Source organism: Acinetobacter sp. Ac8 (assembly GCF_055392545.1).
Genome location: NZ_AP043689.1, coordinates 4,659,735 through 4,775,077, shown reverse-complemented (window position 1 = coordinate 4,775,077; position 115,343 = coordinate 4,659,735). Strand labels below are relative to the sequence as shown.

At 37.9% G+C, this 115,343-nt stretch carries 100 protein-coding genes, 5 tRNA genes, 3 rRNA genes and 2 pseudogenes (2 of these 110 cut by a window edge); 72 read left to right on the top strand and 38 right to left on the bottom strand.

Features of this window, described 5'->3' with window-relative positions; translation table 11 throughout:
• The 11 genes from tauB to ACZ5QH_RS22585 form a co-directional block, all read left to right on the top strand.
• Positions 1-46, top strand: partial view of a taurine ABC transporter ATP-binding subunit gene (tauB, locus tag ACZ5QH_RS22635; RefSeq protein WP_303577864.1) — the 3' portion only. Its footprint begins 779 nt before the window's first position; the window shows 46 of its 825 coding nt (coding positions 780-825); its start codon lies beyond the left edge, outside the window; its stop codon occupies positions 44-46.
• Positions 46-888, top strand: a complete 843-nt coding sequence (tauC, locus tag ACZ5QH_RS22630) for a taurine ABC transporter permease TauC (RefSeq protein ID WP_004818127.1) — start codon at positions 46-48, stop codon at positions 886-888. Before tauB ends, tauC begins: the two co-directional genes overlap by 1 nt.
• An 83-nt stretch (positions 889-971) precedes the next feature.
• Positions 972-1,835, top strand: coding sequence for a taurine dioxygenase (tauD, locus tag ACZ5QH_RS22625; RefSeq protein WP_004719027.1), 864 nt, complete (start codon positions 972-974; stop codon positions 1,833-1,835).
• A 297-nt stretch (positions 1,836-2,132) separates the two neighbouring features.
• Positions 2,133-4,034 carry a 5'-nucleotidase C-terminal domain-containing protein gene (locus ACZ5QH_RS22620; RefSeq protein ID WP_303577865.1) on the top strand — a complete coding sequence of 634 codons (1,902 nt, stop codon included), beginning with the start codon at positions 2,133-2,135 and terminating at the stop codon, positions 4,032-4,034.
• A gap of 535 nt (positions 4,035-4,569) precedes the next feature.
• A complete protein-coding gene (locus ACZ5QH_RS22615; RefSeq protein ID WP_303577866.1) occupies positions 4,570-6,693 on the top strand; it encodes an AAA family ATPase in 2,124 nt (707 codons plus the stop codon).
• 587 nt (positions 6,694-7,280) lie between these two features.
• Positions 7,281-8,819 (top strand): 16S ribosomal RNA (locus ACZ5QH_RS22610).
• Positions 8,820-8,878: 59 nt separating this feature from the next.
• Positions 8,879-8,955 (top strand) — tRNA-Ile (locus ACZ5QH_RS22605).
• 44 nt (positions 8,956-8,999) lie between these two features.
• Positions 9,000-9,075, top strand: a tRNA-Ala gene (locus ACZ5QH_RS22600).
• Between the two features lie 337 nt (positions 9,076-9,412).
• A 23S ribosomal RNA gene (locus tag ACZ5QH_RS22595) occupies positions 9,413-12,303 on the top strand.
• A 202-nt stretch (positions 12,304-12,505) separates the two neighbouring features.
• Positions 12,506-12,620, top strand: a 5S ribosomal RNA gene (rrf, locus tag ACZ5QH_RS22590).
• Together the 16S, 23S and 5S rRNA genes with 2 tRNA genes alongside form the textbook arrangement of a ribosomal RNA operon.
• A gap of 185 nt (positions 12,621-12,805) precedes the next feature.
• Entirely contained in the window at positions 12,806-13,117 is a 312-nt protein-coding gene (locus tag ACZ5QH_RS22585) for an ankyrin repeat domain-containing protein (RefSeq protein WP_275059684.1), read from the top strand.
• 266 nt (positions 13,118-13,383) lie between these two features.
• On the opposite strand, the gene ACZ5QH_RS22580 is transcribed toward ACZ5QH_RS22585, so the two are convergent.
• The 6 genes from ACZ5QH_RS22580 to tssH are packed head-to-tail and all read right to left on the bottom strand — an operon-like array spanning position 13,384 to position 20,952.
• A complete protein-coding gene (locus ACZ5QH_RS22580; protein WP_004823585.1) occupies positions 13,384-14,367 on the bottom strand; it encodes a M15 family metallopeptidase in 984 nt (327 codons plus the stop codon).
• Entirely contained in the window at positions 14,364-14,960 is a 597-nt protein-coding gene (locus tag ACZ5QH_RS22575) for a hypothetical protein (protein ID WP_209828862.1), read from the bottom strand. Before ACZ5QH_RS22575 ends, ACZ5QH_RS22580 begins: the two co-directional genes overlap by 4 nt.
• A gap of 11 nt (positions 14,961-14,971) precedes the next feature.
• Positions 14,972-15,772, bottom strand: coding sequence for a type IVB secretion system protein IcmH/DotU (icmH, locus tag ACZ5QH_RS22570; RefSeq protein ID WP_004723567.1), 801 nt, complete (start codon positions 15,770-15,772; stop codon positions 14,972-14,974).
• Positions 15,773-15,786: 14 nt separating this feature from the next.
• Entirely contained in the window at positions 15,787-17,151 is a 1,365-nt protein-coding gene (gene tssK / locus ACZ5QH_RS22565; RefSeq protein WP_004823587.1) for a type VI secretion system baseplate subunit TssK, read from the bottom strand.
• Positions 17,152-17,157: 6 nt separating this feature from the next.
• Complete coding sequence (tssA, locus tag ACZ5QH_RS22560) at positions 17,158-18,261, bottom strand: type VI secretion system protein TssA (protein ID WP_004723563.1); 1,104 nt, start codon at positions 18,259-18,261, stop codon at positions 17,158-17,160.
• An 18-nt stretch (positions 18,262-18,279) separates the two neighbouring features.
• Positions 18,280-20,952: a type VI secretion system ATPase TssH gene (tssH, locus tag ACZ5QH_RS22555; protein WP_270385320.1), complete on the bottom strand. Its 2,673-nt coding sequence runs from the start codon at positions 20,950-20,952 to the stop codon at positions 18,280-18,282.
• A gap of 365 nt (positions 20,953-21,317) precedes the next feature.
• Between tssH and ACZ5QH_RS22550 the strand changes: the two genes are divergently transcribed.
• From ACZ5QH_RS22550 to ACZ5QH_RS22490, 13 genes and pseudogenes are all read left to right on the top strand, one after another.
• On the top strand, positions 21,318-21,968 hold the full coding sequence (locus tag ACZ5QH_RS22550) for a hypothetical protein (RefSeq protein ID WP_303577558.1): 651 nt from the start codon (positions 21,318-21,320) through the stop codon (positions 21,966-21,968).
• Positions 21,969-21,997: 29 nt separating this feature from the next.
• Positions 21,998-22,507 (top strand): type VI secretion system contractile sheath small subunit, encoded by a 510-nt coding sequence (tssB, locus tag ACZ5QH_RS22545; RefSeq protein ID WP_004723560.1) that lies wholly within the window; start codon positions 21,998-22,000, stop codon positions 22,505-22,507.
• Positions 22,500-23,981, top strand: a complete 1,482-nt coding sequence (tssC, locus tag ACZ5QH_RS22540; RefSeq protein ID WP_004823591.1) for a type VI secretion system contractile sheath large subunit — start codon at positions 22,500-22,502, stop codon at positions 23,979-23,981. The genes tssB and tssC overlap by 8 nt, the downstream gene beginning before the upstream one ends.
• Positions 23,982-24,027: 46 nt before the next feature.
• Positions 24,028-24,531 (top strand): Hcp family type VI secretion system effector, encoded by a 504-nt coding sequence (locus tag ACZ5QH_RS22535; RefSeq protein WP_004723558.1) that lies wholly within the window; start codon positions 24,028-24,030, stop codon positions 24,529-24,531.
• Positions 24,532-24,594: 63 nt separating this feature from the next.
• Positions 24,595-25,068 (top strand): type VI secretion system baseplate subunit TssE, encoded by a 474-nt coding sequence (tssE, locus tag ACZ5QH_RS22530; RefSeq protein WP_034617192.1) that lies wholly within the window; start codon positions 24,595-24,597, stop codon positions 25,066-25,068.
• Between the two features lie 17 nt (positions 25,069-25,085).
• The gene (gene tssF, locus ACZ5QH_RS22525) at positions 25,086-26,894 is read left to right on the top strand and encodes a type VI secretion system baseplate subunit TssF (RefSeq protein ID WP_303577559.1); all 1,809 of its coding nucleotides are present in this window, start codon (positions 25,086-25,088) and stop codon (positions 26,892-26,894) included.
• The gene (gene tssG, locus ACZ5QH_RS22520; RefSeq protein WP_034617199.1) at positions 26,858-27,850 is read left to right on the top strand and encodes a type VI secretion system baseplate subunit TssG; all 993 of its coding nucleotides are present in this window, start codon (positions 26,858-26,860) and stop codon (positions 27,848-27,850) included. The genes tssF and tssG overlap by 37 nt, the downstream gene beginning before the upstream one ends.
• A complete protein-coding gene (locus tag ACZ5QH_RS22515) occupies positions 27,851-29,242 on the top strand; it encodes a hypothetical protein (protein WP_244014478.1) in 1,392 nt (463 codons plus the stop codon). It abuts the gene before it with no gap.
• 34 nt (positions 29,243-29,276) lie between these two features.
• On the top strand, positions 29,277-33,182 hold the full coding sequence (gene tssM, locus ACZ5QH_RS22510; protein ID WP_419761939.1) for a type VI secretion system membrane subunit TssM: 3,906 nt from the start codon (positions 29,277-29,279) through the stop codon (positions 33,180-33,182).
• Positions 33,183-33,216: 34 nt separating this feature from the next.
• Positions 33,217-33,613 (top strand): annotated as a pseudogene (gene tagF, locus ACZ5QH_RS22505) (type VI secretion system-associated protein TagF); the annotation flags it as partial.
• A gap of 71 nt (positions 33,614-33,684) precedes the next feature.
• Positions 33,685-34,176 (top strand): annotated as a pseudogene (locus ACZ5QH_RS22500) (type VI secretion system-associated protein TagF); the annotation flags it as partial.
• Between the two features lie 118 nt (positions 34,177-34,294).
• Positions 34,295-34,945 carry an OmpA family protein gene (locus ACZ5QH_RS22495; protein ID WP_434087049.1) on the top strand — a complete coding sequence of 217 codons (651 nt, stop codon included), beginning with the start codon at positions 34,295-34,297 and terminating at the stop codon, positions 34,943-34,945.
• A 38-nt stretch (positions 34,946-34,983) separates the two neighbouring features.
• A complete protein-coding gene (locus tag ACZ5QH_RS22490; protein WP_004723549.1) occupies positions 34,984-35,250 on the top strand; it encodes a PAAR domain-containing protein in 267 nt (88 codons plus the stop codon).
• A 226-nt stretch (positions 35,251-35,476) separates the two neighbouring features.
• Here the strand turns inward: ACZ5QH_RS22490 and ACZ5QH_RS22485 are convergent, their stop codons facing one another.
• Positions 35,477-36,019, bottom strand: coding sequence for an NADPH-dependent FMN reductase (locus ACZ5QH_RS22485; RefSeq protein ID WP_034617210.1), 543 nt, complete (start codon positions 36,017-36,019; stop codon positions 35,477-35,479).
• A gap of 159 nt (positions 36,020-36,178) precedes the next feature.
• Between ACZ5QH_RS22485 and ACZ5QH_RS22480 the strand changes: the two genes are divergently transcribed.
• Positions 36,179-36,745 carry a 5'-methylthioadenosine/S-adenosylhomocysteine nucleosidase family protein gene (locus tag ACZ5QH_RS22480; protein ID WP_034617213.1) on the top strand — a complete coding sequence of 189 codons (567 nt, stop codon included), beginning with the start codon at positions 36,179-36,181 and terminating at the stop codon, positions 36,743-36,745.
• Between the two features lie 103 nt (positions 36,746-36,848).
• Here the strand turns inward: ACZ5QH_RS22480 and ACZ5QH_RS22475 are convergent, their stop codons facing one another.
• From ACZ5QH_RS22475 to ubiG, 14 genes are all read right to left on the bottom strand, one after another.
• Complete coding sequence (locus ACZ5QH_RS22475; protein ID WP_016539535.1) at positions 36,849-37,463, bottom strand: TetR/AcrR family transcriptional regulator; 615 nt, start codon at positions 37,461-37,463, stop codon at positions 36,849-36,851.
• Between the two features lie 523 nt (positions 37,464-37,986).
• The gene (locus tag ACZ5QH_RS22470; protein WP_303577560.1) at positions 37,987-38,784 is read right to left on the bottom strand and encodes an ABC transporter ATP-binding protein; all 798 of its coding nucleotides are present in this window, start codon (positions 38,782-38,784) and stop codon (positions 37,987-37,989) included.
• A 9-nt stretch (positions 38,785-38,793) separates the two neighbouring features.
• Positions 38,794-39,615, bottom strand: coding sequence for an aliphatic sulfonate ABC transporter permease SsuC (ssuC, locus tag ACZ5QH_RS22465; protein ID WP_303577561.1), 822 nt, complete (start codon positions 39,613-39,615; stop codon positions 38,794-38,796).
• Complete coding sequence (gene ssuD, locus ACZ5QH_RS22460) at positions 39,612-40,781, bottom strand: FMNH2-dependent alkanesulfonate monooxygenase (protein ID WP_004723543.1); 1,170 nt, start codon at positions 40,779-40,781, stop codon at positions 39,612-39,614. Before ssuD ends, ssuC begins: the two co-directional genes overlap by 4 nt.
• Before the next feature lie 22 nt (positions 40,782-40,803).
• Complete coding sequence (locus ACZ5QH_RS22455; protein WP_239046739.1) at positions 40,804-41,736, bottom strand: sulfonate ABC transporter substrate-binding protein; 933 nt, start codon at positions 41,734-41,736, stop codon at positions 40,804-40,806.
• Positions 41,737-41,830: 94 nt separating this feature from the next.
• Entirely contained in the window at positions 41,831-42,790 is a 960-nt protein-coding gene (locus tag ACZ5QH_RS22450) for a sulfonate ABC transporter substrate-binding protein (protein ID WP_105714170.1), read from the bottom strand.
• A gap of 334 nt (positions 42,791-43,124) precedes the next feature.
• Entirely contained in the window at positions 43,125-44,480 is a 1,356-nt protein-coding gene (argA, locus tag ACZ5QH_RS22445) for an amino-acid N-acetyltransferase (RefSeq protein WP_034618293.1), read from the bottom strand.
• 685 nt (positions 44,481-45,165) lie between these two features.
• Positions 45,166-45,528, bottom strand: a complete 363-nt coding sequence (locus tag ACZ5QH_RS22440) for an RcnB family protein (RefSeq protein ID WP_105714171.1) — start codon at positions 45,526-45,528, stop codon at positions 45,166-45,168.
• A 193-nt stretch (positions 45,529-45,721) separates the two neighbouring features.
• Entirely contained in the window at positions 45,722-46,018 is a 297-nt protein-coding gene (locus tag ACZ5QH_RS22435; protein ID WP_303577562.1) for an RcnB family protein, read from the bottom strand.
• Positions 46,019-46,224: 206 nt separating this feature from the next.
• Positions 46,225-46,626 carry an RcnB family protein gene (locus ACZ5QH_RS22430; RefSeq protein ID WP_004723537.1) on the bottom strand — a complete coding sequence of 134 codons (402 nt, stop codon included), beginning with the start codon at positions 46,624-46,626 and terminating at the stop codon, positions 46,225-46,227.
• 281 nt (positions 46,627-46,907) lie between these two features.
• Entirely contained in the window at positions 46,908-47,063 is a 156-nt protein-coding gene (locus ACZ5QH_RS22425) for a hypothetical protein (RefSeq protein ID WP_262087380.1), read from the bottom strand.
• Positions 47,064-47,290: 227 nt separating this feature from the next.
• Complete coding sequence (locus ACZ5QH_RS22420; protein WP_004723535.1) at positions 47,291-48,037, bottom strand: YciK family oxidoreductase; 747 nt, start codon at positions 48,035-48,037, stop codon at positions 47,291-47,293.
• Between the two features lie 261 nt (positions 48,038-48,298).
• Complete coding sequence (locus tag ACZ5QH_RS22415) at positions 48,299-48,973, bottom strand: HAD family hydrolase (RefSeq protein WP_303577564.1); 675 nt, start codon at positions 48,971-48,973, stop codon at positions 48,299-48,301.
• A complete protein-coding gene (gene ubiG, locus ACZ5QH_RS22410) occupies positions 48,970-49,683 on the bottom strand; it encodes a bifunctional 2-polyprenyl-6-hydroxyphenol methylase/3-demethylubiquinol 3-O-methyltransferase UbiG (RefSeq protein ID WP_303577565.1) in 714 nt (237 codons plus the stop codon). Before ubiG ends, ACZ5QH_RS22415 begins: the two co-directional genes overlap by 4 nt.
• A gap of 229 nt (positions 49,684-49,912) precedes the next feature.
• Here ubiG and ACZ5QH_RS22405 point away from each other — a divergent pair, with 229 nt between their 5' ends.
• Positions 49,913-50,530: a thiol:disulfide interchange protein DsbA/DsbL gene (locus ACZ5QH_RS22405; RefSeq protein ID WP_004723532.1), complete on the top strand. Its 618-nt coding sequence runs from the start codon at positions 49,913-49,915 to the stop codon at positions 50,528-50,530.
• 80 nt (positions 50,531-50,610) lie between these two features.
• Here the strand turns inward: ACZ5QH_RS22405 and ACZ5QH_RS22400 are convergent, their stop codons facing one another.
• Positions 50,611-51,255 carry a TetR family transcriptional regulator gene (locus ACZ5QH_RS22400; protein WP_004723531.1) on the bottom strand — a complete coding sequence of 215 codons (645 nt, stop codon included), beginning with the start codon at positions 51,253-51,255 and terminating at the stop codon, positions 50,611-50,613.
• A 174-nt stretch (positions 51,256-51,429) separates the two neighbouring features.
• Between ACZ5QH_RS22400 and ACZ5QH_RS22395 the strand changes: the two genes are divergently transcribed.
• The 6 genes from ACZ5QH_RS22395 (at position 51,430) to ACZ5QH_RS22370 (ending at position 57,737) form a co-directional block, all read left to right on the top strand.
• Positions 51,430-52,452 carry a ferredoxin reductase gene (locus ACZ5QH_RS22395; protein WP_303577566.1) on the top strand — a complete coding sequence of 341 codons (1,023 nt, stop codon included), beginning with the start codon at positions 51,430-51,432 and terminating at the stop codon, positions 52,450-52,452.
• 119 nt (positions 52,453-52,571) lie between these two features.
• On the top strand, positions 52,572-53,711 hold the full coding sequence (locus ACZ5QH_RS22390; RefSeq protein WP_419761941.1) for a fatty acid desaturase family protein: 1,140 nt from the start codon (positions 52,572-52,574) through the stop codon (positions 53,709-53,711).
• Between the two features lie 365 nt (positions 53,712-54,076).
• Positions 54,077-54,793, top strand: a complete 717-nt coding sequence (gene rph, locus ACZ5QH_RS22385; RefSeq protein ID WP_303577567.1) for a ribonuclease PH — start codon at positions 54,077-54,079, stop codon at positions 54,791-54,793.
• Positions 54,794-55,011: 218 nt separating this feature from the next.
• Positions 55,012-55,140, top strand: a complete 129-nt coding sequence (locus ACZ5QH_RS22380; protein WP_262087376.1) for a hypothetical protein — start codon at positions 55,012-55,014, stop codon at positions 55,138-55,140.
• 20 nt (positions 55,141-55,160) lie between these two features.
• On the top strand, positions 55,161-57,341 hold the full coding sequence (locus tag ACZ5QH_RS22375) for a phosphocholine-specific phospholipase C (protein ID WP_303577568.1): 2,181 nt from the start codon (positions 55,161-55,163) through the stop codon (positions 57,339-57,341).
• A gap of 231 nt (positions 57,342-57,572) precedes the next feature.
• Positions 57,573-57,737, top strand: coding sequence for an ABZJ_00068 family colistin stress protein (locus tag ACZ5QH_RS22370; protein WP_303577569.1), 165 nt, complete (start codon positions 57,573-57,575; stop codon positions 57,735-57,737).
• Positions 57,738-57,751: 14 nt separating this feature from the next.
• Here the strand turns inward: ACZ5QH_RS22370 and ACZ5QH_RS22365 are convergent, their stop codons facing one another.
• The 3 genes from ACZ5QH_RS22365 to nadC all read right to left on the bottom strand — a co-directional run bounded on the left by ACZ5QH_RS22365 (position 57,752) and on the right by nadC (position 61,960).
• Positions 57,752-59,629, bottom strand: a complete 1,878-nt coding sequence (locus tag ACZ5QH_RS22365) for an LTA synthase family protein (protein ID WP_303577570.1) — start codon at positions 59,627-59,629, stop codon at positions 57,752-57,754.
• A gap of 171 nt (positions 59,630-59,800) precedes the next feature.
• Complete coding sequence (locus ACZ5QH_RS22360; protein ID WP_303577571.1) at positions 59,801-60,964, bottom strand: tetratricopeptide repeat protein; 1,164 nt, start codon at positions 60,962-60,964, stop codon at positions 59,801-59,803.
• 150 nt (positions 60,965-61,114) lie between these two features.
• Positions 61,115-61,960: a carboxylating nicotinate-nucleotide diphosphorylase gene (gene nadC / locus ACZ5QH_RS22355; RefSeq protein WP_303577572.1), complete on the bottom strand. Its 846-nt coding sequence runs from the start codon at positions 61,958-61,960 to the stop codon at positions 61,115-61,117.
• A 475-nt stretch (positions 61,961-62,435) separates the two neighbouring features.
• On the opposite strand from nadC, the gene ampD reads away from it, so the two are divergent.
• On the top strand, positions 62,436-63,023 hold the full coding sequence (gene ampD, locus ACZ5QH_RS22350) for a 1,6-anhydro-N-acetylmuramyl-L-alanine amidase AmpD (protein WP_303577573.1): 588 nt from the start codon (positions 62,436-62,438) through the stop codon (positions 63,021-63,023).
• 74 nt (positions 63,024-63,097) lie between these two features.
• Positions 63,098-64,648 carry a murein biosynthesis integral membrane protein MurJ gene (murJ, locus tag ACZ5QH_RS22345; protein WP_303577574.1) on the top strand — a complete coding sequence of 517 codons (1,551 nt, stop codon included), beginning with the start codon at positions 63,098-63,100 and terminating at the stop codon, positions 64,646-64,648.
• A 263-nt stretch (positions 64,649-64,911) separates the two neighbouring features.
• Here murJ and ACZ5QH_RS22340 read toward each other — a convergent pair whose 3' ends face one another.
• The 5 genes from ACZ5QH_RS22340 to ACZ5QH_RS22320 form a co-directional block, all read right to left on the bottom strand.
• Entirely contained in the window at positions 64,912-65,601 is a 690-nt protein-coding gene (locus ACZ5QH_RS22340) for an FKBP-type peptidyl-prolyl cis-trans isomerase (RefSeq protein ID WP_303577575.1), read from the bottom strand.
• A 46-nt stretch (positions 65,602-65,647) separates the two neighbouring features.
• On the bottom strand, positions 65,648-66,355 hold the full coding sequence (locus ACZ5QH_RS22335) for an FKBP-type peptidyl-prolyl cis-trans isomerase (protein ID WP_303577576.1): 708 nt from the start codon (positions 66,353-66,355) through the stop codon (positions 65,648-65,650).
• Positions 66,356-66,546: 191 nt separating this feature from the next.
• Complete coding sequence (locus ACZ5QH_RS22330) at positions 66,547-68,742, bottom strand: polysaccharide biosynthesis tyrosine autokinase (RefSeq protein WP_303577577.1); 2,196 nt, start codon at positions 68,740-68,742, stop codon at positions 66,547-66,549.
• Positions 68,743-68,763: 21 nt separating this feature from the next.
• Positions 68,764-69,192: a low molecular weight protein-tyrosine-phosphatase gene (locus ACZ5QH_RS22325; protein WP_303577578.1), complete on the bottom strand. Its 429-nt coding sequence runs from the start codon at positions 69,190-69,192 to the stop codon at positions 68,764-68,766.
• Position 69,193: 1 nt separating this feature from the next.
• Positions 69,194-70,294, bottom strand: a complete 1,101-nt coding sequence (locus ACZ5QH_RS22320; protein ID WP_303577579.1) for a polysaccharide biosynthesis/export family protein — start codon at positions 70,292-70,294, stop codon at positions 69,194-69,196.
• Between the two features lie 363 nt (positions 70,295-70,657).
• On the opposite strand from ACZ5QH_RS22320, the gene rfbB reads away from it, so the two are divergent.
• From rfbB to galE, 21 genes are all read left to right on the top strand, one after another.
• Complete coding sequence (gene rfbB, locus ACZ5QH_RS22315; RefSeq protein ID WP_303577580.1) at positions 70,658-71,734, top strand: dTDP-glucose 4,6-dehydratase; 1,077 nt, start codon at positions 70,658-70,660, stop codon at positions 71,732-71,734.
• Positions 71,735-71,749: 15 nt separating this feature from the next.
• Positions 71,750-72,655: a dTDP-4-dehydrorhamnose reductase gene (gene rfbD / locus ACZ5QH_RS22310; RefSeq protein WP_303577581.1), complete on the top strand. Its 906-nt coding sequence runs from the start codon at positions 71,750-71,752 to the stop codon at positions 72,653-72,655.
• The gene (rfbA, locus tag ACZ5QH_RS22305) at positions 72,655-73,557 is read left to right on the top strand and encodes a glucose-1-phosphate thymidylyltransferase RfbA (RefSeq protein WP_303577582.1); all 903 of its coding nucleotides are present in this window, start codon (positions 72,655-72,657) and stop codon (positions 73,555-73,557) included. The genes rfbD and rfbA overlap by 1 nt, the downstream gene beginning before the upstream one ends.
• 39 nt (positions 73,558-73,596) lie before the next feature.
• Positions 73,597-74,151 (top strand): dTDP-4-dehydrorhamnose 3,5-epimerase, encoded by a 555-nt coding sequence (gene rfbC, locus ACZ5QH_RS22300; RefSeq protein ID WP_303577583.1) that lies wholly within the window; start codon positions 73,597-73,599, stop codon positions 74,149-74,151.
• Between the two features lie 194 nt (positions 74,152-74,345).
• Positions 74,346-75,368 carry a polysaccharide biosynthesis protein gene (locus ACZ5QH_RS22295; protein WP_303577605.1) on the top strand — a complete coding sequence of 341 codons (1,023 nt, stop codon included), beginning with the start codon at positions 74,346-74,348 and terminating at the stop codon, positions 75,366-75,368.
• A 4-nt stretch (positions 75,369-75,372) separates the two neighbouring features.
• Positions 75,373-76,461, top strand: coding sequence for a DegT/DnrJ/EryC1/StrS family aminotransferase (locus ACZ5QH_RS22290; RefSeq protein ID WP_303577584.1), 1,089 nt, complete (start codon positions 75,373-75,375; stop codon positions 76,459-76,461).
• The gene (locus ACZ5QH_RS22285) at positions 76,461-77,528 is read left to right on the top strand and encodes a DegT/DnrJ/EryC1/StrS family aminotransferase (protein WP_303577585.1); all 1,068 of its coding nucleotides are present in this window, start codon (positions 76,461-76,463) and stop codon (positions 77,526-77,528) included. The genes ACZ5QH_RS22290 and ACZ5QH_RS22285 overlap by 1 nt, the downstream gene beginning before the upstream one ends.
• A 9-nt stretch (positions 77,529-77,537) precedes the next feature.
• Positions 77,538-78,401 carry an acyltransferase gene (locus ACZ5QH_RS22280; protein ID WP_303577586.1) on the top strand — a complete coding sequence of 288 codons (864 nt, stop codon included), beginning with the start codon at positions 77,538-77,540 and terminating at the stop codon, positions 78,399-78,401.
• A gap of 59 nt (positions 78,402-78,460) precedes the next feature.
• Complete coding sequence (locus ACZ5QH_RS22275; RefSeq protein ID WP_096735404.1) at positions 78,461-78,961, top strand: GNAT family N-acetyltransferase; 501 nt, start codon at positions 78,461-78,463, stop codon at positions 78,959-78,961.
• 102 nt (positions 78,962-79,063) lie between these two features.
• Positions 79,064-80,572: a lipopolysaccharide biosynthesis protein gene (locus tag ACZ5QH_RS22270; RefSeq protein ID WP_303577587.1), complete on the top strand. Its 1,509-nt coding sequence runs from the start codon at positions 79,064-79,066 to the stop codon at positions 80,570-80,572.
• Entirely contained in the window at positions 80,569-81,714 is a 1,146-nt protein-coding gene (locus ACZ5QH_RS22265) for a glycosyltransferase family 2 protein (protein ID WP_303577588.1), read from the top strand. Before ACZ5QH_RS22270 ends, ACZ5QH_RS22265 begins: the two co-directional genes overlap by 4 nt.
• 74 nt (positions 81,715-81,788) lie before the next feature.
• A complete protein-coding gene (locus tag ACZ5QH_RS22260) occupies positions 81,789-82,772 on the top strand; it encodes an EpsG family protein (protein ID WP_303577589.1) in 984 nt (327 codons plus the stop codon).
• 3 nt (positions 82,773-82,775) lie between these two features.
• Positions 82,776-83,570 carry a glycosyltransferase family 2 protein gene (locus ACZ5QH_RS22255; protein ID WP_303577590.1) on the top strand — a complete coding sequence of 265 codons (795 nt, stop codon included), beginning with the start codon at positions 82,776-82,778 and terminating at the stop codon, positions 83,568-83,570.
• On the top strand, positions 83,567-84,118 hold the full coding sequence (locus ACZ5QH_RS22250) for an acyltransferase (RefSeq protein ID WP_303577591.1): 552 nt from the start codon (positions 83,567-83,569) through the stop codon (positions 84,116-84,118). The genes ACZ5QH_RS22255 and ACZ5QH_RS22250 overlap by 4 nt, the downstream gene beginning before the upstream one ends.
• The gene (locus tag ACZ5QH_RS22245) at positions 84,108-85,247 is read left to right on the top strand and encodes an NAD-dependent epimerase/dehydratase family protein (RefSeq protein ID WP_303577592.1); all 1,140 of its coding nucleotides are present in this window, start codon (positions 84,108-84,110) and stop codon (positions 85,245-85,247) included. The genes ACZ5QH_RS22250 and ACZ5QH_RS22245 overlap by 11 nt, the downstream gene beginning before the upstream one ends.
• The gene (locus tag ACZ5QH_RS22240) at positions 85,248-86,279 is read left to right on the top strand and encodes a WaaS/CpsH family glycosyltransferase (RefSeq protein ID WP_419303355.1); all 1,032 of its coding nucleotides are present in this window, start codon (positions 85,248-85,250) and stop codon (positions 86,277-86,279) included.
• Between the two features lie 263 nt (positions 86,280-86,542).
• The gene (locus ACZ5QH_RS22235) at positions 86,543-87,163 is read left to right on the top strand and encodes a sugar transferase (protein WP_303577594.1); all 621 of its coding nucleotides are present in this window, start codon (positions 86,543-86,545) and stop codon (positions 87,161-87,163) included.
• 20 nt (positions 87,164-87,183) lie between these two features.
• On the top strand, positions 87,184-88,059 hold the full coding sequence (gene galU, locus ACZ5QH_RS22230) for a UTP--glucose-1-phosphate uridylyltransferase GalU (RefSeq protein WP_303577595.1): 876 nt from the start codon (positions 87,184-87,186) through the stop codon (positions 88,057-88,059).
• Between the two features lie 14 nt (positions 88,060-88,073).
• Positions 88,074-89,333, top strand: coding sequence for a nucleotide sugar dehydrogenase (locus ACZ5QH_RS22225; protein ID WP_303577596.1), 1,260 nt, complete (start codon positions 88,074-88,076; stop codon positions 89,331-89,333).
• Entirely contained in the window at positions 89,330-90,991 is a 1,662-nt protein-coding gene (pgi, locus tag ACZ5QH_RS22220; RefSeq protein WP_303577597.1) for a glucose-6-phosphate isomerase, read from the top strand. Before ACZ5QH_RS22225 ends, pgi begins: the two co-directional genes overlap by 4 nt.
• 15 nt (positions 90,992-91,006) lie before the next feature.
• Entirely contained in the window at positions 91,007-92,026 is a 1,020-nt protein-coding gene (galE, locus tag ACZ5QH_RS22215) for a UDP-glucose 4-epimerase GalE (RefSeq protein WP_303577598.1), read from the top strand.
• 55 nt (positions 92,027-92,081) lie between these two features.
• Here galE and ACZ5QH_RS22210 read toward each other — a convergent pair whose 3' ends face one another.
• On the bottom strand, positions 92,082-93,452 hold the full coding sequence (locus ACZ5QH_RS22210) for a phosphohexomutase domain-containing protein (RefSeq protein WP_303577599.1): 1,371 nt from the start codon (positions 93,450-93,452) through the stop codon (positions 92,082-92,084).
• A 416-nt stretch (positions 93,453-93,868) separates the two neighbouring features.
• Here ACZ5QH_RS22210 and ACZ5QH_RS22205 point away from each other — a divergent pair, with 416 nt between their 5' ends.
• From ACZ5QH_RS22205 to ACZ5QH_RS22195, 3 genes are read left to right on the top strand one after another with little or no spacing between them, the layout of a single operon-like run.
• Positions 93,869-95,434, top strand: a complete 1,566-nt coding sequence (locus ACZ5QH_RS22205) for a TolC family protein (RefSeq protein ID WP_303577600.1) — start codon at positions 93,869-93,871, stop codon at positions 95,432-95,434.
• Positions 95,431-97,566, top strand: a complete 2,136-nt coding sequence (locus ACZ5QH_RS22200) for a type I secretion system permease/ATPase (RefSeq protein ID WP_303577601.1) — start codon at positions 95,431-95,433, stop codon at positions 97,564-97,566. The genes ACZ5QH_RS22205 and ACZ5QH_RS22200 overlap by 4 nt, the downstream gene beginning before the upstream one ends.
• Complete coding sequence (locus ACZ5QH_RS22195) at positions 97,563-98,819, top strand: HlyD family type I secretion periplasmic adaptor subunit (RefSeq protein ID WP_303577602.1); 1,257 nt, start codon at positions 97,563-97,565, stop codon at positions 98,817-98,819. Before ACZ5QH_RS22200 ends, ACZ5QH_RS22195 begins: the two co-directional genes overlap by 4 nt.
• Before the next feature lie 184 nt (positions 98,820-99,003).
• Here the strand turns inward: ACZ5QH_RS22195 and ACZ5QH_RS22190 are convergent.
• The 3 genes from ACZ5QH_RS22190 to ACZ5QH_RS22180 all read right to left on the bottom strand — a co-directional run bounded on the left by ACZ5QH_RS22190 (position 99,004) and on the right by ACZ5QH_RS22180 (position 99,319).
• A tRNA-Gly gene (locus ACZ5QH_RS22190) sits at positions 99,004-99,079 on the bottom strand.
• Positions 99,080-99,124: 45 nt separating this feature from the next.
• Positions 99,125-99,200, bottom strand: a tRNA-Gly gene (locus tag ACZ5QH_RS22185).
• A 46-nt stretch (positions 99,201-99,246) separates the two neighbouring features.
• A tRNA-Gly gene (locus ACZ5QH_RS22180) sits at positions 99,247-99,319 on the bottom strand.
• Between the two features lie 217 nt (positions 99,320-99,536).
• Here ACZ5QH_RS22180 and ACZ5QH_RS22175 point away from each other — a divergent pair.
• From ACZ5QH_RS22175 to ACZ5QH_RS22160, 4 genes are all read left to right on the top strand, one after another.
• The gene (locus ACZ5QH_RS22175; RefSeq protein WP_004723487.1) at positions 99,537-99,845 is read left to right on the top strand and encodes a BolA family protein; all 309 of its coding nucleotides are present in this window, start codon (positions 99,537-99,539) and stop codon (positions 99,843-99,845) included.
• 17 nt (positions 99,846-99,862) lie between these two features.
• Positions 99,863-100,255, top strand: a complete 393-nt coding sequence (locus ACZ5QH_RS22170; protein WP_004723485.1) for a SirB2 family protein — start codon at positions 99,863-99,865, stop codon at positions 100,253-100,255.
• 85 nt (positions 100,256-100,340) lie between these two features.
• Positions 100,341-101,177 (top strand): ParA family protein, encoded by an 837-nt coding sequence (locus ACZ5QH_RS22165; RefSeq protein ID WP_004723483.1) that lies wholly within the window; start codon positions 100,341-100,343, stop codon positions 101,175-101,177.
• A 13-nt stretch (positions 101,178-101,190) separates the two neighbouring features.
• A complete protein-coding gene (locus tag ACZ5QH_RS22160) occupies positions 101,191-101,604 on the top strand; it encodes a hypothetical protein (protein ID WP_004723482.1) in 414 nt (137 codons plus the stop codon).
• Between the two features lie 66 nt (positions 101,605-101,670).
• On the opposite strand, the gene ACZ5QH_RS22155 is transcribed toward ACZ5QH_RS22160, so the two are convergent.
• Positions 101,671-102,321, bottom strand: coding sequence for a DedA family protein (locus ACZ5QH_RS22155; protein ID WP_262782571.1), 651 nt, complete (start codon positions 102,319-102,321; stop codon positions 101,671-101,673).
• Positions 102,322-102,517: 196 nt separating this feature from the next.
• On the opposite strand from ACZ5QH_RS22155, the gene ACZ5QH_RS22150 reads away from it, so the two are divergent.
• The 4 genes from ACZ5QH_RS22150 (at position 102,518) to ACZ5QH_RS22135 (ending at position 106,458) form a co-directional block, all read left to right on the top strand.
• A complete protein-coding gene (locus ACZ5QH_RS22150; RefSeq protein WP_056518302.1) occupies positions 102,518-102,934 on the top strand; it encodes a DoxX family protein in 417 nt (138 codons plus the stop codon).
• A 90-nt stretch (positions 102,935-103,024) separates the two neighbouring features.
• The gene (locus ACZ5QH_RS22145; RefSeq protein ID WP_303577747.1) at positions 103,025-103,684 is read left to right on the top strand and encodes a hypothetical protein; all 660 of its coding nucleotides are present in this window, start codon (positions 103,025-103,027) and stop codon (positions 103,682-103,684) included.
• 120 nt (positions 103,685-103,804) lie between these two features.
• On the top strand, positions 103,805-105,373 hold the full coding sequence (gene guaA / locus ACZ5QH_RS22140) for a glutamine-hydrolyzing GMP synthase (protein ID WP_004823655.1): 1,569 nt from the start codon (positions 103,805-103,807) through the stop codon (positions 105,371-105,373).
• A 164-nt stretch (positions 105,374-105,537) separates the two neighbouring features.
• On the top strand, positions 105,538-106,458 hold the full coding sequence (locus ACZ5QH_RS22135; protein WP_166783560.1) for a restriction endonuclease: 921 nt from the start codon (positions 105,538-105,540) through the stop codon (positions 106,456-106,458).
• 146 nt (positions 106,459-106,604) lie between these two features.
• Here ACZ5QH_RS22135 and ACZ5QH_RS22130 read toward each other — a convergent pair whose 3' ends face one another.
• A complete protein-coding gene (locus tag ACZ5QH_RS22130; RefSeq protein WP_004723476.1) occupies positions 106,605-107,372 on the bottom strand; it encodes a putative porin in 768 nt (255 codons plus the stop codon).
• 485 nt (positions 107,373-107,857) lie between these two features.
• Here ACZ5QH_RS22130 and prfB point away from each other — a divergent pair.
• The 5 genes from prfB (at position 107,858) to ACZ5QH_RS22105 (ending at position 112,894) form a co-directional block, all read left to right on the top strand.
• Positions 107,858-108,953 (top strand): peptide chain release factor 2 gene (prfB, locus tag ACZ5QH_RS22125; protein WP_096735380.1). Its coding sequence is split into 2 segments (ribosomal slippage): positions 107,858-107,929 and positions 107,931-108,953, totalling 1,095 coding nucleotides; the frame shifts between segments, so codons are not numbered across the junction.
• 140 nt (positions 108,954-109,093) lie between these two features.
• The gene (locus ACZ5QH_RS22120) at positions 109,094-109,393 is read left to right on the top strand and encodes an ArsR/SmtB family transcription factor (protein WP_016539735.1); all 300 of its coding nucleotides are present in this window, start codon (positions 109,094-109,096) and stop codon (positions 109,391-109,393) included.
• 38 nt (positions 109,394-109,431) lie between these two features.
• Complete coding sequence (locus ACZ5QH_RS22115; protein WP_154129778.1) at positions 109,432-110,490, top strand: alkene reductase; 1,059 nt, start codon at positions 109,432-109,434, stop codon at positions 110,488-110,490.
• A 349-nt stretch (positions 110,491-110,839) separates the two neighbouring features.
• Positions 110,840-112,120, top strand: coding sequence for a 3-deoxy-D-manno-octulosonic acid transferase (locus ACZ5QH_RS22110; RefSeq protein WP_303577748.1), 1,281 nt, complete (start codon positions 110,840-110,842; stop codon positions 112,118-112,120).
• A 60-nt stretch (positions 112,121-112,180) separates the two neighbouring features.
• Positions 112,181-112,894 carry a 16S rRNA (uracil(1498)-N(3))-methyltransferase gene (locus ACZ5QH_RS22105; RefSeq protein WP_105714209.1) on the top strand — a complete coding sequence of 238 codons (714 nt, stop codon included), beginning with the start codon at positions 112,181-112,183 and terminating at the stop codon, positions 112,892-112,894.
• On the opposite strand, the gene ACZ5QH_RS22100 is transcribed toward ACZ5QH_RS22105, so the two are convergent.
• Positions 112,877-113,860, bottom strand: a complete 984-nt coding sequence (locus ACZ5QH_RS22100; protein WP_373868811.1) for a mechanosensitive ion channel family protein — start codon at positions 113,858-113,860, stop codon at positions 112,877-112,879. The two genes, ACZ5QH_RS22105 and ACZ5QH_RS22100, sit on opposite strands and share 18 nt — an antisense overlap.
• A 146-nt stretch (positions 113,861-114,006) precedes the next feature.
• Complete coding sequence (locus ACZ5QH_RS22095; RefSeq protein WP_303577749.1) at positions 114,007-114,588, bottom strand: DUF805 domain-containing protein; 582 nt, start codon at positions 114,586-114,588, stop codon at positions 114,007-114,009.
• Positions 114,589-114,881: 293 nt separating this feature from the next.
• Here ACZ5QH_RS22095 and acs point away from each other — a divergent pair, with 293 nt between their 5' ends.
• Positions 114,882-115,343, top strand: the 5' portion of a protein-coding gene (acs, locus tag ACZ5QH_RS22090; RefSeq protein ID WP_234624175.1) for an acetate--CoA ligase. 1,482 nt of this gene lie beyond the right edge of the window; 462 of the gene's 1,944 nt are visible here — the first part of the coding sequence; it begins with the start codon at positions 114,882-114,884; its stop codon lies off the right edge, out of view.

Sequence of the window (115,343 nt, the reverse complement as noted above, 5' to 3'; positions counted from 1 at the left end):
CCATGTTGCTCAGAGCGACCAAGCTCAAGTGGAAAAGGTGGAGTAATGACAGCACAATTAGACCCTAAATTGATCCCTCGTACAGTTGAATCTCAGACTGTGGCGGTGAAGGTTCCACGTGAAGTCAATATTACTTTGATCAGTAGTATCACGATCATTACTTTGATTGCAATTTGGTGGCTGGTCACCACTTTAGGTTGGATTGATGCTTTATTCTTACCATCACCAACCGCCGTGTTGCAGCGTTTCAATGATTTGTTCAGCAATGGCTATATGAGTATTAGCTTGTGGAGTCATATTGGCGCAAGTTTGGGTCGTATCGGCACGGCGTTGATTGCTGCGGTTATCACTGCGATTCCAGTGGGGATTGCGATTGGTCGCAATAAAATTGTGCGGGGTATTTTAGATCCCATCATTGAGTTTTATCGTCCGATTCCGCCGTTGGCGTATTTACCCTTGATTGTAATTTGGTGTGGTATAGGTGAATTGTCCAAGGTGCTACTGATCTATCTGGCAATTTTTGCACCAATTGTTATCGCAACAGCAACTGGTGTCCGTTCAGTCGACCAAGCCAAAATTCGTGCTGCACAGTCTTTGGGTGCAAGCCCAATGCAAATTATTAAACATGTGGTTTTACCAAGTTCTTTACCGAGCATTTTAACTGGTATCCGTATTGGTCTTGGGGTGGGATGGTCGACTTTGGTGGCAGCAGAGTTGGTTGGTGCTTCTGAAGGTTTGGGCTTTATGGTGCAATCATCTTCACAGCTTTTGGCCACAGATGTGGTGATTGTCGGGATTTTAATTATCGCTGTGATTGCCTTTATTCTGGAAATTGGTTTACGTCGTTTGCAAAGAAAATTGGTCCCTTGGGATAAGCAATCTCAGTAAGTTATTTTCGCTACACTGTTCGATAGCATATCGCCATATTTAGTTTTAACATTTTAATATATCGTGAGATGATCGAGGAAGAAATGAACGCTGTTGTTTCAAATATTTTTAAAGTTACCCCATTAAATCCAACGATTGGTGCGCTGATTGAAGGTGTGAATTTCAATCAGCCTTTAACACCTGAACAAAAGGCTTTGATTGAAGCAGCTTTATTGAAACATCAGGTGATCTTTTTTAGAAATCAGCCGATGACTGCACAGCAACATGCAGCTTTGGCGCGTCAATTTGGTCAGTTACACATCCACCCAATTTACCCCAATATTCCCGAACAACCCGAAATCATGGTTTTAGATACGGAATTAAATGATTTACGGGATAATGCATTGTGGCATACCGATGTGACTTTTCTTGAAGCACCAGCAATGGGCGCAATTTTAAGTGCAAAAAAAGTCCCAGCATGGGGTGGAGATACACTTTGGTCAAGTGGAACAGCGGCGTTTGAAGCATTATCCAAGCCGATGCAAGCGATGTTATCTGGTTTAACTGCAACACATGATATTGCACGTTCATTTCCAGTAGATCGTTTTGGTGGTGATCCTGCCGAATTAGAAAAGCTAGAACAGGCTAAGAAAAAACATCCTCCGATTAGCCACCCTGTGATTCGCACTCATCCTGTCACAGGTCGTAAAGCTTTATTTGTGAGTGAAGGGTTTACCACACGAATCAATGAACTCGAAGCCAAAGAAAGCGATGCTGTTTTGAAAATGTTGTTTGAACATATTCAGAAACCAGAGTTTGTAGTGCGTTGGTCGTGGCAGGCCAATGATGTGGCATTTTGGGATAATCGTTGTACCTTCCACTATGCCGTTGATGATTACCGTCCTCAGCACCGTGTTATGAATCGAGCCACTTTGATGGGTGATAAACCTTTTTATCAAGCAGATTAAGATTTAACTTGTCGTAAAAACCAATCAAATTTGATTGGTTTTTTATTTTTAAAATGACTAAATTTGAATACAACTTTTTGAAACTTCAATATTTAAAAAATACATTAAAGAAAAATCATAAAGAGAGCTGTTGTTCAAAGTATCGGTATGCTGTGTTTGTCGGTGTTCACAAAACAATTTGAATATTCAAGCTCTGATGAAACCTTGTTGCTGAGCAATAATGTTTAATTATTCATCAAAATTAAACAAATGATCAACATACTAGGCCATAAATATTTATTGCTTGTTGGAAATATCATGTTGATTAATAATAAAAAGCAAATCATTTTGCTGAGTGTGCTGTCTACGCTGTTGGTTGCCTGTAATGATGATAATGATCATTCAAATACTGAAAAACCAGTTGAGGCAAAAGCTTTAGAACTGAATATCTTGCATATTAATGACCATCATTCACATTTAGATGAAGAAAGCATTAAATTTAAAAGCAATGTGGGGACAGGGGATGAAGAGTTTAGTGTTGTAAGCGGTGGATTTGCACGTGTTGCCAGCTTAATTAACCAACTTGCAGTAGAAAAGAAAAATGCTTTAAAAATACATGCAGGTGATGCGATCACTGGCGATTTGTACTATAACTTAACGGATGGGAAAGCAGACGCAGATGCAATGAACACCGTTTGTTTTGATACATTTACGCCGGGTAACCATGAGTTTGATTCTAAAGATGATGGATTAAAGAAATTTATTGGTTTCTTGGATCAAAGTTCTTGTAAAGACAAAACCCAAATTTTAACGGCCAATGTCAGTTTTGGTGCATCATCACCACTGTATAAAACCAACCGCATTTTGAAGTCACAAGTGTTTGAAAAAGAGGGGGTGAAATTTGCAATCATTGGTTTAACGGTTGCCAAGAAAACCAAAAACTCTTCGCAACCGAATGCTGATACATTGTTTGCAGATGAAATTGAAACAGCGCAAAAAGAAATTAATCAATATAAAGCGCAAGGCATTAAAAATATTATTCTTCAAACTCATGTGGGATACGACTTAGACCAACAGTTGGCAAAATCACTTACCGATGTTGATGTGATTATTGGGGGCGATTCACATACCTTGTTGGGCCCTGACAGTCTTAAAAAATATGGCATGACGCCAGAAGGTGCTTATCCAACACAGCTGAGAAACAAAGATGGTCAATTGGTCTGCGTTGCGCAAGCTTGGCAGTACAGTTATATCGTGGGTGATTTAAATGTGAAGTTTGACAAAAACGGGAATGTCGAAAGCTGTAGTGGGACACCACATGTACTTATTGGCAATAACTTTACCCGTACCGCCAAAGACGCAAAAGCAGTCACCGAAACAGAAAAACAAGCAATACTGACGCAATTTAAAACAGATCAGGTTCCATTTACTGTTGTAGCACCTCTACAAAAGACCTTGGATGTTTTAAAACCGTATCAGGAACAAAAGAAAAAATTTGCTCAGGAAATCGTAGGTCAAGCCACAGATAATCTCTGTTCACGTCGAGTCCCTGGTACACAACGTGATGTAAATCGTTCAACACTCGGCGATATCTGTAATAAGAATACCCATGTCGATCAACATGGTGGAGATATTCAACAAATTATTGCTGAAGCGTTTTTACAACAAGGAAAGACCTTCTTTGGCGCTGATATCTCATTCCAAAATGGTGGTGGTGTCCGTGAAGATGTTGCTTTAGGGGATGTGACAGTTGGTAAAATTTATAATGTCTTACCGTTCAAGAATACATTGTTGCGTTTAGATTTGACGGGTGCTGAAGTTAAAGCTACCTTAGAGGATGCAATAGATGGTGTGATTGCCCAGAATAATACGGGTAGCTACCCATATACCGGTGGTATGCGTTGGAATGTTGACTTTACCAAAGACAAAGGCCAGCGTCTTAACCAAATACAAGTACGTAATGCATCTGGGCAATATGAAAATCTTGATCTCAATAAGACTTACAAAGCGATCACGATTGATTTTCTTGCCAATGGTGGTGACTACTATACCACCTTGAAAACCATTACTGGTGAGCGCCGTGTGAATGTTGGCTTAGACTATGCTGAGGCTTTCCTCAAATATGCCCAAGGTTTGGCTGGTCAGACAGGTCAAAAGAAAATTAATAAATTAGCAACGGTTGAATACAGTACCCAGCTATTTATCGATAAAGCAAAATAAACTGAAACAGACAATCAAAATCCCGCTTCGGCGGGATTTTTTTCGTTGGGTCGTTGATGAAAACTGACAAAATCCTATGTCGGTGATGAATAAATAATTGCAAAAATCCATGCTTAACTTTAAAATGAGCCAAAATTTAGCCACGATGGCTTAAATAATCACAATGACAAAGCTAATTTTCTTTTCACTTGCCTCAATTTGATCTTGTAACGTTGCCTTTTGACAAGATTGTTTACAACCACTGACTGGTTGCAGGATAACCATAATATCTTGATTGAACCCATCGTTTTAAGCAGGGTGCTTAAAATGTGATTTGAATCAGCTGTTAAATTCAATATTCGGGAGAAAAATCATGTTGTTTAACGTATTTCTCATTTTGGGCTTTAAATAGACCCTATACATTTTTAATCGTTTAAATTAAACGAAAATAAACCTTATTTTAAAGAATATACATGTTCTGAGGGATGACTTTGCTTGCAGAAAATGCAAATTGAAAAAAGTTTAGCCTTAGTCATGAAAAGAAAAAAGTGAATATATGAACGAATATATTAATCAACCTTTTGCACAAAATATGCATCAGGTTGACGTAGCGGATTTTGCTGAAATTTCTCCGATTGTAAAACTTTGGGCTTTTCGATTTTTGGTCGAGTTAGGTGGTGCAAAAGAATTTATTTCTGATCATTGCTTTAGTCATCAATGGATTGCAAAAAAGTTAGGTTTTTCTGAAGCATTACTTGCAGATAAGTTCGATGAGCAAGCTGCTTATCAGGAACTCAACCATTTGCATAAAAATAGCCAACAGCAAAATTTATTAGATAATTTTCAGTTCAATGCTGAGTTGCAATATAACCTAAAGTTAATACAGCAATTACTGGATTTAAATGCTGTTGAAAGCACGATTTTAGGTTTTATCGTGATGTTAAACAGTGAACAACTTCTAGATGATATTGCGGATACCATCGGTGAATTGACTGCGTCTAAAACCATACGTGCTTTGGCTGTGGTTTTAGATTTACCTTATGAAGCAATTCGGCAGGCTTTGTCTGTACAAGGGCGTTTACATCGCAGTGGCTTAATCAGTGTTCAACAACACTATCGTAATTATTTACGTGGGAAATTGAATCTGGTGTCAAACCAATTGGCCGATAAGTTATTGGTGAAAACCAATGATGTGATGGATCTGTTTGTTGGAACCATTAATAAAAGTCAGCCTGCTGAATTAACCTTAGAGGATTATCCTCATTTACACACTGAATTGACTTTACTCCTAGCTTACTTAAAGCAAGTCAAAATGAGTAAGCAACAGGGGGTAAATATCTTCCTTTATGGCAGTTCAGGCACAGGAAAGACACAACTGTGTAAGACCCTTGCAGATGAAATGGAGGTGCAACTTTTTGAAATCTCCTGTGAAGATGAAGATGGTGATGCAATTTCAGCCACAGGGCGTTTATGTGCGTATCGTGCAGCGCAGTGCATTTTCGACAGTCAATCTGCTTTATTGATGTTTGATGAAGTTGAGGATGTGTTTAATGACACCGAAAATGGTGTGGGGATGAAAAGCACTGCGCAAAGTCGTAAGGCTTGGGTCAATCGTATTTTAGAGCAAAATCGTACACCAACGATTTGGGTGTCTAATTCTGATCAACTTGATCCTGCGTTTATACGCCGTTTTGATATGGTGCTTGAAATTAAAGTGCCACCTAAAAAGCAACGCAGAAGCTTTATCGAACAACATTGTGGTCAAGAACTTAATCCTTTGTATCAGGAAGCCTTGGCCAATGTTGAGCAATTATCTCCAGCAATTTTACGCCGTAGTTATCGTGTTGCCAAAGCGGCTCAAATGCACAATGCGCATTTAGTGGTACAGGAAAGCATGACCAAATTGGTGTCCAATACTTTAAAAGCACAGGGTCATCAAGGCATTAAATTGCAAGATAGTAATGCGTTGCCCAAGTTCTATGATCTGAACTATATCAATTGTAAGGCGAATCTTGCGGAGATCGCATCAGGTATCCAGCAACATGGTTTTGGCCGTTTATGTTTATACGGAGCATCTGGAACAGGTAAAACTGCATTTGCACGATGGTTATCTGAAACCATCAATCGACCTTTACTGATTAAGCGTGGTTCAGACTTAATTTCTGCTTGGGTTGGTGAAACAGAACAGAACCTTGCTAAAGCGTTTCATGAAGCCGAAGACTTACAGGCAATTTTATTGCTGGATGAAGTAGATGGTTTATTACAAGATCGCTGCCAAGCAACCCGCTCTTGGGAAGTTTCGCAGGTAAATGAGTTTTTGGTTCAAATGGAAAGCTTTAATGGCATCGTGGTGGCGACAACCAATCGCTTTGATGAACTTGATCAAGCTGCGTTACGCCGTTTCGATTTTAAAATGCATTTTGATTTTTTAAATTATGCACAGCGTTTGGCTTTATTGGAAAATGTCTGTACACAACTCAAACTTGATGTTCATGAAGCTGATATAAAAGTAAAACTGCAATCTTTAGATCGTTTAAGTGCTGGAGACTTTGCGGTGATTGTACGACAGTCCTGTTTTCATCCTTTTGAAAATGTGGATTCTATTCTGCAGCATTTAACAGATGAAATGACTGCAAAATATAAAAGTGCACAAAGTATAGGATTTACCGCATCAAATTGATGCGGTTTTTCTTTTTGAATCCTAATTCAGTTGAATAATGCTTAGATTTTGTGATTCGAGAGTGGAAAACAAAGCATAAAAATAACTTTAATATGAAAAAAATAATGAAAAATGCTTAAAAAATAGATAAAAAGCATAAAAAAATGCTGATTTTGAGGAAAAAACGCACATCCGATAAAAAAGTTTAAAAAAAGGGGTTGTGTTGGTTAGGGAATGCTGTAGAATGCACATCCATCGGCGGTGATGTTAAATAAAACTTCTGATAAATCAGGCACTTGATTAATTTGTTAAGATTTCGAATTGAGATTTTAAGATGAGATTAGAGTTGGGTTTGTTAGAAAAAATAATTAACATTATTGATTGACTTTTTAGAGATAGAGAGTAGTATAGCCGACCTAGCTTGATGCTGACGAAGCATTGAGAAGATCATTAAGAGAATATGAAGAACAACTTGTGTGGATTTTTACTGATTGATTGATCGAAATATTATCATTGATTGATTGGTTTAAATTACTCGAAGTTTATTTGAGAGAATTTGTCAGTACATTGATGAGCCAGAATTGTGACCTTAAGTCACTAATGATTTTTAACTGAAGAGTTTGATCATGGCTCAGATTGAACGCTGGCGGCAGGCTTAACACATGCAAGTCGAGCGGGGGAGATTGCTTCGGTAATTGACCTAGCGGCGGACGGGTGAGTAATACTTAGGAATCTGCCTATTAATGGGGGACAACATCTCGAAAGGGATGCTAATACCGCATACGCCCTACGGGGGAAAGCAGGGGATCACTTGTGACCTTGCGTTAATAGATGAGCCTAAGTCGGATTAGCTAGTTGGTGGGGTAAAGGCCTACCAAGGCGACGATCTGTAGCGGGTCTGAGAGGATGATCCGCCACACTGGGACTGAGACACGGCCCAGACTCCTACGGGAGGCAGCAGTGGGGAATATTGGACAATGGGGGGAACCCTGATCCAGCCATGCCGCGTGTGTGAAGAAGGCCTTATGGTTGTAAAGCACTTTAAGCGAGGAGGAGGCTCTTCTAGTTAATACCTAGGATGAGTGGACGTTACTCGCAGAATAAGCACCGGCTAACTCTGTGCCAGCAGCCGCGGTAATACAGAGGGTGCGAGCGTTAATCGGATTTACTGGGCGTAAAGCGTGCGTAGGCGGCTTTTTAAGTCGGATGTGAAATCCCCGAGCTTAACTTGGGAATTGCATTCGATACTGGGAAGCTAGAGTATGGGAGAGGATGGTAGAATTCCAGGTGTAGCGGTGAAATGCGTAGAGATCTGGAGGAATACCGATGGCGAAGGCAGCCATCTGGCCTAATACTGACGCTGAGGTACGAAAGCATGGGGAGCAAACAGGATTAGATACCCTGGTAGTCCATGCCGTAAACGATGTCTACTAGCCGTTGGGGCCTTTGAGGCTTTAGTGGCGCAGCTAACGCGATAAGTAGACCGCCTGGGGAGTACGGTCGCAAGACTAAAACTCAAATGAATTGACGGGGGCCCGCACAAGCGGTGGAGCATGTGGTTTAATTCGATGCAACGCGAAGAACCTTACCTGGTCTTGACATAGTAAGAACTTTCCAGAGATGGATTGGTGCCTTCGGGAACTTACATACAGGTGCTGCATGGCTGTCGTCAGCTCGTGTCGTGAGATGTTGGGTTAAGTCCCGCAACGAGCGCAACCCTTTTCCTTATTTGCCAGCACTTCGGGTGGGAACTTTAAGGATACTGCCAGTGACAAACTGGAGGAAGGCGGGGACGACGTCAAGTCATCATGGCCCTTACGACCAGGGCTACACACGTGCTACAATGGTCGGTACAAAGGGTTGCTACCTAGCGATAGGATGCTAATCTCAAAAAGCCGATCGTAGTCCGGATTGGAGTCTGCAACTCGACTCCATGAAGTCGGAATCGCTAGTAATCGCGGATCAGAATGCCGCGGTGAATACGTTCCCGGGCCTTGTACACACCGCCCGTCACACCATGGGAGTTTGTTGCACCAGAAGTAGGTAGTCTAACCGTAAGGAGGACGCTTACCACGGTGTGGCCGATGACTGGGGTGAAGTCGTAACAAGGTAGCCGTAGGGGAACCTGCGGCTGGATCACCTCCTTAACGAAAGATTGACGATTGGTAAGAATCCACAACAAGTTGTTCTTCATTGATGTATCTGAGGGTCTGTAGCTCAGTTGGTTAGAGCACACGCTTGATAAGCGTGGGGTCACAAGTTCAAGTCTTGTCAGACCCACCAAGTCTACTGAACACAGAAGAGCAGATATATTAAGATCTTAAGCTGGGGACTTAGCTTAGTTGGTAGAGCGCCTGCTTTGCACGCAGGAGGTCAACGGTTCGACTCCGTTAGTCTCCACCACTAATTAAAGACTAAGTGATTACAGAACTTAGTAAGCCGATAGCTTATTAAGTTCTGTGATTTATCACAGTTAACTACTCGCTGACGAGGCGGTAGTGAATCATTAACAGAATATATTTGAGTTGAAATAATTGTTTAAACTCGTTTTAGTTGATGTTAGCAAGTAATTGTTAATGTTGAGTGAAATGAGCACTAGCGATAAAACTGAATCAAGCGTTTTGGTATATGAATTAAATTGAAGCTGTATGGTGATTAAGTTCACAGGCAACAAATAGAAGTGATTAAGTTCACATTGTTGATCCTCCTTGTAGGGATTAACGACTGTTTGGGGTTGTATAGTCAAGTAATTAAGTGCATGTGGTGGATGCCTTGGCAGTCAGAGGCGATGAAAGACGTAATAGCCTGCGATAAGCTTCGGGGAGGCGGCAAATATCCTGTGATCCGGAGATTTCTGAATGGGGAAACCCACTTACCATAAGGTAGGTATCGCATGATGAATACATAGTCATGCGAGGCGAACGAGGGGAAGTGAAACATCTCAGTACCCTTAGGAAAAGAAATCAATTGAGATTCCCTCAGTAGCGGCGAGCGAACGGGGATCAGCCCATTAAGTTATATGTGTTTTAGCGGAAAGCTCTGGGAAGTGCTACCGTAGAGGGTGATAGTCCCGTACACGAAAGGGCACATATAATGATGACGAGTAGGGCGAGGCACGTGAAACCTTGTCTGAATATGGGGGGACCATCCTCCAAGGCTAAATACTCCTGACTGACCGATAGTGAACCAGTACCGTGAGGGAAAGGCGAAAAGAACCCCTGTGAGGGGAGTGAAATAGATCCTGAAACCGCATGCATACAAGCAGTGGGAGCCAACTTGTTTGGTGACTGCGTACCTTTTGTATAATGGGTCAGCGACTTATATTCAGTAGCAAGGTTAACCGTATAGGGGAGCCGTAGAGAAATCGAGTCTTAATAGGGCGTTTAGTTGCTGGGTATAGACCCGAAACCGGGTGATCTATCCATGAGCAGGTTGAAGGTTGGGTAACACTAACTGGAGGACCGAACCCACTGTCGTTGAAAAGCCAGGGGATGACTTGTGGATAGGGGTGAAAGGCTAATCAAACTCGGTGATAGCTGGTTCTCCCCGAAAGCTATTTAGGTAGCGCCTCGGACGAATACCATAGGGGGTAGAGCACTGTTTCGGCTAGGGGGTCATCCCGACTTACCAAACCGATGCAAACTCCGAATACCTATGAGTACTATCCGGGAGACAGACTGCGGGTGCTAACGTCCGTAGTCAAGAGGAAAACAATCCAGACCGCCAGCTAAGGCCCCCAAATTATAGTTAAGTGGGAAACGATGTGGGAAGGCATAGACAGCTAGGAGGTTGGCTTAGAAGCAGCCACCCTTTAAAGAAAGCGTAATAGCTCACTAGTCGAGTCGGCCTGCGCGGAAGATGTAACGGGGCTAAAACTATATGCCGAAGCTGCGGATGTATACTATGTATACGTGGTAGGGGAGCGTTCTGTAAGCCGATGAAGGTGTATTGAGAAGTATGCTGGAGGTATCAGAAGTGCGAATGCTGACGTGAGTAACGACAAAACGGGTGAAAAACCCGTTCGCTGAAAGACCAAGGGTTCCAGTCCAACGTTAATCGGGGCTGGGTGAGTCGACCCCTAAGGCGAGGCCGAGAGGCGTAGTCGATGGGAAATTGGTTAATATTCCAATACTTCTGTGTAATGCGATGAGAGGACGGAGAAAGTTAAGTCAGCCTGGCGTTGGTTGTCCAGGTGAAAGGCAGTAGGCATGCATCTTAGGCAAATCCGGGGTGCTCTATGCTGAGAGCTGATAGCAAGCTAGTTTACTAGCGAAGTGGCTGATACTATGCTTCCAGGAAAAGTCTCTAAGCTTCAGTTACACAGGAATCGTACCCTAAACCGACACAGGTGGTCAGGTCGAGTAGACCAAAGCGCTTGAGAGAACTCTGCTGAAGGAACTAGGCAAAATGGTACCGTAACTTCGGGAGAAGGTACGCTGCTGACGGTGATAGGACTTGCTCCTTGAGCTATTGGCAGCCACAGAAACCAGGCCCCTGCAACTGTTTATTAAAAACATAGCACTCTGCAAACACGAAAGTGGACGTATAGGGTGTGATGCCTGCCCGGTGCTGGAAGGTTAATTGATGGGGTTAGCGTAAGCGAAGCTCTTGATCGAAGCCCCAGTAAACGGCGGCCGTAACTATAACGGTCCTAAGGTAGCGAAATTCCTTGTCGGGTAAGTTCCGACCTGCACGAATGGCATAATGATGGGGGCGCTGTCTCCAGCAGAGGCTCAGTGAAATCGAAATCGCCGTGAAGATGCGGTGTACCCGCGGCTAGACGGAAAGACCCCGTGAACCTTTACTGCAGCTTGACATTGAACTTTGATCTTACTTGTGTAGGATAGGTGGGAGGCTTTGAAGTAGTGACGCCAGTTGCTATGGAGCCATCCTTGAAATACCACCCTGGTAATATTGAGGTTCTAACTCTGTCCCGTTATCCGGGACGAGGACCATGTCTGGTGGGTAGTTTGACTGGGGCGGTCTCCTCCTAAAGAGTAACGGAGGAGTACGAAGGTGCGCTCAGCGTGGTCGGAAATCACGCGTAGAGTATAAAGGCAAAAGCGCGCTTAACTGCGAGACCCACAAGTCGAGCAGGTACGAAAGTAGGTCTTAGTGATCCGGTGGTTCTGTATGGAAGGGCCATCGCTCAACGGATAAAAGGTACTCTGGGGATAACAGGCTGATACCGCCCAAGAGTTCATATCGACGGCGGTGTTTGGCACCTCGATGTCGGCTCATCTCATCCTGGGGCTGAAGCAGGTCCCAAGGGTATGGCTGTTCGCCATTTAAAGAGGTACGCGAGCTGGGTTTAGAACGTCGTGAGACAGTTCGGTCCCTATCTACCGTGGGCGTTGGAAATTTGAGAGGATCTGCTCCTAGTACGAGAGGACCAGAGTGGACGAACCTCTGGTGTACCGGTTGTGACGCCAGTCGCATCGCCGGGTAGCTATGTTCGGAAGGGATAACCGCTGAAAGCATCTAAGCGGGAAGCCTACCTCAAGATAAGATTTCCCTAGGACTTTATGTCCTCTAAAGAGCCGTTGAAGACTACGACGTTGATAGGTTGGATGTGGAAGTGCGGTGACGCATGAAGCTGACCAATACTAATTGCTCGTGAGGCTTGACTATACAACACCCAAGCAGTTGTATATGAAGCATCATTTGATTCATAAAAGATCAAACATACTTGATTTAGTTGTAAAGCTAGTTAAACTATTCAACTCAAATGTTCTGTTTGAGCGAGGGTAAGCAAAGCAACGCTTTGCCCGAGCGCAAGATTTGGTACGAAGTAAGGCATTTAAATAAGACCCGAACAAGTCCATAACAGTTTGCTGGCGACAATAGCAAGAGTGAACCACCTGATCCCTTCCCGAACTCAGAAGTGAAACCTCTTAGCGCTGATGGTAGTGTGGGGTTACCCATGTGAGAGTAAGTCATCGCCAGCTTTTAAATCTAAAACACCCCGATCTCTAACGAGAGCGGGGTGTTTTTTTATGTGTGGTGTTGATTGGCGAAATGAAACAGATCTATTTATATTGAGCTAATTGATGACTGAATTCATTGAATAATGAACTGTTGACCTTTAAAATTTTTAGCTAAATAATAATTGAACAAAAATTTGGTATTTCTTATGAAACTTAACTCATTCTCACCGCTTCCTAATAATGATGAAGAATTACATCTTCCTGAACTGGTGTATGCTGCATCTTTAGGAGAGTTTGAACAGGTCGAACAACTATTATCACAAGGTGTTGATGTCAATCAAACTGATGATGAGGGCTATAGTGCGCTACAAGCTGCGGCGGAAAATGATCATTTAGATATCGTTAAATTATTAATTTCTAAAGGCGCAAACAAAGACTATAAAAGCCAATTTACCGCATTAGAGCTTGCAGAAATGGCTGAAAATCAACAGATTATTACGTATTTAAATGGTTTATAGATTCTCAAACAATATGATGTGAATCAGATATTCTATAGATATAAAAAGAAAACCCCATCATCCTGATGGGGTTTTCTTCGTATTGGTGTGTTAGATCTGACTCCTGTCGAATCTCACGTTCCTGATGCTCAGACGCTTTATTGTTGTTTTATGTCTGGGAAACTTCCTGTTCCCTATAACTATAGAATATAAGACTAGGCTTTGATCGTATAGATGACAATCGCTGTGATTGCTGTAAGCATTTTCCTACACAGACAATATGGCAATTAATTTACATCGATATTATTTGCCATAAGTCCTTTGCCTTGTGCTTCAGCAATCAAGCGTTCAGCAGATTCACGGTTTTTACGCAGTCCTGGCATACGGAACTCAGTATGACCATAGTCGTGAATGCGTGTCCAACGCCCACCCCATGTTAAACCTACAGATTCAGCAACAACCCCATACAATTGATAACCTTTCCATGCCCAAGGATCTCGTTCAGAAATAACAACTTTACCATCTCGTTTAAAGGCAACATCGGCTGCTAAACCAAATTGATGATAACTTTGATAGGCTTTGGCTAAAGTCGTGGCTGTATTGCCAGATAAACGAGTTTGACGTTCTGGACTACGATAACCTTCTAAAAGCACCATTTCATAACCATGGCGCTCTTTCATGATTTTAAAGACCATGAGTAAACGCTGCTTATAACTTGGATGCATTTTGTCCCATTTACGGTCAACCATTGCTGTATCGAAGCTGCTACGTTGATCTCCAATCCCTTCATTATCTATAGCTGATGGATTTACACTCGGAAATTGATGATTTGGAACAGGATTTTCTCTTTCCAATATCTGTGCTTGAACAATCGCAGCATCAATTAAGCTTTCATCCACTGCTGGAGGAGGGGTTAAAACCTCACCATTTAATAGCGCATAAATTTGAGGGTCAGTTTTTCTTAAATATTCTGCTTCAACCTTTGTCGGATCAATTGGCCGGGTAAATGCAAAAACAAGAATGCTGGAAAGTAAAAAGAAACCCGCAATCAAAATCCACCATTGCTGTAAATGCCAATGGGTTTGGGTTTGATTGGCTGAGGCTGCTTGATTCATTTGTTCTGCAAAGTGCTTTGCAGAAGCCAGCTTTCTCTTACCTTGCGGTAAAAGTGCTTTAAGGTAGTCTAAAGTTTTATGTCTAATTTCATAAGACATCAGAAAAGTTAGACCAAGCACCAAAAAGATAAAACAAATGACAACAAACAAAATCATGGTTTATTTTCTATGACTTTCCGGTCTATCGTCACTTTCACTGTACCTTCAGGGGAAGCTTCTTGCGCTTCCTCTTTTTTAGGTGCGGCTTCTTTTTCAGTAGGTTTAGCCGCAGTTTCTGCTTTTGCTTCTACTTTCGCTTTTGGTACTGGTTTTGCGGTTATTGCAGCTTGTGGTCTGGTTGCAGCTGGCGGTGGCACTGCTGGTTTCGCCTCTGGTTTTAGCATTTGTTCAAACGGGGAGGCATTCGGATTTGGATTTTTCTGAGCAGCAACCTTATTTTCATGTTTAAAAATCTGATTGAAATCTTTTTCATTGATATGCTGCTTATATGCACCAGCATTTTCATCGTGATGATTGGTTGCTGTTTCTTCAGCGTGCACATCGCGTAGTTCAGGTTCTTGTGTTGCAACCGAATCCGTATTGGTACTGGTATTTTCTGTTGGGTTGATATTGATAAAAACAAAAAAGAAAATAGCAGAAATAACCATCCCAGCAATTAAACCAAGTAGAAAAACAGACGATTTCCCCAATGTTTTTTTAGCGGGTTTACTTTGTAATATACGAATAGATGTTTGTTTTTCTTGTGTCATAATTCAACCTGTCAAGGCAATTGAATAGTGATATGTGCTTGTTCAGCAGGTGCAGAAATCACATTATTAAATTTCGCAATAGAAGCATTTTCCGTCTTATTCAACATGAATTTTAGGCCAGCGAAAGCCAGTACAGCAAATAACAACAGGAAAATTAAAATCCAAACAAAGGGTAATTCTTTATGAATAATATTTTTGATTTGATCTGGTAAAGCCGCAAAAGGAGAAAAGGCCGTCTTTTTGCCTTTTAAATAATCGATTTCATCACCGACTCGTGCCACAAGATGATTTAAACTTTCAATTGATTCAATACGATACTTACCTTGGAAACCGAGCAATAAGCAATAATGAAAAACTTCGAGAGAAGCCAATCTTTCTTTACCACGAGCACGAATCAGTTCGAGAAACTCAAAGAAACGATAACCTGCAAGCTGTGAACCAAATAAAGTTAATTGGAGTGGACTGATTAACCAATGATTTTGTAGATTAAAGAATGATGGATCTTGTTGAGTAACAATGGTTTCATCAATTAAGGCGCAATATGCATATTTTGCATCATGAATATCTTCAGGAGAAAACTGCAGTTTTTTTGCTTGGTGTTCAAAACGATTCAACAAATCTAAAATTTTGTCTTTAAAGCCGTTTGCATTTTCTGGCACATACTGATTCTTCAATAAGAAAACAATATAAAATCCGTCATGTAGAAGATCGACTAAATTGGTTGCTTGTGTGATTTTGGATTGTTGCGGTAAAGAACCTCCACCAATTTGTCCATCATCAAACAGTGAGGGGGCAATATTATTCTGGCTCATGACATACTCCTCGCTTAACCATTCATCACTGCAATTAATTCAATACTGATATCTTGGAAACCTGCAGGGACATATATACAGATGGTTTCAGAATCAAGCATACGTTGATACATTTCATGATGTGGTTCAATTTCAAAATAATTCACACCAGAACGTACCGGGATAGCAGTTGGAATTTGGACTAAATGATGAATTGGGATTGCAGGAAGTGCTGCAACAACACGTTGTTCAACATCGACAGTATTCCCGACTTTGAAACGCAGTGGGACAATTTGAATCAGTTCATGGGTTTGCATCATGCTACTAGAAACAGCGATATAAAGTCTTGATTCTTTAGTGATTTTATCTGTTTCTAAGCTTCCGACCCAATAAGATGGGCGAATTTCTTTTAGCGCAATACTGATATAACGACTTGAAATAATTGTATCGAGCAATTCGCGTAAAATTTTATCAAGCTGGCTAAAGCTATCTTGCAAGTTATGATGTTGATATTGTGGTAAATGTTCAACTTCATATGCGGTCGAGAATGTCAGCAATGAACCCGTTAAACGCAGAAGTTCAAAAAATAGTTTTTCAGGGTGAATCTGCGGATTTTGTAACAGATGATTCAAGGTCGCATGAGCAGTATTCAGTGCATTGACCAACCAGAATGAAACAATATCACCCGATCTAAATTCAATGAGCTTTTGTTCATTTTCACGGTTATTGGTTTGAATCATTTTAATTTTGGCACGAACAACGTTCAATGTTCGCTTCAAATTTGCCAATAAGGTTTCATTTGACTGAATATGTAAAATTGGTGGAATATATTTTGAATCAATTTCAAAATTCCCTGAACTATGACGTCGAATTTTTCCGATAGCAAGATATAAAAAACCATCTAAATCTTGATTTGGATCTGCTTGAACATCAAAAAGTTTAAATTCAGTTCGGCGTCGAAGAAATGTAATTTCAGCAGGGGATGCGTCTGTAAAAAGATCGTGAGTTTCATTCAAATATGAATGGTAGCGAGCAGGTTGTTTATCCTGTTCATCAGAGATGTTCTTCTTATTCGGTTGTAAAATAGGCAATGCTAAGTAAATTAACATTTCCCCACGCAAGTTCAGTTCATCCAATAAAATCGGTTGTGGTAACAGATCTTTGGCCGGTGCTTGGTAAATTTCACCATCCTGCCAAATCATATCAATTTGCTCTAAAGCAAGCACATGTGTGCCCAGCTGTGTTTCGTCAAATCGAAGATTTTTAATTCCATAAGGATAAGGAATCGTTGAACGAATGGTGTGGTTAAGTCGTTGTTCTTGATACGTATCTTGTAATTGGAAGTGTTGTGGTCTTAAAAATAAACCTTCACCCCAAAGAACTTTTTCTGCTTTAAACATAGATGATTACCATTCAGAAGATTCATTATTTTGGTTTACGCCCAATAATTCTTGAATAGAATCAAGGGGATTATCATTTTTAATGACTTGAGTTAACCATTCATGTAAAGGCATTTGGCTCCATTTAATTGTTTTTTGCAGCATATAACTCACAGGACTATGCGGCTCATTGGTTTGAAAGTAATCGGCAATCTCTTGTAAAACCCGCATTGCCTGTTCACGGTTTTGTAAATGGCTTTGTGGTTGAGGTTGAAATGTTTGCGCTTGTGGAATTGGCGCTGAATGCGTTGTTTCTGTTACTGGCATTGTCATTTGAGCTGGGGTATCTTCAACTGCAGCTGTATTGGTGTTGTTTCCAAATGAGTCTGCTTTATAGATTTTTTTCAGATTCATTTGAATATTTTCAAACTGTGAATCGATGCTCGCAAAACTTGGTGCTTCCAGCTCCATCAGTGCATCTAATGTTTGTTTGATAATATTCCAATGCTGCAAAATTTCTTGAAATTGCTGATAATTTTGATATTGAAAAGTGCGTGAGGTGTTGAATAGCGCCTGATTGAATTGATCTAATTCTAAGGACGCTTCTACACTGTCAGAATCTTCGGCTTGCTTACGACGATTATTCTGTAAATGTAAGAATTTTTCGTATTGGGCAAGTGAATAAAATGGTTGAATGTTGATGAGCGGAACATTCTTTACCAAGCTCGGTAATTGGGTGGTAAAACCTTGCAGTAAGCCTAGGCGTTGATCTAAGTCGTCATCTTCAATTTCAGGATGAATCTTTAACCAGAACTGTTCTAAAACACGGTGACTCAGTTCCAGTCCTTTGATTAGACCTTCAAAGCCATAGAGGTTTGTCCAAGCTTCAGTAAGCCATGTTAATAAACGAATATCTTTGGTTTTTTGCGTGAGTAATTGGATTGATTTTTCTGCAACAAATGACCAGTCGGCTTGCTTTGGCTCAGAAATCCAATCACCTTGGTCTAATAAAGGATCATCATGGGTACGTGCTTTTTTAATTTCGTGAAACTCATTGGAAAAAGATAAATCTTCTCCACACGGATGAGCATCAGAAATAGGCTCTAATAAGACGTCTAAATTTATATCCATTTTCTATACTCGTATATATTAAGCTTCCACAACTTTTGACTTTTTGCTCGACTTTTTCTTTGCTGGCTTCGCTTGTGGATCTAATAGGTAAATGATTTCATCATCTTTCGTATCAATATGAATGACTTTTGGTATTTTTTGTTCAGCCAAAGCCACCAATATTTCAGTGGCCAAAGCAGGTAACACTGAGGCATTTAAAATGTTATCAACATTACGAGCGCCACTATCAACTTCAGTACAACGACTTAGAATTAATTCGATTAAATCATCGCTATATGTCACTTTGGTTTCATACTGTTTTTCGAGTCGTGCTGTAATTTTTCCTAGTTTATGCTCAATAATTCTGACTAACAGATCATCATGTAATGGGAAATAAGGGACAATTCGCATACGGCCTAAGAATGCCGGCTTAAATTGTTTGTATAAGCTTGGTTTGAGTTGTTCAGTCAGCTCTTCAGCACTTGGCCATTCTTCGACAGGTTGATTTAGGCATGCCTGCATGATGGCATTTGAGCCCGTGTTTGACGTCAGTAATATCGTGGTGTTTTTAAAATCAATCACACGACCTTCACCATCTTCGAGCGTACCTTTGTCAAAAACTTGATAGAACAGTTCTTGGACATCGCTGTGTGCTTTTTCAATCTCGTCTAATAACACAACGCTATACGGATTACGTCGAACGGCTTCAGTCAAAACACCGCCTTGACCATACCCGACATATCCTGGAGGCGCGCCTTTGAGTGAAGAAACCGTATGCGCCTCTTGGTATTCAGACATATTGATGGTGATTAAATGTGACTCACCACCATAAAGTTCATTGGCAAGTGCTAAGGCAGTTTCTGTTTTACCTACACCACTTGGACCAACAAGCATGAAAACACCCTGTGGTTTATTTGGGTCTTCTAAACGTGCTTTTGATGTTTTAATACCTTGAACCAACTGATGTAGGGCATAATCTTGTCCCATCACACGTTTTTCAAGTTTTTCTTCCAGACTGAGAATTTGCTTAATTTCATCATTGACCATTTTGCCAACAGGAATACCCGTCCAGTCTGAAATAATTTCATTAATAATTTGGGCATTTACACGTTCAAAGACCAATGGCTGCTGACCTTGTAGCTCAGCTAACTGCGTACGTGTATTGAAGATCTCATCTTTGTTAGAATCAGCCTGTTCAGCAGTTTCTAATGCTTGGATTTTTTGAATCAGTGCCAATTCAGCTTGCCATTGTTGTTCTGTTTGCTGAATTTCTTGATCAAGCAATTCCAATGATGATGTTAACTGAGCTAAACGTTCTTCATGAATTGGCTGGTGGCGGTGTTCATTTTCAATAATATTGAATTCAAGATTTAAATTATGTTGTTGTGCTTTAAGTTGATCGAGTTTGACCGGTTGAGCATTTTGGGTTAGCGCAACACGAGCCGCAGCGGTGTCAAGCACACTAATGGCTTTATCCGGGAGTTGGCGACCACTAATATAACGATGTGAAGAATGAACAGCGGTGATAATTGCTTCATCATCAATGCGTAAATTAAAGTGACTAGCCATCACTGGAATCATGGCGCGTAGCATATCGATCGCGACTTCTTCAGTTGGCTCTTCTACTTTGACCACTTGGAAACGACGACTTAAAGCAGCATCTTTTTCAAAATACTGTTTATATTCAGCCCAAGTTGTTGCTGCAATTGTGCGTAACTCACCGCGTGCAAGTGCAGGTTTTAATAAGTTCGCAGCATCATTTTGCCCAGCTTGGCCGCCTGCACCAATCATGGTGTGAGCTTCATCAATAAACAAAATAATTGGATGAGAAGACTGTTGCACTTCTTGAATCACTTGTTTTAAGCGGTTTTCAAACTCACCTTTAACACTTGCACCTGCTTGTAACAGGCCCATATCCAAAGAGTGTAATTGGACATTTTTTAACGCATCGGGCACTTGGTTCTGTGAAATTTTTAATGCCAGACCTTCCACAACTGCGGTTTTACCCACACCAGGCTCACCCGTTAAAATTGGGTTGTTTTGACGACGACGCATTAAGATATCAAGCATTAAACGGATTTCATATTCACGACCAATGACTGGATCAATCCCACCTTTTTGGGCTTTTTCAGTCAAATTAATGGTGAACTGATCTAATGCAGGCGTCTTTTTGCTTGAAGCAGAATGGTCTGTTGGTTGATTCTTAAGTTCAGCTTCTTGTTCTTGAGCGGTTGTTGGAATATTTTCAGCGCTGTTTACACAAATTTCCAAAAATTTATGCTTCATCGTATCAATTGGAAACAGATCAAATAAACTCGATGCTCGAATGGCAATTTGATAAAGATCAGATGCTGTTAAAAGCGCAATCAATAAATGACCGCTTCGGATCACTGGGTCTGGTTCAGCCGAAGCAAGTAACCAAGCTTGCTCTAGAAGTCTAACAATTGATTTGGAAAAAATAGGTGTGCGGGTATTTCCTTTAGGAAGTTGAGAAATACACTCTAATAAATCCGTTAAAAGTGCATCTTTTGAAATTTTGTATTTATTAAGTAGAAGTTCAAGATCATTGGATTGTTGTTCTAATAATTTGACAAAAAAATGTTCGATTTCGATTTCAAAATTTTGATGGTTTACACATAAATTGGCGGATTGTTCTAAAGATGTACGTGAAGATGCTGATAACTTTTTAATCAAAACTTTTAGATCTGTCATTTTCTGTCTCTCTCAAAAAACTTTATTTCTAGGCAAATAAATTCTAAATTTTCTAGCCTATAAATTTGGCATTAAAATTAGTATATTGAAATCAAATATTTAATAATTTTTTAAAAATCACTGGAAATATTTTACATAAAAAAAAACTTTTGTGAAGACAGGATATTATGTATATTATACAACCAATTAAAAAAGTCATTTTTATCAAACGGTTAAAATATTGATACGAAATTTAACTTGACGAGAGCACGTTTTTTTAGTCTTATTTTTAAGTCTTTAACGAAATTGCTTAATTATACATATTTATAAAACATCAAAAGTAAATCTATTGAATAACTGAATCAAGTAAATATTGAGGTTGGATTTTGAAGAATTTTATTCCATATATTTTAGTTCTTGGAGCATCATTGGCGACTACATTGGTCTACGCGGATGATGAAATCAAACTAAAAAGATCCTGTATAAAAGATTACCCAATGGTCGAGGGAGAAACCAATCCTGAGTTGTTGGCGGTCTATTCACAATTGTGTGATAAGAAAAATAAAGACAATAAAAACAAACTGTTGGTCTCGGCGGCAGAAAAGTTTCAGCAAATTGGGAAAAATGATAAAGCCATCCAAATTGTCAATTATTTAGAAACGCAAAACATCCAAAGCAATGAATTAACAGATGTCAAATTCCTTGCAGGAATTGGCTTAGCATCTGATGCATTGAATAAAATGCGCACGCGTGAAATGAGATATTTGACCGAGGATAAAACCTATCCTGTTGCGAAAAGTTTTACTGACGCAGTTAGACAAGCAATGCCAGCAGCAGTTTTGGTTGAAAAAAATCAGGAAAGTGCCCCAGTTGTAGAGCGTGCTCGTCCTCAGAAGGTAAGTCGCCCTCAGAAGAGCCGTACTACACCAACACGCTCAACGCCTGCTGCAAAACCAGCGACAAAGCCTACTGCGACGCCTGCAAAACCAAAGCCAGCAACGTCGAATCCAGCAGCGAGACCTAATTTCCCAACATAATTTATTGCCCAAATTAATGGATAACAAAAATGTCAAAACGTGAAAGTGTACAGAAGAAATTACAGCGAATCCGACCACCACGTGTTCAACTGACTTATGATGTTGAAGTCGGTGATGGTAAAGAAATTAAAGAGTTACCTTTTGTGGTAGGTGTTTTAGGTGACTTTTCTGCTGCTTCTGAGTTAGAAAAAACCAAATTAAAAGATAAAAAATTTATCAATGTCGACTTAGAAAACATTGATGAAGTGATGGAGTCGTTGTCTCCACGTGCTGCATATCAAGTTGAAAATACGCTAACTGAAGAGGGTGGGCGTATGTCGGTCGATTTAACCTTTAAATCGATGGAAGATTTCAGACCAGAACAAGTGGTACAACAAGTAGAACCATTGAGAAAATTAGTTGAAGCTCGTGAACGTTTAACGGATTTGAGAAATAAGATTTCAAATAGTGAGCGTTTGGAAGATTTACTTGATGAAGTCTTACAAAATACTGATCAGATTCGTAAATTAAGCGCTGAGGCGGGTCCTGAAAATGAGTAATTTACAAACCAATACTGTGCAAGATGCAGCCGTAGAAGAAGTAAGTTTACTTGATTCTATTGTGGAGCGTAGCCGCATTGCACGTAATGACGAAGAGCATGACCGTGCGAAAAGCTTGATTGGTGAATTAGCCAAAGAAGTGATGGCAGGAACAATCACTGTTTCAGAAAATATGTCTTTATCGATTGATAAGCGTATTGCTGAAATAGATGCGTTGATTTCAAAGCAGCTCAGTAAAATCATGCACAATGAGCAGTTTCAGAAAATTGAATCGACTTGGCGTGGTTTGTATTACTTCTGTCAGGAGTCACCTTCAAATCCATTGATCAAAATTCGTATGTTAAATACAACGAAAAAAGAATTGGTTAAAGATTTCCAAGGCGCGACAGATTTCGATCAGAGTACCTTGTTTAAAAAAGTTTATGAAGAAGAATACGGTTCATTCGGTGGCGCACCTTATGCGACATTGATCGGTGACTTCGAGTTTGACCGTACTCCTTCAGACATGTATCTGTTAGAACAGATTTCACATGTTGCAGCAGCGGCACATGCTCCGTTTATTTCGGCAGCAAGCAGTAATATGTTAGGCCTTGAATCATTTACAGATATTGATCGTCCTCGTGATGTTTCAAAAGTATTTGAAACAGCAGAATATGTACAGTGGCGTTCTTTCCGTGAAAGCGATGACGCTCGTTATGTTGCGTTGACAATGCCACGCGTTTTAGGCCGTTTGCCTTATGATCCAAAAGAAGGTTGGGCGACTGAAGGCTTTAACTTTGTGGAAGAGGTTTCAGGGCAAAACCATGATGAATATTTGTGGATGAATGCCGCGTATGCGTTCGGTACTCGTTTGACCAATGCATTTGACCTCCATGGTTGGTGTGCTGCGATTCGTGGTGTTGAAGGTGGTGGTATGGTCGAAGGCCTACCAGTACATACTTTCAAAACCAATGATGGTGAAGTTGTATTTAAGTGCCCAACTGAAATTGCGATCACTGACCGTCGTGAGAAAGAGTTGAGTGACTTAGGTTTTATTCCACTTGTTCATTGTAAAAATACAGATTACGCAGCATTTTTTGGTGCACAGTCTACGCAAAAACCGAAGAAGTATGACAGTGATACGGCAAATGCGAACTCGTCATTATCGAGCCAGATCCAATACATCATGGCAGTTTCTCGAATTGCACATTACTTAAAAGCAATGATGCGAGATAAAGTCGGAAGCTTTGCTTCAGCGGGTAATGTAGAAGCATTTTTAAATGAATGGCTATCACAATATGTATTGCTTGATGATGGTGCTTCACAAGAAGCTAAAGCGCAGTATCCATTGCGTGAAGCTTCTGTAAAAGTTGTAGAGAATCCTGCAGAGCCAGGGCACTACAAGTCTGTGGTCTTCTTAAGACCGCATTTCCAGCTAGATGAGTTGTCGGTTTCTTTGCGACTTGTCACTGAGTTACCTCAGTCCTCGAATTAAAATAGAGCGTGGCTAAATAATAACTTTAAAAAATAAGGGTAATCCAATGAAAGATATATACGTTCAATTTCAAGGCAAGTACAAGGTTGATGGCGAGTCACGTGATTCTGAGCACAAAAATTGGCTAGAAGTTAATTCTTGGTCTCATAATATTCGCCAGCCGAAATCTGCGACTTCTTCAAGCGTTGGTGGTCATACTGCTGAACGTGTAGAACACTCAGATATGCTTTTTGTTAAAGATTTGGATGCAACTAGTCCAAAACTTTGGGAAGCTTGTTCTGCGGGTTATACATTTGATGAAGTTCAAATTGACTTCTACCGTGCAAATGGTGACAAACGTATTAAGTACCTTCAAATCAAACTTAAGCATGTACTTGTTTCAAGTGTAACGCCTACGGTAAATGAAGAAGGTGTTCCAACTGAAGCATTTGGTCTTAAATATGCTGCGGTTGAGTGGACTTATAATCAACAAGATATTAACGGTTCTGCTAAAGGTGCCGTTACTAAGAAATGGTCTCTTTCTAACAATACTGCATCTTACGCTGCTTAATTGTTTGTTGGAACAGATAGGGACTCGGGTCCCTATCTGTTTCATATTATTAGAATATACATTATGAATTTAGATCAACTATACCCATATGGATTTCGATCTACACTATTTGATCGTTTAATTGTTGAAGATGATTATATCAAAGGGCTTTCGATTCATGAGTTAAGAGAGTCTGTTGCTCATGATTTAGAAGACTTATTAAATACACGCATTGCCAAGCTAGATTTGGAAATCGATGATTTCCCTTTAGTAAAAAAGTCTATCATACAATTTGGCATTATTGATTTTGTTGGGCTTTCAACAGCGAATCCAACCGATCGAGATACCATCTGCCAGTCCATAGAACAATCGATTGCTGCACATGAACCACGCTTAAAACAAATTAAAGTAGAAATGCAGTTAGATGACCAAAATGTTGGTTCGTTATGCCTAAGCATTCAAGCTTATTTAAATATCCACCCACTTTATGAACCTGTAATTTTTGATGCCTTACTTAAGCCAACAACACAGCAATATGTGATTTCTGCCAGATCTTAAAATAAAGTAGGTATGTCGTGATAGAAGAACTTTTACCGTATTATGAAAAGCAATTACAAGAATTTGGACAGCAGTCGCGTGCCTTTGCAGATAAATACCCAAAAATTGCACAACGATTATCTTTAAATCAAGAACAAATTGATGATCCACATATTGAACGCCTGATACAGGCATTTTCTTTAATTGCCGCACGTATTGATAAAAAGTTAGCGGATAGTTACGACATCTTTACACGCTCTTTATTTGAGGTGATGTTTCCTCAATATTTACGCCATTTTCCGGCGTGTTCAGTTGTGAGTTTTGAAGACTTAAACAAACAAAAACAGTTGACAGATGTTCATATTATTCCCAAAGGGACCACTTTAAAATCGAGAAGTTTCAAAGGTGTCCAATGTGAGTTTAATACCAGTGCTGAAGTTAAATTGCTGCCGATCCAACTGGAAAGCCTGAGTTTCCAAACCAATCCTAGTGCACATATTCATTTAAACCAAAATGCGACATTAAATTTAAAATTTGAGTTATTAAACCCTGCTAAAAATTGGTTGAAAAATGAAAAGCTGCCCATTTATTTGGATGCGATTTCAAACTTTCCTTTGCAAGTCTTGGATCATATTTTTCATAAAGAGACCAGTTTTAGTCTTCGTATCAATCATAAAGTTGTAGCGATAAAAAATCCGTTTGAAATGATGGGCTTTGATGAAAATGAAAGTTTATTGCCGGTTGATCAACATACCCATCATGCTTACCGATTATTAATCGAATATTTCTGCTTTCCTGAAAAGTTTAGTTATTTAAATTTGAATTTAGATTTTTTAAAATTATTAAAAGAAGATAATCTAAGTTTTGAAGTGCAGATCCATTTAAAACTGAATTTAAATGATCAAGCCATTATTCGCAATTATTCAGAATTGAATGTGGCAAATTTTAAGTTATTTACTAGCCCTGTCGTCAATTTGTTTGAGAAACAAGCTGAGCCACAAAAAATCAATCATAAAAACTTAGAATATCCTTTGATGACGGATGCACATCATCCTGAGTTCTATCAAGTGTATTCAATCGTTGAAATGAATTTGATCCGTGAAAAAAGCAACCAAGATCAAGTGGTTTATCCGATTTTACCTTTCTTTGCCATGAGTCATTATCACGGTGATGATATTCAGTTTTTTTATGCATTAAATCCAACCGTTTTACAAAATCAATATGTCGAAACGGGTTATTCGATTATTTCTAAACAATTAGAGCCACACAGTATTAAGTCTGATTTTGTCAGTTGTAAATTGTTATGTTCCAATCGTGAATTACCGCACGAAGCTTTGGGGCAGTCAAACAATGTCTTGAATTTGAATGACAGTACCGTTGCTCGTCGTGCATTGGTGTTAAAAAGACCTACTGCACCGTTCCAATTTGAAAAAAATAAGAATGAACAATGGCGTATTATTTCGCATCTTTCATTAAATACTTTAGCATTAATGAAGGGTGATGCTGTCAGCCATATTAAAGAATTATTAGAGCTTTATAACTTACCAAAATCTAAAGAAAATCATTTAATTATTGATGCAATAAAAAAAATTGAGTTTGAAATCACCAATAAACTGGTTGAAGCCAAACCCTTTCCAATGTTTGTCCGTGGGGTCAAGGTTTTAATGGATGTGGATGTCCAAGTCTTTAGAGGGCATAGCTTATATATTTTCAGCGAATTGATCAGTCATATCTTTAACTTAAAAGTACAGATGAACAGTTTTGTTGACGTTTTTGTTCGAGATTTAAATACAAAACAGGAGTTATACCAATGCGTACAGAACGTTGGTGGCAAGAAGCTTCTGTAATTGATGAGCTTTTTAAAACCCCTACAGCTTTTGAATTTATCCAAACCACACGATTATTTAGACATGCGCCCAATACCGCTGTTTTAAAAAATTGGTCTGACGATTTTCTTTTTGAAAGTTCATTAAATTTGAACTTCCCAAAACATGAAATTGAATTACTCGAACAACAAGATGAAAAAATTCATCTTACCAATTTGATTGTCGGTTTAACCGGTATGCAAGGCGCAATGCCGTATACCTATACCAATAAAGTGAAACAAGCACCGCGTAAACAGCGTGTTGAAGTTCAAAAGTTTTTAGGCTTATTTAATCATAAGCTTACAGCTCAATTTGTTGAAGCAAGTTTAAGTTATAACCTGCCTGTACGTTATGAAGTTGAAAAAGAAAATAATTACTTAGAAATCCTGCATGCATTAAATGGTTATATTCGGACACAGCATCAACAGAGTGATCTAGACGATTATTTTGCTGAATTTTCTGGGCTAATGCAGGGGCAAAACAATACCGCCCATGCACTAAAGACAATGCTGACCTGTGTGTTCAATCAACACGTTGAAGTCAAAGAATATATTACCGAAAAGTTTAAACTCGGCGATGATCAGAAAACCACTTTGGGAGGCAAGCAGCCTTTTTTGTTAGGTGTAAATACTTTTTGTGGAGAAACGATCCGACAAATTGATGGGAAAATTGAGATTCAAATTGGACCATTGAGCCATGCACAGTATTTAGAATTTTTACCCAAGAAAAAATTGAGTAAGAAGTTAAAGAAAATTCTGCAAAGTTGGTGTAGTCCCACCTTACTTGTCGATCTACGTTTAGTCTTGGCAAAAGAGGAAGTCCAGCCTTTACAACTGAGCTCAACAACACAAATCGGTTTGGCACAAGGTGCTTTTGTGATGCCAAAAACTCAAAGTGACAATGATGAAACCTGTTATGCACTGATTGGAGTGTCATAAGTGATCAAAATAATTTTAGGAACTTTAGTCAGCACAATATTACTGGTTTCGGTAATCGTGGTGTTTTATTGGCGTGATATTAAATATGACCCAAATGGGCAAGATTTTCTGATTTTCTTTGGGGTGATTCCAGCGGCGATTACTTTGTTAATTCTAAGCCCAATGTTGATCAAAAAGATTTATCAAAGCCGTCAAGAGAAGAAAGAACAACAAAGAATTGAGGCAGAACAACGTTCAGAACAACAACAAACCACTGAAGCTAAAGTTGAAGAAAAAATTGAATGGGTAGACTTGAAAGTTTATTCAGCGACAAGTTTAAGTGCCTTAGGCGAAAATGAAGCACAGCTTGATCAGCTTCAAGACGTGGCAAGTCCTGAGCTTGATTCGCAATTGGTCAATGGCTATGGCTTACCGATTCTTTCATTCCGTGTTCAAGAGATTGAAGAACCGTTAGAGGATGAGGCATCTAGTCTTTCCAGTCGTCAAAAACGTATAAGCGCATTAATTCAGCAGCAATTAGAACAGAATACTGAAACGTTGTATCAAATTGCAGAGCACCTAAAAAACTCAGCGCTCTTTTATGATGCCAAACTTGCACATGAATATCGTATGCATCCTGCTTGGATTGACCCTCATCGTGACTATGAGGATGAGCCGATAGAACAACAGGTCGCAGAAGCAGTACCGCGACTTAATCGTTTGAATATCCATATTATTTTGCCAGAAAACTTATTCCATAGCTGGGATGAAAGTTCAGCTTCAGAGTTGGTTCACCACTATCTTACTGAGCTGGGCATTCTCGATCAGCAATTTGGCACTGAATATCATTATTGGGGTGAGACAACCGCATATAAAGATTGGATTAAGTTGCTGAAAAGAACCCAACTTCTGGATTCTGAGGCATCACTGTTTATTGCAGTAGATTCAGAAATTGATCAAGAAACCATAGATGATCGGACGTGGATGACTGAAAAATATATTCCATCTGAGTATATCAGTACCTGTTGTATGACAAATACCCAGGTCGAATTGCAAAATTTACAAGCAATAAAGTATATTCGAATTGCTTTAAATTCTGATCAGGCATCTAAAACATTAAAAGAGTTGAATTTAGACCAAGCAGAACAGTTTGATCAAGAACAGCCCTTTGTCTTGGTCTTAGACGACCCAGCAGAGATCAAGCTGTTAAAGAAACTTGAACAAAACTTTGCCGAAACAGCGATTGAAGCGCATCATTATCTTTATAGTAAAAATAGCCTAGGCCATACCCAACCCTTAGCCAAAGTTTTTGGTTTTATGTTGAGTTTGCACTTTAAAGATGAGTTGTACGGTTATGTTTATAGTGCTGAACATCAGCAAACCCAAGTGCTTGTTGGGACTGAGTTTGCATAGAACTTACAGATAAATTTAGAAAGAAATAGAGAAAATGATACAAACAATTTTAAGCTATGCATGGCAGTACATCACAAACCCGAAACTGGTGATTGCGCTTTCGATTCTGGTGGCGATCGTTTCTTCATATAGTGTAGTGCCGCGTCAGTACTTCTTTATGATGGTTGCAGCTTACATTCTTGGATTGGTGATTTACGGCATCTATTGGTTGATCCAGCGCCGTAAACATGCAGAACAAGGTGAAGCATTGGCTGAAGCGATTCAACAAGACACCACTGCTGAATATGGAAAACAAAAAGATAAAGAAGAATTAAATCTGATCAATCAGCAGATGAAAGATTCGATCCAATTGATTCGTAAGTCTAAATTGGGTGATAAAAGTGGTAATGCGGCACTCTATGAGTTGCCTTGGTATATGGTGATTGGTAACCCTGCTGCGGGAAAAAGCTCGGCAATTTATCATTCTGGACTAAAATTTCCCTTTGAAGAGACCCATCAAAAAGTGGTGTCTTCAGGACTTAGTGGTACCCGAAACTGCGATTGGTTTTTCTCAACAGAAGGGGTCTTGCTGGATACAGCTGGTCGATACTCTGTATATTCTGAAGACCATTCAGAATGGTTAGGCTTTTTAAATATTCTGAAAAAGAACCGTTCTAAAGCACCGATCAATGGCTTAATTGTGATTGTTAGTGTGGCTGAGTTGGTCAGTCAAAGCCCTGAAAAATCGATCAAATTGGCGAAAAGTTTAAGAGCGCGTATTCAAGACTTAACTGAACGTTTAGAAATTTTTGCACCTGTTTATTTGGTCTTTTCTAAAATGGATTTGATTGCAGGATTCACTGAATTTTTTGAATGTTATGAATCTGCTGAGTTTGATCAAGTGTGGGGCGCGACCTTACCGTATGACTCTGAATCATCACAGAATGCCGTAGAACATTTCGAGAAGCACTACAATATTTTATATGATGGATTAAAAGGGGTAAGTACCACCCATTTAAGTCGCCGTCATGCGCAAAATATTTCGCCAAGTGTGATGACTTTCCCTCTTGAATTTAAGACCTTAAAACCTGTATTAAAAACGTTTATTGGTACTTTATTTGAAGAAAATCCGTATCAATTTAAACCGGTCTTCCGTGGCTTTTACTTTACCAGTGCTTTACAAGAGGGCGTGATAGAAAGCCCGATGACTGAACAGATTGTTGATGATTTTCAGCTGACTAAAATCCCCAACAGCGAACATGGTATTCCACAAAATTCAATTTCTCAGAATCATGGCTATTTCTTAAAAGGGCTATTTTCAGAAGTCATTCTCAAAGATAAAAACTTAGTCAAACAACATATTAACCCGACCACAAAACGTAAACGTTATTTGGCGTTTATTGCATCATTATTGGGTGTTTCCATCATTTTGGGTCTATGGGTATGGTCTTATCGTAATAACCAACAATTGATCGCAGATGTTCAGGCCGATTTAAATAAAGTTGTGCAAATGGAGCAAACTTCAGGTCAAGAGCTTTCAACCCAAATCGATGCATTACTGATTTTGCAACAACGTTTAGAGCAATTGGATGATTTTGATCAGCATCGCCCGTTGAAGTTTTCGTTTGGTCTATATCAAGGCAATGACTTAAAAGAAAAATTAAAAGCAGAATACTTAAAAGGGGTGAAACAGATTGTTTTAGCGCCGAGTCAGCAAAACATTGCGCAATATCTACAACGTGTAAAAGGCAATGAGCAGACGCTTAAACAAAATCATGTCAATGTAGAAATTAAACAAGCGTCTTCAACACAGATTGCATCAGAACCTTCTGATACCAATCCACAAGATGCCTACAATGCGTTAAAAGCCTATTTGATGATGAGTAATCCACAATATATGGATGCGAGCCATTTAAGTGACCAAGTCACACGTTTCTGGCGTTCATGGTTAGACACCAATCGTGGGCAAATGCCACGTGGCGAAATGATTCAAAAAGCTGAAAAAATATTAAGCTACTCAATGACTTTAGCCAATGATAAGAAATTTCCAGTGTTAGAGTCTGATGCACAATTGGTCGATCAAACTCGTCAAGTGTTGCTCTCTGTTGTACGTGGAATGCCTGCTCGAGATCGCGTTTATAATGAAATTAAAATGCGTGCGGCTGTTCGATTCCCTGCGGTGACGGTGGCACAAATTGTTGGTGAAACCAATCGTAATGTCATGCTCGGTGGTTATGCATTGCCTGGTATATTTACCCAAAAAGCATGGGATGAATATGTCGATAAAGCAATTGAAGAAGCTGCGAATAAGCCAACAGATACCAAAGATTGGGTGTTGAATAGTACCCAGTCCGATGATTTAACTTTTAGTGGTAGCCCTGACCAAATTCGTAAACAGTTAACCCAGTTGTATAAGCAAGAATATATTGCTGAATGGAAGAAGTTTATTAATGCTACTCACTATGCAAAAGGCACTGATTTTGTTCAGCAAGCCAAGGTCATGGATGTGTTGGGTGAGCCACAAAACTCTCCAATCCGTACCTATATTGACCGTGTTGCAAAAGAAACCAGTTGGGATAATCCAGTCGTTCAAGCTGAGCTTGCCGCACCACAAACTGGCTTTATTGCTTGGTTTAAGCGTAAAGTTTTAGGTCAGGGTAAAACGGATGATATCCAACGTGCATCCAATCAAGCACAAGGGCAGATTTCTCAACAATTCCAAGTATTCTACCAATTGGTCCGTAAACGTGATGATTTACAGAACAAATCACTGCTGGATGATTATTTACAGAATATGGCGCAAGTCAGAAGTAAGTTGAATGATCTACGCAGTGCAGGTGACTTTGGTCCAAGTGCTTTGGCCTTAGCGAAACTGACCATTAATGATCAAAGTTCAGTTTTCAACACCACTCAAAAAGTCGTCGATGAAAAATTGACGGTTGGTTTGGGTGAGTTGGATCAGCAAATGGTTCAAAAACTGTTAGTGAGTCCATTAACACAATCTTTTGACAGTTTGTTGACCCCAGCACAGGACGAAATTAATAAACTTTGGACCTTGCAGGCTTTCCAACCGTTTAGCCAAACACTTTCGCAAAAAGTGCCATTTAACTCATCTGGAACGATTCAAGCGACCAGTAGTGAAATTAGTCAAATTTTTGGTGATAACGGCAGCATTTCTAAATTTGTAAAAGAAACCCTTGATCCATTTGTTATTCGTCGTGGTTATACGTTGTCATCGAAGACTTGGAAAAACATGGGTATTGGTTTAAATCCTGAATTCGTGATGAATTTTGAGCAATATACCACCCCAATCAATGGTGCTTCTGCGGGAGCAGCAGGTGGTGCTCCAGTTGCAGCCAATCAGTCAAATTTCCAATTCTATCCGATCCCTAACACTAAATTATTGTCCTATACCATTGATATTGATGGGCAGCGTTTGGTTTATGAAAATGGCATCCAACAATGGGTTAACTTCATGTGGCCAAATCCTGGTGCAATACCGGGAGCACGGATTACGGCAATCGATTTAGATGGGCAAACCCATACTATATTTGATGAGCCGGGTGAATACGGCATCAATAAACTAATTGATAGTGCACAACGTAAGTCATTGAATGGAAGCTTTGAAATGACATGGGCAAGCAAACAAAACAGTGATTTGTTTGTGAAACTTCAATTCCGTTTAATTAGTGGTAATGCTTCAAATCCAATTGGTTCTAATCGTGGCTATGTTGGATTAAAACTGGTTGATCGAGTCACAAGCCCTAAAGCACCATTGGTTGTTGCAGCACAGGCAGCGCCTGTTACCGTAAGTGCAAACTCACCAGCGGCTTCACCATTTGGCGGTGCGACTGCACCGACAGCAGCTGCACCTAAGCCTCAGACAACTGCACCAGCAAGCCCAACTGCGGCACCTGCTGGCAATGTGGCAAATGCTGCTGGAAAAGGAGTGGCTCAATGATTCAAGGGAACGATTTGATGCGAGGGATTAAAGTATGCAAACGATAAAGTCTACACCGTTGTATTATGGAAAATGTCCCGCACGTGGTGATTTTCTGAAAACAAAAGGGCAATATTCATTGATTCAAGTGATTGATCAATGGATTACGGAAGCTTTAGAGCTTGCAATGCGAGAAGAAAATTTTAATCAAGCTTATGAATCATTAGCACCTTTAGACTTCTTTATCGCAAACCCTAAGGAAAGAATGTTTCTTGCGGCAAATATGGTGACCAGTGAAGACAGTTCTGGTCGTCAATTTCCAATGGTTTTAAGCCAGTTATTAGAAGTTGATCACCCCTTTCAAAACTTACTCTATGCGCCGTTTAAATATAAACCGGTATTGATTGATTTATTTCAAAAAAATCGAAGCATCCGAACCATTCGTGATCCTGAAGTATTGATCAATAAGCTGGGTGAAATTGATCATGAAATACAGGTCTTGCCTGAATTAAAAACGCAGGACTTTTTTGAAAATCATACCATGCATTCATTTGCACAAATGATGAAGATCACGCCGTATGAATTGGCGCAAAGTATGTTGGGTTTGGGCTTATTACTACAGCCTGTGCTTAAACACGGTACCAGTAAGTTATCTAAGGTGCTTATTTTACCGATTAATAATCATAATTATTGCTATGAAATTGCCGCATTTTGGGTCAACTTAATCGGACGTTTTTTAGAAAAAAGTAATACAGAGATCTTAATTGGTATTCTTCACCAAGAGTCTCCAATTTTATTATTTGGATTCCAAGGGGCAGATATCACGGCTTTAAGTAATATTTTCACTCAAAATATGCAAAATGATCATTGGGTATCTTTGGTCAAACCGCTATGGATTGATGCCTATTTGGAACAGAATGCAGGTCTAGCAGCACTTGAACAGTCTTTATGCGAACGTCAATTGAGTCTGGTTCAAGGCATGAAAATTTTTAGACAAACATTTATAGATGAATAATGATATGAAAAATAAACAAGTCAAAATATTGAAAAAATTTGCGCTTATTTCTAGCTTATTTTGTTCATTCAATGTGTTTGCTGCACCGATTGTGGTTGAAGGTGCTGTGCCGAATGACATGACCAAACAAGCAATCTTGGCGAAATTAAAAGCGGTTTATGGCGATGATCAAGTTGTTGATAAAATCCAAATTCGAGCCGTATCCGCACCAAATGGCTGGAGTGATTCGGTTACACGTGTGATTACTCCAGATTTAAAGAAGATTAGCCAAGGTAAACTCTCTGTACGAGGCACACAAGTTGAATTGGTTGGAAAAATGGGTGTGCAAACTGATATTCAGCCAACCACCAGTTTATTCCAATCTTTAGTTCAGCCACCTTATCGATTTAATTCTCAAATTTCAGTGAATGCTGCTGAGCAATCTGTGATTGATAATGCCCTAAAAAATCGAATTATTGAGTTTGAATCTGGCAAAGCTGTACTTACCGCAACAGGTACACAAATCTTAGACGAGATGGTGGTTGCATTAAATAAAGTCCAAGGTAAAAATGTTAAAATTGTGGGACATACTGACAGCCAAGGTAATCCACAGAAGAATCAGGATTTGAGTTTGCAACGTGCTGAAGCGGTGAAGCAGTATTTAACTACGAAAGGCATTGCACCGACTCGTTTAAGCACAGCTGGTCTGGGTTCAACCAAACCGGTTGCTGATAATGCAACTGAAGATGGGCGTAAAAAGAACCGCCGTATTGAGTTCGATGTTTTATAAATTTTTATTCCATAACAAAACAATAAAAGGTAGGCACTATGGCACTTCCATATATCACGTTAGGGTCACCCACGACAGGTGGTGGAAAAATTATTTCTGCACAGTCTTCTTTTCTGATTGATGGTAAAGCGATTGCATGTGTAGGCGATAAGGCGACTTGTCCCAAGCATAAATGTGTCGCCAGCATTGTTGCTGGTGATAATCATATGTTGGTGATGGGAAAGCCCGCTGCACAGCATAATTCACCTTTATCTTGCGGATGTAAATGTATTGGTGACCAGTCATTAACCGTCGGGCAAAATTAAATAGTTCAGCGTATAAAAAAAGCCCCATCATCCTGACGGGGCTTTTTCGTATTGGTTCGCTAGGTAAACTCCTGTTCTACCTCACTTCCTGATGTACAGACCGATTATTATTGTTTTATGTCTGGGAAACTTCCTGTTCCCTATGACTATAGAATAGGGGATTTGCTTCAAATTCCCTAGCCGTCAATGCATGCAAGTGATGTAAGCTAAAGCGTACAATGTGATTTTAGACATTGGCATATTGGATGAGTTTGTTTACCACAGACTTGACTGCTTTATTATCAAACTCATTTCCCTCAAAGGTTTCACTCTTACCACGTTGCCCAATATCTCGCAGTTCAATGACTGCATTAGAGTCAATCATGCCAATAAAAGCACAGACTTGTTTGATTTGATCAATTGAACGTGAACCGTTGGTACCGCCATAACTGACAAAAGCCGAAGGTTTGCTTTGCCATTCTTTATAAACGAAGTCGATGGCATTTTTCAGTACAGGACTATAGCCGTGATTGTATTCTGGGGTAATGAAAATAAACGCATCTCCAGAAGCAATTTTTTTCGCCCATTCTTGCTGTTTGGGCTGATCATAGATTCCTGAGGCGGGTGAATTTTTCCCGGCAAAGAAAGGTAAATCCCATTCTTTTAAATCTACAATTTCAACATTGAGGGTACTAAAGTCGAGTTTTTGGATTTCTTTAAGCAACCATTCTGCGACTTTAATGGCAACACGACCTTCTCGAATACTGCCCACGATGATTTGGATATTCATTTATTTTCATCTCTATTTTTTCTATTAAAACATTATGCGCAATCAAGGTCATAGGTACAGTAGTGATTTGTATATGATTTTAAAATTTTGAGTTAACAATAAGATTGATCAGGATTTGAATTTCCATTCTAATAAGTAAAATTTTAATTCTGAATCGATATGAAAGACGACATTGCACTGATTATGGCTTTACCCAATGAATCTAAAGGGTTATTTGAACAAGCAGGTATCACTGTCCATTATAGCGGGATTGGCAAGATTAATGCAGCCTATACGGCATTCGATGTTATTCAAAAAACCGGCTGTAAAATCATACTGAATTTAGGTAGTGCAGGAAGTTCTTTCTTTGATGCCCATGAGTTGATTGAGGTAAAAACCTTTGTGCAACGTGATATGGATGTTTCCCCACTCGGTTTTGATGTGGGCGTTACGCCAATGGATGAGCAGTTTCCACGCGAAATTCATTTAGAATCGTATTTTCGACATTTAGCGCAGGGTGTTTGTGGTACAGGGGATAGTTTTGAAACAGGACAACCCAAAGTGAGCTGTAACTTGGTCGATATGGAAGGCTATGCACTGGCTAAAGTCTGTAAAAAATTAGATGTGCGTTTAGTTTCGATTAAATACATTACAGATGGTGCAAATGACACCGCACATTTAGATTGGGAAGATAATTTATTATTGGGTGCACAAAAGTTGTTAAAACTATATCAGTCTATTTATTAAAGACTTAGTTTGTTTGAGTATTATATAAAGTTTAAAATTGAGTCTTGGCGACCATAGAACTCTATGGCCGTTTGCCAAAATAACCAATAAGTATATTGGATGATTAATTGCGCGGTAACACACCATATAAAGTCATATGGATTGTATGTTCAATTGCGCGTTGACACATACTTTTATTACGCAAAGTTTTACCAGTCACCATTTCAATTTGAGTACTAAAGTCTGCATAATTTTGAGTCAATGCCCAAATATTAATAATCAGCAATTCGGCATCGATTTGATCTGATATTTTACCTTGCGCCTGCCAGTTTAAAATCACTTTAGCTTTGCGTTTAAAGAGCTTTTTAAGCGGGCCTTTGAGGATCGGTAAAATATGTGGTGCGCCTTGAATCACTTCTAACGCGAAAAGTTTTGAAGCTTTAGGCTGAGTTCTAGAGATTTCAATTTTGGTCATGATGTAATGTGACAAAGCTTCTGTCGGTTCCAATTCTGACTCAAGCGACTGCAACGGTGCTAACCATTTCTGCATAACTGTCGTTAGCACTTCAACATATAAGGCTTCTTTATTTTCATAGTAGTAGAAAATATTGGATTTATGCATATCTGCTAATTGAGCGATTTCATCTAGACTTGCGCCGTTGAAACCATAGACAGAAAATACGTCAAGTGCAGCATTGAGCAGCTGCTGGCGTTTTTGAGCACTCTTTTTTTGTTCCATCGCATCTTTAATCGAAAAACTGATTATTAAATTGTACGGTAAAATGTTTGATTTGTGCACAGAAAGCAGCATTATTTTGGTATATTTCTGATAAATAATGATGAAGTTTTATTATTAAGTCGATCGTAGATCCCTATTATCTAATTTTGCACTAAACTGGAGCAAATCTTATTTTAAAATTCTGTCAGTTATGACTTAATATTTAAATTTTGTGACATTTTTTAGTATAAGGTTAATTTTTGAGTTAATTTAAAAATTAGATAATCTTAAATAGCATGATTTAATTTTCATTTAAGAAAACTGACTTGCTTTAAAATACCCAGCTCATTTTTAATCAATAGAAACAGTTGAAAACTTAAACATATTTGTGACAGCGAACATTTTCTATCCGATCAAAACGACAAAATATTCGATTTAATTATTCAAGATCAGCAACATGGTTCCGCAAGGTAAATATGTAAAGACAAAAATATTCTGCTCGACAATACCTTGCGTTACCAACAAAAGGGTCTTTTGTTGCTGTTCATGTCGCAAGCACAGCACTGAGTACCTGTTGTTCAAGTTCTGCAAATGCCACACCTTTTTGACGTGGACGTGGTAAATCGACTTGAAACTGTTGTGCAATATGTCCTTTATCCAAAAGAATAATACGATCTGCGAGTTGAACTGCTTCATTAACATCATGGGTAACCAGAATGGTGGTAAAGCCTTGTTCTAACCATAACTTTTCAATTAAATTCTGCATTTCTAGTCGCGTCAATGCATCTAAAGCACCTAAAGGTTCATCCAGTAATAAGACCCGCGGTGTATGTGACAAAGCACGAGCAAGCGCCGTTCGTTGACGTTGTCCACCAGAAAGCTGTGATGGCCAAAGTCGAGATTTCTCCTTTAATCCGACCTTTTCTAATAATTGCTCAGCTTTAGAAAATTGGTTTTTGGCTAGACCCAATTGCACATTTTTTAGGATACTTTTCCATGGCAATAAGCGTGGATCTTGGAACATCACCCGAATATCATCTGCAATGATCCCTTCACGGAAATTTAATAAAGATTTAAATTTGATTTCACCATAACTGGGTTGTTCTAAATCGGCAATTAAACGCAGTAGGGTACTTTTACCACAACCACTACGTCCCACAATTGCAACGAATTCACCCGCTTCAATGTTTAAATCTAAGTCCTCAAGAACTTTAACTTCGCCATAATATTTATGCAGTTGTTCGATCGAAATTTCTGCACCAATTTTTGCTTGTTGTTCTTCAACAATCTCGGTTGGTGCCACCAAGTCATTGGCATATTGGCTAATGCTTAAATCGGTCATATTAGACTCCTATTTTTGATAACCTGCGTGCCAACGCAATAGGTATTTTTCTAAAAATTGTGCAAATACATCGGCAAGTTTGCCTAAAAGGGCATACAGCAAGATACCCACTAGCACGATATCTGTTTGTAAAAACTCACGCGCATTCATGGTCATATAACCAATTCCAGATTGTGCGGAAATTGTTTCTGCCACAATCAGCAGTACCCAAACCAACCCCAGTGAAAAGCGTAAACCCACTAAAATTGAAGGCATTGCGCCCGGTAAAATAATGTCTTTATACAATTGCCAACTGCTTAACCCATAGCTTTTTCCCATTTCAATCAATTGAGGATCAACTGAACGAATCCCATGATAGGTATTGATGTAGATCGGGAAAAACACACCGACAGCCACTAAAAAGAGTTTTGCAGACTCATCAATTCCAAACCATAAAATAACCAATGGAATCAGCGCCAATGCTGGAATATTTCGGATCATTTGCAAGGTGGTATCCAATAAGTTGGATGCAACTTTTGATGAACCATTGAGTAGTCCCAAAAATAAGCCAAGTCCACCACCGACTAAGAGGCCAAGTAGCGCACGACCAGCACTGACTTTGACGTGCTGCCAAAGCTCACCGCTGACCAAAAGTGTCCAAAATGCAGAGACTACCGCTGTCGGTGCAGGTAAAACACGGCTTTCAAGCAATCCTGTTTTAGACGCAATTTGCCAAATGACAATCAGTAAAATCGGCACAATCCAAGGCAGCAAACGCTGCCCAATTTGTTTCGTTCCACGTGAAACGGCAGTGCTTTTGGCTGGAGCAGCATTGTTAATTAAGGCATTCATGCAGGCTCCTGTAATGGTTTTTTATTTTCTTCAGGGGTGTAGTTATTGGCAACGATTTCGCCAAATGGTCCAGTCAAATTAGGTTGCGTGAGTTTCTTGCGTGTTTCCAACGGCAGTAATGGGAATACCAGTTCAGCAAAGCGAATGGATTCTTCTAAATGTGGGTAGCCTGAGAAAATAAAGGTATTGATGCCTAAATCAGCATATTCTTGGATACGATCTGCAACAGTCTGTGGATCACCAACCAAAGCAGTACCTGCACCACCACGAACGAGTCCAACTCCTGCCCAAAGATTTGGTGATACTTCAAGCTTACTACGATCACCATTATGTAGTTCAGCCATACGGCGCTGACCGACGGAATCCATTTGTTTAAATTTTTTCTGTGCAGCGGCGATCGTCGCATCATCTACATATTGGATCAGTTCATTGGCGGCTTGCCATGCTTGTTCATTGGTCTCACGAACAATGACATGTAAACGAATACCATAATTAAGTTGACGACCTTTAGCATCGGCTTTCGCTTTCACTACTGCAATTTTTTCTTTGACCGCAGCAGGTGGTTCGCCCCAAGTCAAATAGGTATCAACTTGCTCAGCAGCCAATTCAATCGCATCTTCAGAAGAGCCCCCAAACCAGAGTGGTGGGTAAGGTGCTTGAATCGGAGGATAAAGCAGTTTGGCATCGTCTACACTTAAACGTTCGCCATGGAAGGTAAATGATTCACCGGTATGTGAACGTTTTAAAATTTCACGCCAAATCGTGGTGTATTCAGCTGCTGTTTTATAACGTGAAGCGTGGTCTTCGTATACACCATCACCTTTCAATTCTTGCTCATCACCACCTGTAACGAGGTTGAGTAAAACTCGACCATTGGATAGACGATCAAAAGTTGCAGCCATACGTGCTGCAAGCGCTGGTGTTGTTACGCCTGGACGTAACGCAACCAAGAATTTTAAATTTTTAGTCGCATCAATCAGGCTCGCAGCAGTAATCCATGGATCTTCACATGAACGTCCCGTGGGAATGAGTACACCTTCATAGCCCAAATTATCCACAGCTACAGCAATTTGTTTCATATAAGCATGGTCAACTTGGCGAGCGCCTTTGCTTGTACCTAAATAACGACTGTCACCGTGAGTAGGAATAAACCAGAAGATTTTCATTTCATTCATCCTTAGAAAAATATTATTTCGCCGTCCAAACGGCTTGTTTGATATCAATGCTGTTTGGAATAATTTTGAGTTCGCTAAAACGATTGGCCAGCTGTTGCTGATCTGCAATTACTTTTGCTGAAAGCGGTGCTGCACCAGAAGGTCTTGGGCGTCGCTCAATAAAAGTTTGACTAACTTTCGGTTTTAAACCAGTGCTTTGCCCGATGGTTTGCGCTGTTGCGACACGATTGGCTTGTACCCATTTATCAGCAGTATTAATTTGCTGGATAATGCCTTTAACTGCTTGAGGATATTTCTTTACAAAATCTGGCGATGCCAAATAGAAGGTATAATTCGGACTTAAACCTTGCCCTGAAGCGAGGATACGCGCCTGATCTTCGACTTGAGCAGAAGCAAAGAATGGGTCCCAAATCGCCCAAGCGTCGACAGCACCTTTTTGAAATGCAGCACGAGCATCAGCAGGGGTTAACCAAATCGGTTGAATATCTGACCATTGCAAACCAGCTTTACGTACAGCTTGTACCAATAAATAATGCGCACTTGAGCCTTTCTGCAACGCAATACGTTTACCTTTCAACTCATTCAGTTTGGTGATTTTTGAATCTTTAGGCACTAAAATTGCCGAAGCCAACGGCTTGGCTGCTTCATAGGCAATGTAGTACAGCGGTTTATTCGCGGCTTGGGCATATACTGGTGGGGTATCGCCAGTGACACCAACATCCAGAGAACCTACAGCAAGAGCTTCTAAAATTTGAGGGCCCGCTGGGAATTCATTCCAAGTGATTTTGGCATTTGGGAATTCTTTCTCATACAACTTTTGTTGTTTGGCGATTGCAAAATTAATAGAACTTTTTTGAAAGCCAATACGTAATTCTTTTACCGTTGGATCGATTGCCCATACAGAGGCTGAACCCAGCATTGCGCTACAGATCAACATCGTGGTCATGGCATGAGTCGTTGCATTGAACCTTGATGCTGTGTTTTGTTGTGCGATTTGCTGGGTCATATTGATGTCCTCTTTAACGGCGCTGTTGGCGAAATTAGTTCGCTAAAACAGCTGCTTGAATGTTGATTTTATTGGGAATAAGTTTTTGTTGATAAAAAGCATCTGCGACAGCTTGCTGTTTCTTTACCACATCGTTAGAAATTGGAGTCACACCAAAACCCATACGAGAAATTGAGGTATTCAAAATATCAAGTGGTAAGCCTGTCGGTTTTTCTAAGAGTTTTGCCGCATCGGTTTGATGTTGAGACACCCACTGCGTTGTCGTATTCAGTTCATTGACCACAATTTTTAAAACATCAGGATGTTGTTCAGCAAACTTACGATCAGCCAAATAGAATTGGTGGTTGTTGACCAAGTTTTGACCTGTCGCAATGACTTTGGCATTGAGTTGTTTTTCAGCAGCAGCAAAGAACGGATCCCAAATGACCCAAGCATCTACAGCACCTTTTTCAAAGGCAGCACGTGCATCAGCTGGTGGTAGGTAGACCACTTGAATATCATCAAGTTTTAAATGATTTGCTTCTAAAACTTTGAGTAAAAGATAATGTACATTTGAACCTTTATTCAAAACTACACGCTTACCTTTTAAATCTTGGACTGATTGAATGGCTGAATCTTTCGGCACAATTAAGGCTTCAGCCAAAGGTGCAGCAGGTTGATTGGCAACATAGACCAGATTTGAGTTTGCAGCTTGGGCGAAAATAGGCGGTGCTTCCCCAGATTCACCAAAGGCGACACTACCGACATTTAAACCTTCTAGCAGTTGAGGACCAGCAGGGAATTCAACCCATTTCACATTTACCCCTTTTTCCTTTAAGGCTTTATCTAAGTCGCCACGTGCTTTGATAATGGGCAAGACCCCATATTTTTGAAAACCGATATTTAAGGTTGTGGTTTCTTGTGGTTTAGAGCATCCAGTAAGCATCATGATGGTGGCAAGGCTAGCACTTATAAGGGTGATTTTTTTCCACGAAGGTTGAAACAAGCTCGCCATGAGTCACGATGCTCCTATAAAGTCAGAAAAAGGCATGAGCGTCAGCTTAAAAGGCTTTGTATTTTCAAAAAAATAAGTTTTTAGTGATTGCTAATGAAAAAAACAGATAAATAATTAACTGCTAAGCTTAGCTATAAATGAGAAATATAAAGTGGATATTCTATAAAAATATAATGTTATAAGAATTTGAAAATTATGATGTTATTTGTATTATTCAATCGCCATATATAGATTCCACCCTCAAGAATAAGAAAATATTCTGCTTGATGGAATCTATAGCGATAAGCTTAGCAGCAAAAGTGATAATTGATTGAGAATAAAAAATTCATCAATTTTAAGCAATTGATTTTTTAAACACCATCGAATTACGTTGATAGTTATACAGCGCTTGTCGCGCTTCGGGTAAATCATCAACATTGGCCAGTTCAAATCCATGCTCTAAGAACCAGTGTGCGGTTCGCGTGGTTAATACAAACAGTTGTTGAATACCCAATTGACGTGCATTTTCTTCTAGGAAATGCAAAATTTGGCTACCACGATTAGATTTGCGATAGCTTGGGTGTACGGCTACACAAGCAATTTCGGCCGATTGCACTTCATTGTCTGTTGATGGAATCGGGTAGAGTGCAGCACAGGCGAGAATTGTTCCATCTCGTTCAATGACGGCAAACTTTTCGATTTCATTTTCTAAACGTTCGCGTGAGCGATAGACTAAAATACCTTCATCTTCCAAAGGGCGTAATAGATTAATCAAACCGCCAACATCACCAATATTTGCCATACGAACTTCTTCATAATGGGCATCGGTGATCATGGTGCCATGTCCATCACGGGTGAAGAGCTCTTTAATCAATGCACCATCATCGCTATAGGAAAGCAGATGAACGCGATTTACGCCTTTTAGTGAGGCTTCTTTTGCATTGTGCAAATGCAAAGCGATTTCAAAATTTGAATCTTGGTATTTTTCAATATGCTTATCGAGTTGTTGCGGGGTAATTTCACGTCTCAATTGCCCATATTCATCCATTAAGCCTTGTTGATTGCCTAAAAAAATCAATTTATCGGCTTTGATATGAATGGCCGTTTTTGTCGCAACTTCTTCTGCAAGTAAGTTAAATACTTCACCCGTGGTGGAATACCCTGTAGGGCCAAGTAACACAATATTTTGATTGCCTAAATGGCCTTGAATGGCTTCAGTATCAATCGTGCGGACTTCGCCAGTGAGTTGGAAATCGACACCATCACGAATGCCATACGGCTTTGCTGTGACAAAATTACCTGAGACCACATCAATGCGTGCGCCAAACATGGGTGAATTGGCAAGCCCCATAGACAATAATGCTTCGATTTGTAGACGAATCGAACCAACGGCACTCATAACACAAGGCAGCGATTCACGTGTGGTGACACGACGATTGATATGGATCGGGCTTTGAATTTTATTGTGAAGCAAGTTGGCCGTAATTTGCGGGCGAGCGCCGTGGACTAAAATGAGTCGTATGCCCAATGAATGCAGTAGCGCAATATCATGAATAATATGCTGAAAATTTTCATGTTCAACAGCTTCACCACCAAACATCAATACAAAAGTTTTACCACGATGGGCATTGATATAGGGTGCAGAGTGACGAAACCAATGCACGTATTCTTGCGTTGTGCTTTGTATTGTTTCTAAACTGTCGGTTTGCATGCCTATCTCAGTATTGATGATTGCGATACAGCGATTCTAAACAAAAATAGTGCAAGAATAATAGGGTCTGCTGACAATTCGTCTATGTTTGCGACTATGCGGTTTTTTAGGTGATACGAGGCACGAAATACGAAATTTAGTCATTCTAAATGAGTAGATCGTAACGAAGTAGCGGCAAAAAAACACGCTAGTCCTGAAAGGTTGTAGCTAAAATTATCTCAGTCTGCGTTATGAAACTCGAAAATAGTCTCGCTATTCCCTTCGTTTCCTGCCTTGCCTGCTCAATTTTATTCTACAACGCAAGCCATTTATGAAATGTCAACAGACCCTAATCAATAAAAAAAGCACTCGAACGTGGGAGGACGAGTGCAAAAGGGTCATATGAGTGTTGCGATTCAGATTAGATTATTGAGTTAAAAACCAAATATTTTAAGGATTACTGTTCATTGAAATGACATAATCTAATCTTTTAATTTTGAACAATTTACTGAGGATATTTGCCTTTTTAGCTAATTCAATAATTAACCAGTTCAGATTAAATCTAATCGTAAAATATAGAGAAACTATGGAGATATAAATGAAAGTATGTAGTTTATTTATTTGCCCAATCAATTAGATTTTAATCATATTCTCAAAATATGAAAAAACCCAAGCTGAGTTGGGTTTAAAAGTTAAAATATCGACATTAACCAATCACACGAATAATACGATTATTTCGCTCATTTACCAGCACATAATCACCATTTACTTTATACCATTGCTGATATCTTCCAGGTTTAGGTAACTGGCGGTAGTTTTTATAATTGACATGATAACGCGAAGAATTGAATTGAGTCGGGAAGTATTGCCCTGAGCGCCAGCGCTGACTCGAATTTACTCGGTTGTCATAATGGTTGTTGTTATTCCAACGATTGTCATGTTTATGATCCCAATGGCTTTGTTGATAGCGATTGTGATCATTTCGATGATAATCATGCGGTGCAGCCATCGCAGACGTTGCAATCAGCGCACTCATCGATAAAGCCAGTGTCGTTAAGATATTTTTCATTTGATTCACCTGAATTGAACTTTTGTCCTTTGATGTAATTAAATTACTCAATAATTTGAGATAAACGGTGAGCAAGATTTAGGTGAATTGTGAAATGTATGAAGACTTGATGAAGAGACCCATTGAGGTTTTTCTTTTCATAAATAAAAAAGCCCAAAAAAGAATTTGGGCTGTAAATATCGTAGTTTGGATATTATCGAATCACACGGATAATATGGTGGTTGCGTTCATTAACCAGTACATAACGACCATCTACTTTATACCAGCGTTCAAATTTAGCCGGTTGATGCAGGTTTTTGTATATACGATAATCATTCACATAATAGCGATTGTCATGATAACGATCAGGTAAAATTACACCTTCTCGCCATTCAAATTTTTCATGTGATGCAACAGGGCGATGATTTTGACCATGATCCCAGTCAGCCATTGCTGAAGTAGCAACTAAGGCACTGAGTGATAGTGTGATTGCGCTTAGAACTTTTCTCATTTGAATCGACCTTTTCAGACGGATGCTTTATCCGATTATTCAAATTACACTTTAAGTTAAGATAAAAAATGGAGAAATATCATCTAATTGTCAATTTTATGGAGATTTATGGAATTTTTTAAAAACAGATTGGAATGATGAAATTTAGACAAAAAAAAGCTCAAACAAAAAGGTGTTTGAGCCTATGAAACCAAAATATTTAAAAACTACATCCCTCGGATATTCACAATATTATTATTGTCTGAGTCGACCAAGATATAGTCATTGTTGATCTTATACCATTGTTGATTACGTGAAGGCTTTGGAAGATTTTCATCTTTATAATCAACTTTGTAACTATTACCACGATAATGTTGTGGCATTACATAACCCATTTGCCATTTGTGCTGTTGCAAACGTTTTACACCACGTTCTTCACGTTCACGACGTTGTTCTTGAATGTTGTCATCATCATTACCACGATCACGATGATTGCGTCCACGATCTCCACGTTCGCTTTTGCCACGATCAAAACCATTGTCATTGTCAAAATGAGGACCTGCACTGCTGATCTGAGCCGTCAACAGCGTTGATAAAGAGATGGCGATGATCGCTAAAATCTTTTTCATAATCGTCCTCGCTTATTCAATATGTTTATTTTGACCTCACTACTGTACTGCTAAATTGCAGAGAAACTGTGAAGAAAGTTCAGTTTTTCATTTAAAATGACAGACATAATAAAAACATATTTCTGTAAAAGTGAAAAGAGTTATTGCAAAGCTTTGAGCTGTAATGCATCGCAGCAAATTTTTTTAAGCGGAATATGTAACTAAAAAATGTAAATATTTATGAAAATAAACTTGTATGCAGGCTTAGAGAGATGACCCCGCTATAAATTGAGCCTGAATGATTAATACCACTGCTGATTCATCTGCTTTAAACAATTGATTGCTTTGATCATCTCTTTAGCTTGATGGGCATCATCTAAGGCCTCAATAAACTGATTTGGGAGCTGTAATTGTTCGATAGAACGAATCATCTCTACTTTATGTTTTAAATCTTTCATAAAAAAACGCCTCAAATTGATCTGCTTAACTTGAGTAATACTATAGAGGAAGCGTTATTATTTAAGAAACTGAATAAAGTTATAGTTTTTATTGGATAAAACGATTTTGATGTGGGCTTTTATTAAATTTTTATTTTGACTCTGTGATTAATATTTTAAATGACAGAATCTCTTATGATTTTCTCCACACTTCGAAAAGCGTGGAGAAAGAGAAATGTCAACAGACCCTAATCTTGTGCGTCGATACTCTCACCATTCAATGCAAGACTATCATCTCCCATGAGGTAGAGATAAGCAGGCATGATGGCTTCAGGTGATGGTAAAACCTTTGGATCCTCATCAGGATAGGCTTTGGCACGCATAGCGGTACGGGTCCCACCTGGGTTGATACAGTTATAACGGATATTTGGATAAGTATTTTCTTTGGCAAATATTTTACTAACCGCTTCAATCGCAATTTTTGAAACTGAGTAGGCGCCCCATTGCGCACGTGCTTCGCGTCCTACACCAGAGCTGGCGAAAACGACTGATGCATTTTCAGATTTTTCCAGTAAAGGCAGTAATTCTTGGGTGAGCACAAAGGGTGCACGTAAATTCACCGCCATAACATCATCCCAGACTTCTTCTGGATAATGTGCCAACTCAACACGCTCGCCTAAGATTCCGGCATTATGCAAAATACCATCTAAGCGGCCAAATTGTTGCTCTAGAGTATCGACGAGCAGTTCATAGTCACGTGAAGAGGCAGTAGAAAGCTGCAAAGGAAGAATGGCAGGTTGCGGGGCACCAAGTGATTCAATTTCATCATAAATGACTTCAAGTTTATTGAGCGTGCGGCCATGTAACACGACTGTTGCGCCGTGTAAGGCGTAGCTGAGCGCAGCTGCACGTCCAATACCGTCTCCCGCACCCGTAATGAGGATAATTTTATCCTTCAATAAATCTGGGCGAGGTTGATATTCTGAATACTTCATGGGAGACCTCCTATAGTTGTTATGATGTCATTTAGGCTTTAGACGCAATGTCGTTACCCGATTAAACAATGTTTCTCATCATTTAGAATGATTAAATTTTATATGTCTTACTTTGCCTTGTTAGAAAAGTACTGCTTCTCGTAAAGCAAGTCGAAGTGCCAACAGCGCTATCTTCTATATAAAAACATTGAAACATCATATTCAAGATGTTTCAGTGTTATTTATCATGTTGTTGGGTAAGTTGAATGATTTTCTTGGGCTTTAACTATTCACAAGTTTTCGAATAACTTGATGTAATTCATCGACATTCTCTACGATACAGTCAGCTTGCCAAGCATTTAAATTATCTTTGTACTGTAATGGTAAATAACCATATGCTGCGAGGATTGTATACATTTGCGCATTACGTCCTGCATCAATATCGCGCGGATGATCACCCACATAGATACATTGTTCAGGTGCAATCTCAATTTGCTTTGCCGCCAGATACATCGGCTCAGGATCAGGTTTGGTCTGAGCGACATCTTCAGGGCAGACCAGAACAGCGCAACGTTGTGTGAGGTTCAATGCGTTCAATAATGATTCACTTAACCAACGTGGTTTATTGGTCACAATCCCCCAAGGGATCTGTTGGCTTTCTAACTCTGCCAAAAGTGGATACATACCCGCAAACAGATCTGTGTCTACAGCAATGTCATCACCATACTGATCTAAAAAGCGTTGGCGATGCGCTAAAAAGACTGGATCATCCACTTCAAGTTCAGGATAAACCAGTTTTACCATTGCACGTGCGCCCTCAGACACCTGAGTACGGACCAAATCCGCATCAACCACTGCGCGTCCTTCTTCTCGACACATATTTTGAATAATACGGATAAAATCCGCAGCCGTATCAATCAGTGTCCCATCTAAATCAAAAAGAACAGCTTGCATCAAACACCTTCATTCACAGTATAAACCATGTAATTCACACCAACATTGGGCGCAAGCCAGTAATGCTTTGTGAGTGGGTTATAGTGTAAGCCCGTCATATCTTTAAGTTTTAAGCCTGAGTTACGAATGTCATCTGCAAGTTCAGACGGTTTAATAAATTTATGATAATCATGGGTGCCTTTTTTCAATAAACGTAATACATATTCCGCACCAATAATTGCGAATAAATAAGACTTAGGATTACGGTTAATTGTTGAGAAAAACACATGACCATTTGGTTTAACTAACTTTTGACACGCTTGGATGATAGATGCTGGGTCAGGAACGTGTTCCAACATTTCCATGCATGTAACAATATCGTATTGTCCTGCTTGTTCTTCTGCGAGTTGTTCCACAGGAACTTGGCGATATTCAATATTTTGAACATTTTCCTGTTCAGCGTGTAAGCGAGCCACATTCAATGGTGCTGCACCCATGTCGATACCTAAAACATCGGCACCACGACGTGCCATACTTTCAGCCAAAATCCCGCCACCACAGCCCACATCAAGAATTTTTTTGCCTGTAAGACCATTGGCATGTTCATCAACCCAATTTAAACGCAGTGGATTGATTTGATGTAAAGGTCTGAACTCAGAGTGTTGATCCCACCATAAAGCAGCAAGTGCTTCAAATTTAGCAATTTCCTGTGGATCAACATTAAGTTGCGACATGCCGGGCACCTCTAAGTAAATTGTTTTAATCAAAAATTAAGTTCAGTTATGCTAGTGTTTGTTAACACTTCGTCTATTTATGAAATATCAACAGACCCTAGTGTAACCATAAATCCAGAAAAAGCGATGAATCGTGTAAAAAACTTCACAGAAGGAAAACGATTTTCCCATATTTGTTTTATAGTGAATGCATAAGCTATACGAGATGACTACGAGGACAATAAAGTCAATGAAAAAATTTATTTTAGGTGGCATGACTGCCATGGTGATGGCATTTTCTGTAAATGCCATGGCTGCCGATTTTGTTGCAGGTAAAGATTATACCGTGGTGCAAAACCCAGGAAAAGTTTCAGTTCCGGGTAAAATTGAAGTACGTGAGTTTTTTTGGTATGGATGCCCTCACTGCTTTACATTAGAACCGCATATGCAAGCGTGGTTAAAGAAGATCCCTAAAGATGTTAACTTTATCCGTACACCTGCAGCAATGAATCCATTATGGGAACAAGGTGCTCGTGCATATTATGTGAGTGAAGCATTGGGTGTACGTAAACGTACGCATTTGCCTTTATTCCATACCAATCATGCAGGTAATCAGCAAGTTCTACAAAAAGATGCTTTTGCTAAATTCTTTACTCAGTACGGTGTGCCTGAGGCGAAATTTAACAGTATGTATAGTTCTTTTGCGATCACTGCAAAAATTGCTGAATCAAATCAATTGGCACAACAGTACCAGCTTTCAGGGGTGCCTGCTGTTGTGGTAAATGGTAAATATGTGGTTCAAGGTGAAGATGGTAAAGTGACGCAAGTTGTTGACTATCTGATCAATAAAGAACGTAAAGCCAAATAAGCTTTGCTGTTTTTAAAACCCGCAATTGAATTGCGGGTTTTTTTATTGCTGATGATATAGAGGCGAGTTTGGGAGATAAATTAAGCTTTATCTCGGTCCCAATTTTCGATGCCTTTAAAAATTAAGCGGATTTGCGTTACCGATTGCTTTTTAAGCACCATTTTTTGCAACTCAAGTTCTATGCCTGAGTATTGTCGAGATAAGTTGATCCATGACATTGCCCAAGTAAAAGATAAATTAATCAAAATATTGGTGATCACTTTTAAATCATTTTCATCATGAAAATTTGCGATAACTTCAAACTTCTTTAACGCGTTGGCAAGGTCATCGTTTAGGAAGTCAATTTCACGGGCGATGGCTTTACGCACAACTTCTGAACCACCCCAACGTTCCGCGATCATAAAAATCCATTGTTGCGAACTGCTGTCTACAGCCTCAAAAAACAGCGCCATGCTGGTTTTGGTTTTCGCTTCAGGATGCGCTAGGCCTTTGCCTAATTGATGTAGGACATTCTTTAAATAAAGCGCAACTTGATCCACCAGCTCTTTGCCCAACTCATCCATATCTTGGAAATGGCGATAAAACGCTGTCGGAACCAAACCAACTTCACGGGCAACTTCTCGCAAACTGATACTCGAAAATGAACGACCCGATGTGCTTAAGGTTAAAGCAGCATCAAGTAAAGCCTGACGGCTTTGCTGTTTTCGTTCATCGCGTATCGACATTCTGGTATCCAAAGATTTTTGTTGTGATGAGTCTATCAAAAATAAAAACAAATTAAACGACGAATGTCAGTGTACAGGTGTTGACTGAATTTAAAAAATGATTATAGTGTACATATGTTCACTAAAAGAACGTTTGTTCACTCAATAAATAGCAAGCACAAAGAGGAACGTCACATGAGTAGCTATATGCATTATCAGCCAGAATGGGTTCGTGAGGATTTTGTCGATTTTATCGCTGAAAAAATCAATCCTGTTTGGGCTTGGAAAAAGGTAAAAGCCACGATTATTAAAACTCGTGCATTAAGCCCTGATTTTTATCAAATTCAATTACGTCCAAATCGTAATTTTAAGCATCAACAGTTTAAAGCAGGACAATCTGTTCTTGTAACTGTTGAAATTGCGGGTGTGCGTCAACAACGTAGTTATTCTGTGGTTAAATTTTTGAATAATGGCGATATGATCATTGCTGTAAAACAGCAGGGTAAAGTCTCCAATGCACTGAGCCAAATGGCTTTTGGTCGCATTGTTGAACTGTCACAAGCTCAGGGTGATTTTGTTTTAGCTCAAGACGCGTCACCATTGTTATTGATTGCGTCAGGCAGTGGAATTACCGCAATCCACTCTTTATTGCTTGAAGCACTTAAAGATTCAAATCGTCCAATTGATTTAATTTATTTTAGTCGTGATGAGGCTTTTCATACAGATCTAGAGCAGCTTTATCAGCAACACGCATTGTTAAATTATCACTATATTCACACCGCTCAACAAAAGCAGCATTTAACTGTCGAGTTATTGGAAAGTTTGGTTCCTGATTTCCAACAGCGTCAAAGCTATGCGTGTGGTGCACGTGCAATGATGCAAAGCATCAATCAAATTTTTCATGATTTGAATATCACAGATCGTTTGAAACAAGAGTATTTCCAGATTGCGGTAGATGAAAGCCTAGAAGCACAACCGATTGTTTTTTTACGCTCACAACAAGAGTTTGCTGCGAAATCAAACCTACTCGAAAGTGCTGAACAAGCGGGATTAAAGCCAACTCATGGTTGTCGTATGGGGATTTGTAATACCTGTACTTGTACCAAAGTGAGTGGTTCGACCAAAAATATGCTGACAGGTGAAATTGACCATGCTTCAAATACACAGATCAAATTGTGTATCAGCCAAGCGATAAGCCCTGTGGTCATTAATCTGTAAATTAAAACAATCATTTCAATAAATTTAAACAACTTCTCGGTCTGTTGAACCTAGGCGTAGGAAGTTGTACCCAAAATTCAGCTAAGGCTTCTAAAAATGAAGCGCTGAGGAGCAAGACAATGAATATGTCAGTTACTTTTCCAAACAGTAAATCGAAACATTTAAACCCAGAACAAACCGCAGAATTTGGTCGCCGTGTTGATGAAATCCGTCGTGAAATCATGGACAGTTTAGGTGAACAAGATGCCAAGTATATTTATAAAATCCGTAATTTTGTTCGTTATAGTGAAATTGCTTCACGTGCTATGTTGATGTTTGGCGGATGGATTCCACCTGTTTGGGTGGTGGGTACGGGATTGCTGGGAATTTCCAAAATCGTAGAAAATATGGAGCTGGGTCATAATGTTATGCATGGTCAATTCGATTGGTTAAATGATCCAAGTTTGAATGGTGCAAATTACGACTGGGATACCATGGCAACAGGTGATGATTGGAAATACACACATAATTATGTGCATCACACCTATACCAATATTGTGGGTAAGGATCATGATGTGGGTTATGGTTTACTCCGCGTTAGTGAATCACAAAAATGGGAACCGCGCTTTTTGTTTAATATCCCTTTAGCGATTCAATTGATGGTGTTTTTTGAATGGTATGTTGGCTTACAAAATTTACATTTGGAAGATGCGCTGATTTATAAGACAAAAACCTGGAAGCAGGTCTGGACAGATGCGGCAAAATTTCGTAAAAAAGCCCGTCGTCAAATTCTAAAAGATTATGTGTTTTTTCCTGTGATTGCAGGACCCAATGCTTTACCTGTTTTAGCTGGGAATGCCATTGCCAATGTGATCCGCAGTTTGTGGTCTTCAGCGGTGATCTTTAATGGTCATTTCACTGAAGATGCAGAGACTTTTGAAGCCGATAATGTGGAAAATGAAACCCGTGCTGAGTGGTATTTACGTCAGATTCGTGGTTCTAGTAACTTTACTGGAACAGACTGGTTGCATATTTTGAGTGGGAATTTAAGTCATCAGATTGAACATCATTTGTTCCCTGATATGCCAGCCAATCGTTATTCAGAAGCTGCTCCAAAAATCAGAGCTTTATGTGCAGAATATGGCATCAACTATAATGAAGCAGATTTCCTGAAACAGTTTGGCAGTGTATGGGTACGTTTAGCCAAATGCTCTTTGCCAAATAGTTTAACAACCACCATTACTCAGTCTTTACAAAAGTTGAAGGGTATTTTTGCTTAAACAAAGTTTTTGCGATGTGTAAGCATTGGTGTTGCTAAGGTACTTATTTTGCTTCATTCAACTTGTGCAATAGCTGTTTAAAATAGATCATCAATTGTTGTTAGAAGAACCTTATTGAGTTAAATAAGGTTCTTCTATTGCTTTTAATGCGATGTTTTAGATTCAGTGATTTTTAATTTTTTGGCTAAATTTCGAAAATTTTAAAACGTGGTTTGTATATCTATCTTTTTGTATAGACGTTTATTTAAGTCACCACATATAGATTTAGCGAGCAATTTCAAAAACCACCATCTTGTAACAAAACCATCTCTCTTGGATCTGTTATAATAAGTCGCAATATTTTTTGAATCCCATAAGGACAAGCTATGCGTATCGACCAACGTGCATTAGATCAATTACGTGAAGTTAAAATTACCCGTAACTACACCCGTTATGCGGAAGGTTCAGTATTGGTTGAATTTGGTCATACAAAAGTGCTGTGTACTGCAAGTATTGACAATTCAGTGCCACGTTTCCTAAAAGGTCAGGGCCAAGGCTGGGTGACTGCGGAATACGGTATGTTGCCACGTTCTACCCATACACGTAGCGACCGTGAAGCTGCTCGCGGTAAGCAATCTGGTCGTACTCAAGAAATTCAACGTTTGATTGGTCGTAGCTTACGTGCAATGGTGGATTTGAAAAAATTGGGTGAAAACACCATTACCATCGACTGCGATGTGATTCAGGCAGATGGTGGTACGCGTACTGCTGCAATTACGGGTGCTGCGGTTGCATTAATTGATGCTATGAATGTACTTCTTGAGAAAAAGAAAATTAAGCATGATCCATTAAAAGGGCTTGTTGCTGCGATTTCTGTCGGCATGTATCAAGATGAAGTATTGCTTGATCTTTGCTATGAAGAAGATTCTAACTGTCAAACTGACTTGAATGTGGTGATGACTCAAGCAGGTGAGTTTATTGAAATTCAAGGGACTGCAGAAGAAAAACCATTTACCCGCGCTCAATCCAATGCAATGCTTGAAATGGCTGAAAAAGGTATTCAGAAATTGGTAAAAAAACAACAAGAAGCACTTGGTTGGTAATTCTAAAATATTGATATATTTTTATAAACAAACGCATCTTCGGATGCGTTTTTTATTGCATAAAATTGTTTTAACCTAAGTCGCTTATTTATAAATTAAAACAAATATTTGATATTTATGATATTTTAAGAAATATTCATCAAACTGCCATAAAAACTTCACTCTAGCGTCATACCAGTTGTATTGACTATCCCTACCTTTATTTCATGGATAGGACAATGCGAAATTTTTTGCTGATTTTAGTGACCAGTCTGAGTGTCTTACTCAGTGCTTGTAATGATGATAATGAAAGCTCAACGACGAATCCACAGCCACCCGCTGCGTGTAAAGTACATTGCGCACCATAATAAAAAATAAGGAAATAGAGATGAACCGTCGTGATTTTTTAGTCAATTCAACAAAAACAATATTTGGTACAGCCGCTTTAGCCAGCTTTCCAGCCAGCATCCAAAAAGCCTTAGCCATTGACGCCAAAGTCGAAACAGGCACGATTAAAGACGTAAAACATGTCATCATTTTGACGCAAGAAAATCGCTCGTTTGATAATTATTTTGGAACGTTAAAAGGAGTTCGTGGATTTGGTGATCGTTTTACGATTCCGCTATCCGATAACCGTAAGATTTGGGAACAATACGATAAAGATAAGAATAAAATCTTTCCCTATCATTTAGACAGTACTCGCGGTAATGCACAACGTGTTAGCGGTACGCCACACTCATGGACAGATGGGCAATTTGCTTGGAACCATGGCCGTATGGGCAATTGGGTACAATATAAACAACCCCAATCTATGGGATATTACAAACAAAAAGAAGTTGAATTTCAGTTCTCACTTGCCAACGCCTTTACCCTGTGTGATGCATATCATTGTGCAATGCATACAGGAACCAATTCGAATCGTATGTTCTTATGGACAGGTTCAAACGGTCCTAAAGCTGCGGGTGTTGCCAGTGTTGTAAATGACTTGGACAGTATTGGTGCATCAAGCACAGGCTATGATTGGACAACCTATCCTGAGCGCCTACAACAAGCGGGTGTGACGTGGAAAGTTTATCAAAATATGCCAGATAACTTTACTGACAATCCTTTAGCGGGCTTTAAACAGTATCGCCGTGCCAATGAGTTATCCGGTAAACCTGTAAACAATGACAGCACGTGTCCTGCTTATGATCCAGCCATTGATGCAACACAACCATTGTATAAAGGGATTGCCAATACGATGCCTGATGGTGGATTCCTTGCTTCATTTAAAGATGATATTGCCAAAGGTCAATTACCTCAAGTCAGTTGGATGGTTGCACCTGCGGCCTATAGTGAGCATCCAGGACCATCAAGCCCTGTACAAGGTGCTTGGTACATTCAGGAAGTTTTAAACGCTTTGACGGAAAACCCTGCGATTTGGAGTCAAACGGTTTTATTGGTCAACTTTGATGAAAATGATGGCTTTTTTGACCACGTTCCATCACCAAGCGCACCTTCAAAAGATGCTTCAGGTGTGATGCAAGGTAAAACCACCTTGAGTGAAGAACAAATCTCATATGAATACGCTACGCATCCTAAAGCTTCAGCAGGACAACCTAACTTTACTGATCCTAAAGTCAGCAATGGTGTGGGAGTCTATGGTCCAGGAATACGCGTACCCATGTATGTGATTTCTCCGTGGAGCCGTGGTGGTTGGGTAAATTCACAGGTTTTTGATCATTCGTCTGTTATTCGTTTCTTAGAGCAACGTTTTGGCGTGCAAGAGCCGAATATTAGTCCATATCGCCGTGCTGTATGTGGTGATTTAACCACAGCTTTTGACTTTAAAAATCCAAATACAACCGCTATTTCGGACTTAATGGGTAAAAAAACCAAAAATGATGCAGATGCGATACGTAATGCGCAAGCGCTATTGCCACCGGTTTCCCGTCCTTTAAGTCAGGTCTATCCTGTTCAAGAGTTAGGAACACGCCTCTCTCGGGCATTGCCTTATATTTTACATAGTAGTGCGAAAGTTGATGTGGCAACAAAAACGGTGAAGTTAATGTTCTCTAATACCGGAACACACGCCGCAGTTTTCCATGTTTATGACAAATTGAATTTAGACGCGATTCCTCGTCGTTATATGGTTGAAGCAGGTAAGCAATTGGACGATGTATGGAAAGCTTCAAATGGACTATATGATTTATGGGTGTTGGGTCCAAATGGCTTCCATCGTGGCTTTGCAGGTGATTTAGTCAAGTCTGCACAAATAGAGGCATTGCCAGAAGTGCGTGTATGTGTTGAAGAATGTGATCCTAAACTCTATTTAAAAGTTCGTAATGACGCTGCGAAAACAGCAAAATTGACCGTGAAAGCCAATGCTTATCTACCCAATAAGACATGGAATATCGAAACGGCTTCTACAGAAAAGGAGTTGAATTGGAATATGTCTGATTTCGGTGGTTGGTATGATTTTACTGTAACAATAGAGGGCGATAGCACCTTTAAACGCCGTTTTGCTGGGCGTATTGAAACGGGTAAAGACTCATTTTCTGACCCTTATATGGGATTTATAGAATCTTAATTTTAAATAGCTGAATCTTTATAATTTAAATAAGGTGCGCTTTGCACCTTATTTTTGAGTTGATAGAAGACCACATAATTTGCGCAGACTTACATGATTAAGATTCCAATCATCTATTTACGTCAATAGATACATAAATCAGCTGAAATCCCTTGTTTCGTATACAGACTCTACAAATCTTTTCATTGACCGAAATTTAGAATATTTAAAATTTTAGCAAATGGCAGGCTTATGAAAATACTCATTGTTCTATTCGCTGTGATTACCTTTGTATTGATGGCTGGAGATCCACGCCGTGAAGATTTCGAAAGCAAAGAATTTGACGCAAAAAATAATGAACCGCAACAACATACTGAACAGCAGCATGATCAAGAAGACTCTGGAGAATCTTCTTGATCATTTGGATAGGACTAGTTTTCAGCTTTTGATTTTAACATCTGATAAGTGAAATTCTTACCATTTAGCACATCCATATTCATGTCTTTATACTGTTGTAGAATCTCTGTTTGATCAAATTCACAAGATTTTTGCGTTTGCGTGCCTGTCTGATGCACGGTCGTATAACAAGCACTCACTTTATTCACAAAAGCATAGTAAGGTGAAAGGGGAATATGCGCAGCTTCTAGTACTTTGGGTGCTAAGAAATGTGCTGCCACAAAAGGCCCTTTAAATTGCTTTTGATCAATCGGGAAGTTTGCCCAAACTGCAAGCGGTGTTTCAAAGAAGCGCACATCTTTTTTCTCAGCTTTTTCTTGCTCTGATTTAAAGAAGCCATACTCATCGTAAACGCTTTGTAAGTTGGGTAAATGGTCACCAAAGAAAATCACAATTGTTGGGCGATCAAGCTGTTTGACATGCTCAATCAGGGTTTTAAATTTATCGTCAGCACGTTGCATACCCGTTAAATACGTATTCAGCGCGCGTTTACTGTTCTCACTCACACCATCTTTGGTGATTTTAAAATGGTCTTTACCAAAGCGATCATCACTGTACATTGGATGATTTTCAACACTGATCGCATAGATAAATTGAGGTTTATCAGTATTTTTAAGCTGATTTTCAATGCTGTTATAAATCAAATCATCAGTAGCCCAACCCGCAGCATTGATATATTTGGCGCGGTCAGCCATGTTGATCATATTTTCAATTGAAGTAAAACGGTTAAAACCTAGATTTTGATAAACTGCGCTACGGTTATAAAAATATTTGCCGTTGTTATGCATTGCAGTTGTTTCATAACCCAATGTATTCAAATACATTGGTAATGAATAAGTTGGACGTTTTAATTTTGATACATAAGCCAGTTCATTATGATTTAAATAGGTATTTAGGCTGGTTAACACTTCAAACTCAACATTAGCAGTTCCTCCACCAAAGCTTGGAGACAATAAGCTAGAAACCTGATTTTTACTAATCGTTGGGGTGATGTTAGGTGGAATGCTTTTGTCTAATTTTCTGGCATCCCAGTGCGACTCGCTCATCACAAAAACGATATTTGGCAATTGTTTTTGTTGTGACGGATCATCTGATGCTAGATTCGATGTAGATTCTTCATCATGTTCAACCGCCATCGGTTGATAAAAAGCAGCAACTTTTTCTTCAGGAATAACTTGTGTTTGGAAAATTTTATTATTTAAGCCATCAACCGTTTTGGAAAAAAAGAAGGTCGAAAAACCTAAATATTTAATGGTTAAATGATCACCGATCCAGTCACCACGGGTATTGGGTAGATATTTTGCATATTGGCAAATTGAGTTTTTTGCCGCGTTGGCACAAGCTTCACTAAAATTATTTTTAAAATTCGCAGTGATAAAGAAGCCAAGGATAGCAAAAGATAAAATGCTGTTTGTCAGGAGGAGAGGCTTTGTCCCTAATTTCTCTTTTTTATACAGAAATATAAATAGTCCAATAAACACTGCAATTGCTACAAAGACCGCAATTTTGAGCATGACTGGAGAGGCGATAAAGGTTTCTTTAAATAATAAAAAATCACTAGGAACCAAACTTGCAGAAAGATATTGCTCTTTCTTGATATTGATAAAGCTCAGTAAAAAAATAATAAATTGACTGAGTAAAATGGTCGCAAAGGTTTTTCTTAAGATTAAATAAAATAAACTAATAAAGGCGTAGTTTAAGAGAATTGAAAAGCCATATTTATACAGACGTGGTTTTAGATAGATGTCACGTAATTGAAAGAAACGCGTGATATCTTCTTGGTATAAGAAAAAAGCAAATACAGATAAAAAAGCGACAAGTAAAAACAAAACTTGTTGTTTCAAAGTCTTCATTGGCCTAATTACAGGAATGTATTGGAAGCCAAAGATTATAGGCTTATTCAGACGGCTTTTCTATGTAAAAACTGCTTGTTTTGTAAGCAAAATTAAAACTAATCAATAAAAAATAGCAAACTAAAGCATCAAACTTGCCCAAAGAATGTAGATATCCTTTGGGCAATTTTTTTACTGGCTTACACGTTGTATCGCTTCATCATAAGTCGCGCTTGGTTTGTATTGATTGGACAATTGGTAATGTTGCTTAGCTTGGGCATAATCTTGGTTATTTTCATAGATTTTACCCATATTATAGTGAGAATAAGCTTTGGTATTGTTATTGGTTGCCAAAGCAATGGCTTTTTGATTTGCCCATAAAGCTTCTGAGGAACGATTGAGCTTTTGATAAGCAACAGCAAGATTACTATAGGTTTGGCCAACATTTGGATTGTAGTCGATAGACTGTTGATAGAGCATTGCAGCTTGTTCAATCTGGTTGTTTTGATAGGCTTTATCCGCACTTAAATTAAGTGTCTTGGCTCGTTTTTGCGCATCTGCTGAGACAGGAACGATATTTACCCGAGTTGTTTGATTTTGATAATTTGATACTGTTGAACCCACTTGGCTTGCGTTAACCGTGGTTCCTGAAATACGATTGATGTCTTGGATTTCACCTTCAGGACTAATGCGAAATACAGTCCATAAATTACCCGTTTGACCAGTTGGAATATAATAAGAACGAATCAGTGATTCCCCTGCATAGACCATGACTTTGGCTTGGCTATTGGATAAGTTGGCCGTAGTTGGTTGAGTGCGATCAGAATAGTCATGTACTGAATACACATAATATTGACCCTCTAAACGTTTATCGATAGTGACGGTTTCAGGACCATAAGAGTCGGTGTCATCCACATCCAGATTTGCAGCCAAACCTTGTTTACTGTCCCAATATACATGTTGATTTTTATAACTTAAGTGTGAATCGAGATCTAAAGGGTTTTGCCCCCAATTCAGTACAATTCGCATACTGTTGAGATCTTTGAGTACAGGACTTAAGGCGTAGGTCATGCCATCACATGGACATTTTGCAACCAGTGTTGAATAACCTGATTTTTTGATAATCAGTAAATTATCTGAACTGTCTATAGTATTACTATTGACTGTGGCTCGGCCGCTTGTATTGGTAGAACTTGAGGCAGAGCGCTCACCATTTTTTTGCAAAATTACTTCAGCATTGGCAATATTTTGATCTTTGACTGTTGCACTTAACACATGCACATTGACGGTGTCTGCATGGCTCAGGATCGGAATAATGGATGCGAATAGTGATGAATATAAAATATGTTTTTTCATTGTTTATCTCTTTTGTTGGTACACATAATTTGATTGTTATTTAGAAGATCTTTTGCATAAAATTAGCTGATTATTTATTGACTCATCGTTATATTTTGTAATAAAAAAGCAGTATATAGATACTGCTTTATGGCTCATATGATTGAGTGATTAGTCATTAAAACGCATAGATAAATCAATCGCTTTAACATCTTTAGTCAATACACCCATCGAAATATAGTCAACACCTGTTTGTGCAACTTGACTTAAATTCTCAAGAGTTATATTTCCAGAAGCTTCTAATTTACAACGCCCTGCAACATGTTTAACCGCATCAATCATTTGTTGTTGGCTAAAATTATCTAGCATGACGATATCTGCTTTGGCTTCAAGCGCTTGATTCAGTTCATCCCATGTTTCAACTTCAACTTCTACAGCTTTGCCTGGTGCGATTTGATGCGCTTTGGCAATTGCTTGAGCGATACCACCTGCAGCCATGATGTGATTTTCTTTGATTAAGAACGCATCGAATAAACCTAGGCGATGGTTTTGCCCACCACCTACAGCAACTGCGTATTTTTGTGCAATCCGTAAACCCGGCAAAGTTTTGCGTGTATCTAATAATTTGGTTGCTGTACCTTCTAGATATTTTACATATTCAGCCGTTTTGGTTGCGACTGCAGACAGGGTTTGCACAAAGTTCAATGCAGGACGCTCAACAGTCAGCAAACTACGCGCAGAACCTGCCAATTTATAAATGGTTTCATTGGCTTTAACCCAGTCACCATCATTTTTAAGCCAAGTAATCTGTACGCTTGGATCATAAGCCTTGATCAGAGCATCGACCCAAGGTTGTCCTGCCAAGACCATATCTTCACGCGAAATGATCGTGGCTGTCGCTTGCTCATCTTCTGGTGTGAGTAGGGCAGTAATATCAGCATCGCCAATATCTTCTTGGAGTGCTTGTTGAATATTAATTTGAATAGATTGTTCAAGCAAAGATTCAGGTATGCTCATGGATATCCCTATTTTAGTCACCCTTAAAAACTGAGCGATATATTAGCACTGTCGTTGCAAGTTTGAAGAAGTTTTTATTTTATACAGATTAGGATCTGTTAACATTTCATAAATAGTTTGCGTTGTAGGTTCAAATTAAGCACGAGACGTATACATCGTAAAACATGAATGAGAATAGTGAGACTATTTTTAAGTTTCGTAACGCAAACTGAGATGATTTTAGTCATAACTTGAACAAGAACAAAGCATTACTTTATTCGCAGTGAAAGTCGAAGCTGAGGACAAGAGTCTTTTTTGCCGCTACATCGTTACGAACTACTTATTTAGAATGACTAAATTTCGTATTTCGTGCCTTGTATCGCCTAAAAAATACTCGTCGTCGCAAACATAGACGAATTGTCAACAGACCCGAGACTACACTAAAATATTGAGAATCAGCTTTATTGAAAATAGAAAAATTCTGTAGGAATAAGATATGCAATCTGCACCAGAGTTTCAGGTCGTGAATGGTCAATTGATTGGCGCAAGACAAGTCCCATCTCCTAACTATAATCAACGCCCTGAAAATACAGAGATTCAGCTGATTGTGATTCACAATATTAGTTTGCCACCTTCACAGTTCGGTGGAGGTTATATTGAACAGTTTTTTCAAAATCAACTGGATTGGTCAGTCCATCCTTATTTTCAAACCATCGAGGGTATGCAAGTTTCTGCACATTTATTGATTTTAAGAACTGGTGAAATTATCCAGTTTGTTAATTTTAATGATCGAGCTTGGCATGCCGGACGTTCAGCTTATCTAGGTAAAGTTGAGTGTAATGACTATTCAATTGGGATTGAACTTGAAGGAAGTGATGATAGCGATTTTGAAGCGATCCAATATCAACAACTGGTTGATGTGGTTGCCATTTTGCAACACGCTTATCCAAAAACTGATCATCATTTAACAGGACATTCTGATATTGCCTCAGGACGAAAAACTGATCCTGGACCACATTTTCAATGGCAGCAGTTTAGAGAAAGTTTGAATCAGAAAAAAATTAAGATAAAACAACTGAAGTAAATAAGCGTCTGTTTATGATTTAACAACGCAATTTTAAGAATATTTAATTACAATAGCGACTTTATTTTAACTAGGTGAATACGATGGCGCTGTGGCGATCCACCTTTATTGTCAGTGCAATGACCATGTTGTCACGAGTCTTGGGCTTAGTCAGAGATATGGTTTTGCTCAATGTGTTTGGGGCAGGTAAGGATTTTGACACCTTTGTGGTTGCTTTTCGTATTCCCAATTTTTTCAGGCGTTTATTTGCAGAAGGGGCTTTTTCGCAAGCCTTTATCCCGGTACTCACCGAATATAAAACTACAAAACTGCATGCAGAAGTACAGATTCTGATTAGTCGTGTGTTTGGCTGTTTGTTAATGGTGATGTCACTGTTAACTTTGATCAGTATGATCATTGCGCCTGTGATCTTGTATGTCTATGCACCCGGTTTTCATAACGATCCAGCAAAGTTTGATCTGGCTGTAGATATGTTTCGTTTAACGATTCCCTATCTGATGTTTATGTCATTGACTGCATTTGCCAGCAGTATTTTGAATAGTTATGGATCTTTTGCCTCTCCAGCGTTTTCACCTGTATTACTCAACGTGGCAATGATTGCTGGTGCTTGGTGGTTAGCCCCGCATATGGCTCAACCGATCATGGCTTTAGGATGGGCTGTGGTTGCAGCAGGGGTTTTACAACTTGCGATTCAAATACCTGAATTATGGAATAAAAAATTACTGATTCCACCTAAAGTTGATTTTAAACATGAGGGTGTAGATCGAATTTTAAAACTGATGTTGCCCGCTTTATTTGGTGTATCAGTCACTCAGATTAACTTATTACTAAATACAATTTGGGCGTCATTCATGCAAGATGGTTCGGTGTCATGGTTATATAGTGCCGAACGGATGACCGAGTTACCACTTGGATTGATTGGTGTTGCGATTGGTACCGTGATTCTTCCGTCTCTTTCTGTGAGTAAAGCAGAACAAGATCAGGCCAAGTTTCGTAGAATGTTGGATTGGGCTGCACGCGTGATTGTCTTGGTGGGTGTGCCAGCCAGTATCGCTTTGTTCATGTTATCTACGCCGATCATTCAAGCGCTTTTCCAGCATGGTGCTTTTGATGCACGTGATACGCAAATGACCGCTATGGCACTGCAATGTATGAGTGGCGGTGTACTGGCATTTATGTTGATTAAAGTTTTTGCACCAGGTTTTTATGCCATTCAGGACACCAAAACACCTGTACGTGTCGGCTTAATGGCGGTTGCAGCCAATGCGATTTTAAACATTATCTTTATTGGTATTTTTAAATTGATTGATTGGCAAGCCGAGCATATGGCCTTAGCCATTGCTTCTTCAGGTTCAGCCTTGGTCAATGCAGGGATGTTATATTTTTATTTACATAAGAAAAATATTTTCCGTTTTGGTGCGCACTGGAAAAAATTATTTGTTCAATTTGCCATAGCCAATATCGTGATGATTTGCGCGCTATGGTTTGCTTTAAATTGGTATGATGGTACAGCTTCGCAATGGCTTCGAATTCTTGAAGTTGTCGGGTTATGCTTGGTCGGTATTGTGGCTTATGGTATCGCTCTACTTGCAGCAGGTTTTAGACCAAGACATTTAAAGCACTAAAATTAAGACCAATCAATAGAATATAAATGAGATAGCTTTTACTTTGAGCATCATTCAATCATAAGTGATGTATCTAGTGCATGGTGACAAGGATGTCACCATAGCGTTTGGGGAATTTAAATTCTAAATACAAGATACAGTACTGTAAGTTTGACCAAGGGATGAATTTACGTCTATGAAATGCGATAAGATTTTTTATTAGAGTATAAAAAACATCGCAATTGAGCGATGCTTTTTATTTTTAAAACTATTTCGCATTGAGACTAAGGTAAAACTTTTAATAGTTCTACATCAAAAATTAAGGTGCTGTTTGGACCAATCGCATCACCCGCACCAATCTCGCCGTAGGCAAGTTTTGCTGGAATAAAGAAACGATATTTCGCACCTTCTTTCATCAGTTGCAAACCTTCAGTCCAACCTTGAATCACTTGGCTAACTTGAAATTCTACCGCTTCATTTCGTGCAAAAGAACTGTCAAATACAGTGCCATCCAATAAACGACCTTCATAGTTTACAGAGACTTTAGATTTTGCAGAGGGTGATTTTCCAGTGCCTTGCTGTAAAACACTATATTGCAATCCACTTGGGCGAGTAATCACACCTGCTTTCTTCGCATTTTCTACAAGAAAAGTTTCACCTTGTTTGGCATTTACATCGGCAGCTTGTTTAAACTCTAGCATTTGTTTTGCTTCAGTTTGCTGTTTATATTGTGCGAGGGCTTTTGCCATTTCTTCATCAGTTAAGCTTGCTTTCTGACCCGTAGAACCTTCTTTAATCCCTTGGATAAAGGCATTTAAATTAATTTGTTTTAAGGTGTCGGCATTGGTACGTCCCATGACATAACCATAGCTATAACCCAGTTGATCTTGTTGGGAGCTTTTATTGTTAATCGGTGCTGAGAAAGCTGCACTACTCAGCAGACTAAGACTAAGCACAATAAGTGTTTTTTTCATAATTAAAATCCAAAAAAGGAGAGTAAATCTCTCCTTTTCTTAAATGTTATTTAACTTTAACAAGTTCAACATCAAAAATTAAAGTGCTGTTTGGAGGAATCGTGCCAGGAACACCTTGTTCGCCATAAGCCAATTTTGCAGGGATATATAAGGTTGCTTTACCGCCTTCCTTCATGAGTTGTAAACCTTCAGTCCAACCTGGAATCACTTGATTTAAAGGAAACTCAACTGGTTGACCACGATCATATGAACTGTCGAATACTTTGCCATCTAACAACTGACCTTTGTAATGTACCGTGACTTGTGAAGTAGCAGCAGGCTGTTTACCTGTACCTTCTTTGGTGATTTTATATTGCAATCCTGAAGCTGTTGTTTTAACACCTTCTTTTTTCGCATTTTCAGCTAAGAATGAGTCATTTGATGAAGCTGTTTCTTTGCTTTGTTGTAATTGCTTTTGTTGCATTTCTTTTTGGAAGTCAACATACGCAGCTTGTAATTCTTCATCTGTATAGGCACGTTGTTTTTTAGCATGGCCGTCACGAATACCGCTGATAAATGTATTCACATCGACTTCAGATGGAGTTTGGCTCGCAACTTCATAACCAAGTGCATAACTAATTTTTTCTACAGGTTTAGCATTTTTTGACATTGAGTGACTGTTTACATCAGCAGGATGTTGAGATGCATAATAAACAGGTACAAGTGCAGCACCACCTAAGATTACAGCAATTGCGATGGGTAAGGCTTTACTCATAAAAATTTCCAAATTTTAATCTTTTAAGAGGCTAATTTGATCATTAGCATAATCTACCCAAGCATATAACTTCTTCATCATAAACGATATAGTTATCTGATGAAGACAACTAAAAATATACAGTTATATTGATCAAAAAATTGACACAAAAAAGCCAGATTCAATCTGGCTTTTTTGCTATTTATTGGATATTAATCATCTTTGGAAGCAGTGTAGGCATAAGCATAATTATAGCCATAATTACCCCCTGCAGTTGCTTGGACATCATTGAGAATAATACCATTTACTTTGCTTCCTGCCTGTTCAAAACGATTAATGGCTAATTCTAATTCTCTCATTTGTGTTTTTGCATAACGTGCAACCACAAGGTTTACACCCGCAAATTGAGAAATGATGATGCCATCAGTTACCGCTAAGATAGGCGGTGTATCGATAATAATATGATCATATTGCTGAGAAAGTTGTTCTAATAATTCGCTAAAACGATCTGAACTGAGCATTTCGGAAGCATGATTATGATTTTTACCACGTGGCAGAAAATCTAAATGGTTTACGGTATTTGAATGAACAATACATTGTTCAAGCGTGCTTTGTCCTGCTAAATATTCAGTTAAACCAGGTGAAGTGTCATGACTGAAATATTTATGTAAATAGCCTCGGCGTATATCTGCATCAATGAGTAAAACTCTTTTATTTCCTTGAGCAAAAATTGTTGCAAGGTTTGTTGAGATAAATGATTTACCAATTTCTGGAGCTGGTCCTGAAATAGCAATAATATTATTTTTTGCTTTATTTAAAGCAAAGTGAATCGTGGTACGAATACTACGCAAGCTTTCAATCGCAATGTCTTCACTATTTTTAGCCGCAAGAATAGGAATTGATTTTTTCTTTTTCAGTAACTGTACACGACTTTCTTGAATTGGAGAGCGAGGCACAGTGGCATAGACAGGGAGATCAAGTTCATTTTCAATTCGGCTTGAATCTTTAATCCCTGATGAAAGCATATTACGCAGTAATGCAATAACAACACCAATAAACCCACCCACAAAAATTGAAAGAAGTAACACAATTACTTTTCTTGGTTTAATTGGATTAATAGGTTCTACCGCTGTATCAATAATACGAACATTACCAATTTCACCCGCTTTAACAATTTTTAATTGTTGGTAGCTGTTTAAGAGTGATGTATAGAGTTCTGTATTGACTTTAACATCACGATAGAGTTGTAAATATAAACGTTGAGTTTCAGGTAAACGTTTAATAGCCTGATTCAGCTCCGTAGATTTTTTATCAATTGCCGCGAGTTGCGCATTGATCTCTGTCATGAGCGGGTGATCAGGGGTATATTTAGCAGAATATTCAGCTTGTTTTTGCTTTAACTCGATCCGTATTTTTTCTAATTCAATATTCTGCTTTAACATCAACTCTGATTCTTGAGTAACATCAACAGTATTGTATTGTTCACGGAATCTATTAAATTTAATTTCTGATTCTTCAAGTTGCTGTTTTAGCTCAGGTAGTTGTTGGTCGAGAAAGCTTAATGTTTGTTTCGACTCTAAGGTTTTTCGTTCAATGTTCTGTTCATGATAAACTCTCAGGATACTGTTGAGAACCTGAGTAATATGTTGTTGATCATTCCCGATATAACTGAGGCCAATAACACCTGTCATTTTGCCTTTTTCAGCAACTGAATAATTTTCTTGCATCAGTTTAACAGCTGAAGGAAGTGCAAGTTTAGTGAGTGTGAAATCTTGTTGAAATGGGTTTAGGCTATTAATCTGAACAGACCATAATCCTTTATTATCTTGAGCTTGATTAAGCTGATTTAAATTACCTTTAAATACAATTTGATCTCTATATGATAAATTAAATTGCTTTTTATCTATAAATTTTAAAGTGAGTTTTTTATCATAATAATATTCTGGTATATCTAACCTTAAAACAGAAAAACTAGATTGATTTTTCTGAAAATCAACCGCTTTAGCATTATAACTGAGCTGGGCTTTGTCTTTGGAAACTAATTTATGTAAAAAAGTATCTGCATTATCTTGAATTTGAATATTTAAATTTAAATTCTGAATCACTTTGCCAAGTACAAGTCGTGAATTTAAGATTTCGATTTCGGCATCGGCTGGAGATTTCTGACCAATCCCACCTGCAACATCTTTTAACTCACCCATCAAAGCGGCTGAAGCCGCACTTTTACCATCTTCAACCTGAACCAGTGCATCAGTGGAATAAACAGGGGAGGTTACACGTAAATAGAGTAAGGCACATATTAAAGATAAAATGACACAAAGTACAATCACTTTCCATTGAGCGATTAAAGAGAAAAATAGCTCTTTTAAGTCAATCGTATCATCATTAGTTTTTAAATTTTGGTTCATAGGTAAACAACTAATTAAAATTTATAGATGTGATTGCCAGTCATTGGCATAAGCTTGGATATTTTTACATGTTTCGTCAAAAAAAGCTTGATCATGTTTGTATGGGTCAGGCACATTTTGACCTTGCCAGTGCCCTAAACGAAATACCTTGCCTTTAGCAAAAGGCCACTTCTGCTCAATATGTTGTGATTGGTTTTTGCTCATCACAAGCACGAGATCAGCTTTTTTGATTAGTTCCGCATTTATTTGTCGAGCAACATGGGAACGCATATCAATATTTAAGGCATCCATACAGGCAATCGCTTTATTATCAGCTGAATGGTCGACCATCGCAGAAAGTCCCGCTGATTCTATATTTAAATTTGGATGGCTTTGCTTTAAAAAAAACTCTGCCATTGGGCTACGACAGATATTCCCAACACAGACCACTAATATATTCTGGATCTGCATTTTATTTACCCACTTGATCAAATGTATATAAAGCACTTGAGAATGGAACAACTTGGTTCATGATACGTTGCCAACGAGTCAAACCTGTAGCATCAATATAAACAATATCATTTTTTTGCATCGCAAATTGATTCGCCAACGCTAAATTTCCTAAGCTACTTAAGTTAAGATGATAAATTGTAGATTGTTTTGTGCTAAGGTCGGTACGCATTACATAAATACGTGCAGCGCTTGCTGAAGTAGGGTTAATTCCCTCACTTTCACCAAGTACGTCACTCAGGGTCATACCTTGGTCACGGAGTGTCAATGCTTGGCTACGGCTCGACTCACCCATGACATAGAGCTTTTGATCTTGTTTGGTATTCACGAAAATAGTGTCATTGGATTGGATTAATAGTTGGTGTAAGGACAATCCTTGTTTTTCTAACTGAATTGTATTCAGATTATAGGTTTGTCCATTTCTGATCAGCTGGATATTGGTGGTATCACCTGTTTTAGTATCTACACCACCTGCTTGACCTAGTGCAGTATAAATACTAATAGGTTGGTCGTTTAATGTATATTGTCCACTACGTATGACTTGGCCATTGACAAAATAGCGGCGACCTTCATAAGACAATACACGGACAACAACATCAGGATGCTTTAGATATTTAGCAAATTGATTATGTAAAAAACGATTGGTTTCGGCTAAAGTTTTACCTGCAATACGCACTGAACCTACCAAAGGTAATTGAACATTACCATTTGAATCGATTGGATAACCTACAGCTTTGATATTGTTTGCATCTTGGATTGGTGGTGTAATTTCAGGATATGCCCAAAGCTGAATTGAAAGCACATCACCTGCGCTTAAGCGATAGGTATCTTGTTGGTGATGAAATAAAGAAGCAAGATCACTCGATTGGCTGCGATCAGAAATATTCAGACTTGGAATAGTAGTTTGGGTTAATTGTACAACTGAGAGTTCCGCACCTTGTTCAGTTTTATATTGACCTTGTTCAGGAAGGTCATAGGTTTGGAGTCCTGAAGTGATCGCACAACCAGAAAATGAAATTGAAATGGCTAAAATTGTAAACAGTGATGTGTACGGATACTTCACATTCAAAACCCTTATATTTTATATTGCGTGTTGCTTGGAATCTCATCTTGAATACGAATTGTATGCTAAAAAAGGTAGGTTGGGTATCTTATTGTTGGTGTGTAATTGTATTAAAACCGAAAAATAAGTGTGTTGACTTGTATCCATTTAATGATTTTTTAGTATTTAAAGAATAAAGTGTTTTGACCAAGTTGATAAGAGAAAGTGTATTAATTAGGTTAGAACCTTTTAATATATGAATTTAACTCAAGTTTAGATATAATATTTAAAGTGAATAAAAGCACTTTTTGTAATCAAAATTTACGTGCTTAAGTAAAGTTATATTGAAATATATTGATTAAAAAATGATTTGCAGGGTGTGAAATGAGAATTTTGGTTACTGGTGGTGCGGGTTTTATTGGATCAGCAGTTGTTCGTTATATTATTAATAATACAAATAATAGTGTGCTTAATGTCGATAAGTTAACTTATGCTGGGAATCTAGAATCCCTTAAAGAAATTGATCAAAATAAACGATATCAATTTTCACAAACCGATATTTGTGATCGTCAAGCTTTGGATCAATTATTTATAGAATTTAAACCTGATGTGGTGATGCATTTGGCTGCGGAATCGCATGTGGATCGTTCAATTACAGGTTCAGCCGCATTTGTTGAAACCAATATTATTGGGACATATCAGTTGCTTGAAGCTGCTCGTCAATATTGGAATGATTTAGCTGAGGATAAAAAGCAAGATTTTCGTTTTCATCATATTTCAACAGATGAGGTTTATGGTGATCTAGAAGGGACTGAGGATCTTTTTCATGAAACTACATCTTATGCACCAAGTTCGCCTTACTCCGCAAGTAAAGCAAGTTCAGATCATTTAGTACGTGCATGGCAAAGAACCTATGGTTTGCCTACTATTGTCACCAATTGTTCAAATAATTATGGCCCTTATCATTTTCCTGAAAAACTAATTCCATTAGTCATCTTAAATGCATTAAAAGGAAAAGCTTTGCCAATTTATGGTAAAGGGGATCAAGTTCGTGACTGGTTATATGTCGAAGATCATGCTCGTGCGCTTTATAAAATCGTAACAGAAGCTAAGGTTGGCGAGACTTATAACATTGGTGGGCACAATGAACAAAGAAATATAGAGGTTGTGAAAGCTATCTGTAAATTATTGGAAGAGTTAGCACCGAACAAACCAAGTGGCGTAGATCATTATGAAAATTTGATTACTTATGTTACAGATCGCCCAGGGCATGATTTACGTTATGCAATTGATGCAAGTAAGATTAAAAAAGACTTGGGATGGGTGCCTGAAGAAAGTTTTGAAACTGGTTTGCGTAAAACAGTTGAATGGTATTTGAATAACCAAGAATGGGTTGAAAACGTTCAAAGTGGTGAATACAAAAATTGGGTTCAACAACAATATCAAGCTAAAAAAGTCTAAGTTCTGAATTAAACTATGAAAATATTATTGCTCGGAAAAAATGGACAAGTCGGTTGGGAGTTGCAACGTGCTTTACAACCACTTGGAAACGTTGTTGCTCTTGATCGTGCTGCAAATGAAAATAACTTGATTGGTGATTTAGAGGATTTTGACCAAATTCAATATACTATTGAAAAGGTTAAACCAGCTGTTGTTGTGAATGCAGCTGCATATACAGCAGTTGATAAGGCAGAATCTGATCAAAATAAAGCAGATTTAATTAATCATTTAGCTGTAAAAAAATTAGCTGAGCTTTGTAAGCTTCAGAATTGTTTACTTATTCACTATTCAACAGATTATGTGTTTAATGGAGAGGGTGAGGAAGCGTGGTCTGAAAATGACCTGACTGATCCGGTAAATTTTTATGGTACTACGAAAAGATTAGGTGAGGTTGCATTAGAGCAAAGTGGTTGTTCTTTTCTAAATTTTAGAACATGTTGGGTATATGGTTCACACGGCAATAATTTTATCAAAACTATGCTGAAATTGGCATCGAGTCGTGAAGAGTTAAGTATTATCAATGATCAAGTCGGAGCACCAACAGGGGCAGCTTTGATCGCAGATATTACTTCTCAGGCTTTAAGATACTATTCACTTAGCAATCGGAATAAACAAAAAGAGCTGTGTGGACACTATCATCTTGCTGCTGCAGGCGAATGCTCATGGTACGAGTATGCACAGTTTGTTTTTGAATTGGCAAAGCAAAAAGGTCAAAACTTAGCCATTCAGAAAACCAATGCGATTGAAACAAAAGCATATCCAACACCAGCAAAACGACCATTGAATTCACGATTGAATACTTATAAATTGCAAACAAATTTTAAAATACATCTTCCTGATTGGAAGTTAGGTGTGGCGCAAGTTTTAGAGGAAATAATTTAATGAGCCCATTAAAACGTAAAGGCATCATTCTCGCTGGTGGATCAGGAACACGCTTATATCCAATTACAATGGGTACATCAAAACAACTACTCCCGATTTATGATAAACCGATGATTTATTATCCTTTATCTGTTTTGATGTTAGCTGGAATTAATGAGGTTCTGATTATTTCGACACCTGAAGATTTACCTAATTATGAAAAAATGTTGGGTACAGGTAATGAAATTGGTTTAAAACTTTCATATAAAGTTCAGCCATCTCCAGATGGCCTTGCTCAGGCGTTTATTTTGGGTGAAGAGTTTATTGGTGATGATAATGTTTGTTTAATTCTAGGCGATAATATTTTCTATGGCCAAAGTTTTGGCGCCCAACTTAAACGTGCAGCTGAGAAAACAGTAGGTGCAACAGTGTTTGGGTATTATGTTAATGATCCTGAGCGTTTTGGGGTGGTAGATTTTGATGCTGTGGGTAAAGCATTAAGTATCGAAGAAAAACCAGAACAACCTAAATCAAATTATGCAGTTACTGGGCTTTATTTTTATGATAATAAAGTGATTGAAATTGCAAAAAATATTAAACCATCTCACCGTGGTGAGTTAGAAATTACAGATGTAAATAATGTGTATTTACAACAAGAAAGGCTTAATGTAGAACTTCTTGGTCGAGGATTTGCTTGGTTAGATACAGGTACACATGACTCATTATTAGAAGCGAGTCAGTTTGTTCAAACAGTTGAACATCGTCAAGGCTTGAAAATTGCTTGTTTAGAAGAAATTGCCTTTAATAATGGTTGGATTGATGCTAATCAGCTATTAAATAGAGCTACTTTTTTCAAGAAAACTGGTTACGGTCAATATTTATTGAAATTGCACCAAGAACAGCAAAAGAAATCAAAAGCATAATTTTTAATTAAGCTTAGTAGCCTAAATAGAGAAGTGAAAATGAATGTAATTGAAACAAAAATTAAAGATCTTCTAATACTCGAACCTAAAGTATTTGGTGATGAGCGTGGTTGGTTTATGGAGAGCTTTAATCAAAAGGTTTTCGAACAAGCATTGCAAGAGCATGGTTTAGGTGTCCCTCAATTTGTTCAAGACAATCACTCTTTATCTCAAAAAGGTGTATTACGTGGATTGCATTATCAACTCAATCCTTTTGCACAAGGTAAATTAGTTCGAGTTGTTCAAGGGCGTGCATGGGATGTCGCTGTTGATATTCGAAAAGACTCAGAAACATATGGGCAGTGGGTTGGTGTTGAACTTTCAGCAGAAAATTATAAGCAATTTTGGATTCCTGAAGGTTTTGCCCATGGTTTTATTGCATTAGAAGATAATACTCAGTTTTTATATAAGGCAACAAATTATTATAATAAAGCGAGCGAGCGAGCAATTGTTTGGAATGATGAAGACTTGGCTATTGATTGGCAAGTAGACGGCTTGTTAGAAATATTAGTGAGCGAAAAAGATCAAGAGGCAAATCGATTTTCCAATCTTTAAAGTTTTGGGAATTTTAGTTAATACATTGTGTATGGTGTAGTAGTTTAAAAGATATTACTGTCATCCAAAATAGTTACAACTACCTAGAATTGAAATCATTTATCAAAAATCAGATTTTAATAGTTTATTTAGGTAGTGTGAAGCAAAGAGATTGAGGAAAAATGGAAACTAAACAAGTTCAAGAACTATCAGAGATGTTTAAAGGAAAAACACTTTTGATTACAGGCGGTACAGGTTCATTTGGTAACGCTATGATTAAGGGTTTTTTAAATTCACAGCTGAAAGAAATCAGAATATTTAGCCGTGATGAGAAAAAGCAAGAAGATATGAGAATTGAGTATAAAAATGAAAAACTTGATTTTATTCTTGGTGATGTTAGGAATTTTAATGATATAAATCAAGCAATGATGGGAGTGGATTTCGTTTTTCATGCTGCGGCCTTGAAACAAGTTCCATCATGTGAATTTTACCCAATGCAAGCGGTGCAGACAAATATATTAGGCGCAGAAAATGTGCTTGAAGCAGCTGCTCGCAACAATGTACAACGCGTTGTTGTTTTGAGTACAGACAAAGCAGTATATCCAATTAATACTATGGGAATGTCAAAAGCCTTAATGGAAAAATTGGCAGTATCTAAAGCAAGAGATACGCGAGTAAAAAATATAGACGCAGTTTATACCGCAACGCGTTATGGTAATGTGATGTGTTCACGTGGCTCCATTATTCCATTATTTATTAAACAAATTAAAGAAGGTTCGCCTTTAACTATTACTAATCCTAATATGACACGTTTTATGATGTCACTACAGGACTCGGTAGAATTGGTTATGTTTGCTTTCAGTCAGGGTAATCCAGGTGATATTTTGGTGCAAAAATCACCAGGTGCAACAATTGAAGTTTTAGCTCAAGCACTTAAAGAACTCTTTAATGCAGACAATGAGATTAAAATTATTGGAGAGCGTCATGGAGAGAAGCTGTTTGAAACGCTTTGTTCTAAAGAAGAAATGGCGAAAGCTGATGATTTAGGAGACTTTTACCGAATTCCTGCTGATTTTAGAGATCTAAACTATAGTAAATACGTGCAAGAAAATGCCCCAGCTTTACTTGATGACGAATATAATTCACATAATACGCATAGATTGAATGTAGAAGAGCTAAAAGAATTATTGCTCACTTTGGATTATGTTCAAGAAGAATTGAAGTCACATCAAGGATAATAAAATGTTGCCGCTTATAAAAACTAGTTTACCTGACAGAGATCTTTTAATTCCCCGCTTAGAGCAAGTTTTGTATAGTGGGTATATCGCTCAAGGTGAAATTGTTGAGAATTTTGAAAGAAAATTCGAAGAATATATTGGAAGTGGAAATACGCTGTCATTAAACTCAGGAACTGCGGCATTACATATCGCATTGATATTGGCTGGGGTTAGGCAAGGCGATGAAGTAATTAGTACAGCATTGACTGCTGAACCGACCAATGTCGCAATTAAAATGGTTGGGGCAAAAGTTCGTTGGGCTGATGTCGATTATGAGACTGGCAATATATCACCCGACTCGATTGAAAAAGCAATCAATGCAAAAACGAAAGCAATCATTGTTGTAGACTATGCTGGTATCCCTGTTGACGTAAAGAGAATTCAGGAAATTTCTGAAAAATATAGAATTCCTGTAATTGAAGATGCAGCACATGCAATAGGTGCTAAATTTGATGGCAAAAAAACAGGCAATCATTTTCCATTTACCGTATTTTCTTTTCAAGCAATAAAACACCTAACTACCATAGATGGCGGGGCATTGCAGATTCAAGATAAAGCCCTTTACGAGCGCGGTAAAATTATAAGATGGTTTGGATTAGATAAAAAGAAAACCAGATTAGATAATAATATAACCGAGCAGGGCTATAAGTATCATATGAACAATGTGAATGCTTGCGTAGGCCTTCTACAGTTGGAGGGAATCGACAAAATTGTTGATAGGTATATCGAGAATGGTAAATACCTTGATCAAAATCTAACAGGTGTACAAGGTGTAGAGTTAATTAAGTACTATGGTAACTCAGAGCCATCTTATTGGTTGTACACATTAAAGGTTGAGAATAGGGCTGACTTTATCAAAATGATGGAGGCAAATGGAATAGCTGCTTCTGAACTTCATAAACGCAATGATTTACATGAATACTTAAACGATAATCCTGTGGAACTACCAAATTTAGATCAGTTCTATGAAAAGATGGTACATATTCCATGTGGGTGGTGGGTCACTAAAGATGACTGCGATAAGATGATTGAATTGATTCGGAAAGGTTGGTAATGATTCCTATTTTTAAACCGTATATGCCAAATGATATTTTGCCTGAACTAGAGAATATTCTATATTCAGGTCAATTAGCATATGGAAAATATGGGAAACTATTTGAATTAGAAATAGCAAAATTTATAGGGAACCCACACCTAATTTCTGTAAACTCTTATAATCAAGCTATGCTATTAGCCTTGTCGATATTAGATTTAAAGCCAGGGGACGAGGTAATCGCCTCTCCTGTAAGTTGTTTGGCATCGAATCAACCATTTGTGATTAAGGGGCTCAAAGTTATTTGGGCAGATGTCGATCCAAACACTGGTTCTCTCTGTGTTGAGGATGTCAAGAAAAGAATCACTGCAAAAACAAAAGCAATATTTCATAATCATTTTTGTGGTTATTTAGGTGATATAGCAGCAATCAATCAGATAGCTAAAGAATATGATCTTTGGGTTGTTGATGATTGTATCGAAGCATTTGGCTCAGAGTATAATACTCAAAAAGCAGGAAATTTAGGTGCTGATTTAAGTGTATTTTCTTTCCAGACAGTTCGATTACCAAATACTGTAGATGGCGCTGCAATAAGTTTCTCTTCTAAAGAGTTATATGAGAAAGCAATTCTCATGCGTGACTATGGTATAGATAGGAAAAACTTTAGAACCTCAACGGGTGAAATTAACCCAAATTGTGACATCAGGTTAGAGGGCTATGGTGCAACTCTTAGTGAAATTAATTCATATATTGGTTTGAAGCAAATGTATAATTTGCCTAATTTGTTAGAGAAGCAGAGAAAAAATGCGATAGATTGGAATAATAAAATTCAAGAAATTTCATCTATAAAACCTCTAGAATTAATATCTGATACTCAGCCAAATTATTGGATTTTTGGTGTTTTATGTGAGGATAAAGCACAAGCACTACAAAATTTCCGTAATCAAAACTGGTATGCAACTGGTGTTCATATCAATAATAATATTTACTCTGTTTTCAATAATCTTGAAAGTTTGAACGGAGTTAATGAATTTATGAATAAATTTCTAGCTTTACCATGTGGTTGGTGGGTTAATTATAGTGAATGAGAATATTAAATGAATCAAGTTGATGTAACCGCTAAAATACATCCTAATGTTAAGTTGGGTGTATATAATAGAATTGGTAAAAATGTTGTAATTGAAATATTAGGAGATGACCCAAATCTTAGTGTAACAATCGGTGATAATAACATTATTAACGATAATACACGTATTTTTATCCATGGTAAATTTAGTATGGGGGATTGGAATGTATTGCATAATGACATGCTAATTCTGGCCGAACAACATTTATACATAGGTCATAACTGTTGGTTTGGTCAGAATACTATACTTGATGGCGCTGGTGGCTTAGTAATAGGGAATGGTGTAAGGGTTGGAATGTATTCGCAAATTTGGACTCATGTAGCGAGTGGAGAACAAATCGAAGGTTGTATATTGTATTCAAAAAGAGAAACTATAATTGAGGATGATGTCTGGTTAGTGGGCAGTTGTATTGTTGGATCTGGTCTTAAATTAGGTTGGAGAAGCGTTGCTTTAATTAATTCAGTGCTTACAAAAGATACTTTGCCAGATAGAGCCTATGCTGGCAGTCCTGCAAAGCTTATGGAAAAAGCTCAGTTTTATGTGGAAAAGTCACTGGATGAGAAATTTGAATTATTAAGTAGTTGGTTAAATGATTTTGTCATGATTAATAATGATTTAACTTTAGAGAAAATAAATTCACAATATTTGTTGTTGGAGAATGGTGTAACAAAAGAAAAAGTGATATTTTTAAAAGAAATACTTAAAGATAATAAAAAAGTAGAAAGTATTTTTTATCTAGAAGATAAAACATTTGTTAAAACAAACTCGTTGTTAGAGAGACAAGTATATAAATATTTGTATAACAATAAAGCTCGTTTTTTGCCTCGACAGTAAAAGGTAGTTTAATTTTAATTAAGAAAAAACTTATTTAATATTGGAGTTAAGTAATTAAAATGTTCCAGATTAAGTTAATAAAACATCAAGATGCAACAGGTAAAGATATTAAAGAAATTATTGATTTAAAATCTAAGCAATGGAGTTTTAGTTTAGATGAGCAAATGCAGTGGATAAAAAATAATATTAAAAATTCTGACTTCCATATCCTGTTACTTTTAGATAAAAAAAGTGTAGCTTATCTAAACTTAATAGATATTGAGTTAATTGTAAATGGCACGACTAGAAAAGGTTTTGGAATAGGTAATGTCTGTGCAATAGAAAAAGGTAAAGGATATGGTTTTGAGTTGATGAAGGAAGTAAATAAAATTATTACTAATTTGAACAAAATTGGCTTTTTATTTTGTAAAGAACCGTTGTTGAAATTTTATAGTTCTTTGGGGTGGGTAAAATTAGCATCACAGCACTATAAAATCAAAGGTGATAATTTAAACGTTATGATTTTTAATATGAAATGTGATAATAGTTTTTTAATTGAATATGATGGTATTATTTTTTGATTAAATTTTTTTTATTCATTTTAACTAATCAAAACATTAGATTAGAATCTTTTAATTTTGCATTTAGGAGATTTTGCAGTATGGTTAAAAGGTTTTCATTAAGTGAATAAAGTAACTAAAAATATTATTGCAAACTATCTAGGTAAATTATGGAGTTTTGTATCCATATTTATTTTCGTACGTTTATACATTGACTTACTTGGTATTGAGTCCTACGCAATAATTAATTTTTATACAGTAATACTTGGATTGTTAGTCTTCGCTGATGCTGGCTTAACAGCAACTTTAACAAGAGAATTAGCAAGAGATATCAGTATTGAAACAAAAGCCAACTTAGTTTATACCTTTGAAAGGATCTATATTGGCATATGCTTGTTACTTACAATTTTAGTCATAATTTTTGCGCCCTATATTGCTAATCATTTTTTAAAATCACAAATTTATCCTGTAGAGACAGTGGCTTATTTTTTACGTTTAATAGGTTTTGGTGTGACTTTACAACTTTTCTCAACATTGTATGAGGGGGGGTTAAATGGTTTGCAACATCAGGTTTTAACAAATAAAGTTAAAATTATTTGGAGTGCTTGTAGGGCAGGTTTGGTATTAGTGCCTCTATACTTTCTGCCTAAATTAGAAATATATTTTTGGTGGCAGATTTTTTGCAATGTAATTCTATTACTGATTTTTAGAAAGAAAATACATATTTTATTACCAAATTCAAATCCATTTTTTTCAAAAGAACTATTAAAGTCTATTTCTAAATATGCAGTAGGAATGATGGGAATAGCTTTAATTTCGGGTATCAACATTCAAATCGATAAACTTGTAATTAGTAAATATTTATCAATGGAACTTTTTGGTTATTACTCAATTGCAAGTTTGTTAGCCCAACTTCCAATAATGATTGTAACACCAATTATCATTGCAGTATTTCCTATTTTAGCATTGTTCGTATCTCAAGATGATCAAAACTCTATAGTAAAGAGCTTTCATAAATATTCGTTTTTAATAACTGTAATTGCAGCACCAATTGTATTTTGTATAGCATTGTATTCGATACCATTGGTAACTTTATGGACTGGTAAAGCTGGCATCGCGCAAAGTGTGGATTATGTAGTAAAGATATTAATCATTGGTGGTTTATTTCTATGTTTGCAATTAACCCCATTTTACCTCGCTTTAGCAAATGGTTCAACTAAGATAAATTTGTATACTGGAATTGTTGGACTCATTGTTATTATCCCGTTTATGATCTATTCGATAAGTCATTATGGTATGATTGGCGCTGCCATTCCTTGGGTGATTGTAAACATTGGAGGTTTTCTCTTTGTTGGATTCTATAGTGTTAATAAATTTTTGAAAGGACAAGTATCATATTGGTTGATTTGGGATATTTTTGTCCCAATAACAATAAGTGTGATGATAGGTCTTTTTATTGAGACAATATTGAGCAATATCAATGGTGAGTATATGTTTATTGGTAAATCTTTACTTATTGGTGTTTTAAGTGTTGTATTTAATATTATAATTCAAAATATGAAAAACCCAGATTATTCAATAATTGATGTTAGATCATTTTACGAATTGGTTAAAGGAAAAATCCTTAAATGAAGCCTTTGATAAGTGTAGCAATTGCAACAAAGAATCGTGAAAAATATTGCATAGAAGCGATAAAGTCTATTCTTAGATATAAAAATCCTGAGATTGAAATAGCAATTTCTGATAATAGTGCAACAGATGAAGTAAAAAAATTTGTTGAAGAACTAGATAGTATCGCTATTAAATACACTTACCATGGTGAAGATAATATTTCTTCGATAGAAAATTTCAATCGTGCAATGGAGTTAACCACTGGTCACTATGTGATGTTGATAGGGGATGATGATTCAATACTTCCCAAAGCCATTGAAATTGCACAATGGGCTAAAGAGAATGATATAGATTCAATTTGTTCAAAGGAAGCTTTAACTTATTACTGGCCTCATGCTTTAGACCAATATCCAAATGGATTGATGATAAGCCCTTCATCAACTGGCAAGATTACTAAGATTGATTTCCGAAAGCATCTCAATGAACTTTTGGAAAATGGTTTACAATTATATTTATTATATCCTTTACCTAAGACTTATCATGGATTAGTTAAACGTAGTCTAATGGAAGAGATCAAGCAGAAAGTTGGCCATTATTATGGTGGGCTAAGCCCAGATTTATATTCATCAATAGCAGTATCATGTGTTGCAAAGAATCATTATATTATTGATGAACCACTTTCGATAGCAGGCGTCTGCGCTAAAAGTACTACTGCGGATAATTTTAAAGGGCTTCACTCAGGTAGACTAGAAGGTATTCCTCATTTAAAGAATCGACCCAATTATAAATTCAGTGACAAAATACCTCTATATTATTCAGTAAATACAATCTGGGCAGAGTCTGGTTTAAAAGCTTTAGAGGAATTAAATGAACAGGAATTAATTAAAAAATTTAATATGCATAGATTAATGGCTCAAGCTTGGATACATAATCGTAAATTTATTGCCCCTATTATAAAAGAAAAGCATTACGAGCTAGTTAATAGGCATGATATTGGAGGTCTAAGAAATATATTATCTTTTTCTTTGGCTATTTTAGAGATATTGAAAGCAAAATTTAAACGCATTATTCTTGAAAAATTTAAGAAAAATAAATCCATTAAGGTTGTAGGATTGATTAATATATCTGATGTAATTGAGTTTTATGGGAAAGATAAAAAATAATGATTTATTATCTTTTTCCATATTTTTATATTATATCGTTTTCGTTGATTTTATATTTTAGTAATCTAAAGTCAGTGAAAGGATGGCAGATATTTGTTTTATTAATTCCAGCTATATTGGTTTTTTTTCTCAGAGGCAATGTTGGAACAGATACTTATTATTATTTGGGTTTATTAGATGATTATATGCATTATGGTGAAAGTTTAGTAAAATATGAGCCAGGTTTTGAGTTTTTAGGAAAGACTTTAACATATATAGGATTATCGCCACGAATTGCATTAGCTACAATTGGATTGATAACAACATTTATCCTATGTAAAACTTATGCAGCATCTAAACGACAAATGCTGGTATTTACTTTATTAGTTTTTCCATTATTTTTTTATGATTTTACAATGAATGGTATTCGGTATGGTTTAAGTTTTAGTTTGGCAACTGTAGCTGTTGATTTAATATACCGAAAAAAATATCGTTCCGCGACAATATGGGGATTGATTGCTTTTAGTGTTCAATACTCTTCATTGTTAGTCATTTTACCTTTTGTGGGTGCTCTGGTAAGAAAACGATATGTTATTGTTGTTGTTGTACTAATGGTTGGAGCTTTTTTAGCAAGTCCGGATCTATTTAGCTTAATAACAGACAGGGTTGCTGGTAAAAGAGATGCTTATAGTGAAGTGTTTGCACCTAGTATATTTTCTGGTTTAGCACCACTAATAACAGTGTCGTTAATCTATGGAGTTTTTTTACATTATTGTAGTAAGTCATACTCCAAACTAATTCATGTAATTTTTCTATTTGAAGTGTTGTCATATCTAATGTCTAAATTTACTTATGCTGGTTTAAGGTTTCAAGGTGTTTTTATGTATGCTATGATTTTGTATATAAAAAATAATATTGATTTCATGGAATATATATTCATTCGAAAAGTTATTTATTTTTTAATTATTTTAAGCTTTTTTGGAATATTAATTTTTATAAAAAATATTTTAATAATCGATCCTAATGATATGTCACCATTCTTACCATACACATTTTTTTGGGAAGAAAAAGGTATTTGATCAATGAAAGTATCAGTAATTATCCCTATGTATAATGCCGAAAAAACCATATTGAAGTGTTTGGAGTCAATTGTTTATCAACTACCAATAGATCAGTTTGAGATCGTTATAGTAGATGATGGCTCTAAAGATAATTGTGCTGAAATAGTAAAATATTATATAGAAAATAATAATTTTGATATTGGTTTAATCCAGCAAGAAAATAAAGGTGTTTCTACTGCACGAAATAGAGCAATTAAGGCTGCTAAATATGATCTTATTGCTCTTATTGATTCGGACGATATTTGGCTTCCAAATAAACTAAAACACCAGTTAGAAATAATGAGTCAATATGATTTGGATTTTATTGGTACCTTGCATAATAATATGAGATTAGGTTTTCCTTATAAGGTTCAACAGGATATTATTATTGTTAGTTTGCATAGGTTATTAATTAAAATGGCGCCTTCAACGATTACATCATTGTTCAAAAAAGAGTTGATTGAGAAAGCAGGCTATTATGATGAGAGCCAAAAGTATACGGAAGATGGAAATTTATGGCTTAGATTTAGTAAAATTGGGAAAATGGCAATATTAAATAAAAGCTATGCAATAGCTGGTGATTTTAAACCTTTATATGGTCATTCGGGTTTATCTGGCAACTTAAAAGAAATGTATAATGGTGAAATTAAGAATTTGAAAGATATTTATAATTTGAATTATTTGAATTTTTTTCAATTAACTATTTATTACCTTTATACTTCTTTAAAGTACTATAGAAGGTTAGTTGTTGTTGCGCTAAGACGGATTTTAAAATGAAGATTTTTTGGTTTGCTCGTTATTTTTTTTATTCCCTTTTTTTCAAAAAATCTGGATTTCCATGCTATTTAGGTAAACCTATATCCATTGTTGGTATTAATAAAATCAAGGTAGGTAAAAAAGTTCGTATTTATCCGCATGTTCGCATTGAAGTACATGGTAAAAACTCGATATTAGACATTCAGGATAATGTTGGTATTGCTCAAAATGTACATATTACATGTAATGGGAATCTTATAATTGGTAAAAATACAACTATATTAGCTAATGCTTTTATCACTAATATTGACCATGATTATAAAGAAATAGATGTGCCTGTCTTACAACAGGAGCATATTTTGAGAAGAACATTAATAGGTGAAAATTGTTTTATTGGAATAGGTGCAGCTATACAAGCAGGTACAATTTTAGGTAAACAATGTATTGTAGGTACTAACTCAGTTGTGCGAGGCACTTTTCCAGATTATTGTGTAATTGCTGGCAATCCTGCAAAAATTATTAAACAATTCAATTTTGATACTCAGAAATGGGAAAAATATGTTAATTAAGAATGTATTAATTACTGGCGGAGCTGGCTTTATTGGGTCAAATTTGGCTCTAAAGCTTGCTTCAAAAGGTTATTCAGTAACAGTGCTAGATAACTTATCTCCACAAATTCATGGTGATAACCCGACTCAGACATCGCCACTTTATTTAAGTATCAAAGATAAAGTTAAATTTATTCAAGGTACAGTTACTTCTAAAGACGACTGGGAAAAGGCACTACAAGGGCAAGATGCAATAATACATTATGCAGCTGAGACTGGTACAGGGCAGTCTATGTATGAGGTTGAAAAGTATGTAGACGTAAATATTAATGGTACAGCATTGATGCTTAATCTACTTGTAAATGGTGATTATGGTGTTAAAAAAGTAGTAGTTGCATCTTCGCGATCAATTTATGGTGAAGGTAAATATATTAGTAAGGAGTTAGGCCCTGTATACCCTACTCAAAGAACTGCTGACTTTATGGATCAAGGTGATTTTGAGGTTAAATACACGGGTTCTTCAGATCTTACTTTAGTTGCAACTGATGAAGACTCGAAGATTCATCCGTCTTCTGTTTATGGGATTACTAAACAAAATCAAGAGCAAATGGTTCTTACAGTTTGTCCAACTATAGGTATTGCTGGCGTCGCATTTAGATATCAGAATGTTTATGGACCAGGCCAATCACTTAAAAATCCTTATACAGGAATTTTGTCCATTTTTTCTACTCAGATTAAAAATGGCAATAGTATTAACATTTTTGAAGATGGGAAAGAAAGCCGTGATTTTGTGTACATTAACGATGTAGTTGATGCTACTATTCTTGGTCTTGAAAAAGAAGAAGCGAATAACCAAGTTTTTAATGTCGGAACAGGTGTAGCAACAAATGTACTTACAGTTGCTAATGAATTAGTTAAAAATTATGGTATTAATGTTTCTATCAAAGTTTCAGGTAACTACCGTTTAGGCGATATTCGTCATAATTATGCGGATTTGACTAAAATTAATAAGCTTCTTGGTTTTCAACCTAAAGTTTCGTTTGAAGATGGATTGAAAAAATTCGCTGATTGGGTAAATACTCAAGAAATCCAAGAAGATAACTACCAAAGATCTATTGATGAAATGAAAGCGAAAGGATTGTATAAATAAATGAAGAACTTAGGGCACCTAAAAGGGAAAAAAATCTTATTTTTTTGTGTACAGTCGTTTAATATGGAAAAAGATATTATTAAACAATTGGAGAAGCACGGTGCTCTAGTTACCTATTTTGATGAAAGACCCGCAAATAATAATTTCACCAAGGGAATGATTCGAGTCAATAGAAATTTTTTACAAAGAAGAATTAATAAATACTATCAAAATATTTTGAAATCGATTGGTAATGAAGAATTTGACTTTTTATTTGTTAATCGTGGAGAGGTTGTTCCTAAAATTTTTTTAGAAAAATTCATAAAATTACAACCTAAGTGTCAGCGTATATTTTATACTTGGGATAGTTTTGGAAATCATAGTCACGGTTTATCAATTCTAGAATATTTTCATAAAAAATTTACTTTTGATAGAAAGGATGCTGAAAAATATCAGATAGGATTTAGACCTTTATATTTTACAGATCGGTACCGTGGAATTTATGAAAGTAAAACAAGTAAAACCATTGATTTATTGTTTTTAGGCACTGCACACTCTGATCGCTATATTATTAGTAATCAAATTGCAGGATGGTGTAAGGAAAATAAACTTACTACTTTTAATTATTACTATATGCAAGGAAGATTAGTATATTATTATAAAAAATATTTTGATCAAAGTTTTAAATTGTTTGATTTTAAAAAGTTAAGTTTTAAAAGTCTAACATCAGAAGAAATTATTCGATATTATGATAAATGTAATGTAGTTCTTGATATTAGTCATCCTGGTCAATCTGGTCTAACAATGCGTACTTTTGAAACGATTGGGGCTAGGAAAAAATTAATTACAACAAATATAGAAATTAAAAATTATCCTTTTTATAATCCTCAAAATATTTTTGTATTTGATCGTAATGAGATTAAATTAGAAGCAGATTTTTTCTTCAATGAATATGCACCACTTAATAATGAATTGTATGAAAAGTGCTCAATTGATGGTTGGATAGAGGATATCTTCTTTGGTGATGAACTTAATTCATGGAATATTAATTAGTTAGATATGTTTTTAAGTTGTGATTTAACTTATTAATAACGCTATTCTGTATCAATATTCATAATTCATAGCTAATGATTTTAGCTTACCTAGATCTTATTCCTAAATGTATAACATTGAAGATAGCAGGGGGAAATGTGTTATTTTATTTATATTGCAATAAATTAATGCTGATTTTATGGTAAATTAGGTTGTGCAGATAATTAGTTTGATCTTGAATTTTCAATAAAAAATATTGTAAATTATGGGTTTAGAAGAGATAAATGAAAAGACTTGTTGATATCATTATTGCGTCAATAGCACTTTTATTACTGTCGCCAATTTTTCTAATTGTGGCATATAAAGTACGTAAGAACTTAGGCTCTCCTATTTTTTTCTATCAAGAGCGACCTGGTAAAGATTGTAAACAGTTTAGAATGATTAAATTTCGTTCTATGAAAAATGCTTTTGATAAAGATGGTCAGCCCTTACCAGATGATCAACGGATTACGCCATTTGGAAAGAAACTTCGTTCAACAAGTTTAGATGAAATGCCGCAGCTAATTAATGTTCTTATAGGTGATATGAGTATCGTTGGGCCACGGCCACAGCTTTCTGAATTTGTGGAACATTATACTTCCCATCAATTGCGTCGCCATAATGTTAAACCGGGTATGACTGGTCTGGCACAGGTGAGCGGACGTAATAATTTATCTTGGGAAGAAAAGTTTGATTTAGATGTACAGTATGTTGAAAAACAATCAACGCTTCTCGATTTTAAAATTATGTTTAAAACAGTTGAGGTTATGTTTAAAAAAGAAGGCATAGATTCACCAGACCAAGCAGTTGGTGCAAGTCGTTTTTCAGGTTCGGAAACGACTGATACCAAATCTACCAATCGTTAATAATGTTGTTAAAGTAAATCATGATCAAAAAAGCCATTCTTCCTGTTGCTGGATTAGGAACACGCTTCTTACCAGCAAGCAAATCTATTCCTAAAGAAATGGTGACTATTGTAGATCGACCTGCAATTGAGTATGTTGTTAAAGAAGCTATGGCTGCTGGAATTGAGCAAATTATTTTAGTGACGCATTCTTCAAAAGCATCCATAGAAAACTATTTTGATCGTAATTTTGAGCTTGAAACAACCTTAGAAAATAAGAAAAAATTTGATCTACTCAAAGAAATTACTGAAATTTTACCAAAACATGTCAGTGTGGTTAGTGTCCGTCAACCTCAACCATTGGGTTTAGGGCATGCTGTTTTATGTGCGAAATCTGTGATTGGAAATGATGACTTTGCTGTGTTATTACCAGATGTTTTGGTGAAAGAAAATAGTACAGAAAATGATTTAGCGCGAATGATTCATCGTTTTAATACATCTAAAGCATCGCAAATTATGGTAGAGGCTGTTCCTGATCATCTTGTGGATCAATATGGTATTGTAGATGTTGCAGCTTCACCTGTTGAGGGTGAAAGTATTGTGATGAAAGGGATTGTCGAAAAGCCTGCAGTTGGTAGTGCACCTTCAAATTTATCTGTGGTGGGGCGTTATGTACTGCCTGCTAAGATTATGCAGTTATTAGAACAAACGCCCAAAGGTGCGGGCAATGAAATCCAATTAACTGATGCCATTGCTGTATTACAAAAATTAGAAAATGTCGAAGCGTATCGTATGAAAGGTCAGACTTTCGACTGTGGTAGTAAAATTGGCTATTTAAAAGCAGTATTACACTATGCTGTGGAGCATCCTAAGTTGGGTGAAGAATTTAAACAGCTTATCAAAGAATTGAATTTATAATAATTGGATCTGATATGAATATTTGTGTATTTGGCACAACACTTCAAGCTGGCGTACTCGCTGGCTTGTTTGCTGAATATGGGCACCACGTGTATTGGTGTCCCCAAGTAGGCGCTGATCATCAATCCTCAGTACACTATCAAGATGAAGATTTAAATCAACTCATTCAAAAACAGATTAAGAACAATTCAATTCAATTGGTGGGGTTAAAACAACTTCAATTACAAAGTGAAGTTTTTGTATTTAGTTTTAATCCTTCTGAATTTGATCAAGCCAAACACTTGGCTGAAGAATTAAAACGTTTTCCAATCATTCATCCAAGACTGATGATCAATGGTTCTACATTCGGTTTACGGGGCACTGAAGAACTAAAACAAATTTTAGTGGCTGATCATTGGGCTTATTTGCCTGACACCATTCAAGAAGGTAATGCGATTCAAAGTTTTATTGACTTAAAGCAAGTGATTGTTGGTGTAGATCAATCTGCGACACAGCAGATTATCAAAGAATTATTAAGACCTTTTTTTCAGTTAAAACATCAATATTTGTTTATGCCATTTTTAGATGCTGAATTTACCAAGCTCAGTATTTCAGGCATGTTGGCAACACGCATCAGTTATATGAATGATATGGCGCAAGTCGCTGAAAAATTAAATATTGATATTCATAATGTTAAGCAGGGATTAGCATCTGATAGTCGAATTGGCGCATCATATTTATCTGCAGGTGTCGGTTTTGGTGGAGAAAATTTTTCCCATGATATTTTAACCTTAACTGGCACAGTGGCGGGTTCAGGGATCAAAAGCCAATTGCTGGATCAGGTTTGGAATATCAATGAACAACAAAAAGAAATTTTATTTAGAAAACTGTGGAATTACTATCAAGGACAGTTAACAGGTAAAGTTGTGGCGATTTGGGGAGCTTCTTTTAAAGAAAATACCTCGAGTATTGAGAACTCACCGATTCATGCCATGCTTGCAGCACTTTGGGCACAAGGAGCGATTGTTCAATTGCACGACCCACAAGCCTTACAGCGGGTAGCCAATTTCTATGGCGAACGCGCTGATTTGATTTTATGTCATGATCAATACCGAGCAGTAGAAAATGCACATGCATTGTGTTTATTAACGGCTTGGAAACAATATTGGAGTCCTGATTATTCACAACTTTTACAGAAAATGGCCCATCCTTTGATTCTCGATGGTCGTAATATGTTAGATCCAGATTTCGTCAAAGCACAAGGTTTTGCTTATCAAGGTGTAGGGCGAGTATGACAAATTCTATATTAGACAATGACCAAAGAGAGCAGCATTTAGTACGATTGCAAAATCTTGCTACACAACAACAGCAATTGCGTTTAACTGATTTATTTGAACAAGATCCACAGCGTTTTGACAAGTTCTCAGTACATTTCAATCAACTGAGTTTTGATTATAGTAAACATCGCATTGACCAAAATGCATGTGATGCCTTGTTTAAATTTGCAGATTCAAAACAATTAACACAATGGATCAAACGTTTATTTACCGAAGAATCGATCAATTATACGGAAGACCGAGCAGCAATGCATTGGGCACTGCGCTTACCGAAACATGATCAAGATTACCCTGAACTGGCTGAATTGGTACATCAACAATTAGATCGAATGTATCAGCTTGTCGATAAAGTCCATGCAGGACAATGTCGTGGTTCTACAGGTGAAGTGATTCAAGATGTGGTCAATATCGGTGTGGGTGGTTCTGACTTGGGACCATTGATGGTGAGTCATGCATTATCAGACTATAAAGTCAGTACTGCTAAACCATTAAAAGTACATTTCGTTTCAACTATGGATGGTAGTCAGCTTTCTGATTTACTACATCAATTACGCCCTGAAACCACCTTATTTATTATTTCGTCCAAGTCTTTTGGAACCATTGATACTTTATCTAATGCTCAAACAGTTCGTCAGTGGTTAGAAAAAGATTTAGGTACGCAAAACAGTGTGATCCAACATCATTTTATTGGGGTTTCAACCAAGCCTGAGAAAATGACAGAATGGGGAATTGCAACAGAAAACCAGTTCTTACTTTGGGATTGGGTCGGTGGTCGTTACTCGTTGTGGTCATGTATTGGTTTACCAATTGCATTGCAGATTGGTGTTGATGGATTTAAGCAATTGCTCGCAGGCGCTTATGCAATTGATCAGCATTTTCAGAAATCCTCATTTGAACAAAATATTCCTGTATTGATGGGTTTACTTGGAGTTTGGAATAATAATTTTTTAAATATTCAGACTCATGCCGTATTGCCTTATGATGGTCGTCTAAAATATTTTGCTTCTTATTTACAGCAACTTGAGATGGAGTCGAATGGAAAGTCGATTCAAAGAAATAATGAAAAAGTTGATTTAAAAACCTGCCCAATTGTCTGGGGCGAAGTGGGTCCAAATGCACAACATGCTTTTTATCAGCTCTTGCATCAAGGAACCCACGCAGTCAGTTGTGATTTTATTGCGCCGGTGCAACGTTATAATTCGAATCAATTTACCTATGCTGAAAGTGCAGAATCCTTAATTGAGCAACATCATTTGGCTTTATCCAATTGTTTGGCACAGTCGCGATTATTGGCTTTTGGTAACACAGCATTAAATGCCAATGAATTATCAGACCTACCTGTATATAAGCAATATGAAGGTAACCAACCAAGTTCGACATTGTTGTTACAAGAACTGAGCCCCTATAGTTTAGGGATGCTGATCGCATTGTATGAACATAAAGTATATGTGCAATCAGTCATTTGGAATATTAATCCATTTGATCAATGGGGCGTTGAAAAAGGCAAAGAAATTGCCAATCAATTACTTCCTATTCTCAATGGTAAAGAAAAAGACGTATCTCAACTGGATGCCTCAACACAAGGTTTAATTAAGATCTTGCTGGGCAAAGAGTAGATACTGGAAAAATTTATGGCAAATATTTTAGTAACAGGTGGTGCGGGTTATATTGGATCACATACTTGTGTGGAGTTACTAGAGGCTGGGCATGAGGTTATTGTTCTAGACAATCTATCAAATAGCTCTGAAGAATCATTAAAGCGTGTCCAAGAGTTGACTGGAAAAACACTAAAATTTATTCAAGGTGATATTCGCTATCAAAAAGATTTAGATCAAGTTTTTTTAAGCAATAAAATCGATGCTGTGATTCATTTTGCAGGTTTAAAAGCAGTGGGTGAAAGTCAACAAATTCCACTGACTTACTTTGATCATAATATTGCGGGATCTGTACAGTTGGTACAAGCGATGCAACGCGCGGGTGTCTTTAATTTAGTTTTTAGTTCATCTGCAACAGTTTACGGAGAAAGCAATTCTTCCCCTTATCAGGAGGATATGCAACTAGGTCTACCGAATAATAATTATGGTCATACCAAGCTAATCGTTGAGCAATTATTGGAAAAACTATCAATTGCGGATAAGCACTGGTCGATTGCACTATTGCGTTATTTTAATCCTGTTGGTGCGCATAAGAGCGGTCGTATTGGCGAAGATCCATCAGGTATTCCAAATAATCTTATGCCTTATTTGACTCAAGTCGCTGTAGGTCGTAGAGAAAAGCTTTCTATTTTTGGAAATGATTACCCAACTCAAGATGGAACATGTGAAAGAGATTTTATTCATGTTGTCGATTTAGCAAAAGCACATGTTTTAGCTGTTGAAAATAGAATAAAAAGCCAAGGGTGTCGTGCTTGGAATATTGGGACTGGTCAGCCTATTTCAGTACTACAAATTAAGAGTACTTTTGAAAAAATAAATAATATCAGTATAAATTCAGAATTTGTAAGCCGACGAGCTGGTGATTTGCCGAGTTTTTATGCTAATGCATTGCGAGCTAATATAGAATTAGGTTGGACGCCAAAATATACTTTAGAAGATATGTTGGCAGACAGTTGGAATTGGCAAAAACAAAATCCAACAGGCTATCAAGCATAAATTTAACAGTAAAAAATAGGCGCATTAAGCGCCTATTTTTTATCGCCATTTAAAACTAACCCTGAATCAACTGAGTTAACTCATCTACATAATCTTGCATTGGTTTTGGATTTTTATCTGCACGGCTTTCAATATTTAAGCGTAATAATGGCTCGGTATTGGATGCACGGACATTTAAACGCCATGCACCAAAATCAAGGCTAACGCCGTCTGTTTGATCAATTGCAGGGTTTAAATCAGCAAAATGATCGAAGATTTTTTGAATGGTTTTTTGCGTATCTTCAACTTTAAAGTTGATTTCACCGCTACACGGGAAACGTTCAATCATCCCTTCGACCAGGCTGGATAACGATTGTTGAGTTTCTGATACCACTAAAATCGCCAATAACCAAGGGATCATTCCGCTGTCACAGTAAGCAAAATCACGGAAATAGTGATGTGCACTCATCTCTCCGCCATAAGCTGCATTGTGTTCACGCATCACATCTTTAATAAAAGCATGCCCAGATTTAGATTGAACGGCAATACCATTATATTGCTCAATGATATCCAGTGTATTCCAGACTAGGCGAGGATCATGTACGATTTTTTCACCAGCTTGTTTTAATAAGAAGGCTTGGGCTAATAATCCGACTATATAATAGCCTTCAATAAATTGCCCTTTTTCGTCGAATAAGAAACAACGGTCAAAGTCACCATCCCACGCAATTCCCATATCCGCATGGTGTATTAAAACTGCATTGCGGGTGCTATCTCGATTTTCCACCAAGATTGGATTAGGAATACCATTTGGGAAAGTACCATCTGGATGATTATGGATTTTAATAAACTCTACTGGGATATTGAACGCTTTGAATTTTTCTTCGATTGCGTCAACAACATGACCTGCTGCGCCATTGCCCGCATTCATCACCAGTTTAAGCGGGCGGATTTTGCTCGGATCAATATAGGTGAGTAGGTGTTCAATAAATTCAGGGAGGATATTATATTTTTGAGTTGTACCCTTTTTCTCAACTTCAATGAACTGTTCAGATTCAGCCAACGATTGGATATCTTTTAGTCCCGTATCTGCACTGATTGGTCGAGCATTTTCACGAACCAATTTCATACCATTGTAATCCATCGGGTTATGGCTTGCTGTGATTTCAATACCACCCTGAACATCGAGATGAAAAGCAGCAAAGTAAACTTCTTCTGTTCCCGTCATGCCAAGATCAAGAACATCTACCCCAGCATCATTTAAACCACGAATCGTTGCTTGTTTTAACGCTTCGCTGGTTAAACGGACATCACAACCAATGACAACAGTTTTGGGTTGATAGATTTGACCATAAGCACGGCCTACTTTATAAGCGATTTCTTCATTTAGCTCTGTGCCAAGTTTGCCTCGAATATCATAGGCTTTAAAACAAGTCAGTTTATTCATGTTCATCTTTATATTGTTGAAGGTTGGCTGGTAGTGAAACATCATTTTAACCTTAAAGTGTATAAGAAATTATATTGGAAGATGTAAATTTAATTTGAAGAATAAAATTGAATACGTTTCGATTACACCAAGCTTATTTTTAATAATGTATTGGATCATCGGTCATGATTTGCATATTGTGGATTTACAGCTTTTGAGATGATTTATGTGTAATTTTATAATTCATGTGATAATAGTCACATTTTTTCACTGTTAGTATTTGAATTTAAAATATTTTATTAAAGAAATTTAACTTTAAAAAGTACAAATAAGCATTTGATTAGGTTTTATAATGTGTAGAATAGAAATGAGGTAGGGAAATAATTCAAAATAATTCAATACCGATAATTAAAAGCTTTTCTAGGTGCCATTCGCGAATGTTAATAGCAAAAAAGCCCACTATATTGTTAAAAAGTTTGAGTGCTGTGAGTTTATTGGTTCTATTGCAGAACAATGGTTATACACAAGAAACAAGCTACTTAAAAAATATCAAAGAAGGTGTGACCGGGTTTATAAAACCCAAGGATGATCAGTCATTTAGAACTGTCCAACTCAAGGATTTGACCGATTTTAAATATCAACCCGATGCACATATAGGCAATCAGAATCAACTCCCTGTTGTAAGGCCATATACTGGACAAAAGGCATCACTTAATAATTTATATTTAGAACAAGCGAAAACACAAACAACCCATGCGTATTCAAGCCAAGCAAAAATTTTAAGTCTTGAAGATGCGATTCAGATTGCAGTAAAAAGAAACCCCAATATTGCTCAAACGATTTCAACACTGGCAGGACAAAATGCCAATATTGATGTGGCAAAAGCGCAATATTACCCACAGTTAAAAGCGGGTATGAATACAGGTGATTTTACCTCCAATGATAAAGGTCGCCAGTTGTATTCAGTTGAAGCCAACCAACTGCTTTATGACTTTGGTAAAGTAAAATCCAGTGTCACCACGCAACAAAATAAATTGGCAGTTGAACAAGCCAATGTATTAATCAGTATTGATGATATATCGACCCAAACAGCGCGAGATATTTTATCCTTACTGCGCTATCGAAATATTATCAAAATAGCGCAAGATCAATTTAATGGGGTCAGTCGTTTACATGAGATTGCACGCTTAAGAGCAGACGCAGGAATCAGTAGCAATGCCGATCCAGTACAAGCACAAAGTTATGTTGAATACGCACGTTCCTACTTAATTACTCAGCAAAACTTTTTAAAACAACAAGAACAAAAATTACGCACATTATTGGGTTTTGATGTGAGTCAAATGGATTTTAATATTCCTGATGAGTTTGTAAAACAATCAGGTCTTTATGATGACCCTGAAATGAATACCATACCCACGATGATCGCAGCAAAAGCAGAGATTGATGTTGCGCAGAGTCAGAAAAAACAAACCCAATTGAGTGCTTATCCAACGATTTCATTGGTGGGATCAGTCAGTAAAGCATTGAATGGTCAAAATCCAAATACTGGTTTAGAAAATGATACCGATGGTTCTGTTGGCGTGCAGATGTCCAGTAATTTTTATCAAGGTGGTGCACTGGGATCTCAAGTCAAGGCTGCAAATTTTGCTGAACAGGCTGCACGTGCAAAGTTGAATGCAACTTACCTAGATATTATGGATCAAACACAAATTGCACGAGAAAGTATTGAAAACACGGATAAGCAAATTTGGGTTCTATTGGATCGGGAGCGCTCAACAGCAAAAACCCGTGAGCTGTATGAAGAACAATATAAATTAGGCAAGCGTTCGATCTTAGATTTATTAAGTTCAGAACAATCCTATCAAAGTTCAAGAATAGAAAGGGAAGCGGCACGCTTTGATATCTATGACACGATCGCGGTGTATATCAAGGTAACCGGTAAAAGTAGAAATGCTTATCATTTAAATAACATTCAAATTCAGGGGTTTGAAGTTCAACCATGAATACAAAAACATTAAATTATCAACCCTGGTTACAAGCGATCATTACGGTTGCGCAGCATTATCGAATGCAACCTGCTGAAGAACAAATTCGTCTGCAACTGGATTGGAATAAATACACAAATATTGACGACATGTTGTCCATTATTACCCGTCAAGTGGGTTTGAATGTTCGCAAAGCAGACTTTAGCACGGATGTACTGAATCCATGGCGATTGCCCGTTGTTGTTGAATTTAACAATGGTCAAGTTGCGGTTATCGAGAAAGTCGACAATGAGGGCCATGCAAGCTTACAGTTAAGTGGTGATCAAGGTCTTTCACAAACTTTTAATTTGCATGAACTTCAAGCCAATGCCAGTCGCGTTTATATTTTTCGACCAGAGACATCGATTCCCGATGCTCGTGTCGATGAATATATTAAACCTTATGAAAAAAGCTGGTTCTGGGACATCGTTTTAAAAGATTGGAAACGTTATACCGACATCATGGTTGCTTCAATGATTGCCAATATTCTGGCATTGGCGACCATTATTTTCTCTATGCAAGTCTATGACCGAGTTGTGCCTTCTCAGTCTATTCCAACCTTGTGGGTGCTTGCGGGTGGGGTGTTGATTGCAGCTGTATTTGAGTTTGTGTTGCGCATTGCACGGGTTTATTTGTCAGACATTATTGGTAAGCGTGCAGATCTCAAGATTTCAGACCGCGTCTTTGGTCATGCATTGCGTATCCGTAATAAAGATCGCGCACGTTCAACAGGTTCGTTTATCTCACAGATTCGAGAACTTGAAGGCGTTCGTGAATTGGTGACCTCAACAACGATCAGTGCAATTGCTGACTTACCGTTTTTCTTCCTATTTTTAGTGATCTTCTGGATTATCGGGGGCAACATCTTTTGGGTGATGTTACTGGTTGTACCATTGATGATTATTCCTGGCTTTTTGGTGCAGAAAAAGTTGGCTCAGTTGGCCACTGAAGGGATGCGTGAGTCTGCGATTCGCAACGCGATTTTGGTCGAAGCAGTTCAAGGTATTGAGGATATCAAGTTATTACGTGCTGAAGCCAGATTTCAAAATCAATGGAATCACATGAATGAAGTGTCTGCAGATGTCAGTATGCGGCAACGTAAAATTGTGGGTTGGTTAAATGCTTGGACACAAAAAATTCAAGGACTGACTTATGCAATTGTGGTTTTAGTGGGTTGTTTTGCGGTGATGAAAGGCGATATGACCACGGGGGCTTTGGTGGCGTGTTCGATTTTATCTTCACGTATGCTTGCACCGATTTCACAAGTTACAGGTGTACTCGGTCGTTGGCAGCAAGCCAAAGTGGCTAAAAATGGTTTAGATGAGCTAATGCAAAAGCCGGTAGACCGTCCTGATCGGGCACAATTGATTCAGCGTAAAGTCCTCTCCGGTGATTATGATTTTAAAGGTGTGGTATTTAAATATACCGAAGATGATCCACGCCCAACTTTAGTCATTCCACAGTTAAAAATCCATGCAGGTGAAAAAGTTGCAATTCTTGGACGCAATGGCGCAGGAAAATCCAGCTTATTACAATTACTTTCAGGAATGCAATTGCCAGTACAAGGCAAGATCAGTTTGGATGGTGTCGATCAATCTTTGCTTGATCCCGATGATATTCGCCGTGATATGGCATTACTAAATCAAAATGCACATTTGTTTTTTGGGACGATCCGTGAAAATTTAACTTTGGGTGCACCATTGGCAAGTAATGATGAAATTATCCGTGCATTACAAATCACCAATGCTTTAGAAATCGTGGAACAAAAAAAGGAAGGTCTGGATCATCTTATTCTTGAAGGAGGGGTAGGATTCTCTGGAGGGCAGAAACAAGCATTGTTACTCACACGGTTATTGCTCCGAAATCCAAATATTGTGTTGTTGGATGAACCAACTGCTTCGATTGATGATGTTTCTGAAAAAGTATTGATACAGCATTTAAAAGAATGGCTAGGTCATCGGACCTTAGTGGTGGCGACGCATCGTCCTGCTGTTTTGCAACTTGTTGATCGTATTATCGTTGTGCATGAAGGGAAGATTATCAAAGATGGGCCGCGTGATGCCATTCTAAATCCTGCACAGCAAGCAAATGCAGGAGGGAGTTCAACATGAGCCAAGAAAAAAATGACCAAAATATCACAGTGCAAGAGACTGAACCTGCTCAAGTTGATCATGCATCCAATATTTTACAGCGGCCAACCAATCCCTCTGCGTTAAAGTTTTCAGAACCACCGTTACCCAAATCTACATTTATTATTTGGATTGTTGCCATCGGTCTGCTGGCTTTCTTGATTTGGGCTTGTGTATTCAAGTTGGAAGAAGTTTCTACAGGAACAGGTAAAGTTGTTCCATCATCCAAAGAGCAGACGATTCAATCTTTAGATGGTGGTGTGTTGACCAGCTTGGATGTTAAAGAGGGAGATATTATTCAAAAGGGGCAGACGCTTGCGCAAATAGACCCTACTCGATTTGAGTCACAAGTCGGTGAAAGCCAAATGAAATTACTTGCGACATTGGCTACAGCAGCACGTTTAGAGGCTGAGGTGAATGGTACCGCAATCAAGTTTCCAAAACAGGTTTTGGCCGTTCCTGCTTTGGTGAGAGAGGAAAGTGCATTATATACTTCGCGTCGCGCAAATTTGGATGAGTCGATTACTGGTTTAAAGCACGCATTGTCTTTGGTTCAAAATGAATTGCAAATGACACAACCTTTGGTGGCGAAAGGTGCTGCTTCTGAGGTTGAAGTCCTACGTTTAAAACGAGATATCAATAATTTTGAAAATCAAATTAACGACAAGCGGAATGACTATTATGTAAAGTCACGTGAAGAATTGGCACGAGCCAATGCCGATATTCAATCATTACAGCAAGTTGTTGCTGGTCGTAATGATTCGGTGAAACGCTCTACTTTTAAAGCACCTGTACGTGGTGTGGTAAAAGAAATTGCGGTGACAACCATTGGTGGGGTTATTCCACAAAATGGTAAATTGATGACCATTGTACCGATTGATGAGCAGTTATTGATTGAAGCGCGTATTTCGCCGCGAGATATTGCCTTTATTCATCCGGGTCAACCTGCATTGGTAAAAATCACGGCATATGATTATTCAATTTATGGTGGCTTAGATGGGAAAGTAACGGTGATTTCTCCTGATACCATCCGCGATGAAGTTAAACAAGATCAGTTTTACTATCGAGTCTATATTCGGACCGATAAAGATAAATTGACCAATAAGGCAGGGAAATCTTTCTCAATAACGCCAGGTATGGTGGCAACGGTAGATATTCGTACTGGTCAAAAAACAATTATTGAATACTTATTGAAACCGTTTAATAAAGCCAAAGAAGCGTTAAGAGAGCGATAATTGCATCGTGTGGTGATTATTTTAAAAACCAATCTTCGGATTGGTTTTTTTGTGTTTTTATAGTTTTGTGATCAACATGCTGATTGAGTGAATATTGTCTCTAGTGTGTAAAAGTATATGCTGATGATTTATAAACCAATAATGCAAAAAAAGCCCCAATCTTTCGATCAGGGCTTTTTAAATTTGGAGCGGGAAAGGAGACTCGAACTCCCGACCCCAACCTTGGCAAGGTTATGCTCTACCAACTGAGCTATTCCCGCGGAGTCTGTCCAATTTTTTAAATAAAAAACTGAATAAAAAAATTTTGGAGCGGGAAAGGAGACTCGAACTCCCGACCCCAACCTTGGCAAGGTTATGCTCTACCAACTGAGCTATTCCCGCGGAGTCTGTCCAATTTTTTAAATAAAAAACTGAATAAAAAAATTTGAGCGGGAAAGGAGACTCGAACTCCCGACCCCAACCTTGGCAAGGTTATGCTCTACCAACTGAGCTATTCCCGCATGCGGTGTATAATACATCAACAGATGGTAGGGTCAAGATTTTTCTGCAAAGGAAAACACTAATTGCATAAAATAAAGACATTTTTATGAAAAAACTTCAAAATTTAATTTAAAAAAATCAAATCGAACAGCAAAAGCTTTGCTGAACACACAGCGATGCTCAAAGAATCCGCTATACTATGTCATTCACCCATTGATCGATCTCTAAGGAATCAGCATGAGTTTAGAACAACAATTGATTGAAAGTTTAAATCAACTTGAGCCATCACATTTAGAAGTGATCAATGAGTCTGCTGGTCATGGCGGGTATTTTCCTGGAAAAGAGTCTCATTTTAAAGTGATCATTGTCAGTGAACAATTTGCAGGGTTACGTTTGGTACAACGCCACCAAAAAGTGTACGCAGAAGCCAAAGCCTTACTCAGCCCTGGAAAAATTCATGCCTTAGCGATCCATGCTTATCTTCCAAGTGAGTGGCAAGGTCAAGCCCCAGCAAGTCCAGACTGCGCTCATGCACCTAAAGTATAAAGTGCAGAGTAATTAAAATGGATACACATTTACTGATTAAAATCATTCACATGACCAGTGTTGGGTTATTAATTCTGGTTTTTGTTTTACGCGCTTCAACATTATTTATTGGAACACACAACCAGCAACCGAATCCTAAAGGGCGGGTAGCTTTTGTTGCCTTGCAACATCTTTCCCTCACGGTGGTTATATTTACAGGGCTAACTTTATTGATTATGAATGAGTTTAAAGTGCAGCCTTGGTTCTATGCGAAAATTATTTTGTTTATGGTTTTCCTTTCCTCACAAATAAAAGCCTATAAAAAGGATGATACCGTTCTTTTAACACAACGCAGAGCAGGTTTAGTGATTGGCGGAATTGCTTTGCTTGCAACTTTAGTTTTGGTGGTGCTTAAACCAGTTTTTAGTTGATTGTTAGACATGAATTTCACACTTGTATAGCGTCTAGGTTAAACTAGATACAAGTTTAAAAATAATGATAGCTTAGGGAACTTGTATGCTAACTCGTGTGGTATTTAACCAAAAAGGCGGTGTAGGAAAATCAAGTATTACGGTGAATCTTGCTGCGATTAGTGCGTATCAAGGTTTTAAAACATTGGTGATTGATTTAGATCCTCAAGCAAACTCTAGCCAATATCTTTTGGGTGATGACGCCACCTATTCTGCTGAAAAAACTGCATTAGAGCCGAATATTGAAAACTTTTTTAATGACGTACTTGGAAATCATCAACAAAAAGGATTGATTGGCAATGCCATTGGTAGCCTTTTAAAAACAAAAAATAAAGGTTTTGAGCAATATATTCATCGTTCACCTTTTAAAGATTTGGATGTATTACCCGCCAGCCCGAGCTTAGGCGAGTTAGAACATGCGTTAGAATCAAAACATAAAATTTATAAGTTACGTGATGCGATTCAGACCTTAACCAGTCAATATGAGCGTATTTATATTGATACACCGCCAGCATTTAACTTTTTTACCTTATCGGCACTGATCTCAGCGGATCGTGTTCTGATTCCGTTTGATTGTGATGTGTTTTCAAAACGCGCATTACAGACGCTTATTCAAAATGTCATTGAAACTCAAGATGATCATAATGATCGACTTGAAATTGAAGGCATTGTGGTCAATCAATATCAAGCTCAGGCAAAATTACCGCGTGAAGTGGTACAACAGCTTAAAGATGAAGGTTTACCAGTTTTAGAAAATATGTTGCCACCTTCTGTATTAATGAAAGAGTCGCATCATAAAAATCTGCCATTAATTCATTTGGCTACAGATCATAAATTGACTCAAGCCTATCAATCATTGTTCAATGAGATTGATAAAAAATAATTTCGAGATCGTGATGAAATCATTGAAAATGACTTCTGTTAAATTATCAGTCGTTGCCTTAATGGCGCTTGTCGTATCGGCTTGTACGACGACGGTTAAACCCACTTATGTATCGCCTACCCAGTATCAGGCGATGAACTGTTTGCAATTGACGACAGAATTTAATCGTATTCAGCAATACATTAATAATGGTGTACAACCTGCGAAACGTACAGGCGTAGGTGTTGGACTAGGTGTCGGTGGTGGTTGGGGCAGCGGTGGCTGGGGTTGGGGGATTGGTCCAAGTATTTCTGTAAATTTAGGGCAATCTTCAAATACCAAAAATACTGAGCTTTCCCGACTGTATGGTGAGCAAGATGCCTTGTCTCAGGCGGCTCAATTTAAGAACTGCCCTTACGTCCCTAAACGTCAGGAAGTTAAAAAATAACGGATTTTACCCCATAAAAAAGCCGATTTTAGAAATCGGCTTTTTTATCAGCTTTAAATATGCTGTTTATTGACTGTTTGGCATTTTATTTTTATTAAAAAATTTATGACGTATATAACCAATCACACCAGGTAACACGCTGAGAATAATGATACCGAAAACCAAATGGGTGAAATTATCTTTCACAATTGGCATATTCCCGAATAAATAACCCAAGGTAATAAACGAGCCAACCCAGCAAATTGCACCGACTGCATTATAGGTTAAGAAATATTTATAATTCATGCTTCCTGCACCCGCAACAAATGGTGCAAAAGTGCGGGCAAAAGGGATAAAACGGGCAAAGATAATAGTTTTTCCACCATGTTTTTCAAAAAACTGTGATGTTTTCAGCAAGTGTTGTTTGTTGATAAATTTAGAATCAATTTCAAAAACACGCGGTCCGACATATTTCCCGATATGATAATTGAGGGTATCGCCGAGCACTGCCGCAATAAATAGCAGAATGATTAAAACCACAGGATCCATTGCACCCGTCGAAGCAGCTAAAGCGCCGGCAGCAAAAAGTAAGCTATCCCCAGGCAGGAATGGCATCACCACGAGACCTGTTTCAACAAAAATAATCAGGAATAAAATTCCATACACCCAGATACCATAATTTCTAATAAATTCAAACAGGTGTTCGTCTACGTGCAAAATAAAGTCAATCAGATCCATAAGGCAGAAACTATGCGAATTGGTGCACAAATCCTAGCAGTGTGAGTTATGAAAGTCAGTATTAAAAAGTAAATTTTTAAAACTTATTATTGTTCTTAATTTGCAACGATGAGTTTAGTTTTTAAGTATTTAACTTGAAATGTTTAGTGATTAATATGTATACATCTTCAGAACGAAATACAAATTAGGTCAGACCATGTTTAATCCAAATGTTGTTGTTAAAAATATTGTGAATCAACCCACCGCCAATGCGAGCATTGCATTGATTGCACGTATTCTTATGGCATATATCTTTCTTGTTGCAGGTTGGGGCAAAATCACGGCTTACAGTGCAACTGTCGGTTATATGGAATCAATGGGTGTACCAGGTGCCATGTTACCTTTAACCATTCTGGTTGAGTTCGGTGGTGGTTTGGCATTGTTATTTGGTTTTCAGGCACGCTTTGCAGCATTTGGTTTGGGCGTATTTAGTTTGATTACTGCATTCCTATTTCATGGTGGTGAAGCAGATGCAATTAACTTTATGAAAAACTTCGCAATGGCAGGTGGTTTGTTTTTCTTGATGTTGCATGGTGCTGGGAAATTGAGTCTTGATCATGTAATAGAAAAATAATTTAAACATAAATAAAGTTTTGAAAAGCCAGATCTGTATCTGGCTTTTGTGTGTGTTCATTTAGCACTATTCAAATGGATCAATTGGTTTATGCTATCTAAAAATATTCAATTCAGTTTTAACAATGAAAAAGAAATTCTAGACAGAATAAAAGCACTGGGCGGTGATGTTGATCAAGTCAAAGGTGTGTCATGGGTTGATGACCTGTGCGCTATCACCTTTAATACCGTTTTATATGAACGGCCTCAGGATACACCTTGGGCGGCAGCCGATGATCAAGAACCAATTTATGGTTTGGGTGACTATATTGATCAACATCAAGCCGAGCTAGATCTAAATCCAGATGGATTTTTTAATCAACTGATTCAAGAGTATTATCAGTTAACAGAAGAAGGGCGCGGACAAACCTTTTGGCAAGCTGTGCACTTTACTCCATATCAAGCTGGTACAGCTGATTTTGATGAATGGAACCGTGATTTTTTAGAGGATGATATTGATCTCAAAGCAGTGATTCAGCTGACCCAAAATCCAAAACCTGATTTTCTACAGTTGTTTTATCGTTATAGCTTTCCTGATCGATACTATATCTGCTTGTCTGATCCAGACCCTGAAAATCCAACATTATTTGGCACAGATCATGAGGTGTTTTTTACAGAAGTGACCGACGAAGGCTCCTTAGAAGATTTTTTAAATCGCTGTATGACCCCCAGTGAACTGATTAGCATCATTAAAGCCAAAATGAACCTATAAGCTGATTATTTAAAATGATTTTTTAGAAAGCTAAGGAACTTGATTGAATGGAGTGCGTACGGCTTATAAAAATGATAGAATATGGCGCTTATATTCGTTTGCCTGCATAGTTGTTGACTCATGACTACCAATACTCAAATTACTGAAGATCGTATCCTTATCTTGGATTTCGGTTCTCAATATAGCCAGCTTATTGCACGCCGTGTACGTGAAGCTGGTGTATATTCTGAAATGTATGCTTTTGATATGTCTGAAGAAGACATTCGCGCGTTTAATCCGAACGGTATCATCTTGTCTGGTGGTCCTGAAAGTGTGCATGAGGAAGGTAGTCCACGTGCGCCAGAAGTTGTGTTCAACTTGGGTGTACCTGTATTGGGGATCTGCTATGGTCTGCAAACCATGTCAGAACAACTTGGCGGTAAAGTAGAGCCAGGTACTGTACATGAATTTGGTTATGCAGCAGTTGACGTTTTAGTACGTGATCAATTGCTTGGTGATTTAAATGATGGTGATGACAAACTCAATGTTTGGATGAGCCACGGTGACAAAGTTTCTGCGATTCCAGCAGGCTTTAAAGTGACTGCAAGCACACCAAGCTGCCCATTTGCTGCAGTGAGTGATGAAACGCGCCGTTTCTACGGGGTGCAATTCCACCCAGAAGTGACACATACTGCCAAAGGCGCAGAGTTACTGTCTAACTTCGTTCACAGCATTTGTGGTTGTCGTAATCTTTGGAATTCTGAAAACATTATTGATTTACGTGTTGAACAATTACGTGAACAAATTGGTGATCAAAAAGTTCTTTTAGGTCTTTCAGGTGGTGTTGACTCATCTGTAGTTGCAGCATTGTTGCATAAAGCAATCGGTGACCAACTGACCTGTGTATTTGTAGACAATGGCTTACTTCGTTTAAACGAAGGTGAGCAAGTGATGGACATGTTTGCGAAAAACATGGGGATCCGTGTGATTCGTGCTGATGCAGAAGAACGTTTCTTATCTGCACTTGCAGGCGAAGTTGATCCTGAGAAAAAACGTAAAATCATTGGTCGTGAATTCATCGAAGTTTTTGCTGAAGAAGCGCGTAAGCTTGATGGCGTAAACTTCCTTGCGCAAGGTACGATTTACCCTGACGTGATTGAGTCTGCGGCAACTAAAAATGGTAAAGCGCATGTGATTAAATCACACCATAATGTGGGTGGTTTACCAGAAGATTTAGCATTTGAATTGGTTGAGCCAATTCGTGACCTATTTAAAGATGAAGTACGTCGTTTAGGTACAACTTTAGGTTTACCACATGAAATGCTTTATCGTCATCCATTCCCAGGTCCAGGTTTGGGCGTGCGCATCTTGGGTGAAGTGAAAAAAGAATATGCTGATATTCTTCGTCTTGCTGATGACATCTTTATGCAAGAGCTTCGTGCAAGTGGTTGGTATGATAAAACTGCACAAGCATTTGCAGTATTCCAACCAGTAAAATCGGTGGGTGTTGTGGGTGATGGCCGTCGTTATGCATGGGTCATTGCACTTCGTGCCGTGGAAACTGTTGACTTTATGACAGCTCGTTTTGCTCATCTTCCATATGAGTTGGTTGATAAAATCTCGACACGTATCATGAATGAAATTAAAGATGTTTCTCGTGTGGTGTATGACGTTTCTTCTAAACCACCAGCAACAATTGAATGGGAGTAATTCAGGGATTTCAAGAAGCGAAGCTTCTTGCCTGAATTACGCCAAGGGCCGTGCCCGCGGCAGTTAGGGATTTCTATCCAGATTTCCTTTTAAAAAGAGCGCTTAGGCGCTCTTTTTCTTTTATACTTGAATTATTTAAAGCAAAAAATATTAAGAGAAATAGAATGTCTTTGCCTAATCATCAGGAATTAATGCTACCACTATTGAAACTCCTCAATACGCAAGGGCAAGCGATCCAAATTAGTCAAGTTGGTAAATTGTTGGCAGAACAATCAAATTTGACTACAGATGAATTAAATCAAATGATTCCGAGTGGGAAAAGAACAGTTTTTTATGATCGTGTGGGATGGGCCAAAACATATTTGGTTAAAGCAGGCTTAGTTAATCAGCCTGATTGGGGGATGTGTGAATTATCTGAAGAAGCGAAAAAATTAGATTTAAATATATTAGATAAAATAGATAATAATTTTTTAATGCGTTATGAAAGTTTTCGTGAGTTCAAGGTTCCAACAAAAATAAGGCAGAATAAAGAAAAGATTATTTGTATTGAAGAAAATGATGATATTGAAACACCTGAGGAATCATTACAAAGAATTAATGAAATGCTACTTACCAATTTAAAAGATGATTTATTGAATTTGATTCAGACAAAAAATCCATATTTTTTTGAAAGATTAGTTGTCGATTTACTGGTTGCTATGGGCTATGGCGGCTCACATCAAGATGCGGCCCAAGCCATTGGTAAAACAAGTGACGGCGGGATTGATGGAATTATTAGTGAAGATCGTTTAGGTCTAGATAAAATTTATATTCAAGCCAAACGTTGGAAAAACACTGTTGGACGACCAGATATTCAACAATTTAAAGGCGCTTTAGCAGATCAAGTCGCTAAAAAAGGGGTGTTTATTACAACCTCAAATTTTAGTAAGGAGGCTGTTGAATCTGCAAAGAAATCGGGAATTGTTTTAATTGATGGAGATAAATTGACTTCTTTAATGATTGAATTTGGTTTAGGTGTTCAGGTTGAAAGAAGCTTTAATATTTATAAGATAGATCAAGATCGGTTTGATGAAGACAATTTTTAGAAGTGTTTAAAAGAATTTTAATATTCTGACATTTACTACAAATTTAATAAAACGTATTTACTTAATGATGTATACAGATATAAAAAAGCCAGTCAATTGACTGGCTTTTGTTGCTCCAAAAGAGCGATTGCTAATTGGATTTAAACTTAGAAACGGTATCCAGCACGAACGCCGTAAGTGTTGTAGTCATCACCAAAACCTACACGACCTTCTAAGCTAACGTTTTGATTAAAGAATTTCTTCGCAGAAATACCCCATTCATCACGATCAGTTAAATCATTGTTGTAGTAGTCAGCACCTACACTTAAAGTCTTATCTAAATACAAGTCACCACGTACTTTGTACTCATCCAAGTCCCCGAATGCACCAAAAGCTTCAAAGTTAGCGTCATATTGACCTACTTTGGTTACATATTTAGCACGTACAGTTGGGTCTGCGCCATCATCACCATTTTTAACATCATAACCCGTTACACCAAGTGCAAGTAATAAACCAGGAGCTGGTAAATAACCGACTTCAGCGCCATAAGTCGTTACTTTATTGTCGATGTTGGTGTTATCAACTTCAAGTTCATCACGACCTACACGACCACTTACATAGAAGTCTGAGTTAGGTACATAGTATTCAAGACCCGCACCATATTGGCTGTCTTTTACACCATCATTTTTGGCATAATTTACATTGGCTTTTACATTACTTGCGCGATCTAAGAATGCAGCCTCATTAAGTGGTGAATTACGAGTTTGTACTGGTTTGAAATAATAAGTACCATCTACACCAAAGCTATGAGTTGCATCAAAATTATCTGGATCATTATATGTATATGAACCACCAACTTCGGCTTGGTAAGCATGTGCAGTGCCAGTTAAAGCGGCTACGGAAAAGATTGCAGATGCGATTGCTAATTTTTTCATGGAATTCGCCCCTATGAAGAATTGATTGATTTATACATGTTTAGTTACAATTTTGAGTCTAGGGCAAATATAAAAATCGTCAACCATACTATGGTAACCGGAATGTAATATTAGTGAGTTTATGTAACAATTTTAATTTAAGTTATTGAAAATAAATGTATAAAACTTATGTGTTGTTTTATTAAAATTGTGTAGATAGTGTGGATATTGGTACGCTTTGAGTAAGGGTTGGACATAATTTGTAATAAAAAAGCTTTCAGAAATTAAAATACTCTTAAGCAAATGATCAAGTGTAGAATTTATAAACACAAGCTTTGACTACGATAAGACGATCTTTCTGATTGCAAAAAAGTAATTCATCTTACTTCTCTTGTTACAGCATTTTTGAGCTGTAGATTGATCTATAAAATGCCATATCTCAACTTTTTCCACTCTGTGGTAGAATGCGTGCGAATTAAAAGACGTCAAATGTGAGATTAAAACTCGTGGAAATTAATCCTTATCTAGTTCAGCTAAAAGACTTAAATGACCGTGGTCTAACACTACGGGGGTATCTTTGACTACGATCTAAAGAAAGAGCGTTTAGAAGAGGTTCTCCGCGAGTTAGAAGATCCAGCGATCTGGAATGATCAAAGCCGTGCTCAGGCGATGGCAAAAGAAAAAGGCGAGCTTGAAAACGTGATCAACGTTTTAGAAGGCTTGGCGACACAGCTTGATGATGCACAAGCCATGCTTGATCTTGCTGTTGAAGCAGATGATGAAAGCTTATTGGCAGATGTTCAGTCGGAATTGACTGCAGCGGAAGAAGAGTTAGCAAAACTTGAATTCCGTCGTATGTTTAGTAATCCAATGGACCCAAATCCATGTTATGTGGAAATTCAAGCTGGTTCAGGCGGTACTGAAGCACAAGATTGGGCTTCAATGCTGTTACGTATGTATATGCGTTGGATCGAACGTCATGGCTTTAAAGCAGAATTGATGGAAGAATCAGATGGTGATGTTGCAGGGATTAAATCTGCAACAATCCGTGTTGAAGGCGAGTATGCTTATGGTTGGTTACGTACCGAATCTGGCGTACACCGTTTAGTGCGTAAGTCACCATTTGACTCAGGTAATCGCCGTCATACCTCATTCTCGGCAGTATTTGTATCACCTGAAGTGGACGATAATATTGAAATTGATATTAATCCTGCTGACGTGCGTACAGATACATATCGTGCATCTGGTGCAGGCGGCCAGCATATTAACAAAACTGACTCAGCAGTACGTTTGACTCACGCACCAACTGGGATTGTGGTGGCATGTCAGAACCAGCGTTCACAACATGCAAACCGTGATCATGCTTGGAAACAATTACGTGCAAAATTGTACGAATTGGAAATGAGTAAACGTAATGAAGCTGCTCAAGCACTTGAAGATTCAAAATCGGATATTGGCTGGGGCAGTCAGATTCGTTCATATGTACTGGATGACTCTCGTATTAAAGATTTGCGTACTGGTGTTGAGAACTCGAACACGGGTGCAGTATTGGATGGCGATCTAGATAAATTTATTGAAGCCAGCTTAAAACAAGGTCTTTAATTTAAATTTTTAACAAAAGCAAAGCTTTATCTGTATTTTTGCAATATATCTAAAAAAATCGATATTAAAATCGAAAAAATGCGATATATTGGATGCAAAGATGCTGAATGGAGCTTTGCTCTGAATTGAATGTGTCTAAGATGGATATTGATTTAATTTCTAAAGCATTAGCGAATCCGACTCGCCGACAGATTTTGGAATGGCTCAAGAAGCCACAACAATATTTGTCGGAAGAGCAGTGCGGTGGCTTTGGTCGTGGTGTGTGTGCAGGGAATATCGAGAAGCTCGGTAAGGTCTCTCAATCTACGATGTCAAATCATTTGTCTGTTTTGCAACAGTCAGGATTAATTCAGGCCGAGAAATATGGTCAATGGTCATATTTCTCGCGTAATGAAGCTTTAATTCAGCAATATATTGATTATCTACAAAACTCGCTTTAACGCCTGATTTCAATCAGAAAGCGAGTGATGAGGCAAATATGGCTGAACTTAACTCTCCCCTTGTACTTGGCGATTTACATTTAAAAAATCGTGTCGTGATGGCGCCTTTAACCCGTAGCCGTGCTACCGCTGATCGGGTACCCACGGCAATCATGGCTGAGCACTATGCACAGCGTGCCAGTGCAGGTTTAATCATTTCTGAAGCAACAGTGATTTCAGAACAAGCCAATGGTTATTTAAATACACCAGGGCTATTTACCGATGCGCAAGTTGAGGGCTGGAAGTCTGTAACCCAAGCGGTTCATGACCAAGGTGGTTTGATTGTGGCGCAGTTATGGCATGTGGGACGTGTCTCACATCCAGATTTACTCGATGGGGAAACGCCTGTATCTGCAAGTGCAATACAACAAGCAGGACAAGTCAGCTTATTACGTCCAAAACGTGACTATGTTGTGCCACGACCTTTGGAAATCTCTGAAATTCATAACATCACCGAACAGTTTAAACAAGCTGCAATTAAAGCCAAGACGGCTGGTTTTGATGGCGTTGAATTACATGCTGCCAACGGCTACCTGATTGATCAGTTCTTACAAAGTTCAACCAATCACCGTGAAGATGAATATGGTGGTTCTGTTGAAAACCGCGCACGTCTTTTACTTGAAGTGATGGATGCTTTAATTGAAGTATGGGGTGCAGGCCGAGTGGGCATACATTTAGCGCCTCGCGGTGATGAGCATGATATGGGGGATGCTGATCCACGTGAAACCTTTGGTTATGTCTTGGAACAATTAGGTAAACGTAAAATTGCGTTCTTCTTTACACGTGAATATTTAGCCGATGACAGTATCAGCGAATATATGAAGCGACGTTCAAACGGTGTGCCATATATTGCTAATATGCGTTTAAGTCGTGAAGATGCCATCAAACTCTTGGCATCAGGTCAAGCAGATGCGGTGTCTTTCGGTAAAGCTTATATTGCCAATCCTGATTTGTATGAACGTTTGATTCAAGACGCACCTTTAAATGAATTGGTGTTTGAAAATATGATTGGTTCACAAACTGCGGAAGGCTATATTGATTATCCTGCTTTGGGATAAAACAAAGACTGTATTTTCTCTGGATGTGAATGGAATACCCATTCACATCCACAACTCAGATAAATTTAACCAGTTTTCTTTTTGTATCGTTGACTCTTACAAGGCATATCTATTGTACATGGCATGGATATCGCCATTGGTTAAGGCGTACAACACTACCTTTTACCAATAAGCGTTTTTTCATCCCTGTAAAGCCAAGTTTTGCTAGCGTTGTTGCTGGTTGATGGATCAGATTTGCTCTAGCATGCGGTCGACTACCTTGCTGACAACAAATCGTTAAATATTATTCATTAACAACTGAATATGGCTCTGTTATATTTGCCCATTCATCTATATTGAGACATTCTGTTTGGCTACTCCTTTTTGGTATAACACAGCACTTAAAATCGTTAAGCCTTTGTATCAATGGCGTATCAAAAAACGTGCGAAAGATAGCGCAGAATACCAACAAGAATGTCTTGAGCGCTTTGGCCCCTTTCAAGATGTAAAGAATCAGCATGCCATTTGGTTTCATTGTGTTTCAGTCGGAGAAACCAATGCTGCTCAGCCTTTAATCGAACATTATTTAAAAGCAGGTCATGCTGTTTTAGTCACCAATACGACAAAAACAGGCCAAGCACGTGCCAAATCGTTATTCTTAAAAGCACCTTATCAAGCATTATTTCAAGCGGTATATTTGCCTGCTGATCAGCGCTATTTAGTTGCTGATTTTTATCAGAAATACCAACCCAAATTACTGATTTTGGTTGAAACTGAACTATGGCCAAATCTTATTGACCAAGCTCAACAGTTTAAAGTGCCTTGTATTTTAGTGAATGCACGGCTTTCAGAAAAATCTGCCAAAGGCTATGCTAAAGTTCCAAGCCTGACCCGTCCAATGCTACAGAAATTAGATCAGTTATTGGCGCAAGATGTTGCAACGCAGCAACGCTTTATTGATCTGGGTATGCCGCAAGATAAAACACAAGTACTTGGAAGTATTAAATTTGATATTTCTGCACCTGAACAATTTATCCATAAAGCACAACAGTTGCAGCAGGACTGGAACTTAGCAAATCGAAAAATCATTACTATCGCCAGTACACATGCACCTGAAGAAGAAAAATTATTTCTCGCATTTAAAACCTATTTAGAACAATATCCAGATTGGTTGTTAATCGTTGTCCCGCGCCATCCTGAACGTTTTGATGAGGTTTTTGCTGCTGCACAAAGTTTAAATTTAACAACACAGCGTCGGAGCTTAGAGCAAGCAATCGAGTCGAATACCCAAGTCTATTTGGCAGACAGTATGGGTGAAATGTGGCTGTGGTATGCATTGAGTCAGGCATGTTTTGTTGGTGGGTCGTTAAATGAACCCGGTGGTGGACATAATATTTTAGAAGCTATGGTTTTAGATGTACCCACCGTGATTGGACCGCATTATTTTAATTTTCAAGCCATTGTGGATGAGTTCTTACAGGCAGATGCCTTAAAAGTGGGGCAAACTGTTGATGAGGTGGTTCAGTTATTGGTGCGCTGTTTGGAAGATCAAGCTTTTGCCCAGCAATTAAGCCAGCATGCGATTGATGTTTTAAAGCGTAATCAGGGTTCTTTATACAAACATATTGCAGTGATTGATCAGTATTTATAATTTATACATTGTTGATGAATAAACACCATCAGCTAAAAGTGAAACGAACCAGAATTTTTTATGAACATCGTCCTTCTTGATCCTCGTCAAACACAAGCTGAAACTTGGACAATCAGTTCAAAAAGGCAAGTTGAACATTTGCACACGCATCTTGCTGCCAAAGTTGGAGATACGCTTAAGGTTGGCGTTGAGGGTGCCAGTCGTTATTTAACTGAAATTGTTGATATTTCAGAACATACGATTTTACTTCGACCGATTCAAGAAGAGCCTGTTCCAGCAAAATTGCCCGTAACTTTAATTGTGGCATTACCACGCCCCAAAGTGTTACGCCGCTTAATTATGGATGCGGTGACACTGGGGGTAGAAAAATTAATTTTGATTCATAGTTATCGGGTTGATAAAAGTTATTGGCAAAGCCCTTTTTTACAGCAAATTGATCATTACATTACCTTGGGATTAGAACAGGCGGGGGATACCATCGCTCCTCAAATTGAACTTTACAAACGCTTTAAACCCTTTGTTGAAGATGTCTTACCTAGCTTCATTACGCCACAAAATCCTGCTTATGTGGCACATCCGTATACTGAACAGAAAATGCCATTTGCTATCGATCATTCATGTACTGTGATTATTGGACCCGAAGGTGGTTTTATACCTTATGAGGTGGATTTACTGATAAAAAACGGCTGCCAAGCAGTGAGCTTAGGCAACCGTATTTTGCGTACTGAAACCGCGATCCCTTATGTATTGGGGCGCTTATTTAGCACGAGCTGATTCGATGTCATCCGCTGATGGATCACCGCGGTAGACTTTGACTTCCTGAACAGGATAAGGAATCGAAATATTATTATCCGCAAAGGCTTCAAGCACACGTTCTTGAATTTCACTGATCGAAGCCGCAGTAACCACTTGCGTGGTATCTACCCACCAACGAACGGTTAAATTGACAGAGAAATCCGCCAAAGCAGAAACATTCACAGTAAAGCCCGGCTGGCTTAAAATACGTTGATCTTTATCAAGCAATTTAAGAATAATGTCTTTGGCTTTCTGTACATCATCTTCATAACCAATCCCAACCACAAACTCACAACGACGGCGTTGGTAAGCGGTATTTACCGTCACGGCACTGGTATACACAGTTGCGTTTGGAATCACGATACGTCGCCCATCAGGAGAACGTAAAAAAGTTGCACGAATTTGAATATCTTCGACAGTACCTTCCATATTGTTGACAATGATGTCATCACCAATCTTGAACGGTTCACCCAAAAGAATCAAAATTCCAGAAAGTAGATTTTGGAAAATATCTTTAAATGCAAAACCAATCGCGACCGAACCAATCCCCAAAGCACTCATCAGTTGAGCAGGAGTAAAGCCTGGAATTGCGATAACCATGGCAATTAAGAAACCAAAAAAGATAATTGCGGTACTGCCGACACGATTCAGTACCAGAACTAAATTTTGGCGAGTATAAGTACGGTTTTCGAGTGTTCTACGGACAAAGAATTTAAAAAGCTTAGACAACAACCAGAAAATAGTGATGACGATCAGCGCAATACATAAATATGGCATACGCTCCCAAAAACCATCAACAAACTTGTCGATGGTTGAGTATGCGTCTTTATATTTTTCAGTATGTTGAATCACTGTTTGTGCAGTTTTTTCGCCTGCAGAATGGATCAATTGAGTCGTGTCTTGCGCAACGGTACTCAATGCATTTGCTTCTTCAGCCACAATCATGTCCAATAAAATAATTGGCATATTTTGCCTGAAATTTCAAAGAAGTTAAGCTTTGATTACAGTTTTTCTTATGACGGACAAATAAAAATAATATTTGTGAATCAATATTTAACTCATGTTCGTGCATAATTAAGCATTAATTATCCTTAAAAATATTTAGTCCCTTTTTCAATGATTGTTGTTGGATTTTCAATTTCTCCAGTACCAATCATAAATGACACCACACTTATAGAGCTAACTAAGCTGATAATAAAACCTATTAGCATCAGCCAAGCCATTAATTTTTCAATAAAAGTCGATGGGCGTGGGTGACCAAAACGATTGGCACGATTACAACCACGCGCAAAGAGTAAATACAGCAGCATCAAAAATTGCACAATGGGAATCAGCAATAACAGAATAAACCAACCAGATTTATTACGATCATGCAGCCTGCGAATAATCACAACCATCATTCCATATAAATAAAGACAGCTGAGTGCGAGGTAAGTGAACTGTCCTAATCCTGAAATCGAATTTATCGCATGTTGGCTGAATTGCAGTGAATGTAAATTCACAATGCCAAAGACTAGACCGAGGGCAAGCAATGCAATGGTAAAAATGAGATGCAAAAATCCAAACCAAGCAATATAACTCAAACGATTAAAGCGGCCTTGAGTGGAAAGGGGATAATCTACTGGTGATACTTGATGCTTTGAAAAAAAAGTCGACGATTCTTGTATTTGCATGATGATCGCGTCCAGTTGAATGAGTTCGGTAAGGAAATGTTTTTTTCTGAAAAAAACCATATGCACTTCTGACTACAAATTATAAGATCAAAAAAACTCCATAGATATTGAAAATTCGAATATTTTGGCAAATGACTTAAGATTTTCCGATGGTTAAAGTGACCCCCGTGTCTACGACCAAAGCACAATTGTTAACCGAAATGCGCTATCGTAATACTGAACACATGCAGCAAATAAAATCAAGAACGTAGGCATACATCTCGTGATGAGGTGGCAAATCAAGGAAGCAGAATATGAATGAAGTCTATCCAGTTCCAGAACAATTTGTTAAAACAGCAAGGACCAATGAACAAGAATACTTTGAACGTTATCAACAGTCAGTAGAGCATCCAGATGAGTTTTGGGCAGAAGCTGCAAAGAAATTGGACTGGATTAAGCCATTTACTCAAGTAAAAAATACCAGCTACGACAAAGATAATTTTAAAATTGAATGGTTTGCAGATGGGCAACTGAATGTCAGTGCCAACTGTTTAGATCGTCATTTAAAAGAACACCCACTGAAACCTGCAATTATTTGGGAGGGGGATCATCCATCTCGCCATAAAATCATTTCTTTTGAAGAGCTGCATGATGAAGTGTGTCGTTTTGCCAATGTCTTAAAGAAAAATGGAATCGGGAAAGGTGATCGAGTCATTTTGTATATGCCGATGATCCCTGAAGCGGCGATTGCCATGCTGGCCTGTACCCGAATAGGG

Coding starts and splice junctions, on each gene's coding strand:
- ACZ5QH_RS22455 (WP_239046739.1), bottom strand. CDS start 41,736: ATGACCACGATGTTGATCTGTAGCGCAATGCTGGGTTCAGCCTCTGTA.
- ACZ5QH_RS22135 (WP_166783560.1), top strand. CDS start 105,538: ATGTCTTTGCCTAATCATCAGGAATTAATGCTACCACTATTGAAACTC.
- argA (WP_034618293.1), bottom strand. CDS start 44,480: ATGCAAACCGACAGTTTAGAAACAATACAAAGCACAACGCAAGAATAC.
- tauD (WP_004719027.1), top strand. CDS start 972: ATGAACGCTGTTGTTTCAAATATTTTTAAAGTTACCCCATTAAATCCA.
- ACZ5QH_RS22490 (WP_004723549.1), top strand. CDS start 34,984: ATGGCACTTCCATATATCACGTTAGGGTCACCCACGACAGGTGGTGGA.
- ACZ5QH_RS22335 (WP_303577576.1), bottom strand. CDS start 66,355: ATGAGTAAAGCCTTACCCATCGCAATTGCTGTAATCTTAGGTGGTGCT.
- ACZ5QH_RS22285 (WP_303577585.1), top strand. CDS start 76,461: ATGATTCCTATTTTTAAACCGTATATGCCAAATGATATTTTGCCTGAA.
- ACZ5QH_RS22620 (WP_303577865.1), top strand. CDS start 2,133: ATGTTGATTAATAATAAAAAGCAAATCATTTTGCTGAGTGTGCTGTCT.
- ACZ5QH_RS22100 (WP_373868811.1), bottom strand. CDS start 113,860: ATGATTGTGGCTGAAGAAGCAAATGCATTGAGTACCGTTGCGCAAGAC.
- tssA (WP_004723563.1), bottom strand. CDS start 18,261: ATGGATATAAATTTAGACGTCTTATTAGAGCCTATTTCTGATGCTCAT.
- ACZ5QH_RS22470 (WP_303577560.1), bottom strand. CDS start 38,784: ATGACCGATTTAAGCATTAGCCAATATGCCAATGACTTGGTGGCACCA.
- ACZ5QH_RS22240 (WP_419303355.1), top strand. CDS start 85,248: ATGAAGAACTTAGGGCACCTAAAAGGGAAAAAAATCTTATTTTTTTGT.
- ACZ5QH_RS22535 (WP_004723558.1), top strand. CDS start 24,028: ATGAAAGATATATACGTTCAATTTCAAGGCAAGTACAAGGTTGATGGC.
- ACZ5QH_RS22160 (WP_004723482.1), top strand. CDS start 101,191: ATGAAATCATTGAAAATGACTTCTGTTAAATTATCAGTCGTTGCCTTA.
- ACZ5QH_RS22275 (WP_096735404.1), top strand. CDS start 78,461: ATGTTCCAGATTAAGTTAATAAAACATCAAGATGCAACAGGTAAAGAT.
- tssM (WP_419761939.1), top strand. CDS start 29,277: ATGATACAAACAATTTTAAGCTATGCATGGCAGTACATCACAAACCCG.
- guaA (WP_004823655.1), top strand. CDS start 103,805: ATGACTACCAATACTCAAATTACTGAAGATCGTATCCTTATCTTGGAT.
- ampD (WP_303577573.1), top strand. CDS start 62,436: ATGCAATCTGCACCAGAGTTTCAGGTCGTGAATGGTCAATTGATTGGC.
- ACZ5QH_RS22120 (WP_016539735.1), top strand. CDS start 109,094: ATGGATATTGATTTAATTTCTAAAGCATTAGCGAATCCGACTCGCCGA.
- ACZ5QH_RS22405 (WP_004723532.1), top strand. CDS start 49,913: ATGAAAAAATTTATTTTAGGTGGCATGACTGCCATGGTGATGGCATTT.
- ACZ5QH_RS22175 (WP_004723487.1), top strand. CDS start 99,537: ATGAGTTTAGAACAACAATTGATTGAAAGTTTAAATCAACTTGAGCCA.
- tssG (WP_034617199.1), top strand. CDS start 26,858: ATGCGTACAGAACGTTGGTGGCAAGAAGCTTCTGTAATTGATGAGCTT.
- ACZ5QH_RS22340 (WP_303577575.1), bottom strand. CDS start 65,601: ATGAAAAAAACACTTATTGTGCTTAGTCTTAGTCTGCTGAGTAGTGCA.
- ACZ5QH_RS22330 (WP_303577577.1), bottom strand. CDS start 68,742: ATGAACCAAAATTTAAAAACTAATGATGATACGATTGACTTAAAAGAG.
- ACZ5QH_RS22615 (WP_303577866.1), top strand. CDS start 4,570: ATGAACGAATATATTAATCAACCTTTTGCACAAAATATGCATCAGGTT.
- tssH (WP_270385320.1), bottom strand. CDS start 20,952: ATGACAGATCTAAAAGTTTTGATTAAAAAGTTATCAGCATCTTCACGT.
- tssE (WP_034617192.1), top strand. CDS start 24,595: ATGAATTTAGATCAACTATACCCATATGGATTTCGATCTACACTATTT.
- ACZ5QH_RS22255 (WP_303577590.1), top strand. CDS start 82,776: ATGAAAGTATCAGTAATTATCCCTATGTATAATGCCGAAAAAACCATA.
- ACZ5QH_RS22360 (WP_303577571.1), bottom strand. CDS start 60,964: ATGAAAAAACATATTTTATATTCATCACTATTCGCATCCATTATTCCG.
- tssK (WP_004823587.1), bottom strand. CDS start 17,151: ATGTTTAAAGCAGAAAAAGTTCTTTGGGGTGAAGGTTTATTTTTAAGA.
- icmH (WP_004723567.1), bottom strand. CDS start 15,772: ATGAGCCAGAATAATATTGCCCCCTCACTGTTTGATGATGGACAAATT.
- ACZ5QH_RS22575 (WP_209828862.1), bottom strand. CDS start 14,960: ATGACACAAGAAAAACAAACATCTATTCGTATATTACAAAGTAAACCC.
- rfbB (WP_303577580.1), top strand. CDS start 70,658: ATGAGAATTTTGGTTACTGGTGGTGCGGGTTTTATTGGATCAGCAGTT.
- ACZ5QH_RS22450 (WP_105714170.1), bottom strand. CDS start 42,790: ATGGCGAGCTTGTTTCAACCTTCGTGGAAAAAAATCACCCTTATAAGT.
- ACZ5QH_RS22325 (WP_303577578.1), bottom strand. CDS start 69,192: ATGCAGATCCAGAATATATTAGTGGTCTGTGTTGGGAATATCTGTCGT.
- tssB (WP_004723560.1), top strand. CDS start 21,998: ATGTCAAAACGTGAAAGTGTACAGAAGAAATTACAGCGAATCCGACCA.
- ACZ5QH_RS22395 (WP_303577566.1), top strand. CDS start 51,430: ATGAGTAGCTATATGCATTATCAGCCAGAATGGGTTCGTGAGGATTTT.
- ACZ5QH_RS22130 (WP_004723476.1), bottom strand. CDS start 107,372: ATGAAAAAATTAGCAATCGCATCTGCAATCTTTTCCGTAGCCGCTTTA.
- ACZ5QH_RS22165 (WP_004723483.1), top strand. CDS start 100,341: ATGCTAACTCGTGTGGTATTTAACCAAAAAGGCGGTGTAGGAAAATCA.
- ACZ5QH_RS22370 (WP_303577569.1), top strand. CDS start 57,573: ATGAAAATACTCATTGTTCTATTCGCTGTGATTACCTTTGTATTGATG.
- ACZ5QH_RS22485 (WP_034617210.1), bottom strand. CDS start 36,019: ATGAATATCCAAATCATCGTGGGCAGTATTCGAGAAGGTCGTGTTGCC.
- ACZ5QH_RS22290 (WP_303577584.1), top strand. CDS start 75,373: ATGTTGCCGCTTATAAAAACTAGTTTACCTGACAGAGATCTTTTAATT.
- ACZ5QH_RS22155 (WP_262782571.1), bottom strand. CDS start 102,321: ATGGATCTGATTGACTTTATTTTGCACGTAGACGAACACCTGTTTGAA.
- ACZ5QH_RS22420 (WP_004723535.1), bottom strand. CDS start 48,037: ATGAAGTATTCAGAATATCAACCTCGCCCAGATTTATTGAAGGATAAA.
- ACZ5QH_RS22170 (WP_004723485.1), top strand. CDS start 99,863: ATGGATACACATTTACTGATTAAAATCATTCACATGACCAGTGTTGGG.
- ACZ5QH_RS22210 (WP_303577599.1), bottom strand. CDS start 93,452: ATGAATAAACTGACTTGTTTTAAAGCCTATGATATTCGAGGCAAACTT.
- ACZ5QH_RS22225 (WP_303577596.1), top strand. CDS start 88,074: ATGAATATTTGTGTATTTGGCACAACACTTCAAGCTGGCGTACTCGCT.
- ACZ5QH_RS22365 (WP_303577570.1), bottom strand. CDS start 59,629: ATGAAGACTTTGAAACAACAAGTTTTGTTTTTACTTGTCGCTTTTTTA.
- ACZ5QH_RS22095 (WP_303577749.1), bottom strand. CDS start 114,588: ATGCAAATACAAGAATCGTCGACTTTTTTTTCAAAGCATCAAGTATCA.
- ACZ5QH_RS22380 (WP_262087376.1), top strand. CDS start 55,012: ATGCGAAATTTTTTGCTGATTTTAGTGACCAGTCTGAGTGTCTTACTC.
- galE (WP_303577598.1), top strand. CDS start 91,007: ATGGCAAATATTTTAGTAACAGGTGGTGCGGGTTATATTGGATCACAT.
- ACZ5QH_RS22150 (WP_056518302.1), top strand. CDS start 102,518: ATGTTTAATCCAAATGTTGTTGTTAAAAATATTGTGAATCAACCCACC.
- ACZ5QH_RS22495 (WP_434087049.1), top strand. CDS start 34,295: ATGACCAAACAAGCAATCTTGGCGAAATTAAAAGCGGTTTATGGCGAT.
- ACZ5QH_RS22580 (WP_004823585.1), bottom strand. CDS start 14,367: ATGATTTTGTTTGTTGTCATTTGTTTTATCTTTTTGGTGCTTGGTCTA.
- galU (WP_303577595.1), top strand. CDS start 87,184: ATGATCAAAAAAGCCATTCTTCCTGTTGCTGGATTAGGAACACGCTTC.
- ACZ5QH_RS22440 (WP_105714171.1), bottom strand. CDS start 45,528: ATGAAAAATATCTTAACGACACTGGCTTTATCGATGAGTGCGCTGATT.
- ACZ5QH_RS22250 (WP_303577591.1), top strand. CDS start 83,567: ATGAAGATTTTTTGGTTTGCTCGTTATTTTTTTTATTCCCTTTTTTTC.
- ACZ5QH_RS22145 (WP_303577747.1), top strand. CDS start 103,025: ATGCTATCTAAAAATATTCAATTCAGTTTTAACAATGAAAAAGAAATT.
- ACZ5QH_RS22475 (WP_016539535.1), bottom strand. CDS start 37,463: ATGGAACAAAAAAAGAGTGCTCAAAAACGCCAGCAGCTGCTCAATGCT.
- rfbD (WP_303577581.1), top strand. CDS start 71,750: ATGAAAATATTATTGCTCGGAAAAAATGGACAAGTCGGTTGGGAGTTG.
- pgi (WP_303577597.1), top strand. CDS start 89,330: ATGACAAATTCTATATTAGACAATGACCAAAGAGAGCAGCATTTAGTA.
- ACZ5QH_RS22400 (WP_004723531.1), bottom strand. CDS start 51,255: ATGTCGATACGCGATGAACGAAAACAGCAAAGCCGTCAGGCTTTACTT.
- ACZ5QH_RS22585 (WP_275059684.1), top strand. CDS start 12,806: ATGAAACTTAACTCATTCTCACCGCTTCCTAATAATGATGAAGAATTA.
- ACZ5QH_RS22235 (WP_303577594.1), top strand. CDS start 86,543: ATGAAAAGACTTGTTGATATCATTATTGCGTCAATAGCACTTTTATTA.
- ACZ5QH_RS22115 (WP_154129778.1), top strand. CDS start 109,432: ATGGCTGAACTTAACTCTCCCCTTGTACTTGGCGATTTACATTTAAAA.
- ACZ5QH_RS22375 (WP_303577568.1), top strand. CDS start 55,161: ATGAACCGTCGTGATTTTTTAGTCAATTCAACAAAAACAATATTTGGT.
- ACZ5QH_RS22425 (WP_262087380.1), bottom strand. CDS start 47,063: ATGAAAGATTTAAAACATAAAGTAGAGATGATTCGTTCTATCGAACAA.
- ACZ5QH_RS22245 (WP_303577592.1), top strand. CDS start 84,108: ATGTTAATTAAGAATGTATTAATTACTGGCGGAGCTGGCTTTATTGGG.
- ssuC (WP_303577561.1), bottom strand. CDS start 39,615: ATGAATGCCTTAATTAACAATGCTGCTCCAGCCAAAAGCACTGCCGTT.
- ACZ5QH_RS22265 (WP_303577588.1), top strand. CDS start 80,569: ATGAAGCCTTTGATAAGTGTAGCAATTGCAACAAAGAATCGTGAAAAA.
- ACZ5QH_RS22295 (WP_303577605.1), top strand. CDS start 74,346: ATGTTTAAAGGAAAAACACTTTTGATTACAGGCGGTACAGGTTCATTT.
- ACZ5QH_RS22435 (WP_303577562.1), bottom strand. CDS start 46,018: ATGAGAAAAGTTCTAAGCGCAATCACACTATCACTCAGTGCCTTAGTT.
- ACZ5QH_RS22205 (WP_303577600.1), top strand. CDS start 93,869: ATGTTAATAGCAAAAAAGCCCACTATATTGTTAAAAAGTTTGAGTGCT.
- nadC (WP_303577572.1), bottom strand. CDS start 61,960: ATGAGCATACCTGAATCTTTGCTTGAACAATCTATTCAAATTAATATT.
- ACZ5QH_RS22430 (WP_004723537.1), bottom strand. CDS start 46,626: ATGAAAAAGATTTTAGCGATCATCGCCATCTCTTTATCAACGCTGTTG.
- rph (WP_303577567.1), top strand. CDS start 54,077: ATGCGTATCGACCAACGTGCATTAGATCAATTACGTGAAGTTAAAATT.
- rfbA (WP_303577582.1), top strand. CDS start 72,655: ATGAGCCCATTAAAACGTAAAGGCATCATTCTCGCTGGTGGATCAGGA.
- ACZ5QH_RS22105 (WP_105714209.1), top strand. CDS start 112,181: ATGAACATCGTCCTTCTTGATCCTCGTCAAACACAAGCTGAAACTTGG.
- ssuD (WP_004723543.1), bottom strand. CDS start 40,781: ATGAAAATCTTCTGGTTTATTCCTACTCACGGTGACAGTCGTTATTTA.
- ubiG (WP_303577565.1), bottom strand. CDS start 49,683: ATGTCGCAACTTAATGTTGATCCACAGGAAATTGCTAAATTTGAAGCA.
- ACZ5QH_RS22480 (WP_034617213.1), top strand. CDS start 36,179: ATGAAAGACGACATTGCACTGATTATGGCTTTACCCAATGAATCTAAA.
- tssC (WP_004823591.1), top strand. CDS start 22,500: ATGAGTAATTTACAAACCAATACTGTGCAAGATGCAGCCGTAGAAGAA.
- ACZ5QH_RS22280 (WP_303577586.1), top strand. CDS start 77,538: ATGAATCAAGTTGATGTAACCGCTAAAATACATCCTAATGTTAAGTTG.
- tauC (WP_004818127.1), top strand. CDS start 46: ATGACAGCACAATTAGACCCTAAATTGATCCCTCGTACAGTTGAATCT.
- rfbC (WP_303577583.1), top strand. CDS start 73,597: ATGAATGTAATTGAAACAAAAATTAAAGATCTTCTAATACTCGAACCT.
- ACZ5QH_RS22390 (WP_419761941.1), top strand. CDS start 52,572: ATGAATATGTCAGTTACTTTTCCAAACAGTAAATCGAAACATTTAAAC.
- ACZ5QH_RS22195 (WP_303577602.1), top strand. CDS start 97,563: ATGAGCCAAGAAAAAAATGACCAAAATATCACAGTGCAAGAGACTGAA.
- ACZ5QH_RS22200 (WP_303577601.1), top strand. CDS start 95,431: ATGAATACAAAAACATTAAATTATCAACCCTGGTTACAAGCGATCATT.